Here is a 115,343-nt window from a genome sequence, read left to right as displayed (position 1 = left end):
CTTTACGAAGGAACGTTCCAGGAACAAGTAAACGATTGATTTCATTTGTACCCTCAAAAATTCGGTTAATACGTGAATCACGGTATGCTCTTTCGATTTCATACTCCTGCATGAATCCATATCCGCCGTGGATTTGAACACCTTCATCGACAACATAATCCAATACTTCTGTATTGAAGAATTTATTGATTGAACACTCAATTGCATACTCCGCAATTGATTTTGCTACTTCCTTCCCATTCTTTACTTCTTCTTCTGATAATTGCCCCATGCGATCTTCAAAATACCCGACTGTACGGTACACACTGGATTCAGCCGCATATATTTTTGTTGCCATGTTTGCCAATTTTTCTTGAATTAATCCAAACTTTGAAATTGGTGTTTTGAATTGCTGGCGTTGGTTTGCATATTTAACTGCAAGCTCGAATGCGCTCTTAGCACCACCAACTGCACCTACACCAAGCTTATAACGACCAATGTTTAGGATGTTAAATGCAATCACGTGTCCTCTTCCAACTTCACCTAAAAGATTTTCTACTGGTACCTGTGCATCTTCAAGAATTAGTGTGCGAGTTGATGAACTCTTGATTCCCATTTTCTTTTCTTCTGCACCAGTTGATACACCAGGAAATTCGCGTTCAACAATAAATGCTGAGAATTTATCACCGTCATTTTTTGCATATACAACGAACACATCCGCAAAACCGGCGTTCGTAATCCATTGTTTTTCACCATTTAGTACATAATGAGTACCTTCTGTATTTAATTTAGCAGTTGTTTTTGCACCTAGCGCATCAGAACCTGACCCTGGCTCTGTTAGAGCGTAAGCTGCAAGTAACTCACCACTTGCTAATTTAGGTAGGTACTTTTGCTTTTGCTCTTCATTTCCAAACAGAACAATCGGTAGAGAGCCAATACCAACATGTGCTCCGTGAGAAATAGAGAATCCTCCAGCTCTTGCCATTTTTTCAGCAATTAATGCAGAGCTTACTTTGTCTAGTCCTAGCCCGCCATACTCTTCTGGTACGTCTACTCCTAAAAGACCAAGCTCACCTGCGCTTTTTAATAATGTTACCGAACGTTCAAACTCATGATTTTCAAGATGTTCAATCTGTGGAAGAACCTCGTTTGCTACATAGTCCTCTGTTGTTTTTGCAATCATTTTATGTTCATCTGTGAAATCTTCAGGTGTAAAGACACGGTCCGCTTCAAGTTCTTCGATTAAAAAGCCTCCACCTAAAACGACTTTATCAGTTGCATTTGACATATTGTTTCCCCCTAAAAAGTATTCATTGGAGGCTAACCATGATATGGTTAGCCACTATCCTTATGCTAATAATTCAAAGACTCCGGCTGCTCCCATTCCGCCACCGATACACATCGTGACAACACCAAATTGTACGTTGCGACGTTTCATTTCATGCATCAATGTAAGTGTTAATTTTGCTCCTGTGCACCCAAGTGGATGCCCAAGTGCAATCGCACCTCCATTTACATTTACGATCTCTTCATTAAGTCCAAGTTCACGAATTACTTGAAGTGATTGTGATGCAAAGGCCTCGTTTAATTCAAATAAGCCAATATCAGAAAGCTCAAGACCTGCCAATTTAAGTGCTTTTGGAATAGCTGCTACTGGACCGATCCCCATTACTTCAGGTGGTACACCTGCTACAGCAAACGATCTAAATTTCACGAATGGAGATAATCCTAAGCTAGTCGCTTTTTCACGATCCATCACCATGACTGCTGCTGCACCATCACTCGTTTGTGATGCATTACCTGCAGTAACTGATCCAGTCACTGAAAATGCTGGTCTTAATTTTGCTAATACTTCAAGATTCGTATCTTCACGTACCCCTTCATCCTGTGAAAATTGAACATGCTTTTCTACCAATTTATGATTGGAATCAACTTGTCGAAGAGTAACGTCCACTGGTACAATCTCATCTACAAATTTACCTGCCTTAATAGCAGCTGCAGCTTTTTGGTGACTTCTTACCGCAAAAGCATCTTGGTCTTCACGGCTAACACCATACTTGACCGCAACTTGTTCAGCAGTGTGACCCATCCCCATATAGTATTCAGGTGCTGTTTCAGCAAGCTTTGCATTAGGGCGAACCACATGCCCCATCATTGGGACTAAACTCATCGACTCTGCTCCACCAGCAATGGCTGTATCGGAGTGACCGAGCATTATTTTTTCTGCAGCATAGGCAATTGATTGGAGTCCTGAGGAACAATAACGATTCACAGTGATTGCTGGAACTGTATGCGGTAGTCCTGCTAATGCTCCAATATTTCGTGCCATATTTAAGCCTTGTTCTGCCTCAGGCATGGCACATCCTATAATTAAATCATCAATATTTCCTTCATAATTCCCTGCACGCTTTAATGTTTCTTTGACAACTAATGCTCCTAAATCATCCGGTCTTACGTTTGCAAGAGTCCCTTTTTTCGCTTTTCCAACCGGGGTTCTCGCTCCGGCAACGATGACTGCTTCTCTCAATATATTCCCTCCTAACTTTTTAACCGCAGCAGGAGATTGAAGATTTCAATCTCCTTCAAGCATGTGGGTTTAGTTACGTAACGGTTTTCCTTTTACTAGCATGTGTTGCATTCTTTGCTGTGTCTTTGGTTCACCAACAAGGCTAAGGAATGCTTCACGTTCTAAGTCAAGTAGGTATTGCTCATCAACCTCGGTACCATATGGAACATTTCCACCTGCTATAACCCATGCAAGCTTCTTCGCAATCTTAAGATCATGGTCTGAAATATAGCCTGAATATTTCATTGCTTGTGCACCTAAAAGGAGGGTTGCATAGCCTGTTTCACCAACCACTGGTACCTTTTTACGCACTGGAGCCTTATAGCCTTGTGCGGAAATTGCCAATACTGATTGTTTTGCATCATAGATAAGGTGATCACTGTTAAAGGTGATACCATCTACTTTTGTTAAGAAGTTATTTGTTCGAGCTTCTTCAGCTGAAGTAGAAACCTTTGCCATTGCAATTGTTTCGAATACTTTATTTGCAACATTTTGAAGGTTAACTTCTACTCCTGTAGGCATTCCTTGAAGATGGTTGATATAAAGCTCCTTGTTACCACCACCACCAGGAATCACACCAACACCTACTTCAACTAGCCCCATGTACGTTTCGCTTGAGGCTTGAATTTTCGCCGCCGGTAAACAGATTTCTGCTCCTCCACCAAGGGTCATACCAAATGGTGCTACCACTACCGGCTTTTCACTATATTTGATATTCATCATCGCTTGTTGGAAATTGCGTACAACAAGGTCAATGTCATAGAAATTGTCATCTTGTGCTTCCATTAAGATCATCGCAAGGTTTGCACCAACACAGAAGTTTTTCGCCTGGTTTCCGATGACTAGGCCTTTATAGTTTTTCGCCACTTCTTCTATGGAGTAATTGATCATCTGAATAATATCGAAACCAATTGCATTATTTGGTGATGTGAATTCTAATAAGGCGACATCGTCACCTAAATCTATCAAACTAGCACCACTGTTTTTCTTAATAACGCCATTCGTTTCTTTTAATGTTTTTATATGAATATTCTTCGGATTTACCTTAATAGCTTTGTATTCCCCATTTTGATAATAAGAAACAGAGCCATTTTCTTTTTTATAGAAAGAGGTATTCCCGTTTGCTAACATCTCTTTTATCCAAGCTGGTACAACAGAGCCTTCTGCTTCCATCTTCTTCACAGAATTTTCAAGACCGATTGCATCCCACATTTCAAATGGCCCCAACTGCCAGCCAAAGCCCCACTTCATTGCCGCATCAATGGCAACAATATCGTCCGCAATTTCACCTAGAAGAGTAGCAGAATAGATAAGTGCTGGGCTTGTAATATTCCATAAAAGTTTTCCAGCGCGATCTTCAGCGTATAAGAGTGTTTTCAGCTTATTCGCAGTCCCTTTTACTTGTTTAATCGACGCAGTAACTGGTGTTTGAAGCTTTTTGCGATCTTGATATTCAAGTGTTTCAGGATTTAATTCAAGGATTTCCTTACCCTGTTTTAAGAAGAAACCTTGACCTGATTTACTTCCTAACCATCCTTTTTCCTGCATTTTCTTCATGAAGTCAGGAACATTGAAAACTTCTTTTTCTTCTCCTTCCACTTGCTCATAAACATTATTTGCAACATGGATAAATGTATCAAGACCCACAACATCAAGGGTACGGAAGGTTGCACTCTTCGGCCGACCAATCATTGGACCCGTAACGGAGTCTACTTCACCAATGCTGTATCCGCCCTTCAGCATTTCACGAACAGTTACAAGCAAACCATATGTTCCAATTCGATTTGCAATGAAATTAGGCGTATCCTTCGCTTCAACAACACCTTTACCAAGTACATCTTCACCAAATGTTTTCATAAAAGAAAGTACTTCTGGGCTTGTGTTTTTTGTCGGAATCACTTCAAGCAACTTCAAATAGCGTGGTGGGTTGAAGAAGTGTGTTCCTAAAAAGTGCTTTTGAAAATCCTCTGAACGTCCTTCAGCCATTGCTTCAACCGAAATTCCAGATGTGTTGGAGCTTACAATGCTGCCTGGTTTTCTAACCTCATCGATTTGGCTAAAAACCTTTTTCTTAACATCAAGGTTTTCAACAACCACCTCAATAATCCAATCCACTTCTGAAAGCTTTGCTAAATCATCTTCAAAGTTTCCGGTTGTGATAAGAGCAATATTCTCCTTAGAAGTAAGTGGCGCCGGCTTTTGTTTTAACAGCTTTTGAACCGCTGTATGACTTAATCGATTTCGGACTTCTTTACCCTCGAGTGTAAGCCCTTTCTTTTTTTCTACTTCTAAAAGTTCACGAGGAACAATATCTAATAGTAAGGTAGGTATTCCGATGTTTGCTAAGTGTGCAGCAATACCTGAGCCCATAACCCCTGAACCAAGAACTGCAGCTCTTTTAATGCTTTGGATCATTCACAGTTTCCCCCTTCGATTCAATTTGAATGAACACTCATTCATTTTTGCTTCAAAAAAAATATCCCTTATCCATTTCAAGCCCATGAATATTGAACATCCAAAAGAATGAGTTCCTTTATATCTAAATATAAATCAATATTTAAATTTTCGCAATATATTCACGAAACAATTTTTCTTTTTTTTGTTAATTCGTTTTTAAACAGGGAAACAGGGAATTCTAAAAAATGGAGGTGACAATCCAAATGGCGAAAGTTGATAAAAACCCATCTAAACGCGCTGTGAGTGCAGCAAGTGTTAAAGGAAATGCTGGGCCAGATTTTAGGAAAAAGTTCGGAAAAACCCAATCCACCAACCAACAATATGGAGCCCATAATACGGGTAACGAAGAATAAGTAGAATTTTTCAAATGCACCTTGGAAGAGAGTTTGTTGAAGGACTATTTGGTGTGATTTTGTAGGCGGAGGGGTCTTCACGACCGCGATGAAGACCTTTTTATACCGAATCCTTCGTGTTTTGGTCTTCATGAACGCGATGAAGACCTTTTTATGCCGAATCCTTTAGTGTTTCGGTCTTCATGACCGCTATGAAGACCTTTTTATGCCGAATCCTTCAGTGTCTAGGTCTTCATGACCGCTATGAAGACCTTTTTATGCCGAATCCTTTAGTGTTTCGGTCTTCATGACCGCTATGAAGACACTTTTATGCCGAATCCTTCAGTGTTTCGGTCTTCATGACCGCTATGAAGACCTTTTTATGCCGAATCCTTCAGTGTCTAGGTCTTCATGACCGCTATGAAGACCTTTTTATACCGAATCCTTCGGTGATTTGGTCTTCATGACCGCGATGAAGACCTTTTTATTCCGAATCCTTTAGTGTTTTGGTCTTCATGACCGCGATGAAGACCTTTTTATGCCCAATCCTTCGGTGTTTCGGTCTTCACGACCGCGATGAAGACCTTTTTATACCGAATCCTTCGGTGATTTGGTCTTCATAGTTTAGTCTCATTTCATTCAAACAAAAAGCAGCGCGAGAATAACATTACTTCCTCGCACTGCTTTACAATTTTTCAAACACTCTATTTCCCAAATACACCCTTCAAAACGAATGCTACATTTGCGGGGCGTTCTGCAAGACGTCTCATGAAATATCCATACCAATCGGTTCCATACGGTACATACACGCGCATCGTATAGCCTTCTTTTACAAGTTCCTCATGGCGTTCTGAACGAATCCCATATAGCATTTGGAACTCAAATTGGTCATGGCTGATATTATGTTCCTTAACTAATTCCTTCGTATATTGAATGATGGCCTCATCGTGAGAAGCAACTGCCGTGTAGTTGCCATTTAGGAGATGCATTTTTATGATTTTCTTAAAGTTCTCATCCACATCCTTCTTCTCAGGGAATGCTACTTCCGGAGATTCCTTATAGGCACCCTTAACAAGGCGAAGATTAGGATGATACTCATTTAAATCTTCAATATCTTTTACAGTCCGATACAGATATGCTTGAATAACCGTTCCTACATTGTCGTAATCTTTACGAAGCTTTTTAAAGATTTCGATTGTCTTCTCACATCTGGAGTAATCCTCCATATCAATCGTCACGAAGACATCGTTTTCTTTTGCAGCATCAAGAATTCTTCGCATATTATTCATCACAACTTCATCTGAAATGTCCAATCCCATAGAGGTCATTTTTAAGGAAAGCTGTGCATTTAATTTTTCCCGGCCAATTGCTTTTATTGCCTCGATGGATCCGTCAGCCATCATATTTGCTTCTTCAATACTATCGACAAATTCACCAAGATAATCAATGGTGACCGCAAGGCCTTTTGCATTAAGCTCTTTAATTTTTTTTACAGCTAAATCAATTGTTTCCCCAGCGACAAATCGTGCAGCCCCAAAACGTAAGCCATATTTTCTCGCAAGTTTTGTAAACGCTTTATTTTTTGATAAAAATAAAAAGAAATTTCGTAAAACTTGTTCCATTCCAGGTTCCCCCTCGAAACGTACTCTAGTTGCAATTCTATAAATCTCTTAATTTCACATATAGTTTATCACGTTTATTTTAACTTGAATATACATCTAAAAAAAATATTAATCGCTTACAGTCGTATTGTATGCATTGCATACAAAAACGTTTTATTGGCATCCTAATAGCGAAAATAGGTTAAGGAGGGTTTTCTTATGCAACAACAGCAATCACAACAGCAGCAGCAACAGCAACCTTTTTATACACCAAAAGGCCCACAAATGTCAGAAACACCAGCAGTTATTACAACAAAGGATCTATTGTATTTAACCGATATGATGTCATGGAACCTTTTGGCATTAAAAAAGGCACACTTTTATGCGGGTCAATGTCAGATGTCTGAAATCTCTCAAGCGCTAGAAAAAGCATGTCAAATGCACGAGCGCCACTATAACCAGATTTTAGATCATATGCAAAAGCATACAGGTCAACAGCCACAGCAACCAAATCAAGGCCAAATTCAAAGCCAGCAAATGCAATAAGGGGGCTACATAAATGAAACAGCAAATGAATCAAAATCAAAACCAAGTAAAAAATCCTAAAACGAGTGTACCAAAAACGCCACAAATGAATGATCGTGATTTTATTAACGACATGTTGGCAACAGAAAAATATATGACAGCTGCTTATAGCACTGCGTTAAATGAAATGAGTCATGACGGATTATATGAGGATATCCGTTCTATTTTTAATGAAACACAGGATTGTCAAAGGGAGCTATATAATCTTATGTTTAAAAATGGCTGGTATAAGCTTGAGGAAGCAGAAACACAAAAAGTACAACAAAAGCTACAACAGTTTTATAACTATACAACGACACAATTCCCGGATCATAACACTGTCCAATAGAAAAAAAGAGATGAAGCCCACGAATTGGTGCTTCATCTCTTACTAGTTTTTTGACGATGTGCTTCATTTAATGTTTTAATTTCTGCAATGATTTCCTTGATGCCTTCTTTTGCATCTGGATACGTTTCGTTCCAGTGCTTAGCAAGTGGTGGCATAGATTTTGAAATATGCATATAGAGCGACCAAAGCTTTACTTTTTCCTTTAGTTCAGGTGAACTTTCACCAAGTAAAAGCTCTGTGTATTTTTCTAGCAATCCATCAACTTGTTCTTCTATTTTTTGATTCATCTTATTTATCTCCTATTTTGCAATTTAACGGACACGTTTTACAGCGGTCTTCGGTAGTGGTTGTCTTATAATAAAGACAGCACGTTTTCCTTGTTCGGATATTTTGGTCGTATTCTGCTCGATATGCCTTTACACCAAAATAACGTGATAACGGGTTGAAAGCAATCGGACCGAATAGTTCCCCTTTTGCCTTCTTCACAAGATACTCAAAATCCTCTTCTATGATCTTTCGTTTATCATCAAACTTTGGTTTTGCCAATACAGATTCATAGAGCCAATACACATAAATGGCGACATTTTCCCATAGAACCTTTTTCGATAATCCCGAATGTTTTGTAAGAATAATTATGACTTCATGGATGTGATCATGAAAAATAGCGCGAATTGTATCGTCTCGCCAATTATCTCGAGAATCGGAAGGTGCTGACATGGTCTGAAGGTCTGTGAAATAGAACTTCGGATTCCAATACCACATTTTCTCTTCTTCACTTGTTTCCAACGAGATGTTGGACAATGACACATTTAATCGTTTGTTTAAAACCGTCATCGCAAACAAATTAAGGACCGCGAAAAATCCATACCGCTTCATGAACATGGAGGCTGCTACACGTTTATCGGGTGCTGAAATCTTTTGCCCGACATTGTCTAAATACTGTTGGATTACTTTTTCATCACAAAGCTCAATTACTCGCCTTGATAAGCTTGATTGAAATCGCCTGTCACTAAAACGGAACTCCTTTAATTGTTCGATTTCCGTTTCCAAAAGGAGGTTTGACATCGTTATACTCCTAGCCTATTTAATATACGCCGCCCCTTGCCGTGTGGAATGCACAAAGGTGTACCGAACAAAGGATCAACGGCAATTTCACAATCCATTCCAAACACATCTTTTACAAGGCTGCTATTCACAACAAGCTCAGGTTTTCCCTGACCATAAATTTGTTTATCTTTTATCGCTACAATATGATGGGCATAGCGGCATGCTAAATTTAAATCATGTAAAACCATGATGATCGTTCGTTTTTCAGTTTCGTTCAGTTCAAATAAAAGGTCGAGAATCTCGATCTGATGCGTCATATCAAGATAGGTGGTTGGTTCATCTAGTAAAATAATATCGGTTTGCTGAGCAAGCGTCATCGCAATCCAAGCACGTTGGCGTTGACCACCCGAGAGAGAATCGACGGTTCTCTCGGCAAAACCTATCATATTGGTAGCTTCTAAAGCATGATTAACTATTTTTTCATCTTCTTCCGTCCATTGCTTGAGCCAGTTTTGATAAGGGTAACGACCTTGTTTAACCAACTGAAGAACAGTCAAACCTTCAGGAGCAGTTGGTCCTTGAGGAAGAATAGCAAGCTTTCGTGCTACTTCTTTTGTCGGAAGCTTTGCAATCGCCTCTCCTTCTAAGAGAACAGCTCCCTGTTTTGGTTTTAGAAGTCTTGCTAAAGAACGTAGCAAGGTTGATTTTCCGCATCCATTTCCACCTATAAAAACAGTGATTTCACCTTTTGGTAACTCAAGATGTAAATCTTCGATGATAATGGAGTCCCCGTACGATAAAGTCAAGTTTTCCGTTTTCAATGCATTCATCAAGTACGCCCCCTTCCAAATCTATGTTAAAAAAGCCGCAGCTGAAAGAACTGGATTATTGCTACGCTAATAACTCTCTACCTATTTCTACTCTTATAGAGTAAATAGATAAAATATGGTGCCCCTATTGCAGCGGTAAATACGCCAGCAGGAACTTCCGTGGGTGAAAATACGGTTCTGCCAATTAAATCTGCCAACATCACAAGGATTCCCCCTAGAAGAGCTGCAGTTGGGATCAATGCGCCAAAGGCTGAACCTACCATTCTGCGCGCCATATGGGGTGCCATTAATCCAACAAAACCGATCCCCCCAGCAAACGCAACCGCACTGCCAGTTAATGCTGTACTTGCTAGTAATAATAGAAATCGTTGCTTCTGAACGTCACTTCCAACACCAGTTGCAAGCTCTTCTCCTAGCTCTTGAATATTTAAGTTTCGTGCGAGCATCATGCAGATGATTACTAAAATGATGACAACAGGACTTAGAATTTGTACATTTGCCCATGTTGACCCATTTACAGTTCCGGTAATCCAGATATTCGCTTGACTTGCTTGATAAATCGGTCCCATTACCATAAATGTAGTTGTCAGAGCTTGTGTGAGGGCTGAAACCCCAATTCCTATTAATACAAGTCGTATAGGTGATACACCATTTTTCCAAGCCAAAATATACACTAAAAAAGCAACAATAGTTGCACCAATAAATGCAGCAACTGGCATCCATTTAATACTTACAGTTAATGCATTACTTGAATTTGAGAAGAACGCTAAAAAAGCAACAACTGCCACAGACGCTCCACCAGTAATTCCTAGAATATCTGGTGAAGCAAGTGGATTTCGAATAATTCCTTGTAAAATACTCCCGGCAACAGCAAGTGCCATTCCTACTAAAAAGGCAATGATAATTCGGGGTAAACGGAAGGATGTAACGACCAATTGCTCCATTCGGGTACCATATCCAAATAGTGTTTTCACAACCGTAATAGGGTCGATCTTCATTTCCCCAAGTCCGGTACTTACCAAAAACAGGATTGTTGCTACTGTTACTAAAATAAAAATCGTGATAAATGCTTTATTGTCAATTAAAAAAGAGATTTTTCCCTTTTTACCAATTCGAAAGGCTCTATATTTATTCATACTTTGCGAAACCCCTTTCTCGCTACATATATAAAGAAAGGTGTTCCAATTAGGGCCGTCATAACACCTACTGGCACTTCTTCTGGCATGACAATATACCGAGCCGAGATATCAGCTAAGAGTAGTAAAACGCCACCAAGAATCCCGCTAAATGGAAGAATCCAACGATGGTCAATACCGACCAAAGCCCGCGCAAGGTGTGGAATGACAATACCGATAAACCCAATTGGCCCTGCCACAGCCACTGCCCCACCAGCTAACAGAATGATGGTTATAGCTGTTAAAAGCTTAACTGTACCTGTTCGCTGTCCGAGTCCTTTCGCTACATCTTCACCCATTGATAGGATATTGATTTTATTCGCTAAGAGCAATGATGCAACCCAAGCAACTCCCAAATATGGAAGAACACTTGTAAGCATTTCCAGCTTTCTTCCTTGAATAGAGCCTGCTAGCCAAAATAATACTTGGTCTAGCGCCATCTCATCAATGACTAGTAACCCTTGTGTAAAGGAAGAAAACATGGCGGCAATTGCCGCACCTGCTAATGTTAATTTCATGGGGGTGAGACCTTCCCGCCCAAGTGAACCGATGAAATAAACGATAAATGCTGCTACCGCAGCCCCTAAAAAGGCAACCCAGGTAAAGGCTTGTAAAGAATTAATAGAAAAAATAGAAACAGATGCAACAATAAAAAAACCCGCTCCCGCATTAACTCCAAAAATTCCTGGTGATGCTAATGGATTCTTCGTTAGGGCTTGCATAAGAGCACCTGCTATTCCCAAGCTTGCACCAACTGCTGAAGCAATGAGAGCACGTGGTAGTCGAATTGTTTCAATGATAATGTGTTCATTTGAACCATTAAAAGCGGTAAATGTTTCATACGCCATTTTCCAAGATGTATCTGTGTATCCATATACAATGCTTGCACATATCAATACAAGCAATATTAAAATACCGATCACAAGTCCTGCAAGTTTCGCTTGATTTGATTTTAAAAACATTTATTTAATACTCCTTGAGTAATTAGAAAAGCGTAAGGCGCCCATATAACTGGTTAGACCAGAGAGCCGATGTCGCCTGGAGCTAGCCGTAGTTAGAAAGACATGTATGACTTTGGTAAAACATGTTTATGTTAATATTAGATGTTTTTAGATAGGCTTAGCTTCTCCTATGCCTTCTTATACATAGCAAAGGACAAGAAAAATTAGTAACTTATTTCTCTTTTAGTCTATTGGAAATGAGAATGATTGTCAACGCAATGAAAATCATTCTCAATTTTGTATTGACTAAAATTTCAAATCACTTTATTATCATAAGTAAATGAAAATCATTATCAATTAACAGGAGGATACATAATGAACTTTAGAAAGAAAACTTATCTTGGATTTCTTACGTTGGCTGTATTTTCACTATTATTGACTGCTTGTGGCGCTGCAGACAATACCGACAAGAATGAGGCAGTTGAAAGTCCTAATACATACACAGTTGAACATGCGATGGGTTCTACACCGATTAACAAAGATCCAAAACGAATTGTTGTTTTAACAAATGAAGGCACAGAAGCTTTACTAGCAATGGGAGTTAAGCCTGTTGGAGCTGTTCGTTCTTGGATTGGGGATCCTTGGTATGCTCATATTGAGGATCAAATGGAAGGTGTAGACGTTGTTGGTGAAGAGAGCAATGTAAATATAGAAGCAATTGCTGCACTTGAGCCTGATTTAATCATCGGTAATAAGATGCGTCAGGAAAAAATTTATGAACAATTAAAAGCAATTGCGCCAACTGTTTTTGCCGAAGACTTGCGTGGCGATTGGCAAAAAAACTTTACCCTCTATTCAAAAGCAATCAATAAAGAGGAAGAAGGAAAGAAAGTTCTCGCTGATTTTGACGATCATTTAAATAAAGTAAAAGAGAACATTAATACGGATACTGAAGTTTCTGTTGTCCGTTTTATGGAAGGTCGAACACGAATATATTATACAGATTCCTTCTCAGGGGTTATTTTTGAACAATTAGGCTTGAAACGTCCACAGCAACAGGTTGATTTGTTTGCTCAAGACCAAAATGATCAATTCGCTCGAGAAGTTGACCAGGAAAAGATTCCACTAATGGATGGAGATGTCATTTTCTATTTTACTTATGAAACAGGTAATGGCGAAGCAACAAAGGTTGAGGAAGAATGGATTAATAATCCGTTATGGAAAGGATTAAATGCGGTGAAGGAAGGCAATGTTCACAAAGTAAGTGATCCTATTTGGAACACTGCAGGTGGTGTCCTAGCAGCTAATCTCATGCTTGATGATATTGAAAAATACATGGCAAAGTAAAAATGGGCTCCCGCCGTCGAATCGGTAGGAGCTTTTCGTTTGTTTATTTATCTCTAAGCTTTTCTAAAATAATCTGCGCCTCATATCCATCCTTAAATGTATATAGGTGACTTTCTTGTCCAGCAATTGCAGCAACCAGATGGTCAATAAGTGTTGACGTTTCTCCCTTATCATTTTCAATCGAATGAATCTCCTCACCTAGCTTACCACCTTCAAGTTTACCCCAATCTATTAGTGAAAGAGTCCCCTCAGTACCATAAGCCGTGTAGGCAATTCGCTCAGTTCCGGCAATCTGACTCATACCATTGATTAAAAATGGCGCTCCATTTGCTAATGCTAATGAGGCAATAACGCCGGTTTCACATCTGGTCGTATCCTTAGGAAGTTCCAAGCGGCTATTTAAATGCGTAATGGAACCAAAAATACGTTGGGTTAATTGAATAAAATGAACCCCTACCTCCAATACAAAACCACCTTGTTCACGACCCGCCACCCAATCATTCTGCTGCCAAAGACGTGGCCAATTAGGGAAATTCATCAACAGTTCAAGTTTTCGTAATTGACCTATGTATCCTTCTTTAATCATCTGATCAAAGGTATTGGCTGGACTACTATAGTTAAGCGGGAAATTCATCGCATGAATGATTCCAGCTTGCTCAGCACCTTCAAACATTTCCTTAGCCTCTTCGACCGAATTCGCGAGAGGTTTTTCACATAACACATGGATCCCTTTTTCAATGACATCCATGGTAACGGCATGATGATATTTTGGCGGAACAGCTACATACACTAGATCTAAATCCTCTTCCGCTAGCATTTTTTTGTGGCTATCATACCAGCTAATCCCACCAAGCTTTTCTGCCATCTTTGCGGCACGCTCTTTATCGGTATCAACGACTGCTTGAACGGTTGTATGTTTATTGGCGTTAAAGCCTTGTATGAGTCTTTCTCCAATGGCCCCAAGACCGATTACTCCTACTCTTACTTGTTCCATTATAGCTCTCCCCCTTTTCTCCATTATAATTCCGTCCCACTGAGTCGTCTATGACGTCCTCATAAAAATAACCCCTTTTAAAGGGGCTTTCGAATTATACAAATGATTTTATATCATAGACATGACCATTGATTAATTCCTGATTTAGAATTAGGTCAAGGATTACTCCAGCAACAAAATCAGGTGATCTTAGCATGCCTTTCTCATTGAATTCAATAAATTGCTCGACCTCTGTGAAATCCTCTTTTTTTGTTTTTCGGATTACTTCTTGCATTTCTGTATCCATGACACCAGGTGAAAAGGAAATCATGGTTACTGGATGCTCAGCGATTTCCTGCTCAAATCCAACTGATTTTGTAAACATATCAATTCCTGCTTTAGACGAAGAATATGCAGTCCATCCATGTCTTGCACGGTTAGCAGCACCTGATGAAATATTCACAATCACTTTTTTAGTCGCGAATGATGCTGTATGTTTAATAAAATAGGAACTTACTATCATTGGCGCCAACAGATTGACATGAATGCTTTCCGTTAGTTCTCTTGGACTTGCCTTTCCAATTGGCTTAATTGGATCAATCGTTCCAGCATTGTTTACTAAGTAGATACCTTCTGCATTTGAAAAATCAATAGATGAAAAAATTCGTTCCATTACTTTTTCAATCTCTTCTGTTTTATGTAGGTCACAAGAAAAGTAATAAAGATTGATTCCTTTTTCAAACGCCATTTCTTTTAATTCATTGTTTTGTTTCCTTGAGATACAAAATAAGGTATGATTCTTGTCCATAATTTGTTTTACAATGGATTCTCCCAATCCCCTAGATGTACCAGTAATAATAAAATATTTCAAATAAGACACTCCCAATAGACTTTTATCTTTTCCACCATTTACAAAAGTATATCATACCCTATTGAACACTTGTTAAGAGGAAAAAAGCAAGCAAATTGTACTTTACCATTTTATTCAGTGATTCCTGTCTCAACTAGTTTTACCTTTGAATGAACGGCAATTTCTATATTCGGATATTCAAGTTGCCATTTTTCAAAATCTAAACCACGAACTGAATGTCTAGCCATATACCCAATCCCTACTGGGTCAATATTTTTTTCCTGAAAATGTTTTAGCATTTCTTCAGATTTTTCCTTAATGATGCTTTCGAGTTGAGTAATAATCTGTTTGGTGATTTCTGGAGTTGCTTTTTGCCCGGAAAACTCACTTAATATCCCCTCAAACTTAATTGTAATGTTTACCTTTGGCTTTCCATGCACATCCTCTACCTTGATTTTCCTTTTTGTTTTAATCCGTTTTACAGACGCATACTCATCCGTATCCTTTAATCGTAATGTATAAGACCCCTCACCGTAATTTTCCACCATCGCTTTAAAAAAGAACAGATTTTCTTCTTTAATTTTCGATATCATCGTTCCATTTTGGAACAAAGCTAAGCCCGTGATTTCCATCTTATCTCCGATTAATTTTAAAGTGGGAAGATAGGGGTCCATCCCCTCCATATAATGCAAATATAAAAAGGTATGAAGATCAGACTTTGGTACATCTTGTTTTTGGATATTATGTTCTAAAATCGTGGCAAGATATTCCCCTGTACCCCTGTTTCCTAATTTTTTTTCTAATACCTCCCTTGTCTTCCCCTCAACAATTCCTAAATACACTTTTGCTCCAACACTGGCATCACGTTGAAGCGCATCAATATACCGTAAAATTCCGTTTTTCGCTAACTCATCTTCATATAGTGCAACTCGAAGTCCACCTGTTACCAATGGATCCGCTGATTGTTTTTGTAATACATTTATAATTTCTTTTGCCAAGACTGACTCGTCAGAAAAACTGGCATTGTCGATACTTTTATCCGCATTAAAAACAGGGATAGCAGCTGTACCTCTAATTTTTTGTCCTTCAGCACGGTCAAACCCAATAGCTGAAACGACATTAACCTCATCAATGATTTCTTCGGATACCCTACCATATACAATCGTTAAGACTAAAACGGCAGCTAAAACAATTCCTGTTAGGATCTTTTTCATTTATTCTTCCTCACTTTACGAATGACTAGTGTGAGTACAAAAAGAATAGGAATATAAACAAAAACAGTATAGAAACCAAAACTTGACATGTATTCGTTAAGCTTATCTATTCCTTGGCGTGTTTTTAAAAAACTGCTTGCCACCCAAACAACTGGTAAAATGAAAAGCAGCACTTTTCGTTGTTGAACGGAAAACACCTTTTTAATGCCTCTGCTTGCACCCCAGATTGAAATACAGATATTAGGAAGGATGATAAAAAACCAAGATGCTACTCCGACATATTCAAACCTCTCCACAAAAGGCATAACAATTGTTTTAAACATGGATAAAGTTGCCCAAATATGTTTATCTAACTGACCAGAACTGTAAAACATAATGGTTGTAATCATCGTAATTAAGTATAGAACTGTCGTAGCTAAGACGCCAAGGTGGGCCCATTTCTGAGAACTTTTAGGGTTTTTAATAAATGGATAAAAGAAGAACAGCGTTTCAAAGCCCAGAATACTCAAGGTCATATCCCTTGTTGCTTGTGCAATTTCTGTAAAGGAATGACTCAAGATGGGTAGTAAGTTTCGTACATGCGCAAATTCTAAAGGAAAAAAAACTAATAGCAGAATGTAGACCGGCAGAACAATGCTAAAAAAGCTAATGCCGGTTACTGTTCTAAAACCACCTAAAATAATATAGTAAGTGAGTGCCAAAGCAAAAAAACTAAAAACCCAGGCATTTAATTCTGGAAACATCCAAACTTGAACAACCTCAATATAGGTGCGTAAAACAGTGATTGATAAAGACATAAGATATACGACAAATAAAAGGCTAAAAAAACCCCCAATCCATTTTCCGAAAACTTCTTTATGAACGTCAATTATGTCCCCTTTTGAATCATTTAATATTTTATACATCATCCACACAATGACGTGTACTGCAGCTCCTGCCAGAATAACGGCAATCCAACTGTCATACCCTGCTGATTTTGCAATGATTCGTTGGAAACCAAGTATCCCTACCCCTATCTGCATGGAATGAATTAAGAAAAATACAAAAAAAGGAGATACTAAAAATGATTCTTTGATCCTTTCCATAGTTGCAACTCCTTGGACTTTCGGCTACTCATCAATGTCTTTTTTCTTCTGTGCATTCTTTTGATTAAAACGGTTTGTGTCTCCTGGACGAACATACATTGGGCGTTTCGAAAGTTGCGAAAATGGCAACCTAACAAATGCATCCTTTAAATCCCTAATCCGCAATGGGAAAAGGGGTTCTAAAAATGGTCGCCCTAAGGAAGTTAATCGAATTAAATGTGTTAATAGAAAACAGAAACAAATCACAATTCCTAATAATCCCCATAGCTGTGCTAACAGGAGAAACGGAAATCGTATTAACCTAATTGTGTTACCCATTGTATAAACAGGTGTTGTAAAAGAAGCTAATGCAGCTAGGGCAATCATAATCAACAACACATTACTCGTAAGTCCAGCTTCAACAGATGCCGTTCCAATCACGATACCACCCACGATACCGATTGTTTGACCAACCTTGGCGGGTAGCCTTGCTCCAGCTTCACGTAGCAACTCAATGGTTATTTCTAAAAACAAAGCCTCTAAAATAGGAGGCAATGGAACCTCACGTCTTGAGATAACCAAGGTTGCCAGTAAATCTCGTGGAATTAATTCATGATGATATGTAAGAACGGCAACATAAATGGGTGTGATTAATATGGAAAAGACGACTGAAAAAAGACGAAGCATCCGAACAAATGACCCAATGTACCAATTCATGAAATAGTCTTCAAACGATGAAAAAAACTCAACAAGGGTAGTCGGGGCTATAATGGCTTGGGGAGATCCCTCGCATAGCACCACTACTTTCCCCTCTACTAATACGGAAGCAGTCCGGTCAGGACGCTCCGTTTCAAGCATTAGTGGAAAAGGAGAATTCGTATTATCAACAATGATTTCCGTAATAAAAGAAGTATCATTAATCGAATCAAACTCGATATCATTGAGTCGCTGTAAAATGGTTTGAACATTCTCTTTTTCCACAATGTCTTCTATATAAAGTACGGCTACCTTTGTCCTTGATAACTTCCCAACCGTTAGTTCTTTCACACGCAATTCAGGTATCGGCAATCGTTTTCGTATTAAATTTAAATTGGTATCCAGTGATTCGACAAATGCCTCTTTTGGACCATTTACACTGAATTCCACTTCAGGTGTACTAACCGATCTTTTTTCAAATTTCACAGCATCTATAAGGGCACAATATCCGTCATGCTTGTGAAATTGAATCATGATACTGCCTTGCAAAATTTTATCTTCTATTTCTTTAACCTTATTTGTAATCACGATCTCCTTATTCGGAAGAACTCCTTTAAGGCTTTGAATGGAATAGATTTTTGTATACAGCAGGTAAGGTAAAATTTGTTCATTGAGGGTTTGTGTATCAATAATATTGCGCTGATAACAAACCCAAAAAGGGCGAATGGCTTGGTTATTAAAGTGACAAACAAAGTCCGATGATTTTCGGAAGGTCTGATAGATATCCTCAGTTAATCGAGGTTTTTTATGTTCTTTTTTAAACCAATTTGCCATAGCTATCCCCCTTGTTTACGTTTCACTTTTTTTCCACATCTTCCCTCCTGTTAATTATTCCTTGAAATGCATGGAATTTATGCATAGAACTTCTATTTACTTTGAAATTATTGGAATGAAATTGAGGCATGAAACTGGGTGTCCAGCAGGATAATAAGAAAAAGTGGGTTTGAGGTGATACTAATGTGGAATAAAAAAAGAATTGCTATCGTGGCATTGGCCATTACAATTGGACTAACACTATTTGTTTCTTTTTCATACTTTAATAATGAGGATAAGACACGGACACAATCGTATTCTTCTCCTAACAGTTCTGTACAATTAAACAATGAAACGATTGATACGTCTCCTCAAATTATGAATGTCGACTCGATTCAACTGTATAATAAAGTTCAAAAACAATTAGATAACCATAAAGAAATTGATGTGATTGATCACAATGGTAAAGACAAAAGCCATTATCATCATCATCAAGTTATTGTTGATTTTAAAAACCATCTAACACAAGCCGAAATTAAAAAAATCGAAAAAGATATTGAAGGAAAACTTCTACGTAAACTTGATTCCTCTTATATTTTTGAATCAACTAACTTGAAAACAGGTGAAATGATTTCGTATTTCGAAAAAAACAAAAACGTTGAGTTTGCTGAGCCAAATTATATTATGATGCAAAACCAGGAGCATCCAAATGACCTTTTATACAATGATTTCCAATGGAATTTACGGATGATTGATTCGGAAAACGGCTGGGGCATTTCGCAAGGATCGGATAAGGTGAAAATTGCAATTGTTGATACGGGAGTAGACCTAGATCATCCTGATCTCGTTAATCGAATTACAGAGGGTTATAACGTTCTAAAGGACAATAATGTTCCAGATGATGATAATGGTCATGGTACACATGTTGCCGGAATTATTGCATCCCAAACAAACAATCATGAAGGAACAGCTGGGATTACATGGTTTAACCCCATCATGCCTGTTAAAGTAATGGGCTCTGATGGATACGGGTCCACCTTCGATATTGCCCGTGGTATCATTTGGGCAACTGACCATGGCGCGGATGTTATCAATCTTAGCCTTGGTAACTATCAGGGCTCAAAGCTATTAAAACAAGCGGTTGAATATGCATACAAACACGATGTTGTAATGGTCGCGGCATCTGGGAATGACAATTCAAGCCAACCAAGCTATCCCTCCGCATACCCACAAGTATTAAGTGTAGCAGCCGTTGACCTAAACGGGGATAAAGCGGATTTTTCTAATTATGGCGATTATATCGATGTGGCTGCACCAGGTGTAACGATACCAAGTACCTACATTGATGAGCAATATGCTGCATTATCAGGTACTTCAATGGCTGCCCCGCATGTTGCTGCTCTTGCAGCTTTAATGCGCTCAATCAACCCAAACCTTTCAAATAAAGAAATTATGGATATGATTAAAGGCACCAGCTTGGATCTCGGAAAAGCTGGGAAGGATATTTATTTTGGCGAAGGGCTGATTGACATTGTCCAAGCTCTCCAACAAGCAAAACAAGGAGCAGAAGCTAAAAGTGGGTAACCCCCACTTTTTCTTTTTACATTCATATTCCAAACGATTTAGGAAAGGATAAAAAAAGAAATAGGCATAGTATTGGAGGAAGGAAGTTGTCTAATACTGGAACTCAACAACGAAGTGAGTATCGTCTCATCATCGCTGCACTTTTACTCATCGTCATTTTTGTATCTCCGTATTTTATTCTTGGAGAGAATGCTCATTTACGAGTCCACGACAATTTAGACTCAAATCTTGCCTGGTATCGGGTTTTAGCTCAAAGCAATCAAATCCTTGGACCAGTTGATGCGAACATCCCACAAATCATCAATGGGGAACTCCAAAGAGGTGCATTTGGAACAGAATTTAGCGGGATTGTATGGTTACATGTTCTTTTTCCACCAATGGTTGCCTATGGACTAAGCCAATTTATCACCAGATTATTTGCATTCATCGGGATGTACTTGTTATTAAAAAAACATTTTTTATCAAAAAAGGAATGGTCATGGATTCGTGTAGGGGTTTCATTAGCTTTTGCACTAACTCCTTTTTGGCCTTCCGGAATGCTAAGTACCCTTGGGATGCCTTTAGCACTTTGGGCACTCCTTAATATTCGTGCAGGTGAGAAATCATGGGTCAATTGGTTGACATTGACCTTACTCCCGTTCTACGCAAGCATCGTCCTTGGTTTTTTCTTTTTTATAAGCGCGATGGGGGTCCTTTGGATTGTTGATTGTGTACGTGGGAAGGGATGGAATCTTCGTTTTTTATGGGCACTCATCTATTTCACCCTCATTTTTATGGTGGTTGAATACCGATTAGTGTACTCCTTTCTTTTTATGGATGAACCAAACAGTCGTGATGAATATTTTCATGCGCGCCTATCATTCCTTCGTGCGTTACGACTTTCCTTAAAAAATTACGTCCTAGGTCATACCCATGTAATGAGTGTTCATGGCTTAATCATTTTGCCAGTAACTCTATTCGCTTTAAATATTGTGTTTTTAAAGAAGAGATGGAAGCAGGAGAAGGTTTTTCTTTTCTTACATATCCTAAATGCTCTTCTATCTGTTTGGTACGCATTTTGGTTTTATAAAGGCTGGGTTCCTTTAACGGAACGATTCCATTTTCTAAACACATTTAATTTTGCAAGATACCATTTTCTTAGACCAATGGTGATCTACATTTTATTTGCCCTTTCGTTAAAAATCTTGTGGGAGTACAAAACGAATTGGAAGCGAGCAAGCTTATTATTCTTGGTTGCCCAATTAGCAGTTGTAGCCTCTTTTAATGAAGAAATTGTCTATAAAAAGAAGCCCTCCTTTCAGCAATTTTTTGCTGAAAAACAATTTGAGGATATCAAAACTTACATAGGTTTGCCACAAGACGATTACCGTGTTGCAAGCATCGGTCTCCATCCTGCCATCGCTCAATTTAACGGATTTTACACCCTTGACACATACAATAACTTTTATCCTCTTTCCTATAAGCATCAATTTCGAGAAATTATTGTGAAAGAGCTAGATAAGGATAAAAAATTACGTCAATATTTCGATGAATGGGGTGGGCGTTGTTATCTCTTTTTGGATGAACTCGGAAAACACTATATGTTCAAAAAGACCTCCAAAAAGGAAATAAAAAAAATGGAACTAAATATGAAAGCATTTTACGACATGGGAGGAAGGTATATTTTTTCATCCTTACCCATCAAAAATGCTTCAAAAAATCATCTCAAACTTGAGCAAACCTTCGATTCACCTGAATCTGCATGGAGAATTTATTTATATCGGGTGTCAGTTAATGAATAAAAACTACTAGGGGGATTCATCATGAAAGCACCAATCCTTACCATTGTTGTCCCTTGCTACAATGAAGAAGAAGTTCTTCCAGAAACGATGAAACAGCTTCGAACCCTTTTAGAGGAACTTATTACAGACAAGCTTGTTTCAGAAAAAAGCAGACTCTTGTTTGTCGATGATGGCAGCAAGGATCAAACTTGGTCCATTATTTATAAAAAAGGACTAGAAGATAGTAAGATTAAAGGGCTTAAATTAGCCCGAAATGTCGGGCACCAAAATGCATTACTAGCGGGTCTGTTTGCTGCAAAACGTCAATCTGATTGTCTTGTTTCAATTGATGCTGATTTACAGGATGATATTGGCGTCATTCACGAGTTTTTGAATCGGTATACTGAAGGATATGAGGTTGTATATGGTGTCCGAAAAGAGCGCAGGACAGACACCTTTTTCAAAAAACATACAGCACAAGGATTCTATAAGTTGATGCAATTCATGGGTGTGAATCTTGTGTACAACCATGCTGATTACCGTTTAATGAGTAAGCGAGCAGTTGAAGTACTTGAACAATTCGATGAGAGCAATCTTTTTTTACGCGGAGTTGTTCCTCTTGTTGGCTTTCAATCAACGTCTGTTTTTTATGATCGGAAGGAACGAATGGCAGGTGAGACGAAATACCCATTACGAAAAATGCTCTCGTTTGCCCTTGATGGGATTACATCCTTTAGCATTACACCGATTCGCTTTATTTCCATGATTGGATTGCTCTCTTTTTTTGTCAGCCTTTTCTTTGGTGGATACTTTTTTTATTTGAAATTTAGTGGCCAAACCCAAACAGGATGGACTTCAATGATTACGTCGATTTGGTTAATTGGTGGGCTACAGTTGATTGCTTTAGGTTTTATTGGGGAATATATCGGAAAAATCTATAAGGAGACGAAACGACGTCCGAAGTTTGTTGTTGATATTGATACGTATAATCTTGCGGTTCCAGATGATGAGCCTCTTGCTCCTGAAGAGGGGGAACTCTTGATTGATTACAACTCACTTTCTAAAACCAACTAATACCTTTGTTCGTTTTTTGCTGGTTGGAGTGATAAATACGCTTGTTGGACTATCAAGTATATTTTTATTGTTACAGGTGGTCAGTCTATCCTATTGGCTTTCAACCTTTGTAGGGAATTCAATTGGAGCCGGAGTCAGCTATATGTTGAACAGACGATTCACTTTCGCTAGCAAAGCAATACATGGTAAGAGTATTCCATTGTTTGTTTTAGTAATTTTAAGCTGCTATTTTCTTTCTTTTTCAATGAGTAAGATGATTTCAGGATTTATTTTTACGCAATATACAAACGAGATTGCTGTGTTTCTGGGGACGGGCCTTTATACCGTTATGAACTATCTTGGGCAGAAATATCTTGTGTTTTCATCATAAAAGCACTTTGACTTTGGGGAGTCCAATCAGAAAGGAACCCCATTGTAGAAGTGCTTTTTTCATGTTTTTTTATTAGCTGTTATCGCGAACTATGTTGTTTGTGACACAATTAATTTTTGCTGCATTTTGAAAATTCTCCCTTGAATTTGCCGCAAGAAGAAAATGAGAATTCATATTCGAGGAGGTGGACGCTTTCCGCGGGCGTGGCTTGAGCTTCCTCTGGCCTACACGATGTTGGTCACGAAGCCGTTGCCACAGGACGTGGCGCTTTTAGGCTTTGTTCCACTGTTCGCTCCTGTGGGGTCTCAAGTCTCACGCTATTCCCGCTGGAGTCGCCACCTTCCGCTTTAATCAATTTGTTTTGTTTTATCAAATAGCAACAGTCTTTTAGAAAAGAGCCTTATTATTTAACGGTAACCCGTCAACTTGACCAAAACACTAAATACACTTCCTATTTTTGGGGAAACCGCCTGAAAATCGACCTCATTTCGGCAAAAACCACAAGAAAATAATGTAAAATATATCTTTAGTCCCTTTACGAACATTCACTACTTTTTTACTATTATCTATAGTGACTAATTTACCCATCTTATTCCCTCATTCGAATCAATCCAAGACAAATTAATCATATAAAAACCATAAAGGAGTGGAGCTTTATGTCGCAAATACATATAAACCCAACTGCGTTGAATGGGAACATATCAGGCTTGGGCCAAACGATTTCAAAACTTTCAAGTATAAGATCAAATGTAAATTCTCTCAAGTTTGGTATCGACAGTAAAATTTCAAGTCGTAGTAGTATCCAAAGCAGACTGTCAAATGCAACGAGTTCAATGCAAGATGTTGAACACGATTTAAACCAATTAAAATCATTTATTACAAATACCGTTCAAAAATATCAAACCGCTGAAGGCAGAGTTTCACAAAAAGGTCAACAACTAGAAGATATGCTAAATGATTTTCGTAAAAACCTTCTTCCAAGTAATTTATATGAATTCTATAACAATACTTGGGGAGTTGTAGATGGATTAATTACTGCAGGTGCTTATTCTGGAAGTGCGTTCCTCTACCAAGCCCTAGGATTTCAATTTGAGAAAATGGATAATGGGCTATACCGATTCATTACGAGCGACAAAACTTTCAAGAAGTTTAATATACCAACTGGTCGCGTAGTTGATTTCATTGAACGGAATAAATATTTAAATGCTGCAGCACGATTCTTAACAAAACCATCTTCCCTTTTCCTCCATAAGGATAAGTCATTATCTGAGTTAATTTACAATAAATTCACGAAACAGTATCCGAAAACCGTCGTGAATTATGCGAACAATGTAAAGGCCATGATGATAGGAGCATCTGATGATGGAGCTAGAGGTGTTATGAATGTGATAAAAAACAACGCAGGTACTATGGCAAAAACTTCCCTTCGGTTCTTAAAAGGTAATGCACTTCTTGCAGGTGGAATTACACTCGCAACAGAGGGAATTGGAGCAACCATTAAAATAACGGAAAACTATGCCTTATACGGGAATGATATTGAAAAATTAAAAACAGAAAACGCAAAAGTTGTAGGTGAAGCAGCTTATAAAACTGTCGTCAATACAGCAGCATCTACAGCGGGTGCCGTTATCCTTGGCGGCGCATTAAGCGTACTCGGTCCGGTAGGTACTGTTGTCGGCGCCAGTGTTGGTGGTTTCCTCGGTAGCCTTGTTGGTGATGCCATTACCAAACACACACCACAATGGGTAACAGACACTGCTGTTAAGTTTAAAGACACCATCCATAAAGGTACGGAGTTTATCGGAAAAGGTGTAGATAAAGTAAAAGAAGGATTTAATGCTGTAAAAGAAAATGCTGCGAACCTGGTTAAAGGTGCTGGTAATTTCTTTAGTAAATTAGGGTTTGGAGGTTAAATGGTGATTATGGAGAAATTTTCACTATCTGTAGAAGAGGTAATCTTCTGTTTTTACAGTGAAGGTTATTTTGAACAAGGAAATGCAATAAGACAAGTGTATTTTGGAGATTTAAGTGATGAAAAACTAGAACTCATGTTAGAAACTGCAAATCGATCGTTACTATCGAAAGACCTATTACTTTATAAAAATCGTAAATTCACATTGGTTGAAGACTTGAAAGAAATTATCATTTTCATTAACTCTGCAGAACAAACTGTTCGCGCATCTAAACATGGTGATCAAAACGAAGAAGAAGCGATCTCCTATCATATTGGGGATAGCCTTGTGGTTAAGCAATTCACGAAATACGATGACCAAGTTCATGTATTTGAAAAAATCACAGATCATGATGTAATTGATAACCTAGTTAACTTCTTTCATGCAAGTAAAGAAGACTCATTGTCGAGTTCAGTCCTCACACTTACACAGGAAGAATTCGAAGGTTTACTAGAGATATTTGATAGCAATGAAAAACAATTTGATCTTCCACACTTCGAAGGTGAAATGGATCAGTTTTTTAACGTGTTATGGGAGTCCAAAGGCAAACTTAACACCCTCATGTTCATCGAATTCGGCAAAAAGAATGAACCAATCGTTGATACTGTGATCCTGTTTACGGATAACAAAGAGAACAACTACGAAATTGAAAAAGTTGGCGATACCTTTAACATTAAGTTATGTACACGAAACTCAATGAAAGAACTTTTAAACAAATACACGAAAGTACCTCAGTGAAACGGAAACGAAGCTCTGGAATAGTCCTTACTTCCTTTTGCTTCCTATTACATTAAGAAAAGACCGTTCACATATTCTATTAAATCGAGGTTCCACATACATTTATTATGAAAGGAACGATGTTTTTTTATGAATAATTATTTGATACCAAATAAAAATGGTGTTGACCTTGTATATAAGAGTGGCGGGGTTGGTTGCCTATATATAGGAGCGGGAATTGGACTTATTGCATCACTTTTCGTCCTAATCATCGGTACTACTCTTGGTACATTCAAAGGGTTTATTGGAGTCATCATAGGCTTAATCGGTGTCCTATTTACAGGTGGTGCCATTTTAAGATTAGTCTCTGTTCTATCGAAAAGTAAAGTCTTAATCAAAGTTGAAGATGGTCATTTGATTAACCGTAAAAATCGTATACCTTTAACTGATATTACGGACGTATATTACGGATGGCATGCTGAAAAGTTAAGCGGTGGCGTGTTCCAAAACCTCGTTGTCACCACAACGAATGAAAAAAAATATTACTATTCTTACTATAATTTAATTCCTGATCATATCATGAAACAACTAGTCGAGGAATATATTCTTCCAAATGCAAACCCTACTTGTAAGATCAAATGGGAGCAAAAACGGAAAAATTCTAGTGAGACACTTAAATTATAGAGGGCTCAAAAGTGACTGCCCCATCTACATTTTATCTAGCAAAAAAAGCACTTTTAGGTTAAGTGCTTTTTTTCATGTTTTTTATCGTTTTCTGAAGAAAGACAACACCAACGCTTAAAAAAACGAGCATAAGGATTGCTGGTAAATGGTTCTTTTTAGATAGGTCAGCCGGATCGATTTCGGCACGAGTGCCCATTGCTTCCTTTGGCATTTCCATTTTAAGTTGCTTCGCCGCAAGTTGCCGGCCATCATCCCCAAGGACCTGAAGCACGCCTTGGTCATTCATTGCCAGTTGAACGTCTTCATTTTTCTTTTGCGTAAATGGAAGTGGTTTTTTGAGATGGTAGCTTTCATTCTGCTCACCGTAAAACTTCTTATTTGCGGCCACCTCTGATACTTCAAAGTTTTCAAAGCCATAATCTAAAAGCGCTACTGTATCCTCATATGCGTCTTCATCACGTTCTGCCTTTAACACGATCGCAATTAAAGATAAATCTCCTTGTTCTGCCGTTGTGGAAAGAGTGCATCGCGATTCTTGTACAAAACCAGTTTTTCCACCAGTAATCCCTTCATAGGGAATTTCACCTCGTAGCAATAAATGATGGCTAAAAAGGGTAGTATCCCATGATTCTCCATCCCATGCTAATTCCTTTGTTCCAAAAATCTCACGGAAAACGGGGTTCTTTAATGCATATTTCGTAATTAAAGCAAGGTCATATGCAGTTGTGTAGTGATTTTCATCAAAGAGACCGTGTGGGTTTGTAAAATGAGTCTGTTCGACTCCAATTTCCTCTTTTAAATATTGATTTAGTGACTTTGCAAAGGACTCTATGTTCCCATTAAGATGTTCCGCGATGGCAACCCCGGCGTCGTTTCCGGAATTGATTAATAAGCCTTGAATAAGGTGTTTTAATGTAACCTGCTCCCCTTCTTCAAGGTATACACGTGTGCCATCCGTTTCATAGGCGTTTGCACTGACAGATACAACATCGTCTAAATTTCCTTTTTCAATCGCGTAAATGGCCGTTGCCATTTTCGTTAAACTCGCAGGGTACATTTGGGTACGACTATTTTTCTCATATAAAATTGAACCAGTATTTGCATCTACTAAAATGACTGCATCACTCTTAATCGCGGGTGCTCCAATTTTCGTAGCACCTTCTGCATGAACTTGAAAAGGCGAAAGAGAAGTCATTAGAAATACTAGAACTAAAACAAAATAAAACTGTTTCATTTCACTTCTCCCCTTGATACAAAGAGACCCTTACTCCCGTGTCTCAGCTATGATTTCTCTCGTTTTTGGGACAAGCTACCTGTACCCTCGTCCCACACGATTTTACAATTACAGGTATTCGTATGTCAAATTGATTTTCTGACGGGTGCTCACAGTTTGGCGACCGCCACAGGAAAGGGATTGACTTGTAGCCTTGAGCCTTTGGCGCCAGGGTCTAGACATAAAAAGACGTTGGCGATATTTTACCAAACGTCTGCTTTTTAAATTATTTATGGTATGTGTAAATGGAACTCCATTCATGGATGATATTTGTTGCCAAAAGTGCTTCTTTTGCAAACTTCTCAGCTTTTTTCATGAGTTCCTTTTCATTTAATTGTCCTTCAAAGTCAGGATTCACTTTATAATACATATAGGTGTTCGTATCATTTTGGCGAAACCGAACAAACGCAACAAAGTCCCTCTCTTTAAAGACCGAATAAAAGTAATCTGTTGACTTTCTAAACAATTCAAAATCGGTCCAATTGTTTATCTTATAACCTTCAGCCTCCGTCATTGGGACAAGGTGTAAGTCTATTGTAACATCTGTAAAAATGTCTGTAACCTGGAAATGTTCCACCACAATGATGGTATCTTCGTTAAGCTCGTAGCCATCATTTTTTAAAGGCTTTTCCCAGCTGAAAATATGGTCCTCGATAAATTCATCCAAAGTGGAATTTTCACCTTTTGCAATTCGCTCTCCCACTTCACCATTCACTTCGCCAAATCGAATTTCATAAAAATCGGTGATTTGGAGGTTTGCTTTATGCTCATTTCGCTTTGTAAAAACCTGAATGATATCGCCTATTTCGCTCTTTTCCTCGTTTGGTAATTGATCATACCAAACCTTTGGAGTACAGGTGACTGTCTTTACACCTCTTAATACCTCTTCTAGAAGTCTTTCATCGTATTCATCTCGACCCCAAAAATCGATTCGTTTCATTCAAATCACCTCTTCCACTATTTGAATTATATAATGGAAAGTTTGAAAGAAACAACCAAAAAACTTGGTAAACTCGATGATTGTACTTAAACAAACCACTTTTGCAATATTAGTTTAATGCATAACTTTGATTATACACTCCGACTTCTCTCTCATTAAATGAAAAAAGTCACACATATTGTATTTTTTACAATGCATGAGGAAAGTCGTTTCTACACAAATTAAGAAAGGATTTTTGAAGGAGTGGTCCTTTAAATTATCCAAAAAATTCGTCTGGGAGGGGTCCACATGCAAAACAACAATCAGCAAATTCCAGCACAGGCTCAAGCCGCTTTAAATCAGATTAAACAAACGGCTAAGCAATTAGCACAAACAGAGCAAATGAATGCTCAACAGTTCCAACAAAGCTCACCACAAGCACAGCAGGCTGCCCCTGGATTTGCAGGACGTGAATTGAATGCTGCTCAACAATTAAATCAGATAGAGCAGACCGCACAACAGCTCCAACAATCTGTTGGGCAACAACAGTTCACTTCATCTGGTTCCTCTTTCAGTACCGAATTTGCTAGCGAAACTGATGTAGCTGAGGTTCGAAAACAGAACCAGCAATCACAAGCTAACAAAAATCGCTAGTCACTCTTTACTATAATACCTCCACACCTTGTGGAGGTATTTTTAAGGCATTACCTAAATTTCCAACACTAGGCACCACATAAAAGGTTCTAAACTACTCATACTACAAAATGAAAAGTTAAGAATGGAGATGAAGGAATTGGGTAGAACGAAGCGTGGAAATGCAAATGCGCAGCGAAATAATAATGTTAAAAAAGGCAATAGAATCAGCGAAGAACTTGTTGAATTTGCATCCTATACAGAAGTAGAAGCAGAAAAACAAAATGTTCAAAAGAAGAAAAAGAAATAAAGTAAGGTCAAGGTGTAGCCTTGACCTTTTATGAACCTAAAAATGAGGTTATAACGCAATTATTATAAATCAAACGCAATTGCTAAAAATAACGCGCATTTCTCGTTTGATAAAGCGCAATTCAAAAAAATAACGCGCAATATGACTAAATTAAAGCGCAATTACTTGAGCTGGTCCAATAAACACCAAATTTTTTTCTCGAATCTTGCAGGATTTGGGCTTTTTTTATTGAACTAATACTCTATTCTAAATAAAAGGAGCTGAACAAATGAAAAAAGAACGAAAAATATCTAAGGAAATTGAAAAGTTAAAAGCTATGCGAATACGCATATCCAAGTCTCATCCTAAATATGAACTTGTTGAGGAACACCTTCGGATAAGGATGAGCGGATATAAGGGTGAAAAATCATTGGATTACTATTTAAAGTTTCTTCCAGAAAAACGATATCGGATTCTAAACGGACTTCGCCTTCCCGATAAATCAACGAACACCCACTTCGAGATTGATACCCTCCTTCTCTCAAATTCCTTAATGCTAGATATTGATGCAAAAAATCATAAAGGTGAGATTTATTTTGATCACCAATTTAACCAAATGTTCCAGACCTATGACAACATAAAAAAAACCTATGCTTGTCCTACTACTCAATTGCACCGTCATCAATTGCAACTCAGGAGACTGTTACAAGCTTATAAATTCCCAATTATCCCAGTTGAATCGCTAGTTGTGTTCACAAATCTTTCGACGACCCTTACGTCCTCACCAAATCATCCTTACGCACATAAAATTATCCACAGTGCCGGTCTCCTTTCAAAAATAGAACAATTTGAGAAAGACCACCGAAAAATAATCCTAGAGAATAAACATATCCAAAGATTAACAAAACTGTTACTACAGCTAGATACCCCATTTGATGGAAATATTCTAGAGAGATTCGGAATTAATAAAAGCGAGCTCTTAAAAGGAGTACATTGTCCTGTATGTGAAACATTACCTATGGAAAGAACTCCTCGCAAATGGAAGTGTAATAACTGTGGACATTCATCCTATGATGCATATCTTGACTCCATATCACATTATTTTCTTCTCAAAGGAAATACAATCACTAACGAAAAACTACGAGACTTTCTCCTCCTGCCCTCTCGTCATGCAGCAAGAAATATATTAAGATCTTGGAATTTACAGCGTGAAGGAAAAACAAAAGGTAGTGTGTATTTTTATCAAGATGAATGAGATTTCCCTGTATGTGTGAACTATAAAAAAACCCAAGAATGTTATTAATATCACTACATTCTTGGGTTCTTGACTAATGTCGTTTTATGTTATAACGCAATTATTAAAAATAAAACGCATTTCCAGAAATTATAGCGCATTTCTCGGTTGCTATCACGCAAATCCAAAAAATAACGCGCAATTCGACTAGGTTAAAACGCAATTGGACTTAAATATCCCTGTTTAGAAATGCTTTTTATACCACTCAGCTGCGGCTGCAACCTCTGTTCCGGTTAACATATGTCCATGATTTTCCCAGTGAACTTCTACATCTGCATGTGCATTTTGTAAAAGGTTTTGAAGGTCAATGGTTTCTTGTGCAGGACAGATTGGGTCATTTTTACCGGCTGCAATGAAGACTGGTATACCTGTTTGGTCTGGTAATTCAATGTCACGTCTTGGCACCATCGGATGATGTAGGATAGCTCCTTTTAACGCATCCTTGTAATGGAACAATAGGCTTCCCGCGATATTGGCTCCATTTGAATATCCAATAGCCACTATGTTATTTCGATCGAATGAATATTTTTTTGCCGCTTCATCGAGAAAATCATTTAATTCTTTTGTTCGGAAAATAAGATCCTCCATATCAAAAACACCCTCGGCTAAGCGACGAAAAAAGCGAGGCATGCCATTTTCTGATACATTTCCACGGACACTTAATACTGACGCATCTTCATCAATATGTGGAGCCAGCGGCAATAAATCAGATTCAGTTCCACCTGTTCCATGTAACAAGAGTAATGTTGGTTTTGTCTTATCTTTACCTTCTCGGAAAATGTGCTTCATTATAATTCCCTCCAAAAAAATGGTCGTTCTAGTATTTCCAACTTGAAATTTAATTAATAGATCAAATTAAAGTATCTTAATTTCAAGATAATATACTCCATTCCATTTGTCAATTGTCATATAACTCGGACAAGTTTCATATTCTTTTATATACGTTTTTAGGAGGGGAAGTATGAGTCGAAAAATCATTTTTCTATTTATTTTACTAACATTTTTAATAGGATGCACTGCAAATTCAAAGACAGCCTCAGAACTGTACAGCACCCTTGATCAAAATCTCTCGAAGAAGGACCTGGCATTATTAAATAGCTTGGAAAGTCATGTGCAAAAATTTATCCAACTTAATGAAGAACTAGATATGCTTTTGGATGAAATGAAAAAAGAGGATGAACTTGAGGCAGCCATTGAAACGATGCAAATCGCGAACGAAGAGGCCATGTATATTTACAACCTAATTGAGCTTGATGATCAGCCCACTAATAAAAATTTGCTTGAACTAAGAAGTCATGTTCAAGCCTCGATTGAACTATACATGAAAGCCATGAATATGCAGCTTGAAGGGATTTCAACTGGTAACCCGAAGAAGACAGATGAAGCTCATGAAGAAATGAAAATAATTAATGAGGAATTAAATAAATTGTATCTTTCAATGAAAGGATAAATTGATGTAGTGCGTCTTCTTCAAAAGAATAGAATCCGATATTTAACCTATACTACCCATAGATAATATTTGGGGAGGTGGCCTCGTGGACAAACATAATGTTCGCTTATCTAGTGCAGAGATTGGTGGTTTGTGGACAACTTACATCCAAGGTAGTATGACCATCTGTTTAATCAAATATTTTCTTCACCATCTGCGAGATGAAGAAATAAAATCTATCTTGAAACAGTCTGATCACATCTATAGTGGGCAAATGAAACAAATAAAAGAAATTTTTCTACAAGAAAATATCCCACTACCTGATACATTTGGTGATGAAGATTTGAACTTGTCCGCCCCACCACTGTTTTACGATCCATTTGCTCTCACATTTGTTTATGCGATGAGTCGTATGAACATAATTAATTTTAGTTTCATTACATCAAATATCGCTAGAGAAGATGTGCGTTCATTTTTTTCTAATTGTCTTTCTGATGCATTAAAACAATATAATGAGGCCACACAGTTAATGCTCGAAAAAGGAATATATGACCGACCACCAATGGTCGTCTATCCTACTGAAAATGAGTATATTGAAAAGAAATCCTATCTAACTAAAGTAATCGGTGAAAAAAGACCGTTAAATGTGATTGAAATAGCCGATATGTTTTTTAATATTGAACGGAATTACTTTGCGATTGTTCTTTGTATGGGATTTCAGCAGGTGGTCCAAGACAAGGAAATCTTGGAATTTATTAAAGAAGGAAGAAAAATTTCTGAGATGCAAATAACCTTTATTAATGACTTATTTAAAGAGGAGAATCTCATGGGTACAACCTCTATCTCTATGGAGGTAACAGGTTCGACCGTTTCTCCGTTTTCCGATAAACTTATTTTGACACTCTTCCATGCTCTTAACGCAATCGATATTACTCTTATTGGACATGCCCAATCATTATCGATGAGGACAGATTTAATAGCTTTTTATACAAAAACAATAGGTAAGATTTTCTTATATGCCGCAAAAGGCTTTAATCTTTTAGTTGAACGAGGATGGATACAGGAACCTCCTTCAAACCTCGATCGAAATAAATTAAGGAACACTCATAAGTAAACGGCGTGCCATTTGAGGCACGTCTTTATTTATGAAAAATTTCAAACCGATCCCACACTTCCTCTAAATCAGTAAGATGTTTTTCAATTTCTCCCCGCTTTTTTCGACCCACTTCCGTTAATAAAGCATTCACTAAACTTAACGGAGCAACAAACGAATCAATATAGGACGGCATTTCGCTAGGTGAGCAAAGAGTAATATCGGCATAGGGAATCAAGGGTGAAAGCATCGTATCTGTAATCGCAATTACATTTGCCCCCCGATCTTTTGCGAAAGACACTGCATCAATTGTATTTTTCGTATACCTCGCAAAGCTTAGTCCGATTACGGTATCCTCATTATTTATTCGAAATAACTTTTCGGAAATACCATTCGGGTTTCTAATTAACTCTGTATTTTCAAACAAGAGGTCCAAATAAAACTCTAAAAAGGAACCAAGTGAAATTGCACTTCGATTCGCAACAATAAAAATTCGTTTTGCATCGATAATGGCTTGAACTGCCTGACGGAACGCAGTTATATCGAATTGGTCTGCCATCTTTTGAATTCGGCCAACTTCCTCCTGAAACATTTCATAAACGGCTTTATCCTCCGAGTCATAAATATCATCAGAGATTTTTAACCTTTCCACTGTGGTAAGTTGCCTTTTAACGGAATCTTGCATCGCTTTTTGCCACTCGGGATATCCACTATATCCAAGAAATGTAGAAAAACGAACAACAGTCGCTTCACTAACTCCTGCCATTTTCGCAAGCTGTCCAACTGTGAAAAATGGAACAGAGTCTGTATGTGCCAATACATACGTTGCAATTTTACGTTGTGATTTACTCATTTCAGTTAATTTATTGGTGATGTTTTGGTATACCTCTTCCATCTTCTTACTCGATTCCTTTCACTCTCCTAATCGCTTTTTCATGCTTACTAATGGTTTCATTTAAATCTTCTTCTGAATGCACAATAGACATTGAGTAGCGATTAAGTGGTTTTGTATAGATTCCAAGCTTTAAAAGCTCATCATCCAGTTTTTTACGGAAATTCATATCTGCCTTAATTAAATCACGGTAATTTCGAATTTGATGATTAGCATGCACAATATTAAAAATACTCCCCATCCCAACAGTCTGCATAGGGATCCCATATGAGTTGTAAAGTTTTTCAAGGCTTGAACGAAGATAATCTGTCTTTTGTATTAAGTCAGGGTACACATTAGCTCCTTCGAGAACTTTGATGGTTGCTAATCCTGCAGCTAAGACAATCGGATGACCATTATACGTTCCACTATGAAATAAAACATCTTCTTTCTGCGCAGCCTTTCCACCTGCTGATAAAATATCTCCCCCATTCGAAGGATCCATTATCTCCATAATGTCTTGAAGTCCACCAACTGCTCCAATTGGAAAACCTCCACCCAACACTTTTCCAAGTGCCGTCAAATCAGGTTTTATACCATAAATTGATTGTGCTCCTCCTAGCGTTAAACGAAATCCCGTCTTAACCTCATCAAAGATTAAAAGGATACAAAGATCTCTTGTTAGTTTCCGAAGCCCATCCATAAAACTCTTTTCGGCTGGGATAAATCCACCTTGAACTGGTTCAATGATCACAGCTGCAACTTCATCTTTATATTTTTGTAATAACTGTGCTGTTGATTCTAAATCGTTAAATGGGAGAATAACTGTATTTTCGACATAGCGCTCCGATATTCCTTTCGATTCTGGTACAGAGTTTGGTCTCTTCTCATGACCAGCCTCATCGATTGTTGGATTTACGCTTAACAAAACTTCATTATAGCCTCCATGATAATGACCTTCAAATTTTGCGAGAGTCGTTTTCCCTGTATAAGCTTGTGCAATCCGAATCGCTAGTAAAGTTGCCTCTAGACCCGAATTGGTATAGCGAACCATTTCAATACCTGGAAAATAATCAATTAGTTTATTTGCCATTTCTACTTCCAACAAATGAGGCGCACCAAATACAGCGGTACCTGCAGTGGCAAATTGATTATTTACAGCAGATGTAATTTCTGGATGGCCATGCCCAAGAAGAAGCGCTCCGTAGCATAATAAATAATCAATATATTCATTTCCATCTACATCAACTAAACGGCTCCCATTTCCTTTTTCCATAAAAATCGGATGAGGTGAAAAGAATTTAATGTTCGCAGAAACTCCACCAGGTATCACGGATTTTGCATTCAAAAAATAGTTTGCTGACCTACTTGTTTTTTCTGAGATAAGCCCTTGGTTAGAATGAAATAATGTCAATCGAATACACCTCTTGAAATTAACATTTCAATTTAATTATTTTTGAAATATTTATTTCATTATAAAATAGGACGGCGTGTAAGTAAATAGGCTTCTCGAATTCATTTTTCATTCTACAAAAACAGTAAAAAACCACCCTTTCTAAAAGGGTGGTAGAGCCTTAGCTTAGTGATACAGTTGGAGATTGAATATTTTCTTTTGGTCGTCGTGATTGGATAAATAAAATGACCAATAAGGCAATTACACCTGCAGCTCCGAAATAAATACTCGGTGAAACAAGTGAAAGACCTGCTGCAAATAGAATAATTCGCTCCCAAATAAAAGTTCTTCTTATGAAGAAGCCTACCATTGCTGTACTTATTCCAATCATGCCAATGATCGCAGTTATCACTGATATGGTTAAGAATGGAATCTCATAGTCTATTAAGAGCATCTGTGGGTTGATTACAAAGATAAATGGAATGATATATGCAGCAGTTGCTAACTTTGTTGCCGTAACTCCCGTCGAAAATGGATTTGCCCTCGCTAAACCTGCTCCAGCATAGGCAGCTAGGCAAACCGGTGGAGTAATGTCTGCTACAATTCCAAAATAAAATACAAACATATGGGCAGCGAGTACCGGAACGTCTAATCCAAGGATTAATGCCGGTGCTGCCATTGTTGCTGTAACAACGTAGTTTGCAGTTGTAGGAAGACCCATTCCAAGAATTAAGCAAGCAATCATGGTAAAGAACAACGTAAGAATGAGGCTACCTCCACCTAATGCAATGATTCCATCTGCAATACGTCCACCAAGTCCTGTTTGAACAACGACTCCAACAATGATTCCAGCTGATGCACAGGCAGCGATTACTGGCAAGGCAACTCTTGCACCTTCCTCAAGTGCTCCAACCATGCTTTTTAAAGACATTCTTGTGTCTTTACGAACAAGACTTACTAAGAATGAAACTAGTATAGCAAGTAAAGCAGCACGCATTGGCGTTTTACCGGTTAACAATGTATAAAAAATAACGATGAGTGGTAGCAATAAGTACCCTCGCTCAAGCATTAATTTCTTTGCTTTTGGTAAAGTCTCCTTTGGAGCCCCAACAATTCCAATCTTTTTAGATTCAAAATGAACTCCCAAGAATACACCTAAAAAATAGAGAATCGCTGGAATGATGGCAATAATCATGATTTGGCTATACGGGATATTTGTATAAGAAGCCATGATAAATGCGGCTGCCCCCATGATTGGCGGCATAATTTGACCACCAGTTGATGCGGAAGCTTCAGTTGCAGCTGCAAACTCAGGCTTATACCCCGCTTTTTTCATCATCGGAATAGTAAAAGATCCAGACCCAACTGTATTTGCCACTGAGCTACCTGAAACCATTCCTTGCAAGGCACTTGCAACGACTGCTGCTTTTGCTTGACCACCCGTAAACCTGCCTGTTATGGCAAAGGCAATGTCATTGAAAAATTGTCCGACACCGGTTCGGATTAACATTACACCAAAAAATAAGAATAAAAAGATAAAAGTCGAAGACACTTGAATTGGTGTACTGTAGATTCCTTTCGTTGTTAAATACAAATCAGTAACTAATGTATCCCAAGAAAATCCACGGTGCGCAAATAGTTTCGTAGGAATCAAGTTTCCATACAATGCATAAAGGATTGCCACACTTGAAACAATTACAATCGGTAATCCAACACATCTTCTTGCTGCTTCAAGAACAAGTAAAACCCCTAATGTTGCCACGATAAAGTCTGGCGTCGTATACCCAAAGACAATTCGCTCCGTTACAAGCTCCTCATAAAATATGACATTATAATAACCGACACCTAATGAAATAATCGCTAAAACTACATCATACCAAGGTATTCCCTTTTGCTTACGATGAAGCCCTTTTTTTACAGGATACAACAAGAAGATTAAGCCAAGCGCCGTTCCTAAATGAATCGGTCCTTGAATACGTGCCTCGAACGCACCACGATAACCTGTGAATAAATGAAAGATTGTAAGACCAACTGCCAAAATGAGAACGACCCACTTCCACTTTCCTAGATTTCGTCGGTACGTACTTTCCCGGTCGTATTTTTCAAGAATTTCCTCTGTCGTTAGTTTTTCATCCTGTTGAGTAAGCCTATTTGAATCGCTCATCTCCTTTTTCTTCCACCAACTCATTATTCTCACCACCTGGTCATAAACTATTGGTAAAAAAAGGGCAAAACACATTGTGTCAAGCCCCTTTTTCTAAGGTTATTAATCTAGTATTCCGACTTCCTTATAATACTTTTCTGCACCTGGATGGATTGGTAAATCTCCTAATCCGCTAAGCGCATTTTCTTTCGTCATATGCGCTGCCTGAGCATGTGTGTTTTCACTTGCTTTCTCAATCATAACCTTTGCAAGTTGATATGCTAGTTCATCATCTACTGTATCGGTGTTTGCAACTAGAACAGCAAATGCGGATACAACATTGGCATCCTCTTTTAACCATTCATATGAGCCTGCTTTAATTGTATAGCCAGAATAACCACTGGTTTCTTCAACCGTTTTTAACTCATCACCTGTTACCTCTAAGAATTTGACATCTCCAACTGAAGCTTGAAGTTCATCTATTCCCGCATCTGGTAATCCTAATAATCCGAATGAAGCATCAATTGTACCATCCTGAAGCTTAGACTTGGCGTCACCAAATCCTTCTTGGTATGCCTCATAATCCCCATCATTAATACCGTAAGCTGCTAATACAGCCTTCGTTGCTGCTTGTGTTCCACTACCTGGAGGTCCAATCGCAATTCTCTTTCCTTTAAGGTCAGCGATTGTTTCCACACCCGTGCTTTCACGAGTAATAATTTGAAGAACCTCTGGATAAATGTGTCCAATAAATGCAAAGTTATCAACCTTCTTACCCTTGAAGTCACCTTCTCCATTAAGTGCATCATAAGCTGGTAGATTAACAGTCATCCCAAGGTCAAATTCCCCATTTGAGATTTTCGCCAGGTTCTCTACAGATGCACCAGACTCTGTTGATGTTACGTTAACGCTTTCAATATTCTTATTCCAAACATTCGCCATTTCTGCACCAAGTGGGAAATAGGTACCACCTTGGCTACCCGTACCCATGAGAAGATCTACTGTGCCGGATTTTCCGCTACCTTCTCCGCCTTCATCCTTGTCCTCACCATTCGTGTTATCACTGCTGCAAGCTGCAATGACTAAAACCAATGCTAATAGCAAAGTAAGAAATGAGTACTTCTTTAGCATTTGCATTCCCCCTATTATTCTTTTTTTATGTAGACCCTCAGGAAAGAGGTCACTACCAAACCACCATTTGGGTTAAAATGGTATTTTTACCAATTCAACACCTATATTTCTAGGGTAACACAAATTGTTTTCGATTTGCAAAATTTTTTTAATATTCTTTTAATAACTTCGAAATAATCCCTTTAATTTCCTATGGGATGATTTTTAATTGGAAATACTATTTTTCACATCTTTTTTGAAACCTTTTTCCGTCTCTTTTCGTAAATAGGTTAATTCCATTTTTGGAGAGGTTTAGGAAAAAGGGATTGCATACTATTTACTGTATAGTACAATCAAAAAGAAACATTTTTTTCGAGGGGGAAACCATCTTATGAAACGTACAGGTGAAATTGTATTAACGATTATTGGAGCTTGTTTTTTTGCATTAATTAGTTTATTTGGGTTTATGTTTCTAGGTCTTAGTGATGATAATGCATTTACTCAGGAAATGGAGAACATGGCTGCTACAGATCCAGCTCTTGAAGGAGTCGATATGGGATTCATGACTGATATGGTAGCTGCTGGAGGCTGGTATTTTATCATCGTTGGAATTGTTGCTATTATTCTTGGAATTGTTTCACTTGTTCTATTAAAAGGAGATAAACATCCAAAGGCGGCTGGTATTATTTTAATTATCGTAGCCGTACTGAGCGCACTTGCAACAGTCCTTATCTCGATTATTTCAAGTATCCTTTATTTAGTCGCAGGTATCCTTTGTCTCGTCCGAAAGCAAAAGGAAACATTTAATCCTGAATATTAACGAATAAAGCTTGAAGGTTTATGCCTTCAAGCTTTTTATATGAACTATTTTTTGAGTGCATCACTAAACCTTTTTAAGCCTTCTTCCAGCAGCACCCTCGGGCAGGCAATGTTGATTCTGGTGAAGCCTTCTCCTTCTTTTCCAAAAATGTACCCTTCATCAAATGCGACTTTCCCTTGTTTTTGGATGACTTCTTCTAATTTTTTTGCATCCAATCCAAGCTCACGGCAATCAAGCCACACAAGGTATGTTGCATCTGGCTTAATTACTTTTACCTCTGGGATGTTCGACTTAATATAATCGTTTAGAAAATCAAGATTCCCTTTTAAATAAACAAGGAGCTGATCCAGCCATTCTTCTCCTTCCTCGTATGCAGCGATTAAGGCAGTTACCCCAAATGTATTGGTCATGCCAATAAAGCGATCTTCAAGAGCTTTATTAAACCTTTCACGAAGTTCTTGGTTCGGAATAATCATATTGGATGTTTGCAAGCCTGCAAGATTAAAGGTTTTGCTTGGTGCAGTGCACGTTATCGAACGCCCGGCAAACTCATCGGATATTGATGCAAATGGAGTATGTACATTTCCTTCATATACAAGGTCAGAGTGAATTTCATCTGAAACAACCAGTATATTGTGCTTTAAACAAATTTCTTCTAGTTTTGTGAGTTCATCTTTCTCCCAAACTCGACCGACAGGATTGTGTGGATTCGAAATTATGATCATTTTTACAGATGGATCAATCTTTTTCTCAAGGTCCTCAAAATCCATGTAATAACGTCCATTTTCAAGTCGTAACGGATTATTGACTATTTCCCGGCCATTCTTTTCAATTACACTCATAAAGGGGTAATAAACGGGTTGCTGAATGATTATCTTATCACCTGGGTTTGTAAAGCTTTGAACAATAATACCAAGTGCGGGTACGACACCTGGTGTAAAGGTAATCCAATCCTTTTCAATCGTCCATTTATGACGACGCTTCATCCACCTCACTGTTGCTTCATAATAGGAGTCAGGTCTTGTTGTATATCCGTAAATTCCGTGATCTGCTCTCTTTTTTAAGGCTTCAATAACAGGCTGTGGTGATTTGAAATCCATATCGGCCACCCACATCGGAAGGATTTCTTTGTCTCCAAACAAGTTTTCTACCTCATCCCATTTCACTGAGTTCGTCTGTAATCGATTAATCGATTCATCAAAGTTATACTTCAAAACCAAACCCCTCCATTTATTTTTAATATAAGCTTTTTATTGTTACATTTTCTGGTAATTTAAATGGATTCTCTTTGTTGATGTGATCGTAAAACATGATGCCGTTCAAATGGTCCATTTCATGTTGAAATACGATGGAGGCATACCCTTTTAAACGAAGCGAAATCTCTTGTCCATGAATATCGAATGCTTTTATCTTAATTTTTTCATATCTTGGAACATAGCCTTCTACTGGACGATCAACGGAAAGACATCCTTCTCCTTCAGGCAAATACGTCATCGATACAGAATGGCTGATAATTTTCGGATTGACGATGTGATACTCATATAATGTATCATCAAAGTCGGTAAAGTAAGTGACAAACATGCGCTTATCGAGACCGACTTGGTTTGCAGATAAACCAACTCCTGGTCGTAAGCCATATTTTTTTGCAAGCTCAGGGTCTTGGCTATTTTTCAAATAATTCATCATGCTAATTAGGGATTCTTTGTCCTCATCTGACAATGGCACAGGAACCTCTTCCGTTTTTTGTGCTAAAATCGGTTGTCCCTCACGGACAATATCCTTCATCGTAATCACATAATCAGATTTATAGTACATTCTTTTCATCTACCTTTTCTCTTTTTCATGTAATCAAATGCGCCTTGGCGTATTTGCGCCCAGATTTTTTAGGCCTACACGAGGTGGGTCACAAAGACGTTGCCACAGGACGTGGCGTTCTTAGTCTTTGATCTTATGCTCGAAAAGTTTCCTTTGAAAATCTGTGGCATCCGCCGGAGGCTTTAACTATATTGAGTCGGGGTTAAAGACCCCACTCAATATAGTTAATCTTAGCTTTCTCTTTCATTTATGTCCATTGATATACAGTGTTTTCACAATACACGAGATGTATTCTACGAGAAAAAGAAAAATGCCTCCGGTACTGGAGACATTTCAAATCGTTGCATTTTTTAATAATGAATGAAAAACTTCATTACTCATTGTTTTATAACCTTTACCTGTCAGATGAATACCATCATCACTTATATAGTCATGTAGATCCCCTGTATGTTTCATAGCTGAACGCACATCAATCTTTAGCACATTTAATTGCTCAGCTAAGCTATTAATACTGCGGTTATAAAGGCCATGCCAGTGCTCAATTCCTCCTTGAAGACTAATCCAATGACTAATGGAGCTTCCATATTTTTCGGCAAGCAGCTTGTAATAGCGAACAGGGTCAAGCGGTGGCAATGTCATCAAAATAGGAGTACTATTCGAATCTTGTATTTTATGAATCAATTGTTTTAGATTTTCTATATATCGGTCAATCGGGACAATTGGTTGATGCTCTGCTTCGGGTTTTTCAGCCACTTCATCCCATTTAAAATTGCAGTCATTGCCGCCAATATTAATAATCACGTAGTCCGGATGTTCGGCAATCACATCCTTCTCAACACGGGACAATAATAAATCAGAGTTATCATTAAAAACACCTTTGTTCATAACAGTGAAATGATCAGATGCGAACTGCTGTAAAAAAGCTGGATAATTCTCTTTTAAAATTCGCATGCGACCTTTCACAAAAGAGACACCTCTCGTTAAACTATCACCAAAGCATATAATTTTCATATTTATCCCCGCTTATCATTATTATTTTCACGTTACCACCACATGTGGTTTCGGATACTACATATAATCATATACATATTATATCATATAGTCAAGATTTACTTCGTGGTGGTTATAAGGTAAACTAAATAACAAATCATTGGAAAAATGAGGTTGTTAAAGTGGAGATTGAGAAGGATTTACTCAACGTGTTAGAAATTGATAAAAATATCTTTTTAGAGGATATTCCACAGATTGATTTATATATGGATCAGGTCATTCAACTCTTTGAAAATACATTTAACACGGCTAAAAGAAATGAGGACGAAAAGATCCTTACGAAGACCATGATCAATAATTACGCAAAAGGAAAACTGCTAATCCCGATTAAAAATAAGAAATATTCAAGGGAGCATTTGATTTTATTAAGCTTGATTTATCAACTTAAAAGTGGAATATCAATCAATGATATAAAAGCGACCCTTAATCCCGTAAATCAACGGGTTATGGATGATGAAGCGTTTAACCTTGAGGATTTTTATAAAAGTTATCTTGCCCTGTTTGGTAAAAATGGGGAGGAATTCAAAAGGGACATTGAGACCAAAATGAAGGATGTAGCAGAAGAGATGGGTTCTGCCGCGGATGAACAATTGAAAAAAGTACTTTTGATTTTATCTTTTATTACAGCTAGTCAATTTTACCGTCGTGCTGCGGAAACATTGGTAGATGAGTTAATAAGTGAACAGGGCGAAAAAAAAGAAAAGTGACAGGCTCACTTTTCTTTTTCCGCTATTTTATACTATTGATTAACCCGTTCATCATTTCTTTATCCATTGGTCCTACAATTTTTTTCCGAACGACGCCTTTAGAATCAATTAAATAACTCGTTGGAATGGCGTAAGCCTGATAGGTTTGTCCGATATCCCCTTTCTCATCGAGCATAACAGGAAAGGTGAGCTCGTATTCGTCTACAAACTTTGCTACATCCGAACTTTTTTTCTCTGCGGTTGTTAAATTAACGGATAAAAGAACTATATTGGAATCTTTATTTTCCACATAAAACTCCTGCATATGTGGCATTTCTGCTTTACAAGGTGGGCACCAGCTCGCCCAAAAGTTTAAAATGACTTTCTTTCCCCTAAACGCCGAAAGCGTCAATTCTTCTCCATTTATTGTTTTCAGTGTAAAATCAGGCGCAAGTTGACCTTCGGAGATCCCCACTTTATTTTCTACTGTTTCGACCTCTTCTTTTGGTGTTGCGAATGAAATATTGCTATTGATTGTCCACACGATAAGCCCTGTTAAACCCACGATGAGTGCTGCCTTTTTAAACAAATGAAACACTTCCTTTTTCTGTGGTCCTCTATAATAGAATGTCAACAATACGAGAAAGAATGCACTCATTGATTTTATAAAATGGAGGACTATGTGTTCCTGTAACCAAAATAATGCAAGTAAATCATAGGTCATCAAGGTTGTGAAGCTCGTAATTAGAATGGAACGAATAAGAAGTATTGAGTGAACAGTACCCTTTTTCAAATGATACAGTAAATAAAGAAGTGTAATTACGAATGCAATCACAAATCCTTTCGTACCACCGGTAAAATACAGTAATGACATTGGACTTTTTATGACGAGTTTTGGTTCTAGAAGGATTAAACTCCCTTTCCACGACAAAAAACCAATGAAAATACCATTAGTGAGTATGTTTAGAACTGCTTTCGTTATTTCTTTCGTTTGAGTTTTTGCTAGGCAGAAACGTGCAATTAATAGTCCTGTAATTATTCCTATTCCAAGTATGATCCATTTTGTCATAATGGCTAACGAGCCAATTTGTATGAAATGCATGCTTGCCCTCCGTCGTGTTTTAGTACAACTATTATACAATGTAAATCATATTTAATTACTTAAAACGTTTTGTGACAGTAAATTTTACATAGTGACAGTATTTCTGGAATAATGACAGTATTATTCAGATAGTGACAGTATTTTTTAAATAGTGACAGTAAACTTAAACGAAGAGTTAAAACTTTCGCCAAAAAACAATGAGGCCCCGCAATCGAAGCCTCATTTTCTTTAATTTGTTGGTCTTTTGAACGGCCACCAGTTGGCAATTCCGAAGTTTTTGACCATAACTGGAATAAATAATGGCAGAATCACAAATGCGTACAACATAAGTCCGACGAGTGTGATCGACGCAATTTGCAGCAACGATAGCATTCCAGAAGGCATCATTGCAGCAAACGTTCCTCCAAGAATAATCGCAGCTGAAATAATAACAGTTCCCATCTTCTTCATGGAAAGAAGCATTGCTTCTGCCCTTGAGATATCACGGAATTCGTTAAAGCGGTCCATTAAGAAGATACTGTAGTCAACCCCGAGTGCGACGAGGATAACAAATCCAAAGAACGGAACTGCCCAGCTAATTCCTGTGTATCCAAGAATATTAACAAAAATCACTTCATTGATCGCCATTGATGTGTAATAGGTTAAAACTAATGAACCGATGATATAGATTGGCATGATTAATGAACGGAATAAGAAAATTAAAATAAGCGCAATCCCGATAAACATCAAGACAATTGTTCGAGAATAGTCCTGCTCAGACATTTTGCTTAAATCCGTATTCGTGCTCGTGATACCGCCAAGTGCAACATCAGCATTTTCAAGCTTTGTACCTTTCGTCGCTCTTTCAACAGCCGCATTGATCTCGTCGATTTGAGCCATTGCTTCGTTCGAATAAGGGTTTGCTTCAAAAATGACATCCAATGTCATGACTTTACGATCCTTAGACATGTATACATCAAGAACCTGAGCGAAATCGTCACTTTCAAGCACTTCTTCTGGCATATAAAAAGCATTTAATTCTTCGGAGTTTGAAAGGTCAGACAAATATTCTTGAGCAGACCCTAAACCATCTGAAACCTGTCCAAGCCCCTCTGCACTTTGCGTGAGTCCATCTGTTAGTTGGGTGATTTGACCACCAAGGCTTCCGAACCCATCAAGGAGTTGCTTCTGACCGTCATTAATGCCTGTTAGACCATTTGTAATTTGTGGCATTCCTTGAACAATTTGACCTTGCCCATTTGCCGCTTGAAGAAGTCCTCCTTTAAGTTGTTCAAGTCCTGCTATTAGTTGTTCAAGACCTGTTGGTAATGCTTCTTGTTCTTTCAACAATTGCTCAAAACCGGCGTTTGCTTTAATTAATCCATCATTTGCCACTGAAAGATGACCATTTAATGTCTTTATGCCACCAGATATTGCAGGGATTCCTTGTTGTAATGTAAGAATGCTTTTTTTCATCCCGCCATAAAATTGATCTTCAGCAACCCCTTGATGCTTACCTTCAAAATCCTCGAAACCTTCTTTATTAAATTGATTTAACTGAGTTGACAGTTGATCTACTTGTAAAGCCACTCCTGAGTACTGTTCAAGTAATGTAGCAATCCCACCTTGAGCATCCTTATACCCAGCTAATAGATTATTATAATAGGTTCCTAATTCTTCCACGCCGGCCTTTGCCTTATCAACCTCGGCAATCATCGTATCGATTCCAGCTGTTCCACTACGGATACCAGACTCGATTTTTGAAAGATTGGTTTGGATTTCGGTAAGGCCTGATTTAACTTGGTTTGTACCTGTGATTAATTCTCCGATTCCATCTGTAGCCGTTTTAAGCTCTGGCTCTGATTTTGCGAGTTCACTACCTGCTTCCTCTAAGCCTTCCTTAATTTGAGTGAGTCCATCTTTTCCTTCACCAAGACCTTCCTCAAGTGTTTTAGCTTGGTTTGCCAGAAATAGATCTTCGATTGGTTCCCCGGTTGGTCGTGTGACAGAGCGAATTGTGTCAACTAAGTCTACCTTTTCAACTTCTTGGCTTATTTTTTCTGCTAGTTCGATATATTCGGTGGAGTCCATCGCCTCATCATTTTTTAAAACGATTTGAGTAGGCATAGATTCACCTGGTCCGAAGCTACCGGCGATGGCGTTGAAGGCTTTGATTGAATTTACATCACCACTTAATTCTTCTAATGAATCATATGAGATGTCTCCGTCATATACAAATAAAAATGGAGCAACGATTGCCGCTACAACTAATAAAGATAGGAGTGGGCGCCCCAACGAAAATCGACCAGCTATTTCCCAAATCTTGCTGTCCCCATGTTCCAAGTTCTTCTTAGATGGCCAGAATAGTTTTTTCCCTAAAACAGCCATAAAGAATGGAACGACAGTAAACAAGGCACCTAATAAAAGTGCTACCCCAACTGCTACAGCGACAGCAGATTGATATAAAATAAATTGTGAAAAACCGATTGCCGCAAAACCAATCATGACCGCAATTCCACTAAATAAAACAGTACGTCCTGCGTTTTTATACGTTTCAATAATGGCTTCAGTTAAGCTCTCCCGCTGGGAAAGCTCCTCTTTAAAACGACTTAAAAGTAAGATACAGTAGTCCGTTCCTATTCCAAATAAAACTGCAACTAAGAAAATCTGAGTGTAGGTTGATATTGGAAAGTCAAATTGATCAACCAGCATTGCAACAATGGATTGTGAAGCAAGATAAGCAAATCCTACTGTCACAAGTGGAATAATAGGTGCAATTAATGATCTAAATACAAGTAAAAGAACGACCAGAATAAAGACAATTGTTATCCCCTCTGTCTTTTTCAAGCCTTCTTGTGCACTCGTCATTAGGTCCTCAGTAATAAGCCATTCACTCGTGTAATAGTGATCAACTTTAACATCTTCAATTGCCTGATATAAAGCCTCGCTAACTTCTTTTGGTTCACGATCATTCCAGCTTACTGTTACAGATGCTAAGATTGATTTTCCATCCTCTGAAACTAGCTGTTCCTTTAGTGTTTCTTCATTAAAATGAGTTAGGATTTCAGTAATACCGATTTCTTCTTTTTTCTCTTCAAGAAGTCGGATTGCCCGTTCAGCTTCCTTAATTTCGTCTTCGGTTAGCTTCTTTTCATCGTGAAACACTAGTGCAACCTGTGTTTCATTTCCTCCACCCTCTTGGGATTGGACATCGCTTAAAATTTTTCCTGCAATGGAGGATGAGTATTCGTCTGGAACGGTGATTTGCCCCTTTTCACGGACAAGATCCGCCATATTTGGAGCTGCAAGAAATAATCCAGCCACGACAACAATCCATGCGATAAGGACAAACCACTTCCGTTTAATGATAAAATTCATGCTTAATCCACCACCCTGTTATTTTTTATTTGTTGTAGGATTCCATTAAGCTTTTCATAGGTTTTTAGAAATCGAACAATTTCCTCTTCTGAAAATTCGCCAATGATGGATTCGACTAGCTTCTGAACCCGCTCCTCTGTCTTGGTAAATAGTTCATTTCCTTTGTTTGACAATGTTAAGTAAACAATTCTTCGATCATTCTCATCCCGCGTTCTTTGAATCAACCCTTTTTCAAAAAGTCGGTTAATAATCGCAGTAATCGCACTCTTTTTCACTTCAAAAACTTCTGCAAGTTCTGTTGATGTACACGAACCTACCTTATTTATGTAGCGAAGTGTATAATGCTGTTCATTTGTAAGGTCACTTCCGATTTGTTCCTTTACAAGCGACTCCGCGGTGGTATTTACTGAGAAAGATACATCTATATAAGAATCCACTAATTCTTTAATGTTTGTTATAGTCATCGTTTGAAAACACCTCACAGTATAAAAAATAGTTAAACTATTTAACTATTAACATTGTTAACTATAATTTGCGCCCTTAAAAAAGTCAATAAAAAACATCCCTCTAAAAGAAGAGTGATGTCAATTCATTTTCCCGCTATTCAATTACTTCAATATCCTTCAATTCAATGTCTGTGTCTTTTTCGAATGAAACATAATACTTTACATATCCGGTATCATCTTTTACATATTCGGCTTTAGAGTCATCAATGATGTTACCGTTAATCGTGACACCTGCATAGGTATAGTTATTGTCATTAAGAACCTTCTGAATGACTTGGGAATCTGTTAAAACATCTTCCTTTGTTGATTGGGTTGAATCCAACACAATATGCATGATGATAGGCTTTTCTAGTTTCATATCCTTACTCCATGTTGTATTCAAGTCATAATCACCTTTTTGAACCTCTAAAGAAACCCCCATTCCTTTGACTGTTGGAACTGATTGCTTCAATAGTTCCGTTATTTCCGTTTGTGCTTCGGCACTTAATTTTTCCATTACTGGCTCATCTAAGTTCTCTGTGTAAATGGAGTCTAGATTCACATATGGCTTTAAAAATCCTATTACCGTAAATTCATATGTTTTTGGACCGTTCTCATTTGGGGCAGTCGCACCAATTTCAATTACATTAAAGTCATAGCTTGAAAACTTAAAGTTATAGAATCCCTTCTCAATCCGGAACTCGCGGTCTGGGTAAGTCTCCTCTAGATAATTTTCAAGAACTTTATTCGAATATAGTTTACTTACCGGATTTCCATTAAAAGCGTTATAAATAAATAGGACGAACAAAACGAGCAAACCAAGCAGAATACTATACATTACTTTTCGTTTCTTCATTTATCCTCACCATTCCTTATTTTTAGATATAAAAATCCAATCAGGCTGCCTATGAAAGCAAATAAATAATGAATCAAGGTTACCAGGATGGATCCCATAAAGGACTGCAATAAAAAATGCCTAAAGGAAATTGTTGAACCCATGTCCCCTTGGATAAAGTCACCTATGTTTCCTCCAAGTGACCAAATAAAGATGGGGATAAAAGAGATGTAAAAGACAATTTTCATATCTTTGTAAAATAGGTAAGTGAGTAATCCAAGGACTGCATACCATAAAATAAATCCAAAGCTTTCATTGAGCATGGATGTTTGAATGGCAAGAAAAAAGGATAGCCCAACAAAAATGAGTTGATAGAGCGCGAGTCTTCTTTTGATGTTTGTGATCATTTTATCGTGCTGAAGAGGAGATTCGATTTCCTCCTTTTCGAGCGGAGTCATTGCTTGGTCCATGAGCTTTTGTAGTTCCTGGTTTTCCTGTATTTGTTCCTCTAGCCATGTGGTCGTTTCTGGACTTAACAGCCCCTCATTGTATAGAGGTAGCAGATCCTCAATGATTGCTTGTTTACGTTTATCCATGATATCCCTCCATTTCCTTATGAAGCTTAAGTTTCGCTCGGTGAAATGTAACTCTGGCAAAGTTTTCACTTTTTCCAAGCAAGCTTCCAATCTCTTTAAACGATAACTCTCCGTAGATTCTTAGTGTCACAACTTCTTTTGATACATCATCTAACCGATTGATATACTCGATTAGATTTTGTTTCACTTCCCTTTTTAGTACTTCCTCCTCCGGTGTAGTTGATTCCCCTTTTTCTTTTTTAAGCAACTCGTTTAACTGTGACTTATATTGATTGGAGCGATAATGCTTTAACAATCGATTTTTTGCAATGGAGAATAACCACGTATGGATTGTTGATTGCTGTGAAAAGGTATGCATGCTTTTAAGTGCTTCATAGAAAACCTCTTGTGTTAAGTCCTCCGCAATCTCTTTGCTAGAGGTTTTGATAAAGAAAAAAGCATATATTCGTGGTTGTACTTCTTTATATAACTCCTCTAGCTCCATTTCCCTCTCCCTATCTACTTGATTTTTGTCGTTCATTGTATTAGTACCTTGGAATCCGTTTTCGTTACAAACTTATTTAAATATTCTAATCTTCCAAAGCTTAATCCAGGGTTTGTCCTATGTAAATGAAAAAATTAGCAAGTTTGTCCGATTTTAGGCATATGTTTTTATTACTTGCTCATTGGAGGACATTTTAAGAAAGTTGGGGGAATGTGAATGTTTTTCGGTCTATTAGTGATTTTAATCCTTGTTTTGTTTTTACCATTTTCAGTTAAGCTGATCGAAAAAAATTTAGAGGTCTTTCTCTTTTTCATGGGGCTTCTTGCTGCGGTTGTCGGTGGTGTATTTAATAGCCAGCTTTTTGTACGAGCATCCGTTGACCCAATTAAGATTACACTAGCTGTTTTAATTGCCGGGCTATTATTTAAATGGTTTCATGCACCCTTGCAAAAATTTATTGTTGGAATGAGTCGCAAAATTCCATTTCGTTTATTTATCGGGTTAGTTGTCATCTTTTTAGGACTGATTTCAAGTGTAATAACGGCCATCATAGCGGCACTTGTACTTGTATTGATTGTAACTTCATTGCGACTTGAGCGGGGTTCTGCCATTCGTTTCGTCGTGATTGCGTGTTTTTCGATTGGTTTAGGTGCAGCGCTGACCCCAATCGGAGAACCCTTATCAACGATTGCCATCAGCAAACTTAACGAGGGTTTTTTCTTTTTAATCGGTTTAATTGGCCCACAAATATTTGCTTCATTTCTTATTTTTGGCTTGTTGGCAACCTTTGTAGTTGAACCTCCAAAACGGAAGAAAGAATCGTTTAAAAAGGAATCGAATAGTGAGACCTATGAGGAAATTTTCGTACGATCCCTAAAGATTTATTTTTTCGTAATGGGATTAACTTTATTAGGATCAGGTTTTGAGCCAATGATCAACCGTTATTTCATTGGACTTGATCCATTGTTACTTTACTGGTTAAATATGATATCAGCGATTCTCGATAACGCCACTTTAGCAGCTGCAGAAATTAGTCCGGCGATGGACCATTTTACGATTCAATCGATTTTGCTTGGTTTAATGATTAGTGGAGGAATGCTGATTCCAGGTAACATTCCGAATATCATTGCCGCAGGAAAACTGGACATTACCAGTAAGGAATGGGCAAAGTTTGGTGTACCAGTCGGGCTTTGTGTCATGCTAGGATATTTCTTAATTATCTATTTAATGTAAAAAATGCCTATCTCTAGGCATTTTTTAATTGACTTCTCGCAGTCCGTTTCCATCGAGAATTTCTTGTACCCCTTCCTCGCAAACGCCATATGCCCGCCACGAACAGGTTTCGCAGACTGTTTGAATATCCAGTGGGACAACATGTTTCTGGATTCGTGATTCTATGTCCTCCCATTTTAGAATTTGTCCAATTCGGATGCCCATTTTTTCTAGAATTTGTGCATCCCTTTCGTAGATGGAATTGTCTTCACAATGGTATTTACCATTGTTTGGATACTTTTCGCATAAATGATCGGGCCCTTTTACAATCTGAACAAGTGTCTTCGGATTCTTTCTAAGTGTTTGATGGACAATCGTCATATTTTCCACGTATTCTTGAGAATAGCCCATTCCTCGGTAGCCCAAAAGGCAAAATAAATGATGGCCGCGCAGTTTGTACATAATAGCCCCCTTTGTTAACTATGGTTATTTTTTAGTTTACATATATTTTATCTTAAAACTTCAAAAATTTGTTCAACTTTTTCTATTTTCTTACCAGCTACTAGAAAAATATGGTACCCTTTTTATTGAGTCCCTGAAAATAATTGTTGTTTGTCACACATGCCAATTGGAATTCAAAACAAGGAGTTATATCCATGCACATCGAAACGAAATTAAATGATAGAATAGATGAATTTTGTCAACAAAGTAATTTCTCAGGAGTTGTTTTAGCAAAACAAAAGGATGCCAAATTAATAGAATTGACATACGGCTATTCAAATAGAGCTGAAGAATTAGCAAACACCATCCATACAAAGTTTGGTATAGCATCTGGGTGTAAGCTTTTTACCGCTATTGCGGTTTGTCAGCTGGTTGAAAAGGGTTTGCTAACATTTGATACAAAATTAACAGATTGCCTTACTATCGATTTTCCAAACTTCGAGGAGAATATTTCCCTCCATCATTTGTTAACTCATACTTCTGGTGTCCCGGATTATTTTGATGAAGAGGTTATGGATGATTTTGAGGAACTATGGAAAGAAAATCCGATGTACCTGATTCGAGGACTGAAGGATTTCCTCCCTTTGTTTCAGAATGGGGATATGATGTTTACACTGGGTGAAAGATTTCATTATAACAATGCCGGTTATATATTATTAGGATTAATCGTTGAAAAGAAGTCAGGGTTGTCCTTTACTGACTATATAGCGAAAAATATTTTTGAACAGTGTGGGATGAAGGATTCCGGGTATTTTTCTCTGGATTGTCTCCCAAAAAATACAGCGCTCGGATATATTGATAACGAAGACGGTTCATGGCGAACAAATATATATTCGATCCCTGTTAAAGGTGGGTCTGATGGAGGAGCATTTGTCACTGCATCGGATATGCTGAAGCTTTGGGATGCGCTCCTAAATTATACATTACTAAGCCAGGAAATGACCGATCTACTATTAACCCCTCACGTACATGCTGAGGATGATGAATATTACGGTTACGGCATTTGGATTAGTAAAAGAGAATCTGAAATTTATAAATTTCATGTTATGGGGTACGACCCAGGAGTGAGTTTTGCTTCCTCCTATTACCCTGAATCTGAAGTTACACTTGTCATTCCATCCAATCAGTCGTATGGACCACATGATGTAACGGATGTATTTGAGGAAAATAAGTAAAAAAATGAGGTCAGGAGTAGTCCTGGCCTCATTTTTATGAAATATTAGTTTTGGTCATCGTCATCTCGGTCATCCATTTCTTTTTTCAAAATCGTCCCGTCTACTGCGGAAATTTCCATTTCAACTTCTTTTCCATCATACTTCATTTCAATTTCATAATAACCGTCATCGTCTAACTCGATTTCTGTGATTGTGCCTGGTGTATCCTTTGTTGCAATTGAAATGGCTTGATTTTTTGAAATTTCCACTGATGAAGTTTTTTGTGATTTATTTACATCGTCATTGCGGTCATCATCGACTTTTACAACTTTACCAGTAGTTGCATGAACTTTAACCTCTGCATCGTCATCATGTGTACCTTCTAGCTCTACTTCGTAAACAAGCTCTCCGTTTTCACGATCTAGTTCAATTTCTTCGACATGTGCACCTTTTACCTGTTGAGTTGCAACTTCTTTAGCTTGTGAATATGAAATCTCAGCTTCCTTTGCAATTGCACCGACTCCGACTGCTCCTCCTAATACAACTGTTCCTACCATTCCTAGTACTACAAGTTTTTTCTTCATTTTTGTTTCCTCCTTTATTTGATCTATCTTTATCATAGACAACGAAAATGAGGAAACTCAGATAATAAAATGAGAAATTGATGAGAAACATATGAGTTTTTCTAAGAATTAGTCCTCTAGAACAATCGTGATGACCTCACCGGAGATTGGATGGATCTGTACAGTTTTATCTACGCCCTGGTTTGTTTCCACTTCTACAAAATAATAATATTGCCCTGCTTCTTCTTCAAATTCAACATCATCAACAAAGCCTTGTACATGTTGTAGGGCAATCTCAATTGCTTGTTGCTCTGTAATTTGTTGTATAGTTTCAGTTGGTGGCTTTGGTGTAGTTGGCATTGTCTCTGGTGGATTTTGTGTTTGTTGCTTATTCTGTACAACATCTACAATCTCACCTGTTTTTGCATGCAATTTATATGTTGATTCTGTATCTCCGTTTATTACGGTTGCAAAATAATAAGTTTCATCTTCCTCGTGTTTCTTTTCAATCGTTTTAATATCTCCGGTCTGTTCTTTTGCTAGTATTTCCTTAATCTCAGCCTCTGTCTTTTCTTGAGGTTCCTGAGTAAGCTTTGTTAAATTGGTGATATCACCTGTTTTCCGGTCAACGTCAATTTGATAAATTCCTGAATCAATTTCAAATTTAATTTTATAAAAGTCGCCTGCTCGACTCACTTCTGTATTTTCCCCGCTATACAATTTTTCGACGAGGTCAATCGCATCAGTTTCTGACAAAGGCTCTGCGGACGTATACGTTTTAGTTAACTGCCAAATGACAATTGCTACAAGTAAAGTGCCTCCTATAGCAAGAAGACTATTTCGAAGGGTTCTTTTTTTCACTGCAACTCACTCCATCATCTTTCATTTGTCTCTACTATACCTTCTTTTCATGAGAAATTAATGAGAATCCTCATCAGAAAGTAGAATATTGGCTGTAGTACCTTCCCCTTCTATACTGTCAAATTGGATGCTCGCACCAATCGCATCTGCCATTTCCTTTGCAAGTGAAAGTCCCAATCCATAGCCTCCCGTTTTTCTTGCCCTTGCCTTATCCACCCGATAAAAACGGTCAAACACCTTATCTAAATCCTTAGCAGGAATCCCAACTCCCTGGTCAATAATTTTAATACTCGGTCTTTTCCTTTCCCGTCCAATTACAACAATCACAGGTTTTTCACTGTACTTCAAGGCATTTTCCATTAGGATATAAAAAAGCTGCTTGAGCTTTTGTTTATCCGTTCCTACAATCATTTCTTCTTCCACAATGATTGAAATTTCGCGTTTATACGCCTCACGAAATGACCCCACTGACTCGTCAACAAGTTGTAGAAGCGGTATCGATTCGTTCTGTAGCTTCCACTGTTCATCATGTTTTGCAAGTAGTAGAAGCTGTTGGGTTAATTCGCGCATATGAACAGCTTCAGACTGAATCGCATCCACCGCTTCATGAAAAAGCTTTGGATCGGACTGACCTCTCCTTTTTAAAAGGCTTGCATATGAGTCAATAACGGTTAATGGTGTTTTTAACTCGTGAGATGCATTCGAGACAAAACTTTCTTGTTTCTCATAGTTTACCTTTAATAAATCCATCATTTCATTGAAGGTTTGTCCCATTTCATACAGTTCATCTTGTGATTCTTTTGATAACTCAATGCGTTTATATTGTCCGCTTCTCCGTATTTCTCTCATCGTCTGTATCATTGTCGTAATGGGCTGAGTGATCACATTACTTAGTAACCTCGTTGACACAAGAACTGGAATTGTGGCTATCAACGTGACTGCAAGTAGAACAAGACTTAATGTTTTTAAGTTATTTGCAGTTGCCGAGAGGTTTTCAATAAGCTGAAGTTCAGCTACCTCCCCGCTCTTCCAAATAATTGGAAATGACACAAAAGCATGTGGAACCCCATTAAAGTCGATAATTTGTCGTTGTTTCGTTTTATGATAGGTTGTTGGAAATTTCTCTAACTCCTGTTGTTCTGGTACAAGCACTTGTGCATCTATACTACCATCCAGTCGTACTACCTGCAGCATACCATCTAAAGGGACATATGTACGGAGTAAATTCCCTGCAGAAACTGAATGATCTGTTTTTGATATCCCGTTCATAGCGCGTTCTGCTTCAGCCTCTGTTCGATCTAATTCACTATTAAACATCATGTGACTGAATGTAAAATAGGATGCAATATTGAGTAGGACAAGCAATAAAATAAATACAACGGCCGTGTACAAATTAATCTTTTTCCGTAGTCTCATTTGGTTTCCTTTATCACATAGCCGACACCACGTACCGTGTGAATCAGTGGTTCGTCATATGGCTTATCCATTTTATTTCGTAAATAACGAATATACACATCAACTATATTTGTATCCCCGTAGTAGTCATAGCCCCAGACCGCATTTAATAATTGCTCCCTATTTAATACCTGTCGTGGATGCTTCATTAAATAGGCAAGCAAATCAAATTCACGAGGTGTAAGCTCAATCTCGTCATTTTTGCGAATGACTTCACGCGTACTTTCATTGAGCATTAAGTCTCCAAATTTCAGCCAATCATCAACTTGAGGTTGGCCAGGCGTTGTCTTACTTTGATTGTTTCTTAATGCTACACGAATACGTGCTAGCAATTCTTCTATTTGAAAGGGCTTTGTCACATAATCGTTTGCGCCTAAGTCAAGACCAGATACTTTGTCCTCAACTGAGTCTTTTGCTGTTAAAAGAATGACAGGTGTAGCAAAGTTTGCTGTCCGAATTCGCCTTAGAACCTCAATTCCGCTAATACCAGGAAGCATAACATCTAATAGGACCAAATCCCACGTCTCCTCTTGGAACTTTGCTAAGCCTGAATTTCCATCATAGGCTTTTCCAGTTTCATAGCCTTCGTACGTCAATTCAAGTTCCAATACCCGCGCAATCTTCTCTTTATCTTCCACAATTAATATTCGCTGTTTCTGCACTCCCAACCCTCATTTCTCTATGTATCTACCTTCTACCCTCATTTTACCCCAATTCGGACATCTCCTACACTAAAAGAAAAGTACCAATCACCAAAGGACGCTTTACCTATGGTGACAGGTACTAATGAAAAGCCTATTCTTCTTCAATTTCTTCCTCTTGAGATCTTGGTCTTCTCCCCCAAAAGAATTCCCATGCATCCATTCGTTGAGATTCCTGCTCTTCAATGGTTTCCTTTTCTTTGTTATCAGCCAAAACCGGCACCTCCCCAATTTAATTCTCGTTTATATCCTATTCAAGGGTTTGGGTTCTGTTTGGGAATATGCCCATAATTATGAAAAATTCATGATGGAAGCGTGGAGATAATCGATGTATAATGAAGATGTAAATATTTTGAAGAGGTGATGAAGATGGCAAAATCAAACGCTCGGAAAAAGCGTGAAAAACTCGTACGTGAAGGAAAGCGAAATCCCGAAAACGGAAGAAGCCCATTTGCATTAATTGATATGCAATCCAGAATGACAAAAACGAAAAAGGATCACTTATATCGAAATAAACATAAGAACCAATCATTCACTGATGGAAATGATGGTTCTTTTTGTTTTTGTGGATGATATTGATTAGCTTGGTTAGGTTCTATCGGTTTTATTTCATTTCTAACAATTTTTTCCTATTCTATCGACTAATCGACATTTTCCTAATTAAAAAACTGACACCAAGGTGTCAGCATTATTTGCATCTTCTATGATAAAATCCGTTTTTCTCCCTCAATTTCTTGAATAGGAGCTATATTTTGAGAGAATTCCATGGTTCCGATATACTCTCCTTCCTCATCTCGTACGGCGAAGTATCGGATATACACGTATTTGCCTTTTGCTGTGATCCAGAAATCCTCCACATCTTTTCTTCCTGATTTGAAGTCTTCAAGTAATTCTTCCACAACGTGAACACTTCTTGGGGGATGACAGTTTTGAACCGTTCTCCCAATAACTGCTTTTGTCCTTGCAAAAATACGTTCTTTTCCTTTAGAGAAATAACGGACAACGTCATCCTTATCGATAAACGTAATATCAACCGGTAAATGGTTTAACAGTAATTCAAGCTGTTTTAAAGATAAAATACCTGTTTCCATCTTAACTAGTCCTTTTGACATCACTTGCTCATCATCAATGACACTTCGCTCAGGCTTCCAATCTTCCGGAGAAATCAAACAAAAACCGATTTCATCACTTTCTTGAGCAATTTTTAACCATTCGTCCTCTGTTAAATTATTTAGCGACATTGGAAAGAGAATATTTTCTTCGCGATAAATCATTTCGTCAACTTGATCGACAAAAAAATTGATAACCTCCACAACTGATTGTTTTTCCCCATCATATTCAGTTAGCATTCTTTTTGCATCTTTTATTGCGTCTACAATAAAATCATCAATTTTCCACATCATATTCGTTGGTCCATATATCCCGTACTTTTCTAAGTATGGAAATAGAAGCTGTTCTTTTCGTTCATAATGCTTCCTGATATCCAGCAAAAGATTACAATCACTGAGTAACTTCAATCTATTTTCATAGTGGTCATCCGCTTCAAATACTTGCAAATGCTTTTTAATTTTACTGACTAACTTCTCAAGTTCTCTATTTTCAAGCTTAAACGTATACACGGGATGTCCAGGTTGTTCTTCTGGTCGACTCGATCTAGTTTCTTCTATAAAATCCTTAAAAATCTCCCGATGCTTTGTACAAATTTCTGTAGCCTCTTGTGCCTGGATATTTTCTTTTTCCATTAACACATGTTGGAGCCTCGATACTTCGCCAATCGTTATATAGCCCACTTTATCCTTTAATCTAGATTTTATCTCTTCAACAGATTTACCATTATGTAAATCTTTAAAACTTTGCTTTATAAGAGCCTCACGCTCTTGGTCACTCATTTTATGTTGTTCACGATTATTTATAAGTTCACTCATACGAAATTCTCCTTTCAATCTATGCTTACTTTCGAAATTAACATAGTTTAAGGAAAAGGTTCGTGATTCGAATCACATCTAAAAATAAAAAGACTCACAAAAGTGAGTCCTAACTGACTTATCTATGGTTTTGGATATTGGTATTCCAATTCATCTTTATCTGGATTATAATCAACGATCAGATTATGACCATTAAAGAACCAGATGTCGTCTTCTTCTACATAGAACATAACCTCATCTACGCTTTGACTTGTATGAATTTGGATGGGCTCGTCATGCGTAGAAAAAGCCAATGAATATTTTTCTTGTACGGGGCTAGTTCCGTAAAACATTGGATAGAAACGAACGGAATCACCTTTTTTGACACTTATATCTTCTTTAAACCATTTTAAAGCTGCATCACTTATAGTCATTTCCAAATGTATTGAACCTCCCTGGCTGTCCTTCTGCTATTTTGTGCAGAAATATGGACTTTATTATCTTATAGTACTAAAGATTTCAAGGATAAGATACCAACTAATTTGTGAAATATTTCTCAAACATTAAAAAGCACGCAATCATTAAGACTGCGTGCAATTTTTCTTATAAGAGGACAAAGGCGATTGTAGCACCTACTATAATGGTTACGCTCACGATTTTACCCCAAACGGGAACTTTGTCCTTCGTATTTTGATTGACCTTCTTCTCTTGATCCTCGACTACCTTTCGATATTCAGGACTACAGCACCCCATTAGGATACCTTCTTGTAGTTAGAAATATCTACTTCTAGTGGCAGATTTGCTGCACGAGCTTTATTAGCTTGACGGAAGAATAATGCGACAAGGATGATTGTTCCTGCAAAACCACCGTACCAAGCAATATTCATCGGTAATCTGAATCCAATTTGAGCATTCAGGATATACGTAATGACCATACAAAGCATGAATGTTCCTGGAATAAGTGAAATCCAGTAATTCTTTTTCGCAATGTATAAGTACATTGCACCTACGAATAATGCAATAACAGCTGTTGCTTGGTTCGCCCAACTAAAGTATCTCCAAAGAATATTAAAATCGATTTGAGTAAGAACAACAGAGATTGCGAATAATGGAACGGCAATCCATAGACGACTTGACATTTTCTTTTGAGCCAAGTTTAGATATTCAGCAATAATCATACGCGCACTACGGAATGCAGTATCACCAGAAGTGATTGGTAATACGATAACTCCTAATACTGCAAGTGTTCCACCAATTGCACCAAGCATTAATGTTGAAACTTCACTTACAATAGCTCCTGGGCCACCTGCTGCAAGAAGCTCTTGTAAGCCACCGTAACCATCAAATAAGCTCATAGCTGCTGCTGCCCAGATCATAGCGATGATACCTTCAGCAATCATCATACCGTAGAAAATTTTACGTCCTTGGCTTTCTTTTTGTGTCGTACGTGAAATAATAGGCGTTTGTGTTGCATGGAATCCAGATAGAGCACCACAAGTAATGGTAAAGAATAATAATGGAAAAATTGGTGCATTATCAGGATGGAAATTTGATAATGAAAGTTCTGGGATTGGTGCACCTTTCACAATTAAACCAACACCGATTCCAACAGCACTGATTAAAAGGATGGCTCCAAAATAAGGATATAGACGACCGATAATTTTATCAACTGGCAATAAAGTAGCCAAGATGTAGTATATGAAAATAACAGCGATAAGAATACCTAAAGCAACTTTTCCGTCTAATAAAAGATTTAAAAGTGAAGCTGGTGTTGAAACGAATACTGTACCAACTAATAATAGTAGTAAAACAGCAAATGCGTTAACCACGTGCTTCATTGCTTTACCTAAAAACTTCGTTGCAAGCTCTGGTAAGTGAGCTCCTTTGTTACGTATGGAGATCATTCCAGTTAAATAATCGTGAACGGCACCTGCGAAAATACATCCAACCACAATCCAAATGAATGCAACTGGTCCGTAAAGCGCTCCCATAATCGGTCCGAAAACAGGTCCAGTACCCGCAATATTCAAAAGCTGGATTAGTGAGTTTTTCTTGGTACTCATTGGAATATAGTCTACACCGTCAGCATTTACATAAGCTGGAGTAGTACGTTCTTCCTTAACACCGAATACTTTTTCAATGTATTTACCATACGTAAAGTATCCAATGATTAACAAAGCGATACTCGCTAAAAATGTAATCATGTTATTTCCCCCTTATTCCCTTTATTAAAATAATGAATGCGTTTACATTTATTATAGTAGATAAATTGAAGTTTAGAAGACTTTGAGATTAAAAGGTAGAAATTTGACGATAACGTGTCAAAATTGTGAACTAAAACGCAAAATTCTACCTTCATCTATTTAAATTTCTAATTGGGCACGCAATGCTTTGACATAATTACGGCTAACTGAAAGCTGTTCTTCTCTTCCTTCAATTTCCAATTGGTAGGCTCCATTAAACCAAGGGGTAAGTCTAGTGACATATTTTAAATTAACGAGGAAGCTTTTATGAATCCGAAAGAACCCGAACGATTCCAGTCTGTTTTCCAATTCTTTCAACTGAGTTTTTGTCTCATACTCTCCCATTTTTGTCACAAGCTTCGTTACTTTCTCATCCTTGGCAATATATAAAATATCCATTGGTTCAAGGTAGATAATCTCCCCACTTGAATCAATCGCCAATTTCCCTGTTTGTTTTCCTTTTTCCTTTTCTTCAGGTGTATGAAGAATTTTTTCAATACGTTTAACTGTCTCCTTAAGCTGTTCCTCATCAAACGGCTTTAATAAATAGTCGATTGCATTAAAACGAAATGCTTCTACGGCAAACTCAGGGTACGCCGTGGCAAACACAATCAGTGGCGGTTTTTTTAATTCCAAAAGAGCTTTTGCAGCGTCCATCCCATTCACTTTAGGCATTTCCACATCTAAAAAGACAACATCCGGTTGGAGCTGAATCGCTTTTAAAATAGCAGACTCTCCTGAATCAGCTTCTCCCACTACTTGAATGGTTGGATAGGCCTCTAATAAATGAGATAGCTCATCACGACTATATAATTCATCATCGACAATAAGAGTTTTGATTTTTGCTTCCATTTTATACAGCCTCCGTTAGTGGAATTGAAAAAGCAATCTCCGTTCCTTTATTTTCTTCACTTTTAATGGCTAATGCTGACTTTTCACCAAATAACATGGTAAGCCTACGATTGACATTATATAAAGCGACTCCACTGCCTTTTTCAGATTTGATTGGGGTGATGCAAATTTCCTTAGCGCGTTCTTCATTCATTCCCATTCCATTATCCTCAACCTGTACATATACACAGTCATTCATTTTTTGGATTGAAATCATGATTTGGAAATCCCCATCTTGATTCTTCATCCCGTGTTTAATTGCATTTTCAACAATCGGCTGGAGGGTAAGTGGTGGGATATACTGATACAACGCAGCTTCCTCAACCTTATAAAATACTTTTAGTTTATCTACAAATCTTGTTCCCTCTATTTCTAAGTAGGCTTTCACTTGCCTAAGCTCCTGTTCCAAGGTTGTTACATTTTGTGTTGTAACGGACAAGTTTTGACGTAAGAAATGAGATAGGGAAACGAGTAGTTTCCTAGCTTTTGTTGGATCTCTTCTTACCAAAGAGAGAATCGTGTTCAGCGTGTTAAAAAGAAAATGCGGACTTATTTGAGCTTGGAGCACTTTAATTTCTGCTTCTTTCGCAAGCTGAAAAGCTTTATCGGCTTCCGCAATTTCAAGCTGATTACTTAAAAGGGAGCTCAAACCTGAAATGAGCTCTGTCACAACAGGTGTAATTTCTTTTTCAGAACGAAAATAGAACTTTAGTGTCCCAATCGTTTCATCTCTCCGTCTTAATGGAGCAATTACAGCCGCACCAAGCGGGCAAGCCTCATCACGGCATTGAATCATCTTTTTGTTGGCGATTACAATTTTTCCATTATGAATAACATCCATAGTAATTTGTGTTTGGATTGGCATTTGGGAACGATGATGGTCATGCCCAAGTCCCACATGTGCCAAAATTTCTTGGGTATTGGTCATCGCCACAGCTGTTGCTTGAATTTCATCCTGAATGATATGACAAACTGCGTGTGCCGTCTCTCGATTCAACCCGTTTCGCAAATGGACAAGCGTCTTGTCTGCAATGCGAAGAGTTTTTTGAGCTTGAACTGCACCAACCCGCTCTCCCTCATTAATTACACTTTTTATGATCATGAGAAATAAGGCACAGCCTAGTCCATTTGCGACAATCATCGGAATCCCAATGATTTCGACTAAAGCCCACGCTTTTTCAAAAGGACGTGAGAATAGCAGGATAACAAGCATTTGAAGTGCTTCTGCGGAGGCCGCGATAATAAATGCCGTACTTAATTTCACGTGCTTATTTTTCTTATAAAAGTAACCTGATATAAAACCTGCGATAATGGATGCAAAACCACAGGAAAAAGCGGTAAACCCACCAAGCGTAAAACGATGGATACCAGCAATAAGCCCCGCACCTAACCCAACCTTGTAACCACCTAGTAAACCAGCGAGTACCACACCAATCACGCGTGAGTTCGCTAACGCTTCATCAGAAGTTAACCCTGATGCCCAGCGATTAAACTGAAGGCTTTCTGTATTAAGGCTAAGACCCGTATACGTACCGATAATTCCAAAGAAACCAAAGAAGACAATTGCCACAAGCTTCTGCCAACGATTCAGCTCATCCTGGTACATCATCCCTCTGAAAAACTTCAATCTCGTTAAAATAAAAGCGATTGCAACAATAATCCCTAACCGCTCTAACATTGTAATTAAAAGTTCGAACATAAGACATGCTCCTTTTTTTAGGACATGATTGGGTCACGGGGACAGGTTCAGTGTCCCTCTGTACCTTTATTGTAACAAGATTTTGAGGGTTTGGGTTAGTTTTTTGAAGGGGAGATGTTGGAAGTTTGGTAGAAAAAAACCTCCATCGTGGATGGAGGACTTAACTCTCTAAAATTTATGGTGTTCAGTGAAATCATTCCCTGGATCCTATAAATCTTCTACCAATACATAAGTCGCCTTCACCGGCCCATGCACCCCAACTACAAGATTCATTTCAATATCTGCCGAATTACTTGGTCCTGTTATAAAATTAATAGCGGAAGGAACTTGCTCACCGTTTTTGACTTTTTTACGGATGAGCTTTGCTGCTTGTGTCATCCTTGGAACAATCGTGCTTTTTGGGACGATTACGATTGAATGAGTTGGTAAGAAGCTGATTGTTCTTCCACGATTAGGGCCACTGTATAGCACAACTGTGCCGGATTCTGCTAATGTAATTTCGCTGATCGTAATTCCAATGTTTGCTTGCTCTGCTTTTGTGATGTTTTCTTTTCCTAGGTCAGGATTCCATTCAAAAACATCTTCTTGTTCAGAAGGTAGTTTTTCCTTTAATAATGGCTGAAGACCAAATCGTTCAAAGCGTTCATCTTTCCAAGTAACGATTGGACCGCTCCCCAATTCTTTGATCTTCTTTTCAACTTCTTCCGATAGCTTGGATTTTGACGTCATGATAAGTTCCGTATGGATTTTTGTGCATTGAAGCTTAAAGACCTCCACTAACTCATCCACGGATGCATCCTTTAACACTTCTTCCTGTGGGTTATGTTTCCACACAGGTGGTGTTAACGTTGTTCTTCTCTCACGACCAAGTTGTTTCGCAATCTGGTCGAGGAAGGTATCGCGGTTTTGGATGGTTCCTTTCATTACTCCTCGCCTCCTTTTTCTCTGTTTTTAAACCAATCTCTAAATCTCTCTTTATTCGGAGCCGGGAAGTCGCGAACATCCGTCCATTCTTTTAACATACCGACACCCTTGGTAATTTTGTCACCATTAGTTATTGGTTTGGTTAAGGTTGGCGCGAGTTTTGACCCCATTTGGTAAAGAGATGGTGATGATGCTCCAAAACCAAATGCCTTCATTAATAGTTTTTCAGAAACGGGTGCACGACCTTCCCGCTCCACGATGACTTCACGATGCTTATGAATCAATTGATGAAGTGGTATTTTGACTGGACAGGCATCTGTACAAGCCCCACAAAGGGTTGATGCATACGGAAGCTCCTTGTGATCATCATAGCCTCCGAGCAGTGGTGTTAACACGACACCAATTGGTCCTGGATAAATTGAACCATAGGAATGACCGCCTACATGACGATATACCGGACAAACATTAATACATGCTGCACAACGAATACATTGTAAAACGGATTGAAATTCCGTACCTAGTATATTGGATCGGCCATTATCAACAATGACAAGGTGGAAGTCCTCTGGTCCATCAACATCACCTTCTTCACAAGGACCTGTTAATGTTGTGATATAACTGGTTAATTTTTGACCGACCGCGCTCCTTGTAAGCATGCCGACAAGTACTTCCATTTCTTCAAAGCTTGGAACAAGACGCTCCATCCCCATAACGACGACCTGTGTCTTCGGAAGTGCTGCAACTAGATCGGCATTTCCTTCATTCGTTACAAGAGTAATCGAACCAGTTTCTGCAACTGCAAAGTTACAGCCTGTAATCCCCATGTCCGCCTGTAAAAACTCTTGTCGCAATGATTCTCTCGCAAATAAAGCGAGTTCCTCTGGTTTTTCAGAGTTCTTATAGTTCATTTTATGCGCAAATACATCGCGAATTTGTTCTTTGTTTTTATGTAAAGCAGGAACTACAATATGGGATGGCGGATCATGGTCATCCATTTGCAGGATGTATTCTCCAAGGTCCGTTTCAATCACACGACACCCCACTTCCTCAAGTTTTTGATTTAAGCTGATTTCCTCTGTTACCATTGATTTTGCTTTGACAATATGTTTAGCTTTTTTCTTTTTCGCCAGGTCACTGATATATGTACTTGCTTCTTCAGCCGTTTGAGCAAAAAATACATGTCCACCTTGCTTTGAGACCTGCTCACTTAATTGATATAGGTAATAATCAAGGTTTTCAAGAACGTGCTGACGAATTTCCTCTCCATGATTGCGCCATTCCTCCCAGTTCCCCAATTCATCTGTAACCGTTTGTTTTCTACCTTGAATCGTTTCTTGGGCTTTTGAGACAGCACCTCTCATGAACGTGTTTTGCACTTCCTTTTGGACACGGGTTTTAAATTTTTCATCACTCGTTTTTAATGCCATTATTGCTCCCCTCCTTTAGTTTCGATGGTTTAATACCTCTGCGATATGTAAAACTTCAATTGGTTTACCAAGTCGGTTAATTCTCCCGCCAATATTCATGAGGCAGCCCGCATCTGCTCCAATTAGGTAGTCTGCTTCTGTCGTTTCAACGCATTGTACTTTTTCATCGACCATTTTTTCCGAAATTTGACCCATTTTTACTGAGAAGGTTCCACCAAATCCACAGCAATTCTCTTTTCCAGGCAGCTCTACATATTCAACACCATCAATATTATTTAATAGTTGAATAGGTGGTTCCTTTACGCCTAATAGTCGCGTCATATGGCAGGATGTATGGTAGGTTACCTTGCCTTTAAAAGTTGAACCGACATCTGTTATGCCTAAAACCTCAACAATGAACTGTGTTAATTCATACGTTTTCTTCCCTAGTTCAATCGCTTTTGGTTCCCAAACAGGGTCACTTTTAAAAATATCTTTGTATTCGTGGAACATGTTTGCACATGAGCCAGAAGGACATACGATGTACTCAGCATTTTCAAAGGTTTCAATCATTTTCTTCATGGCTTTTTTGGTTTCTTCTACATATCCACTATTATAAGCAGGCTGCCCGCAGCAAACCTGCGCTTCTGGAAACTCCACTTCACAGCCGAGGTGCTCCAATAGTTCAACTGTTGCTTTTCCCACATTTGTTTGAAACATATCCACAAGACATGTGGCAAATAAAGTGACTTTCAATATAGTTTTCTCCCTTCATCAAAGCAAGTAAACTGGTCATCTGATGACCTTATTATTAAAAACTATGTTACTCCTTTTTTCTGAATTAATATATATGTAAAAAAGCTAGGAATGTCCCTAGCTTTTTTAAGACTTTAAAGTAATATTATGAATCGCAATCTTCTATTCTAGCTCAATCAATACTTTATTCGTATTGTACATTTTTGCTTCAAAATACTCTGCCGCTTTTTCAAAAGGAATTTTATGGGTGATGTAGGTATCTATATCAACACTACCCTGTTTCATGCAATTCATAACATATTTAAAGTCCTCAATCGTTGCATTTCTACTTCCCATCAACGTTAATTCTTTTGCATGAAAATCTGGGTCACTGAAAGTAATTTGATCCTTCACAAGTCCCACATAAATGAGCTTGCCACCATGTGAGACATAATTGAATGCACTCATCATTGAATGCTTGTTTCCAGTAGCATCCATAACAATTGTAGGAAAGTGGCCATCATTAATGGTCAAAAGATCTTTAACAAGATCACCCTTACTTCCGACTTCCAATACTTGATCACAATCCGTCCAATCCTTAGCAAAAGCTAAGCGTTCTTTACTGATATCCATCATGATTGTTTTTGCCCCTTGCAGTTTTGCAAACCTTGCAGTACCAAGACCAATCGGTCCAGCTCCAATAATCAGTACACTTTCCCCTTTTTGTATTTGAGCTCTTCTTACAGCATGTGCTCCTATACTCAAAGGCTCAATGATAGCTGCAGCATTTAATGATAATCCATTTGCATGTATAACATGACTTTCCGGTAGTACGAGAAACTCCGTCATACCACCATCAATATGGACACCCGTAACTTGCATTTGGGTACAACAATTTGTTTTTCCGTTTTTACAGGCTATGCACTCACCGCAATGTATATAGGGGATGACGGAAACATAATCCCCTACATTAAAACTTTGTACTTCTCCCCCAACCTTTTCCACAATTCCCGAAAGTTCATGGCCAAGAACTCGGGGATATTGAAAGAAGGGCTGGTTGCCTCCAAACGCATGTAAGTCTGTACCGCAAATTCCAATTCTTTTCACACGAATCATGATATCCTTTTCTCCTAAAGTAGTCGGAGACTCTTGTTCAATCATTCTCATATTCCCCGGTTCTTGACAAACAATCGTTTTCATCCTTCGTAACTCCTTTTATCGAATGGAGGTCTATTAAAACATAGGCCCCAATCTGTCTAAAATAGTGTATTTGGTAGCAACATGGAGATGGCTGGTATAAACGCGATTAACAGTGCTACAATTATCAAGAGTAGTAAAAACGGCCAGCTATGCTTAACAAATTCCTCAATCTTTGTTCCTGTAATCGAACAAGTTGCAAACATAATTGTCCCTAAAGGTGGTGTTAAGGTTCCAATACTAATACAAACGATGAAGAAAATTCCAAAGTGAACTGGGTCAATTCCATATTGCATGAGCATAGGCATAAATAACGGAGTTAGGATAATAATAGAAACATTACCTTCAACAAACATCCCTATGACTAAAAGGAATAAAAGGACTACGATAAAGAACAAGATAGTGGAAGAAACATTTCCTACCATAAACTCTGTCATTCTTTGAGGTACCTGCTCCAAAGTAAGTACCCAAGCGAATGCAGAACCTGCTGCAATAATAATTAAAATGGACGCTGCTGTATGGGCTGTTTCTAAAAATGCTTCCATTAACTGTTTGAATTTCATTTCTCGATAGACAATCATTCCGAGAATTAAAGCGTACAATACCGCAAATGCACCCGCCTCCGTAGCACTAAAGATACCAAAGCGAATTCCACCAATAATAATAACAGGGAGAAGAAGAGCTAGTAGGGCATCTTTAAAACTAGCCAAAAATTCTTTAAGGGTAATCTTTTCTTGCTTTTCTGTTTCAAGGTTATGTTTTTTCGCATAGAAGTGAACGTAAATCATAAAAGCTAAACAAAGAACGAGTCCAGGAATAATTCCAGCTAAAAATAATTTACCAATCGAAACATTACCTACATACCCATACATAATTAGGGCAATTCCCGGTGGAATAATCGGGGTGATCAAGGACGTAGATGCTGTTAATACAGTTGAAAATGATTTTGAATAACCCTTTTTGATCATCTCAGGAACTAGGATTTTTGATTGCATGGCTGCGTCTGCAATGTTCGAACCACTCAAACCACCCATAAGTGTGCTAAGAACAACGTTTACTTGAGCAAGACCTCCGGGAAGTGGTCGGGTGATAATTTGTGCAAACCGAAGCATCCTCGAGGTAATACCTGTGTAATTCATAAGAATTCCCGCTGTCATAAAGAAAACAATCGCAAGCAGTGGTACCGATTCTACCCCACCGATCATTCTCTGGATGAGGACCATCATCGAAAAACCATCCGAGAAGAGGAAATAAACGGCCGAAGCAACAATCATGGCAAACGCAATAGGAACATTAATTAAAAATAATACCACTAGTACAATTAACATAAGGGTTAATGCCATATTACGTTCTCTCCTTTTTCTCTGAGTCTATTTGAAAAGAACGAATCAGCTTAATCGTAAAATGAATAGCTGTCAACAATCCTCCAATAGGAACAGCAAGATCAATATAGGTGTAACTTATTCCCAATACAGGAGTTACTTTACTACCAGCTTGAAAAGCCAGTTCGAAACCTAAATAAACAAATATGTATATAAGTACAAAATAAATTGCTCCTGCTCCAATGATCGTACAAACATTACGCATGGATTTAGGCATCTTTTGAATTAAATAATCCACACCGATATGCCCATCCCGTTTCATTGCTGAGCTTATTCCAATAAAAATGAGCCAAATAAAACAGCCGAGTGTAATTTCTTCCGCCCATGAAATCGGGTTATTTAATACGAAGCGAAAAAAAACATTGATAATCGTTAAAAAGGAAATAACCGATATTGCAAGAACGGAAATAATATCATCAATTGGGTTAAACCATTTTTTCAGCATTTTTAAGTCCCTCCTGTTCAACCAAGTTATGTCTAGCAAATATGACATATAAAAATTTCGAGACATCCGTTTATGAAGAATAGATTAGAAATCCATTCTGAGAAAAAGGTAAGATTTTTCTCAGAATGGAATGTTATTAGGAAGGCTTATTTTCTAATAATTCTACAATTCTATCGTATAATCCAGGAGTCCAATCTGAGAACTTTTCATATACACTTTGGACTTTTTCTTTAAACGGTTTTACATCGACCTCGTGTACTTCTACGCCCTGCTCTTTAAATTCATCTAAGACAGACTTTGTTTGTTCTTCTAGTACACCTCTACCGTATTCCCCTGCCTCATCACCAGTTTCTTTTAGAATTTGGACAACGTCCTGAGGCAATGTATCTATGAAGCTTTGTCCAGCAATCCAAGTTGTAATGAACTTTTGATGGCCTGTTAAAGATAGATGTTTTGAGACTTCATGTGCCTTTACGCCTTGAAGCACTGGAAGAGGATTTTCTGCACCATCGATAAGCCCTTGTTGAAGGGAAGTGTATAAATCCCCTAGTGGTGTAGGAGTTGCCGTTGCCCCTAATGCCTCAAATGTAGCAATCGACATTTGGTTGTTCGGCACACGAATTTTCATACCTTTTAAATCCTCAGGTGCTGAAACCGGTTCATTTGTTAACAGATGGCGCTCACCGTATACAGTATTAGTAGTAAGAATATGAATTCCTGCCCCATTTAAAGCTTCATGTAATTCATCGAACCAGTCCGTTGTTGTTAAATATAACAAGTCATCTACACTATCTGTAATATATGGAGCAGTCAAAATTCCTGCATCTGGTACATAGTCCATTAAGAAGTCATATCCAGCCATAACAATTACGTTATTCCCCATGGTTGCTTGTTCAACAACATCTTTTTCAGATCCCAATTGGGAACTTGGGTAAAGCTTTAATTCAATTTTTCCATTACTTTTTTCCTCAGCCAATTCCTTCCACTTCTTCGCTAATAAATCAATGGGCTCCCCAGGCTGATTTCCATAGGCAACATTGATTGAAACTTTTTCATCGCTCCCTTTACCTTCATTTGATCCTTTTTCAGATGATGTGGAACTTGAATCAGATGAACATGCCGAGATAAACACTACTAACATTGCAAATAGAAAAACAGACAACCATTTTGCTCTCTTCTTCATACCATTACCCCTTTTTTTCTTAAAATTTATACTCAAACGGATTCAAGAGTTATCCTTTTGATTCAAGTATTTAAAAAGAATAGATTAGAAGGTTGGACCGATTCTCCAGATGCCAAAATCATGTTGTTTTAATATTTCTGCTTTTGTTAATTTGCCAGAACTAACTAATGAAATCTCTTCAAATATTCTTTTACCAACTTCTTCGACAGTTTCTTTTCCTTCAATAATCGTGCCTGCATTGAGGTCCATATTGTCACTCATTCTTTCAAACATACCAGTATTTGTTGAAATTTTAATGACGGGGGCAATTGGTGAGCCAGTTGGTGTACCTCGTCCACTCGTAAACAGAACGACTTGAGCACCACCCGCAACCATTCCCGTTAATTGTTCAATATCATGTCCTGGTGTATCCATCCAGACTAGACCTTTTTCGGTTGGTTCTTCAGCATAATCGATTAATTCTTTTAGCTCGCTATTCCCAGCCTTATTCGCGGCTCCTAGAGACTTTTCTTCTAAAGAGCTTAATCCACCTGCAATGTTTCCTGGACTAGGGTTTCCAGTTCTGATATCCACTCCCATAAAAATGGAGCGATTTTCCATTGCTTCTATTACCTCGTAAACACGTTTTGCTACTCGATCATTTGCAGCGCGTTTTGCCAGTAAATGTTCTGCCCCAATGAGTTCCGTCGTTTCTGCTAGAATAGAAGTTCCGCCTCTTTCGACAATCATATCGCTAACTGCACCTACAGCAGGATTCGCTGATAAACCTGAACATGCATCAGATCCTCCACATTCTGTACCAATAATTAATTCACTGAAATCACATATTTCCCTTGGTTGAGCAGAGGCGTCTTGTACAAGTTTGGCAGCGGCTTGTGCTCCCTTTGCTATAGTAGTTAATGTGCCACCGTGGTCTTGAATTGAGATGGTTACTACTGGTTTTCCTGACTTCGCAATTTCTGCCGCGACACTTCTTGCCTGATGTGTTTCACAACCTAATCCTAAAACAACAACACCATATACGTTTGGATTTTTCCCTAAACCAACGTAGGTTCTAAATGTTTGTTCATAATCTACTCCTACTTGTGCACATCCATGTTGATGAATGAAGGTAACTGTCCCATGAACAAGTTCCGTGATCCTTTGCGCCGTTTGTGTTGCGCAGGTAATTGTGGGCAAAATCAAAACATGATTTCGTACCCCTACCTTTCCATCTGGACGTCGATATCCCAAAAATTTCCCTTCTTTACTTAGTTCCAATTTGGTCACCTCTTCCTCGTGTTCCTTCAAGATTGTGAACATGAACATGCTCACCTTCCGCTATATCTCGAATGGCTCTGCCAATGACTTCTCCATACTTTAGAATAGTCTCACCCTTCTGGATCGCCTTGACGGCGAATTTATGACCAAAAAGGATTTCGTCTTTTAAAATAATCTTCTTTGATAATTCCCTTGAAACATCTACCTCCACCTCTTCATTTTTGGGAATGTCTTGTAAGGAAACCGCAACACTATCTGTTGGCTGCATAACTAATGTTCGATACTTTTTCTCACTCAATCTCACTCATCCTCCTTTTAGAGGTATTATTGATGTTATAGACTTAAAGTCTTCCATACAAATCCTGCAATTAGCTTGTCATTTTTGAATCAAAAAATAGAAGATTATATTTCACATTGATACTACGGTACTGTGGTAGTACCATAAAAGTAAAAAAATATATCCTTTCATTTAATCCTTTTTCTTCTTGATGGACTTTTTAAGGCAAGGTCGTCATTAAAACGTTTACATTTTTTCTCAAGATTACTGGGTGGTAGTACCAGTAACTAGATGTTAACACTTTATTTTTCTGTTTTCAACAAATTTTCTAACTTTTTAAAATTAAATAGTAAATTAGTCTTATCTATTAAACTATTTATCTACACTCCTTTCTTTTGCCTGTCTTTCTAATCCATCATTAACATCTTGCCATCTTTTTTTCCTAAGCTTTTTTATTCTATTCTTCCTTACTTTATGGTATTTTGGTAGTACCAATAAAAATTCATTCATTAAGGGTGTTGTGCATGGTAAAAATCAATCCAATAAAACGAGTAACTTTAACTGAGCAAGTTTTAGAACAAGTTGCATCATGGATTACTTCAAATGAATTAAAACCTGGGGACAAACTGCCAAATGAACGATTACTCGCAGAAGAATTCGGGGTAAATAGAGGGCGGATACGGGAGTCTTTAAGAGCTCTTGCACTCATTGGTTTGATTACGATCAAACCAGGCGAAGGAAGTTTTGTTAGCGGCAAAGAATCGGTGCTCCCGGCTGAGACAATCCTTTGGATGTACCATAATGAAGTAAATAATTTGGAAGAAGTCTATGCTGCAAGGAAATTAATCGAATCTGAGGTTTATTTAGAAGCTGCTGAACGTATGACTGAAGATGAAATTAAAGTTATAGATGATATTTTGAAGGATTTAAAGAAAGTACCAAAAACGAATGCAGAGGAATTTCAGAGGCTATTAGACGATTTTGATCTGTATATGGGTTCTTGTAGTGGTAATAAAATCTATAACAAATTAATGCAGACGATTGTACACCTTCGTCATCAATCTATGGTGAAAATTTTAAATGTCCCTGGTGCACGGGAAAACAGTATCAAATCTCGCACAAAGTTAGTTAAGGCCGTTAAAGAAAAGAATCTTGAAGAGGTTAAGAAAGCAATTGAATTAAACTTCTCAGGAGCAAAAAGATTTTATAAACAAAACATATGATTGCATATAAATAAGGTCTAAACCAATTGGTTTAGACCTTTCTTAGTTTCTATTAAACTTCTTGTTTAAATGTATTTGTTAACTTTCCAAGTTTCTCAATTTCAACTGTCACTTTATCTCCATCTTTTAACCAAACCCTTTGATCTTCTGGATAACCAAATATAACCCCTTCAGGAGTACCAGTTAAAATGATATCACCAGGGCTTAACGTCATATGGTCTGAAACGTAACTAACGATTTCATTACATTTAAAAATCATATCAGATGTATTCGAATGTTGACGAACTTCACCATTAACTGTTGTTTTTATTTCTAGACTGTTAGGGTCGCCAACTTCATCACTCGTTACAAGATAAGGTCCAAGTGGACTAAATCCGTCTAGACTTTTCCCTAATAGCCATTGATGGGTACGGAATTGTAAATCTCTGGATGACAGGTCATTGCAATTACAATACCCAAATACATAATCCAAAGCATCTTCTTTAGCTACACGTTTTGCCTCTTTTCCAATAACAATTGCAAGCTCTGCCTCATAATCGTTTTCTTTTGAATTAAAAGGAAGATTTATTACATCTCCATGAGCTGATACAGTGTTATCAAATTTATTAAAGAGTAGTGGGTATTCTGGTAATGGCATGTTGGATTCTTCCGCATGCTTTTGATAGTTTATACCTACACAAATGATTTTTCCTGGTTTTGGGACAGCTGGTCCGAAATCGATGCTTTCCTCATCAACAAAAAGCTCTTCGTCTTTTTTCTCTAATGCTTGTTTCAAAAGAGAATCAAGTAGATGAATCGTATTTCCAACGTTATTCAAGACGTCCTCTATCGATTGTGGTACGAGCATTTTATAGGCTTCAGCAGCCTTCTCGATGTCTAAAACACCTAAATCTGTCTTAATACCTAATTTTAATGTATGATTCCTTTTGAATGTTAATAATTTCACTATTCATTACCTCCAATGCTAATCTTTCAGATGTATCATTTCCTCAATAAGATATTAACTAGATTTTCCGTTTATAACCCCGCCATCAATCATAAAAGGGGCACCCATCATAAATTTTGACTCATCGCTTGCTAAATAGAGCGCCGCATATGCCACATCGGTTGGACTTCCTAACTCTCTACTTAACTGTCTCCCCTTAATTTTCTCAATTGCCGCTTCAGGATTCGGGTCCTTTGAGAGATAATCCTCAACAAACGGTGTATAAATCGTACCAGGCATAAGTGCATTAACTCGGATGTTGTAGGGAGCATAATCAACCTGCATTGATTTCGTTAATGATAAGACAGCACCCTTTGTGGCTGCATAGGAAGCCCGATTTGCCAGACCTATTTCGGCAATACAAGAAGACATATTAATAATAGAACCGCCTCTGTTCTCCATCATTACAGGGACAACAGCCTTTGAAACCAAAAAGACACCGGTTACATTTACATCAAACACCTTTTTCCACACATCTAATTCTATATTATGAAGTTCTCCTACCCCACTAATGCCCGCATTATTAAACAAGATATCAATTGTTTCATATTTTGCTAGAACTTCTGCGACCATATTGGTCACACTAATTTCGTTAGTGACATCAGTCTTAATAAAAAGGGCCTTACCATGATTTTTCTCAATTTCAGAAACAGTTTCTCTTCCTCCCGACTCATTTACATCCGCTACAATTACAGTGGCTCCCTCTTTTGCAAACAAATAGGCTGTTTCTTTGCCAATTCCAGAACCTGCACCCGTAATAAGGGCAACTTTATTTTCTAACCTCATAAACTCTCTCCTTTTATGTAACTTATAAAAAGTAAAGGAAAACAGATAAATACGTTATTTTTTTGTTAATCAGGTACTCTGGTACTACCACTTAAAATTTATCATTTATTTCAAAATATTGCAACTAAATAAAGTCTGAAGGTAAGGACTAAGCGTTGCAAAATTAAAGGCTATTTGCACAAACTTTGTTGTTTTTTATCGTTGATTTCCGCTTCAGGTGGACGCTTTCCGCGGGCGTGGCTTGAGCCTCCTCGTCGCTTTCGCTTCTGCGGGGTCTCAAGTCTCACGCTTTTCCCGCAGGACTTTGAATTTCTTCCTTGAAATAACCCACGCACGAAGAAAATAGCGAATGCATTTTCGAGGAGTCGCCACCTTACGCTCCAATCAACTAGGTTTGCACTTAATATCTGAAAACAGCCAAATTAAAAGAACTGAGTTCGGTAGCATACCTAACTCAGTTCTTCAAAGGTTTAAATAATAGCGAGGATCTTACCTCCAATCATTTTATCGAACTGTCTTTAAAGCCTTACCCCAAGAAACAACTTGATTTAATAGCATGTTCATATTATCATCGTGTATATTTTGAGGTTTGAAATCAGTACCATTTTCAAAGTCTAAGAATAGTGATAATGTTGGATGGGTGCGGACATCAGCTAGGTTTAATTCACCACAGATTCCACGTAGATGTTCCGCTGCACGTGCACCACCAGTTGAACCATAGCTGACGATTCCAGCTGATTTGTTGTACCAAGCTTCACGCGCTGAATCCATCGCATTTTTTAATGCTCCCGTTATACTGTGATTGTATTCTGCCACAACAAATATAAATCCATCGAGACTAGCTAATTTCTCATTCCATTTCGCAATTCCTGGAGAATCCGCTGTACCTAAAAACGGTAAGTCATAATCTTTGATATCAACGATTTCGTAATTTGCATTTCCTTTCTTGTCGCCATAACCCTTCACCCATTCGCCAACCTGTGGACTTACGCGTCCTTCACGAGTACTTCCTAAAATAATCCCTATGTTTAATTTTTCATCAGCCATCTGTTGTTCCTCCGTTGCTTTATTTTTGCCAAACAATTTGTCTAAAAACCCCATACCTACCACCACCTATGTAGTTAAGTAAAGCAATACACTATTAATTTTCTAATAACCAACAAAATTTATACGCTTTATTAGGTTGGATTCAAAATTCGTTGTAAAAACTGCTTCGTCCGCTCTTGCTTCGGATTTTTCAGAACTTCATCAGGATTTCCTTGTTCAACAATGTATCCGCCATCCATAAACAGAACTTTATTTGAGACTTCACCTGCAAATTGAATTTCATGGGTAACAATAATCATCGTCCAATTTTCATTGGCTAAATCCTTCATTACCTTTAATACGTCTCCGATTAGTTCAGGGTCTAAGGCTGAAGTGGGTTCATCAAATAAGAGAAGCTCCGGTTTCAGTGCCAATGCTCTTGCAATCCCCACCCGCTGCTGCTGTCCACCTGAAAGTTGATGAGGATATAAATCCATTTTCTCTTTCAACCCTACTTTTTCTAGTAGTTCTACAGCTTCATTTCTTGCTTCAGTATTATTTCTTTTTTGGACAATCACGGGTCCCTCCATTACATTTTGAAGGGCTGTTTTATGCGGAAATAGATTATAGGATTGAAAAACCATCCCTGACTTTCTGCTCAACCTGATGATGTCCTGTTTCCTTACTTTTTCAGCAAAATTAAGCGAAAACCCATCCTGAAACTGGTAGATTCCTTTATCCGGTTGTTCCAAGCCATTAAAACAGCGGAGCATGGTTGTTTTTCCAGAACCGGATGGACCAATAATAGAGACGACTTCTCCTTTTTCTACATCGAAATCGATATTTTTTAACACTTCATTATCACCAAAAGATTTTGCCAAACCCGTTACCGATAAAAACATACCCTCACCTCTCTATCTTGCCACATACCGGCTTAATCTCCGTTCTAGCCCTGCTTGGAAGAGTGATAAAATGAAACAAATTACCCAATAAATTAGGGCAGCTTCTATATACAATAGAAGGAAATCGTATGTCCTAGCTGCAATCTCCTGTGCCTTGCGGAATAATTCAGCGACCAAAACCAATGAAGCAAGGGAAGTGTCTTTAACAAGACTGATAAAGGAATTGGACAACGGGGGTACGGAGACCCTTGCAGCTTGTGGAAGTATAATTCGCCTTAGTGCTGTCCATCTTGTCATACCAATGGTAAATGCAGCTTCCCACTGTCCCTTTGGTATCGATAAAATGGATGCACGAATGATTTCAGATGCATAGGCCCCAACATTTAAAATGAATGCAATCGCTGCACTTGGGAAAGGATCAATATTCACTCCGATATTGGGTAACCCGTAGAAAATAATAAATAATTGCACTAGCAACGGTGTTCCGCGAATCGCTGAAACATAGAAAATAGCTGGAGCTTGAACAAGTTTCGATTTTGACAGTCGCATCATCGCTGTTAGCAACGCAAGGAAAAGTCCGCCGATAAATGAAATAAGTGTAAGTGGAATTGTATATTGAATCGCTCCTGAAAGCATGGAAGGAAGGGAGTTCATGAATAACTCCCATCCCTCCATATTTGCAGTAATTGTTAATATTACGCTATTTTGTAGAAACATCTTCACCAAACCATTCCTGAGAGATTTTTGCTAACGTCCCATCATCCCTCATTGCAGCCAATTGTTCATTAACAGCCTTTACTAAATCTTCATTCCCTTTATTAAAAGTAAACGCCATCTCTGATACGTCATCTGAACTAGCTGCAATTTTGATACTCTCATCGCCTTGTGATTTTATATAATCAAGAACTGCGAGCTTATCATTTACCGTAGCTTCAGCACGTCCTTGCTTGATTAATTCAATCGACTGGGCAAGCCCTTCTACACCTACGATTTCAGCGCCATTTTCTTGTGCGATTGCACCGTAGTTACTCGTCAAGGATTGCGCTGCTTTTCTTCCTTTTAAATCTGCAAATGTTGTTATATCACTATTATCCTTTGGCACGACAAGGACAGCTGAGGAGTAGGTATACGGTTCAGAGAAATCATAATTAGCTTGGCGGTCCTCATTAATCCCTACTTGGTTTGCAATTAAATCAAAGCGCTTTGAGTTAAGACCAGCAAACATCGAGTCCCATTGTGTTTCCATAAATTCCACCTTAAGGTCCATGCGCTTCGCAACCTCCTTAATCACTTCCACGTCATAGCCCGTTAATTGATCCTTTTCATTGTGGAAGGTATAAGGTGCATATGTACCTTCAGTTCCTACTGTTAAAACACCCTTTTCCTTGATGTCATCAAATAGGGAACCAGTTTGTTTCGCATTGTTTTTATCGTTACCTGCATTGTTATCATTATCTGTTCCACCACATCCTGCTAGGACTAAAGCAATGGTAAATATAAAAGAAAAAAGAAAAAGAAATTTCTTCATTATGGATACCCCCAGTTAATATAATTTGTAAATCTAATTAGTAGTAGATTTTACAAGTTTACGGATTCTCATTCACTGGGTTGAAAGCATAAAAAGAGCCGTCACCTTGGACAGCTCTTGCAACTGATTTTTATTGTTCAATATTTCTACCGTAAATTTCGATTTCTGTTAATGCAGGGAAAGGTGATTCATCTTCTGCTTTAATTAAGTTTTTTAGACACACCCATTCCACACTTCGTTTTTCAAATGTAAAAAACTGCCTCTCGAATACTTTTTCTAAATTTACTACTTCCTCTGATCCATCGGAGAATTCTAAAGTAGCTTGTGTCCAGTAGCTATCATGAGGATAATCACTACGTAAAACGATCGCTACTTTATCTACTTGAACAAATCGTCCAAATTCAATTGTTAGAGCCGCATCCTTTTGTTGATTGATTCCCCATGATTGATATGGATAAGAGCCATGTCCTTCGTTTGCAATCATGCCATCTATCGCATTACGAGCAAAGAATGTTGAATCATTACGCGTTTCTACGTTAGCCTCTGCATGTGGGTATGCACCACTCGCTTGCTTTTGGTCGTGAGGGTTTAATGCAAGATTTTGATAGCGATTCACTTCTTCTTCTGTTACATAACGGACTGATAAGTAATGTTTTTTGCCCGTGAAGACTTTTGGAGAGTATGCTCGACGAAGCTCATCACTTATTGGAACCTCATACGTCCAATTTGTTTCTTTTATAAAAACTAAAGAAGGCGCCAGCGCATCATCTAGCTGGACTACTAGATAAGAATTGGCTTTTTCTATTGTTACTTCTATCGTATCTCCCGCTTGGTATTCCTCTAAGAATTCAAGATAGGTGTACTCTGGACCTGCTCTTTCAATCTTAACGCTTCCATTTACATCTTTAATAGCTAAATTAATCATCATTATGTCCCCATTTCTCTCCTATTTCCGGTTCTTATCTACTCCCTTACATCGTATTTTTTTATTTCAGATGTATCAATGAACTTTTTTTACCTTTTTGTGAAGTTATTTAACTTTTTCAGTAAAAGAAGCCAGCAAAAATTTGCTAAGCTTTAAAATAAATTCTTAGTTGTTTAAAAACGGAGTCACTTTATTTAGTGCATCCTGGAGTTTTTCACTATTTTTCTGATACATTTCTTTTGCGGATTGGTTATTGGTTTGTAAGGCAAACAATTCTAAATCCGCCTGGCATTTTTTTATCGTAGCTAGTAGTAATGGTTTTTCCTGTGGCGATGGGACCTTGATCTTATCATCAAATAAATCGACTGTCAGTTGTCCATAAGTGTCCACTTGCCCTAAGAACACATTTTCAATACTGACACCCATTTTATCAAGTTCCGTCTCAAGCCAATTCTGACTGTAGCCAGATGATGATAATGGTTCATGCATGATTTCTCCATCCATAATAACGGTTTGGGGTTCTTTTATTGGAGCAACGGCGAGATTTAGAACTTTTGCGGTTACTGGTTGATTTTCCTTTTTTAATAAGACACTTAAGCTTCCATCTGTTTCTAATACGGCGAACTCGACATCTGCTACCTGAAAGACATTTTTATTTCGGAGTTTTGCTAGTAATTCATCAACGGTATATTTTTCTTTTTTTAGATTATCTTCCATTACCTTTCCATCTTGAATAAAAACGGTTCCTTTTCCTTCAGCAAAATCTCTTACAATTTTACTATTTAATGAAATGATGTCCATGACAAATGGGACAGCGAACCAGACACTCATTCCTATTAATCCATGAACAATATTTCTATCAAGTCCGGTGGAGACTTCTGCAGCAATACTACCAATTGTGATTCCATTTATATATTCAAAAAAGGATAGTTGAGAAATTTGCTTTTTTCCTAACCATTTAGTAAAAAAAAACAAAACCGCAAGTAATACTATCGATCGTATGGCAATTCCTAACCAATCTGGCATAATCTTAACTCCTTACCATTGATTTAAAAACCTTTATATTGATCTTCCTCCCGCTCTATTTCTCTAACTCGAATTTTTAAATCATTTTTTATTTCATCCATGATCATCATGGTTTCGTGAAAAGTTCGTTTCGCCTCTGTGTCTTGCGTGCGCAATGCTAAGCTTGATAGACTCGCTTCAATGCTTTTTATACTAGAAAGACATTGTTTCACCTGAGAGCCAACTGTCATTCTTCATTCTCCTTATCCTTTTGGTTTAAAAAGTAATGCTCCAATCATCCCGAAAATGATGGCAGCTGAAATACCTGCACTTGTCACTTCAAACATCCCAGTTACTACCCCAACCAGTCCATGTTTTTCTGCTTCGTTCATGGCACCATGAAAAAGCGAATTACCGAAACTAGTAATCGGAACAGTTGCCCCGGCACCTGCAAAGTCGATAAATGGTTCATATAAACCGAACGCGTCCAAAAGTGCTCCTAATACTACAAATGTACATAATGTATGAGCTGGAGTAAGTTTAAAAACATCAAACATGATCTGACCAATCACACAAATGAGACCTCCTATGACAAAAGCCCAAAAGAAAATCATGACTGCTCTTCACCTCCATTTTCAATCGATACCGCATGAGCAATACAAGGAATCGATTCTTTTTGCTGAAACGTAAGCGGCGAAAGTAAGGCACCCGTTGCAACGACTAGAACCCGATTTAATTCCCCTTTTTTCATCCGATTTAAAATATGACCGTAAACAACAGTTGCTGAACAACCCGCCCCACTTGCACCTGATAGGACAGGCTGTCCTTCCCGATAAATGATGAGACCACAATCCTGATACTTTTCTTCTTTAATGGGAGTGCCATGCTTTTTAAATAAATCAAGAGATACCTCTCGACCAATATGTCCAAGATCTCCCGTCACGATCAGATCATAATAGGATGGATCAACATTTCTTTCTTTTAGATGAGCCTCGATTGTATCAACTGCGGCAGGGGCCATTGCACCGCCCATATTAAATGGGTCAGTTAACCCCATGTCCACAATTTTGCCGATCGTTGCTGATGTTACTCGTGGTCCTGAGCCCGTTGAACTGACTAATGCCACACCTGCACCAGTAACAGTCCATTGTGCGGTTGGGGGTTTTTGGCCACCATACTCAGTTGGATATCGAAATTGCTTTTCAACAGCCGCATTATGACTTGAAGCACCAGTTAATATGTATTTTGCACCGTTATAATTCACTAAAAATGCGGATAATGCTAATCCTTCCATTGAAGTCGAGCAAGCCCCGAACAATCCTAAGTAAGGACTCCCTAGTGTTCTAGTAGCAAAGCTTGTTGGAGTGATTTGATTGATGAGATCGCCACCAAGAAAAAACTGAATCTGATCCTTTTGTAGATTGGCTTTTTCGATTGCCTTTTGACAGGCTTCTTCTAGCATAACTTGATGTGCTTTTTCAAATGAGTCTTGATTAAGCCATATTTCGCCATGAATTAAGTCAAAATCTTGCGGAATTTTCCCTTTTGCTTCAAATGGCCCAACGACTGTTCCTGTTGAAATAATGACAGGCTTTTGATCAAATATCCATGTCCGATGACCAGTCAGCATTACAGTCCCCCCCACGTAATCAGAATTGTCTTAATGGTAGCGATAATGAAGGCTGAAAAAACGCCAAATAAGATGACTGAACCTGCCAACTTAAACATATTTCCACCAACACCCAGTACAAATCCCTCTGTCCGATGTTCGATAGCTGCAGAAATCACCGCATTTCCAAACCCAGTCACAGGAACCGCGGAACCAGCTCCTCCAAATTGTGCAATTCTGTCATAAACCCCAAATCCCGTGAAGAGCATGGAAATGAAAATGAGCGTAGCAACCGTTGGGTTTCCTGCTGTTTGTTCTGTAAAGTCAAAAAAATATATGTAAAAGGTCTGAATCACTTGTCCAATAAGACATATGATGCCACCCGTTAGAAATGCATTGATACAATTTTTTAATAAGGGGCGTTTTGTTTCCCGTTGTTTTTGAAATGCTTGATATTCTTGTTGAACTGGGGTTAATTTTTTCTTTTTTTTATTTGCCATAAGCTACCCTCACTCATTATCATGCTTCCTCTTTCATAAGACGTTTTATGTTCCCAAATTCTTTTTTTAGCTCTTTTTCCCCAGCCTTCCCTTCTTCAAGCTTTTTCTCCAAAATATCTAATTCTAAAAAGATTTTTTGATCAGTTGATACTTCAATTTTGTAATCTGGGTATTTCTTTTTTAACTCCTTCTTCACATTCTTTTCAATGGTCTTCAGCTGAAATCTATCTATTTGTGGCACTGTAATTGCGATAAGTAGTTCTTTATCTGTATTGACCCCGCGAACCCCGGTGACGTCTTTCCTTTTAATTACTAACTCTTTAGCATGATTCGCCGTTGATTGATTCGTTGACTTTTTTGCACTTATTTGGGTTATCGATGTGCTTTGATTTTTGACAGAATCGATATTTTCCTTACACCCGGTTAATAATCCAAAGACTAAAATGATAAAAACACCATAACGAAAGAAGTACTTTTTCATTTATACCAATCCCATCCCAGTAGCATTCCAATTCGAGAAAAGGTTGGTTCTAATAACCAACCTTGATGTTAAGGCTATTCTTGTTGATATTGTGGTTCTTCCGCATCTAATTCTTGTAAACGCGGGTTAAGACTATCCACAATCATTTGTGTTTGCTGTGCAGCAGTTTGATACATTTGTTTTGCTTGTTGGTTTTGGGTTTGAAGTGAAAATTGTTCTAGGCTTGCTTGTGCACTTTTCAAACCTGCGATTGTTTGTTTGACCTGACTTTTAACTGTCATAACTTTCCCTCCACATTTCTGACTTTTCATAAACACCTATAGTATCTGTAAAATACGGTCATTTTATATAAACCATTTTTTTACAATTAAACATAAGGTTCATAATTTAAAATAATTGTGGGACACAGGACGGTCTCTGCGTCCCTAATAAGATTAAAATAAGACATCAATTTTCCAAGGTGGATCATTGATGTCTTTCGTTTTTTCTATTTCATTGTCAGTGGAATATTTAATATATTTTCTTTTGAACCATCTTTTGCGGAATAAACAAATAGTTCGATTCTTACTTCGTTTTTAGGTTGAGCCACTGTAGTTTTATCAATCTTGATCTCAAAGTCCCCCCAAGAAGGTGCCCCTACTGTTTGATAGTGGTCTTCAAGTAGCTTATCTTCACCATCATATACGGCATAGTCAAAAACACCCTCAAAAACTTGAGCTTTACCAGTTATGATGATTTGATTATCCGTCTCGGAAACTTTTACATCTTTGAATGTTTTGTTCTGGTATACCTTTTCTTCCGAATCCGGTGCTACATCACTTTCCTTATTTTGTTCAGTTTCATCTACACTTTCCTCTTCTTGGGTTGTTTCTTCATTATTATTTTCAGCTGGCTGTTCTGTTTCATTCACCTGCTCATTGTCATCGGGTTGATTTGATTGATTGTTTTGATTACATGAGGCTAAGATAGTGGCAATGCTTAGCACGGTAATAAAGAATAGAATTTTTTTCATATAAAAACCCCTCCTCAACAAATTTTATCTCTCTATCCTATTCTGTGTATTTGAAGGGAAAAAATACCTAACGGGAGTTGAAAACGGACTAATGTCCTATTTAACGTAGCTGTATGGGAAATTAGATTGAAATGGCATTTTTATAATGTTCCGTTTAATTTTTGTTTTTATGAACTAAAAGTTGTCCAGATTGTAACGTTTTTTGCATATAAATAAAAACACGTTACTTAGACAGGAGAGTTCTTACTATATGCCATTTTTTATGAAAGCAGTTGCTATACTTGTAGGTAGCATTACAATTGCGATGGGGATAAATTTATTTTTAATCCCAAACAAAGTTTTAGACGGTGGGATTATTGGTTTAGGTTTGATTATTAGTTATCTATTTCATACAAATGCTGGGTTCTCAATCATGATATTGAGTATTCCTATTTTTGCGATCTCATGGTTTAAATATCGTTCTTATTTTTTTAATAGCTTGCATGGCATGCTTCTATCTTCGTTTTTTATAGATTTATTCCATAACTTCAATCAAATTCGTTTACATATTTCTCCTATACTTAGCTCATTCACTGGCGGGATTTTAATTGGTTTTGGAATTGGTTTTATGCTTCGGTATCAGACAAGCACAGGTGGTACAGATTTATTAGCCCAGTTCCTTTCAGACATTGTGAAAATGAATGTTGGGATCATCATTCTGATTATCGATATCTTTGTCATTTGCCTCGGTGGTTTATTCGTTTCAACAGAAACCTTCTTTCTTTCTGCTTTAACTATTTTAGCTGGAGGTATCACTACTAGCCTGTGTACATGGAATTTGAGTAGTAGCGACTATAGAACGAAATAATATTCCTCCTCTTCACTAATTAATACTTACAATAAATACAATCATATAAAAAACCGATTATGGAAAAATATTATCGTTGTCATTACAACTAGAAAAAATCAGGAGGCAGTAAAATGACAAATCAAATTGACACGAATAAATTAAAACAAGCAGAAGCTCAAGCTTCAATTGCAAAAGACATGATTACATCGGCAATCGAACAATCAGCAGCAAACGAAATTTTAGCTAAGGAAGCTTTAAAATCGGCCTCACAGGAAATTGCCCAAGTTCAAACAATTATAAATCAGGCCCAATCTACACTTCAAACACAAACAAAAGAGGAATCATAATTCAGTATGGACCCTTTTTTTGAAAGGGGTCCTAAACACGTTTGCATAACAAAACAAAGCATAAGCTTTCAGAACGAGGGCTTATGCTTTATCTCCTATTTGTATCAGGTCTTTTTAAAAAGCTAACTAATTTCCATCTGCTTTATAGCTACAATTCGGGCGGCAATGAGTGTACCCATCTCCTACGTATTTACCTTTGTAGCCCCTTCAGTACATGTATCATAATGTTTGTATACTTTCTCCCGCCACATATCGATTACGTCCAGCACCAACACCTGCTATTGTCATCAATATTGAAATCACAATAAAAATGACTAATGGCGTTAACCATGATTGTGTATAATCGAATAGAAATCCAACTAGTGTAGGACCAATGGCAGCTAATAAATATCCGATGGACTGGGCCATACCTGATAAATTTGCGGCTTGTCTTGAGTCTTTTGTTCGTAGTCCAATCATTGTGAGTGCTAAGCTTATACTTGCACCTTGTGCTGCTCCAATACAGATGATAGATAAGATCAGAAGTATGTTTGTTTGCACAAACATAAGCCCCATTATCCCAGTAAGGTAAACGATTCCAATTATACATACCATCATCTTTTGACTTTTTAATCGGTTAGCAATGACAGGTGCTAGAAACGTAGTTGGTAGACCAACTAGTTGCATTAACGAAACCATCCAACCAGCAATCGATAACTGCATTCCATGACTTTCTAAAATTTCCGGTAACCATGCTACTGTACAATAAAATAAAAAAGATTGTAATCCCATGAACAATGTTACTTGCCAAGCAATCGATGAACGCCACATAGCGCCATTTGAGGATGGACCACTATAAGAAGCTGATGTTTTATTGTTGTTACGTAATTGTGGTAACCAAATAATCATAGCGATAACCGCAAGGACTGTCCAAAAGGCCAATGCCCATTTCCAACCTAGGGATTGACCCTTGGCTAAAGGGATACTGACTCCCGATCCGATGGCAGCTAAGGTATTCATGGATGTTGTGTAAATACTTGTAACGATTCCAACTTTTAAAGGGAAGTGAAGCTTTACAATACTTGGTATAAGGACATTGCCAATTGCAACACCAACTCCTACAAGCAATGTGCCTAAAAAGAGCGTCGGCATAAAGCCCAATGATCGCGTGATAATGCCAATGCACAAGACCAATAACCCTAGAAAAATAGTTCTCTCATTTCCTATCATTTGTCCAATTTTAGGAGCAAGAATTGAAAGGATCGCAAAGGAGATTAATGGAAGTGTAGTGATGAAACCCGCTACTCCATTAGAAATACCTAAATCAGAACGAATTAATTCAATAATGGGCCCGACTGATGTGATCGCTGGGCGCAAATTAAAAGCTACGAAAATAATCCCTATTATAAGTAAAGCTTTAGAGATGTTTATATTTTTAGAACCCATCTACACCACCACTCCACTTCTACAACGAAATCTGTATTAAGGATGCTGCTAGAAAAAGAATTTTTCATGTTACCAAGCCCAAAATAATCATAGCCTTTTTATTAAAATATGAAAACTGTTTATTCTGATTCAATAAATATTTACTAAACATAAGAGTATACGTTCTCATTTTTAAGGGGTTGTTTAAAAATTGAAAGAGTGGGAAGCATCTTATATTGTGGGAATAATTGATGGAGAAGGAAGTATTTCATTAACAAGGATGCATGATAAGGAACACCGTAGACCATGTATCTCTATTGCATCAACGGACTTGGAACTACTCCTTTATATTCCAAAAGTAACAAGTGGAGTAATTAATACTAAAAGAAATTACAAACCTGATTGGCACAAGGACTCCTATACGCTAACAATAAAGAAAAAAGAAGATGTTTTTCATACATTGGAAAATATCGCACCATTTTTAAGAGTAAATAAGAAAAGAAATCGTGCTGTTTGGATTCTTGAAAACTATAATAATGTTACCCCACGAAATGGCAAGTACAGTGTAGAAACATTAAAAAAGAAAATTAGATTCGAAGAGTATTTTTTCAAAATGTAAAACGGACTCACCATAATCGGTAAGTCCGTGTCTATTGATGAAACTTTAAGCATAAGTTTTTTTGAATTTAACCATAAGTCTGCCGTCACTGTTATTAAAGGGATTATTATTAATTTCATATTATTTTTAAACATTTCAATCAATATTACTAGAGTTTTTATGGAATTATTACAACTTAATGCAACCTTTTAGTTAAATTTAATACTTAATGCAAACTATTGATTAATTAGAATATTAAGTTTTTAAATACCATAATGTGACATAACCTTTATTTTTGTCATTCCTTAATATATCTAGGCATTAATCCCTTTTTAGGCCAACGTAGCCTGAACCTGAGATTTAACGATCTACAGGATTGCTAAGAAGCAACATAAATTGCATAACATATGACTATGTTTATATCCCCTATTTTATGTTAGAGTCAAAGAAGGGATGTAATCGCCCATTAAATTCCTCTTGTATTTATCCCTTTTTATTTAAGGTAATACCTTCACACAAATCGCTTACATATTTGTAAAGTACATATGATGACTTTATTACTTGCGCCATACTTGGTAAATATAAGAGAAGCTATGAAGAAACAGCTCTGTAAAACATTATCCATTCTAGGCCGAGAATCTTGTTGTTTTCTTTTCGAATAAATGTTAACGGAAAGGATTATCTTCCACTTAGAATGTAATTTTTTATAATTTATTTTTGGGGAATTGATAATTCTTTATAAACTTTTTCCATTGCTTGATATAATTCCTCATAATAAACCGGAAATAATAATCTTTTTTTTACTCTTTCCTCTGAAGGATATTTTCCTTCTGCGGTAATTTCTTTGACCACTCTACTTACTTCTAAATCTATCATTTTAAGTCGTTCTATTTTTTTTTGATTTAAATAGTTCGCTCTATTCTCAGCTAATACTTTACATAAATCACTTGCGTATTTATATAGAGTACTACTTGAGTAATTTAATCTTTTCATTACTTGCTTCACACTTGGAGGTGGTATTTCATTTAGGCTAATAATCATAGATAATTTTTCTCTTATCTCCCCAGGGTTAACATCTCTTTTAATATTTTGTTTTTGAAAAAGACTGTTGGCATGCTTATTAACTTTAGTAATTTTAATTTCCTTTAATTCTATCATTTCTAAAATAGTAATTTCAAAATAGTATAATATCTTTAATAATCTCTCTAGAGATATATAACTTGGTTTCCCATTTACAAAATCTCTTAAGGTGTTTCTACTTACTCCTACTTCTCTAGCAAAAGCCCTCACATTTCCTCCTGTAAAAATATTTATTAATCTCTCCATAAATTTAGGGATTATATTATTTAAGGGAACAATAGAACTATTTTGAAAATATTCTAACAATAGCTTGATATTATTTATTTTCCACTTTTCCCATTCATCTATTTTTGTGGGGGAGAAAACATTGTCACCCAACCATTTTTCACACTTTGAACAAAAACCAGGTCGTAGTTTTGCCGACATTACTGCGTTTTCTCTGTTACAATGAGGACATTTTGACTCTAATTTAGTTCTATGTTCTGGACAGATATTAATCATCTTTATTTGCCAAATAAGTTTCTCATAAGTTTCGTATCCGAAAATTTTAGCTTCATAAAGGCATTGACTACACCAAACTCTCTTATTATTTAATATCGAATGGCCCGAGATTCCTCTCCAGTTTTGACAAGTTAAATTAATTAGATCATTACGGGTTGTTAATTTTTCCAAAGCTTGTACAAAATCGATTGAAACTTCCGAAGTTCCATTGATATATTGAGTATATTTTGTTCTATTTCTTTTTATTGAGTTACTCAAATATTCCTTTATTAATTCTTTTGAAACTTCTAAATCCAGCAATTTACTTAATTTTACAGAATGGCAGTTAGCCAGCCTGGAAAAATAACTTGTTAAACTTTCAACTTCTGCTGTGCCTATCCCAACTGGTTCTAAATTATATAACCTACTACGTTCGAGCAACACTGTATTCACTACTATATATCACTCCCAAATATTATTCGTTTTTACAGTGCCTTCACTATATTCATGGACAAGAACTTAATTCTGAAAATAAAAGATTACTCATTAAAATTCCAAAGCTAACATTATGTGACTCTGCTAGCCTAAATATATAACTACTTAAACTCTCTACATATGGTGTATTAAAACCTTGGGGTTCAATAGAGTGAACTTCTTTCTGGCAAATTATATAAATCAAAATTATTACTTTCATAAGTAAAATTCATTTCTAGATGATTTTTTCATTGAGAGGTTGGGTGTCACAATTATTATCGGATCTCATAAGATATCTCCTCATTTTTTGCCTAAGCTTGATACCTTCTATTCCAAATTTTTATCCTACCTCATCTCTTGTAGGATTTCTTTCTCCTACCTTTCCAGTTTTCTTTTCAGGCTTTTTACCATCATTCTCCTCGGAGTGTTCTTCTGTAACTTGTTTATGATTAACTTCACCAGGTATCCCCAACTTATTCGATACTTCTTCTTGACTTCTACCTATTGCTTTGGCTGTATCTTCGCCTGTCATAGCTTCTTGTGCCAACTGATAAAGTTGTGTATTCGTTAATGCAAATTCTTCAAAATCTTCTAGTAGAAGGGTCTTTAAATTAGGTTGTTCGAGTAGTTTAAATTCTAGTGTCGTTAGAAGTAAATCTTTTAACAATCCAATACAGCCTACACTTAAGCGATAAAAAGTCTTCCAATTTTTCGAGAGCTCTGGTTCTATTTCTAAGGGGAGATGCTTCTGAAGTAGCATGAGAGTTTGTATAAACCACTTTCGTTCTTCTTTATTTCTAACATCGTACCTTTTTAAATGAACGTCTATTCCTCTTTTACATAATTGACCATTAGCATTACGAAATTCTAGAATCTCATATGTTCCAAATAAAAAATGGGGTGTCTTTGAGATTGAAGCAAGAGACTTTATTAAGTTCATCTGGTTATTTGATGTTTTCGCAGAGCCATTGTATGTCATATGTTGAGCCTCATCTATCATAAATGCCAAGGTTTTTCTATACTTTAGTGCATTTTCTAAGGATCTTCTCAATGACCTGTCTACTTCTCTATCACTAAATTCAATATCCTTATTCTTTAGCTTATTAATATCAATTTTGTGGTCAATTAAGGGCTCCTTTATTGCTATTAAAGATCTTATAAAATGATCTTTCCAGTCATACTTACTATTGCTTGGAGCTATAGCTTCAAAACCACAAATAGGAATAAATCCTCTATTTCTTTCCATATCTGAACGAAAGTCTTTATAAATATTTTCATAAACCTTTTTAAATAACTCAGACTTTCCTGATCCAGATGGGCCATAAATAAGAATCACAGTTTTAGTAGAAGGATTTTTAATATGTTTTAATATTTTTTCATATGCTTCTTTAAAATAAGGATGAGCAACCGTATAGTTTTTAAAGTACTCAACTTTTTCCTCATTAGTTGCATTTAACAGCTCAACTGGAAATTTCCTTTTAAGCGACATATTTACAACTCCCCAAAATCCTCAAATTCAATTTCTTCAAAGTCATCATAGCTGTTATCAACTACAAGTTTAAGATTCCCAGGATTTTCATTTTTACTAATCTGGTTATTTTCCCCAGACTTAACTTCATCCTTTTCCACTTTACCTCCTTCAATCAGGTAAATATTTCTAAATGCCCTGTCTTTTAATTGTTGTGTAAGTAGTATTTCTTTTCCTTCAATGGAAACAAGAAAATCGGTAATCATCTTCTGAGTTATCTCACTTTTATCTTCTGCAAGTTTCATTCTTCTTTTTAATTCAATTGTAGCTATTTGTATTTCTTTTTCGGAACGATTTTTCAGTATTTGATATTTCTCAGATCTCAACATTACCCAGTTATGATTAATAAAAGCATATGCAATACCTGCATCAAAGGGGTCATATTTTACAGGAACCTGCTTATTTTCTAATAGACCATTTTTAAACACAATATCCCAATAATAAAATCTATTAATTTTCACCCCATATCCTGGTTGAATTTTTGCAGTTCCCTTTTTGGTGGTTGGCAATACTAAAAATTTAAATGTCTCATCATAAGCGACATGGGTTACCTCCCTATTTCCTCCTTTTTTAACGCTTAATTCATACATTTCTTTTGGAGACACCCCTAAACTACTATGCTCTGTTCGATCATATAACTCGTAGGCCCATTCTTCTAATAACTTGGTGAATTCTTCAAGGGTCCAAATTGAAAGATTTTTAGGATTTGTATTTTTAGTAAGTTTTCTTACATTCTTAGTCAATTGAGTATTTCCAATTAGACTAGATATGAAGGATTTATTCGCAGTTCCAAATAAACGTTCTATAACGCTCCCATATCTTGGTTTAGCACCTGGTCGATATTTTCTCCCACAATTGTTTTTTGAAGTAAATGTTTCAAAATAAATACTTCTAAAATCCCTTCCACCGTCCACAACAACAGTACTTGGAAATCTGCCATGCCTTCTAACACATTCCCTAAGAACCATGAGATTACTCCTGTAACCTGGATTATCGAATGATAAAGAAACTGCAAGCAATCTTCTTGAATATGCATCACTTAAGAAAGTAGCCCATGGACGTCCTAAATTTTTATTTGTAACTGAACATCGCAACTCAATTTCTAATAATGTATGGTCTATATGACAGAATTCAAATATTCTATCTCCATGCCTTGGATTATCTTCTGAAAGATAGAATGTAAAATCACTATGGTCATATGCTGCCTTTTTACTTTTTCTTTTTTCTTCTTGTACACTTAAAGGTGTTTTATTTTTATATTGTGTAAATGTCACATACGAAGGAATGGGGTCATAGCCAAGTTCTTTACATTCTCCTTCAAAAAGTTGGTACACTGACCTAGCAGTCCTTTGACGATAATCCTCGTATTTATTGGTAATATAATCTAGCATTAGGTCTATAACTTTTTGTGGATACCTTGAGAGACGATTTCCTTTTTTATTATGGTTAGGTAATAATCCAACATAACCATATTCAAATTCAGTTTCTGCATTTCTGAATTTTTGCATCCAATCTTGAAGCGTTCTAAGGCTATATTCAGACGAAGTAGCGACATCTTCCGCTCTTAATTCACCCCTTATGATAGGTGAAACCAGCGCAAACCTCTTGTTTGCTTCAAGAAGATCTTCAGGGCTTGCTTGTTTAAACAAGTCTAAATCTTTAGATGAGCTAGTATCTTCCAACTCAATTCCTTTAATCTTCCCTTGTAGAATTAAATAATTAAAAGTATTATGTGGTATATTTACAGTGTTTTTCTCTTCCGACATAAGATAAATATCACTTTTGCCTAGGTTTAAAATCTCCCATACAACCTCATCCCAAATAATGTTTTCTCCAGTTTGAACCTTAAATTTATTTGACGTATTTACTTTAAGATCATATTGCGAATGTATTAAATTTTGATAAGCTTCTTTAATAGCACGATTACTATAAAGACAAGCACTAAAATCGGGAATAACTTCATTATTTATATCTACATAAATAATACCTGTGACTATTAATGAATAGATTAAATCAGCATTAAAATTATTTTCATGTTCAAGTATTTCGTTTATTGATACCCCCTCATTTTTTCTAATCACTGTAAGAATCTCTTCTTCCCCTTTAATTTCCAATTGTTCACTTAAGAGATAGTCTTCAAGAAATCTAATATTTCGAATATATTTTTGGTTTAAATCTTTTGAGGACCTAACTCTAAAAGATAGATTATGTTTTTCAGCAAATTTTTCTTGAGGTGGACATCTCCAAACATTATTTTCATCCAATAAATATCTACTTGAATTTTCAATAGATAATTTTATTAACTCTTCTTCAGTCTTCCATTCTTCCCATCCTATAAAATTTTCACTTATTACAAAAAAATCGGCTGTGTACATACTTCCACCATTTTTACCATTTTTAAATTTATAATTTATCTTAAATGATGGAGGCTGATCATAATATTCATAAACTTCTGGGTCAAATTCTTTTTCATATATACCTGCAAGCTCCAAATGATGACTCTCAAACTGTATAGACTTTCCCATTTTCTTACTTGGATATGTCCCATGAACATTTTTCCCATTACTTCCAACTCTTCTTGCTGGTTCAGAACTTCGAATTGCATGAATATATTTAATTGTTTCCTCACTCATCCCCTTTCGAATTAGGAATGCCACGATATCTTCATTTTGCAAAATTCATCACCTCCCAAACTACTTTTCTGAAAATTTCTACAAAATGTATTAAAATCCTCTATTCTTTCACTTTTTTATTTAATATTCTTTTTTAATGATTGCCACTTTTCCCTCAAATTCTTTTCTTTTAGTATAGGAAATCCGATTCTTTCTTCCAGTTTCCTCCCACTTGGATAAACTGTTTCATTAACTAAATTATTAAAAGCTTCCTCTATAATTTTATATTTTTGGTTCAACCTATTCTTTTTTTGAAGAGCAGTATGGACATCAAAGTTTTTCCGTAAATAGGTACATTCATCCGGATATTTGCTATAAAGTAATTTTCTGTCACAGCCAAATATTTCAGAGATTCGCTTAATAGATATTGGGATTTCATTATTAATAATGAATTTTAAAATTTCATAAATTACTCTATGATCATGTTTATTTAATATTTCACTTTCCAATTTTTTGTTTTGAATTTTTTCTGTACTTTGATAAGGCTCTTTTAACAAAAATTGATTAATATTAATTCTTAATTGAATACAAATATGTAGTATTGACTCTAATGGCGGTTGATTTTCACCTTTAACCCAATATCTAAATGTAGTTTCGGGAAAACCAAATCCCTTAGCTGCTAATGATATATTTTCATCAAAAATTTCACCTATGTAATGTGTTAAGGATACTGAAACTCTGTCTTTTGAATAAATATTGTTTTCTTTAATAGTTGTAACAATAAAATCATTTACAATTTGAGCTTTCTTGTATACTAAGTCATCAAAGGACACTATATTTTTTATTTCTTGAATATTTGTACCTAACCAACTCTTACAGTTATTACAATATCCTGGTACACATTTCCTTGATAAATGAGAATTTGATTTGTTACAGACGATACATTGGTCTATTAACTTTACCCTATGTTTTAAACAAACTTCTACAGAAGAGAGATTCCATATCAACTGGTCATATATAATTAAGTTCTTTTTTTTAGATTCCTCAAAGCATTCCGGACACCACGCTTTTGTTTTTCTAAGAAGTCCTCTTGTCGGAAGTATTTTTGACCATTTAATAAAAGTGTTATTCCTTAAGTCATTTCTAGAGGTTAGTAGTTCAATTACATTTATAAAATCTTCTGCCACAGTACCTATACCATTTATTCCATTTGAAGAATTATAAAATCCATTTCCACCCCTTTTTGCTATTTTTAATAAATAATCCTTATTTAGAATTGGTGCTAAAAATGAAGATACTAGGCTACCAGTCGTTATACAATGTGCATTCGATAACCTAACAATATAGCTAGACAAGGATTCCACCTCCGAAGTTCCAGCTCCCTGAGGTGGAATATTATATAATTTACTCGTAATTGTTTCGTCAACAAAGATATTCATTTTTACATCCTCTAAAATATTTTTTGGTTATTTTAACCACCAAATATTTTCCTATTCACACTCCCCTTTTAATTACTCTTATTGTTTCTTCAGGATTTTTATTAAAAACGCTCCTTGTATTTTCCTTTCCATATCTTATTGAGTTCGTTTGGCACCTCTGTATTCAATATTTTTTAAATTATTTTGTTACATTTACTGATCAGTTTCATAAAGGAACTTTGTCTTGTGATTACAGCCAATGAAATGTACCATCAATGACATATTTTTTACCACTGAATAAAAAAAGTGACCAATGGATGACAGACTGTTAACCACTTCATACCTTCTGGGTGAACAATGATAATGAACCAATAAATAATGTTAAAGTTGATATACAAATTTGATTGATTTGCAATAAGAACAGTCTTCCGCAAATGCGCAATATTATTGAATAATACTTATAAACAAAAATTGTATACTTATATTAAAGTATAGATAAAATCGATTATAAGTAATGACTTCTTTTATTTATGAAAGTATAAATCAAACGAGGAAATGTTTAAGAAGAGTATAATGAAGTTTTATGGATTATTAATAATAATTGCATTAATATTTGCTCCCTACGAAATTTATAATGGGAAAATTGAGGACGAAAATGATAGGAAAATTCAACAAAAAATACAGGAAAAATATGCACCTATACTTATCAATGACAATTATCTCAACACATTTTTAGCAGAAGAAAGAAAATTTTATCCTGATTTACCTGTAGTAAAAGTAAGACAAATTGAATAAAAAAATAATAATGGTGTAAGAATACCAGTTTTAGATATTTATTTATATATGGGGTAGCGTCAGGAAAATGCGGATTTACAACGTTAAGGAAGATCGAATATTAAAAAGCCTAATTCCTCCGTATAAAAATTGAGAAATTGGACTCTTTTCGTTAAAGATCCAGTAACCCCTGTGCGACACTGAATGTCGCGACTTGTTTTGATAGCATATATGATAGGATAATTCTATTCTACATGCTACTAGCTTTAGAGAGGCTATTACTCTCTTTAACTGTAAACCATATTCCCCCTAAAAAAATCTGTAAATATAAAAGCAATTAGATATGTTCAAAAATTTTTTGTGTTTCTGTTTACAAAAAAGCAACCTATATCAAGATCCTGCTTTGCTGGTTTGCCCTCCTTTTGAAACCGGGCGAATGCCTTGTTGTTATCAGTAGGCCATGTACCAAAAGACAGCAACGTAATTTTAAAAATAGCCTGTAACAGGCTATTTTAGTTTCCCTTTCCTCAGAGGGCTTAGAAACATTACTTTGTAGAAACAATTCTATTTAGCACATTCTAGAATGTTGGGCAAGTGGCTGAAACCATATTAGACTAACATAAATAATTCAGACAATGTATATTAGTAAATTCCAAAGAATAGTTTTATATCAATATTTGAATATCCGTAAAGATATATCAAAAAATATTTGGTGGTGGATTGATGCATAATAAACAATACACTAACATGTTTCGTAATCCTGAATGGGTATCAAACCATATCTTTCAGAACCTACATTTTTATTACCCAAGATGCATAAATCAACGTATGGGTGGATATTACCATTGTTTTCTAGATGATGGAACGATCTGTAATTATCAAACACAACATTTAGTGGGAACATCACGTTTTATATATGTATTTAGTATTGGGGCTACCTTAAGTGGAGCTCCTTGGTGTGTTCACGCTGCAGAACAAGGCCTGGCAAAATTACAAAATGATTACCTTGATCGGGAAAAAGGAGGATACTTCTGGAAGCTAAAAGATAATGAGGTATCTGTTAAAAAAAAATATGCTTACGGCCATGCATTTGTTTTATTAGGGGCTTCAAAAGCTTATCAAGCAGGAATACAGTGGGCTATTGATTTAATTGACAATACTTATAATATACTCGAGCAACATTTTTGGGAAGAAGATCATGGATTATACGTTGATGAAATCAGTTCCGATTGGTCAGCTGTTTCCCCATATAGAGGGCAAAATGCCAATATGCACATATGTGAAGCTATGATTGCAGCATATGAAGCAACTTATAACTTGAAATATCTAGAAAAGGCCTATACGGTTGCTTATGCAGTCACAGTTAAATTAGCCTCTCAATCAGGTGGGCAAATATGGGAGCATTATGATTCTAATTGGAATATAGATTGGAATTATATCGAAACAAACGAGGATATGAAGCAATTTCGCCCCCTCGGTTTCATACCAGGACATTCCATTGAGTGGAGTAAATTATTAATCATGTTGGAAAGGTACCAATCAGAACCATGGATGATTCAAAGAGCTTTAGAATTATATAATATTGCTTTAAAGAATAGCTGGGATGCTAAATACGGCGGAATTTTTTACTCATTCAGCACAGAAGGCGATGTACTAGATTCAAACAAATACTACTGGGTCATAGCGGAGGCTATAGGAGCATCCGCCGTGATTGGAACCAGATTAAAAGATGAGACGTATTTATTAAATTACGATGTTATTTTTAGATATGCGTGGACGTATTTTATTGATAAAATCTACGGCGGTTGGTATCAGAAATTGAACAGAAAAAATCAAAAACTTAGCAATGTTAAAAGTCCTATAACAAAAACAGATTATCACCCTGTTGCTAATTGTTTTGAAACCATTCGATCGTTTACAAAGTGATAAAGTCCCTAAATAACAGGATAATATTGTTCATATCTTGGATTACAATAGTAGGGAGGTCTAGGTCCTATTTTGGGCATTGAATAAGGATGTGGGTTACCATTGTATAACACCTGAACTATTTCATTTGATTGATTAATTAACAACAGCTTCACTTCGGGATTGTACTCATAATATTGCATACTGAACCTCCTTTAAGAATTCTTTCTCTTACAATATTCAATTTTTTACAGTATTGAGCCCGTACCTAACCACATTCTTTTTATATGTTTTCAAAAATTAAAAGAATCTTGCACTACATGGGCCTCTGTGACATAACGTAAAATTGAAGTTAGTTTATTAGGAGGATTCCCCATGTCACATGATGATCAAAAAGGTTATCCCATGTATCCCAATTATGGGAAAATAACACGTTATGAAGATACTCCAATTACGGTGCCAGAACAGCGCCAGCTTCGCCAGCCGGGTGTAGAAAAGCTGATGGTTCCAAGACCAATCATTGAAAATCCGAATTATAAAGGAAGTGGAAAACTTTTAGGAAAGGTCGCACTTATTACAGGTGGGGACAGTGGGATTGGTGCAGCAGTCGCTATCGCCTTTGCTAAAGAAGGGGCTGATATTGCCATTTCTTATTTAGACGAACACGAGGATGCAAACCGAACAAAGAGTAGAATTGAAGAACTTGGACAACGTTGTTTATTATTGCCTGGTGACTTAAGAGAAAAACAGCAATGCGTTAATATCGTGGAAGAAACGATGCGAACTTATGGGCAATTGAATGTGCTTTGTAACCATGTAGGGATCCAGTTTCAGGAATTAAGCTTGCTAGATATTACCGATGAGCAATTTGATGATACTTTCAAGGTGAATATCTACTCACACTTCTACACAACCCGAGCAGCACTTCCGTATCTACATGAAGGTAGTTCGATAATAAATACAGCTTCTGTTGTGGCGTATGTTGGAAATAAACAATTGATTGATTATACAGCGACTAAAGCGGCAATCATTGGTTTTACCCGCGCTTTGGCCAATAATCTTATAAATAAGGGCATCCGGGTAAACGCAGTTGCTCCTGGAAGAATATGGACACCGCTTATACCATCGAGTTTCTCTGCGGACCAGGTTACACTTGTTGAAAATCCAATGCAACGTCAAGGTCAACCATTTGAGCTTGCCCCTACTTATGTTTATCTTGCCTCCGATGACTCACGTTTCGTAATGGGTCAAACACTTCATGTTAACGGAGGAGAATGGACGTCATCCTAATTACCATAAATAAAAATTTCAATGGGGTCTGTTTTGAATCTAATAAATATTGTGGTTGCGGTGAATTATACCAAAATGTTCGCTCTAATTAAAAAGAGATTCTATAAATAATGTGGCTCTACATCCGATTTTGGACCCCACTCATTCCTTCCTATTTTTCTGTAAAAGAAGCGAACACGTTCGAGCTAACATATCTACTGTACCCATAAAACGAGCAGGACAACCATTTGAAATCGCCACAAGCTATGTCTTTTTAGCTTCTGATTCCCAAGCTATATGTTATGGAAAACCTTGAATTCAAATCGTGGAGCGATGTGTTAAGTTCATAAATATTTGAATTCCTTGAATCGCATGTCGCATTATACTGCTACTTTCATCAATAAGCTAAGAATAAATGAAACTCCTTGATAGATAAGGAGTTTTTTGTAGAATAACCAACTGTTAAACTTTGTAGGAGGAAAATAATGAATTCAATTCAATTGGTTCTGGATACAAAAGCCGAACTCGGTGAGGGACCTAGTTGGGATTCACGCAGGAAAGTGCTGTACTGGGTAGATAGTACAAGGCAAAAGCTACATTTGTATAATCCAGCAAAGCAGACACATACGGTCTTTGATACCGGGGAGTATATCGGCGCGGTTGTTCCGAGAAAATTGGGTGGTATTGTGATGACACTAAAACATGGGTTTTATGCCTACGATTTTAAAACAGGGAATATGACGTTTATTGGTGCTGCCGAGTTAGATAAGCCGAACAATCGATTCAATGACGGAAAATGTGACGCTGCTGGACGTTTATGGGCGGGTACTACGAGCCATGACTCGATACCGAATGTCGGGGCTCTTTACTGTCTAGATACTGATTGGAGTATCAAAAAGGTGTTGAAGAATGTCAGTGTTTCGAATGGTATCGCCTGGAGTCCAGACAATTCGAAGATGTACTATATCGATTCACCCACAAAGAAAGTGATGACTTACGACTATGATTTAGCAACCGGAACAATCAGAAATCCGCGGGTTGCCGTCTCAATTCCGAACAGCATGGTCCTCCCTGACGGCATGACATCGGATGAAGAAGGAATGATTTGGGTTGCGTTATGGAACGGTAGTGCTGTAACAAGGTGGAATCCGAAAACAGGAAAGCTTCTTGAAATCGTAAATGTGCCTGCAACACTTACGACTTCTTGCGTATTTGGCGGTGATGATTTGCGCGAACTCTATATTACCTCCGCGCGGATCGGTTTAGAAGAGAAAATATTGGCAAAGGAACCTTATGCTGGTGGATTATTTGCTGTCAATACCAGAGCAAGGGGCATTCCAACACATGCTTTTGGAGGTTAATCCTTATTAAACATTCTTAGAACTCATTAGATAAAAAATCTACATTATTCTTTAACTAAACCTAATTCTAGGATCTGTTAACGTTGAGTAAATCTGCATTTTCCTGAACTCTTTAAGTCGACAAATATTAAATCAAAAATAAATCCGATGCTTCCTTAACGTAAAGAAAGTCGACTTTTTTCATCCAGAAATTGTCTAAGCTTATACTTTCTACGTTTTTCTTCATATTGGGATCCCATGTATCACGAAACAACACAACTTTTAAAGTATTTGGTGAGATATTGCAGAGAAACAAAATTAAGTGTAGTAGTACAAACAAAATAGGGGCAATATACTAGTTTCTATCTTAGTTCGCAAGAGATTTTCTATCTATTGCTTCGGGTTGTTTTTCTAACCATTTGTTTTTGATCATGATGGAGAATGCTTTCCTTTCACCTGTATGATTGTGCTCAAATACCTTATTGTATGCTGTTATTTATCTGTTCAGAAGATGAAAGAACTCTTTCACTTAAACGTTTTTAATCAAGGTGGAGATAGTGGAATAATATTTTGTTCCAAGAAAAAATAGAATAAGCCTTACCCAAAAATTCAATTATAGACACTTTTGCTTTCCAATTGGAAATTAACTTCAACGCCCTTTAATGAATCACCAGTTATCGGATAGTTTTTTAAATGGTCGGGATTCACCCTATTATGAAAAAGTGAATTTTTTAGATTATATACGTCAACTTTCTTGTCAATGCCATTTTCATAAGTTGACCAAATTTCTTTTTCAATCTGTTTTGTTACCAATGCTTCAATTTTTTTTAATGAAAGTTGTTCTTCCAAATCTATCAATGTTCCTTTAACTTTAACTTTTATGTTAAAATGAACGTTTTCTCTGTTTATAGCCACATTGACCTTTGAAGAAGGCGCTGTTATTTGGACAGTCCCTTTTATTTTACCGTTATCAATAATATCCACGTTTGTATTTTTTGTTTCGGCTTGTGTCCATCTTAGACCAGATAGCTCTTCATACGATAACCATTCTTTATATTCTCCTTTACTCACCGGAAAGGCGCCATTTATCTTTTGCGTGATTTTGGGTTTTGAGGTTTCAAGCGGTTCCCTCCAGTCATTTTCGTCAATAGAAATAGAAGGAAGCAAAGCTGTTCCCCCTGGTTCTTTGTACTTAGAAATAAATTGATGAAAACGCATTGGTTTAATATACGAATATTGATTATAAGTATCCGTAGGTTTGAACAAAATCGTGTAAATTGGGGGCGTTTGAAAAAAACCAGTGGTGCTAAGGATTTTTTCGATAGGTTCTTTTGTTCCGAACATCCATGGCGTGTAACGAAATTCTCCGTATCTCTTCAAGGATTGTTCAACTTTTTCTATTCCATGTTGTAAAACAGACTCTGAATAGATAATGGCATTTAAATGTGCCCAGTTAATCTTTTGTTGTGAGGTTTGATATAAATTATTGACTGCATCGATTATCGTACGCCCTGACCCTTTGCCGATATATAAAGGTGTAAGCTGTGCGGGTTTTCCGGTCTCCTGTTTTGCAATAGTGCTAAAATCTAACATTTGGACATAAAGTATATATTTTTCATCTCTATAGTCAATTCCCATTATAGTAACAAAATTAAGTTCTTGAATTTCGTGAGCATCCCAGCAGCCAGTTAACGGTAAAAAAAATCCAATCATCAGTAATGTTTTTATTTGTTTCATCTTTTTTTGTCTCCTTGCCGGTCTGTATCGATGGTGTCAAGTATTTTTGGACGTTCATTCTGTTTAATAACTGGATATTTCACTATAGATTTGAGGAAGTCTTTTTTCACAAAAGGTGATACTGGACTTAAATATGGAACGCCAAACGACTCTAGCTTTGCAAGATAACCAAGGGTTAGAAAAACACTAACAAAAAAGCCAAACATTCCTAAAACGGATGAAAGAAAGATCGCAAAAAACCGTATAATTGAAACTGTGCCATAAAGTGCCTGATTTCCCAAAGTAAAAGTTGCAACGGCCGTAATGGAAGAAATAACAAGCATCGTTGGAGACGTTAAGCCTGCTTGAATGGCTGCATTACCTACAATTAAGCCGCCTACTACCGCTACAGTTTGTCCGACTGCTTTTGGCAATCGAATACCCGCCTCTCGAAATAGTTCGAATAACCCAAGCATTAATAAGATTTCTGCCGTTGTATTAAATGGCAGGCCTAGTCTAGAAGAGGCGATTGTAGCAAGTAGTGTAAATGGAATTTGTTCTACATTATATATAGATAAAGCAACCCAAAAAGCCGGTAAAAATATGGACAAAATAAGTCCGATAAGTCTAAGAAAAAGTTCAAACGTAGCATAATAGTATGGCGTATGTTCATCCTCTGAAGTACGAAGAAGTAGACCTAAATTACCTGGTGCCGCTAGCACATTAGGTACATTATCAATAAAAATAACAAATCTTCCTCTTATTAAAGCGCTGACAACACCATCTGGACGTGATACAGCATGCATTAATGGGAACAGAGAGTAAGGAGAATCACCGAGAAGCGCCAATAATTGGTTATCGCTGCTCACAATGTCAATATTAATATTATTCAAACGATTTGTAACCTCATTAATGACCTTTTGATTTTGGATATCTTTTATATAGGCCAATCGAATTTGTGTTTGACTCCTTTTTCCAAGAGTAAAGGATTTGGTTACAAGGCAATTTGATTTTAGTCGTTTCCGAACTAAAGCAACATTTGTGCTTAAATCTTCGACAAAAGCGTCTCTGGGGCCACGTACTGATACTTCAGTATGGGATTCCTCAGGTGAACGTTTGGGTGGTTTCGATGTATTAAAGAAATATATTGTTCTATCTATAAAAATTGCGGTAAAGCCATTAAAAATTTTCTCTGGAAGAATTTTATCAACATTCTCTTCATTCTTATACCAAGTCATACGTTCAGAACAATTTATATTTTCTACCCCCTTTAACCCGTTGTGGTAATATTTTTTTTGAATGACAGGAAGTATACTATCTATTAATAAATTATGTTCAATTAATCCATTACAGTATACGACAAGCATTTGTTCTTTTTTTTTATTGCTGAACAGATATTGTCTCTCGATAGACACGTCTGAAGAATGTCTGAATAGATTCGAAATATATTGTTCTTCGGCATACATATTATTTGGTCTCATTGGTAGATCTCCTATAATCCTTTGAAAATTTAACTAAAAATGCAATGAAGAGTGTGATAAAAACACCAAAAACATTACTTCCTATATAATAAAAACGTGATAAAAACGTGGAAAATGCTTCATTTGAAATTGGTGCTATGATCAATAATAGATAGATAAAACAAATAAATGCTTGAATATAAAATCGATGTTTTTTCTTTTTAATATCCAAGGCTTGAGTAATTAAAAATAAAATAATCGAAATACGGATAAAAGTACCGGATAACCATTGATAAATGGACAAAAAATCAAGGTGATTAAAATGCTCTCCTAGCCCTAAGATACGCCACTCAAAAAAAGCTGGATATCTAATTTTTCCTACTTCCTCTACTCCGAAAATGGCAATACTGCCAAGTAATGGAGCAACGGTAAAAATGGATAAAAATAAAGTAAGAAAAATGAGATGTTTGAACTTTAGCTCTTTTGTGACTTGATGTTGAAGCAGTATCAGAAGTATTAGTTCAATTAACGCCCCAAGTACAAAAAGGGATCCATTAAATACCTCGTGCCATCCATTCTCTATAAGTACGGGAGAAACATTTTTATAGTTTTTATCAGGAATTGTACCAATTGAGACAAAAATATATAAGGCAATAACTAACGGAAGTAGGACACCTGCACATATCGCAATAACCTTTAGTTTCCCAAATGAAATGTAAAAAGAGGCAGCTAAAATGAACAGAGCAATCACAATAGCGGGGGTATTCAACAAGTATGTTTCGTTTGTCCAAATAACGATTTCTTTCAACGTAATCCAGCCCGTTATAACGAGAAAAAGAACCATCAAAATAGCAATGAAACGACTAAGAAAATGAGAATATGTAGATGATAACCATTCAAATAGAGAAACAGATTGAAATTGTCTAGTAACATACAGTAGTAGCAGGGAAAAGGCTAAGATTAATACATAACCAATAATAACGCTGATCCATGCATCACGACCTGCAGCATCAATTAATAGTGGCATGATAATGACATGATTGTTTAATCCCGTACTTAATAGAAAAATTGCAAATAGCTGAGAAATATTGACCTTGGTCATCTGTCACTTTGAACGGTATTTTGCGCATATTTTAAATACTATTTTGCACGAGATGAAATATAAAAATCTATCTTCATGTAAAAGATAGATTTTTATAATTACTTGATTCCGATAACTAAACTGTCTCGTGCAGCTTCAACAACTTCTGTTGTAATGGTTTCAAGATTATTAATTTCAAGTATCCTTTCAATCTGGGTGAAGAGTCTTTGTATAAGCCTGAAGTTTCCTCCAGTAATCTTAATAATACTAGTTATTGCTTCGTAATCAGAAAAATCTTCAAGTTTTATAGAAAGTCCTAACTCTTCCCATTTATACTCCAAAATATGATGAGCTTCATCTTTACTGAGTTTATCAAACTCATGGGCAAATCCAATTCTGGAATAAAGTTGAGGATATCGAGCTAATCTTTTCTCAATTCCAGGCATTCCGATCAATATCATTGCTAAGTCATTTCGATCATATAAATCCCTTAGTTGTTCCAAATTTTGCACTTTTAATCGATCTATTTCGTCAACAATTATAAGATCAATATCTTCATAAGTATCAGTAGAATATTCTTCTTCCCCTCCGTTATTTACCTTATAAATAGCTTTAGTCATACCCATTTTACCACCAATAATACTAATTTCGTCAGTCATTTTAGTAGCACGTATTGCTGGCGCTGTATAAAAAATTGTTCTAGCTTTAAGAATCCTTTCATCTGTATCTAAACCAATTTTTTTCTTATATTTATAATCTATTTGTTTTTCGATATAATCCCAGTTTGAATAATATCTTGAGGATAACGTTTTTCCTACTCCCGGTAGTCCGTAACAAATTCCTATATATTTATATTTGATACAAGCATCACAAAACTCTGCAAATCTTTTATACTCTTTTGTTTCAATAAACTTCTGTGATTTATTCATTGAAATACCTCTTGAGTTTTGACTTTTTAGAATCAGATTTATTCGACTTGTTCTCCAAATCTTTTTGCTGTGATAAAGCAATTTCTTCTGCAACAGTTCTTCTGGTATCAATTTGCTTATTGAGATTTTTACGCACCTTATTTCGTGCGGAAACAATATCTTTTAAATCTACTTGGTAATCAGATATCTCAGGGGAAATAGCAGTACATAAGTATTTGTCTTGATAGAACACTCGAATCTCTGCAATATCCCTTGGATCATAACGAATAATGACTGTTTCACCAATATATGCAGCTAGATTTGTATCTATATACCTTAAACCTTGGAAGTGAATACCATCCGAATGAACCTTCCTCGGTTTTGCTACATTTAACAATAATAAATCTAGGCTTTCCAAACTATCTGGCATATTGGGGAGGAATCCAGAATTATTCCAAGCTTTGATGGGTTCTTTTTTTGTTGTACCGTGAACCCTATGATGATAATTATATATAATGAAATTTGATAATTTATCATCAAGTTCTTTAAGAGTAAGAAGAGCAGGGCTGTGCTGATTTCCAATATATCCAGGTAAATCTTGTAGAAACAACTGATTAATAGTTAAAAAGAATCTTTCAATTTTCCCACGCCCTCTTGGAACTCCTACTGTAGAAAAAACAAGATTAATTTTTAAATCAATTGCTACTTGTTCCAAATGATTGGAGGTAAAGTCACTTCCATGATCTGTATAAAACTTTTCAGGGATACCACATATTTGCCAATCGGGGTTTCTTTTTCTCCATATTGCTTGGTGCAAAACTAAAGATGTTTGTATAGCAGACGGGTCTTGAAAAGTTAAAAAATATCCAGCAACTGCTCGACTATAGTCATCTAAAATAATTGTTAGCCAAGGTCTTTCCGGTTTTCCCTTTTCATTTAAAACAATTATATCTAATGGGGTATGATCAGCTTGCCAAATTTGATTAGGATAACTAGCCTCTCGTCGGTGAATTAAATCATAAGTGTTTTGATATTCTTTTTTTCCTTCATAAGCTAGTTTTTTTAGTCCTTGTGATAAAGACTTTGAAATAGCATAAACCTGATAGTAACTGGGTTGCTTCCAATTATTCTTTTTGCATGTCTCACAAATCTTCCTATGAATAGAAGTGACTGAATTTCTTTTGTGACTAAGTATTAAATTCTTAATCTCTTCTTGTACTTCATTTTCCACTTTAAATATTCCAGAATCTGTTCGACTCTTTCGAATCAATCCAATTAATCCAAATTGCTGATACTTACTAACCCAATAGTGAAGTGTACGTTTTGAAACACCAGATTCCTCAGCAATAGCTTTCAAGTTTTTCTCACGGTTAATATATGGCTCAATTAACCTGTATTTTTCCATAGCTATTTGTCTCTGCTCTTCTGAATACGAAGTCAATGATGGAAGTTCTTTTCCCATATAGAAACAGCTCCTTTTAATTAATGAAGCTAATGCTATTAGTTCCTCTAATTGTTGTCATTGTTTAAATATCGATATAGAGTGGCTCTACTTATACCAGTCATTTCTACAATTTCTTTAACGCTGTATTCTCTAGTATTATAAAGATTAATGGCTTTTGTAATATCTTTAGTTCCTACTTTTGGTCGTCCTCCTTTTCTTCCTCTTGCTCTAGCACTTTTTAGCCCCTCTTTAGTTCGTTCAACAATCAAATCTCGTTCGAACTGGCTAAAAGCTTGAAAAACAGTCATCATTAACCTCCCTTGCGGGGTGGTAGCATCAAAATTTTCTTTCACACTGATTAATTTTACATTTTTCTCTTCAAAGTAATTAACTAGATCGATTAAGTCTTTTGTGCTTCTACCTAATCTTGAAAAACTTTCTACTACAACAATATCCCCAGGTCTCAATTTGTCTTTTAGACGATTTAGCTCTGGTCGGTTTGATTTTGTTCCTGTCATTTTTTCTGTAAGAATTTCATTACAATTATATTTTTCTAATAAATCTAATTGCCGTGCTAAATCTTGCTGACGAGTACTTACTCGAGCATAACCATAAATGTACTGACTCATAAAAAAATACCACCTTTTCAATATAATTATATCATAAAGGGTGGTATATGAAACATAGATTTTGAGCAATCTTTAAAGACAATATTTCTTATGGCTTTAAGCTATTTAATATTCATAGTAAAAACGTCTCAAAAACATTCGTTTTTGAAATGTAGGTCTCTCCAAAAAATATCATTATATAATATTTGTTTAAAATCGGAGAATGCGAATAGTCTTAAGTAATTTAGCCAATATAATATTATAAATAGATTTTATAGGGAGTTTTTTGATGACAAAAATCAACATCATACAGCTTTTTGCGATTTTTTTATTAAGTATGGGGTTAACTAATCATGTCATTGTTATCCCATTTTTAATTAATGCTGCAGGTCGTGATGCATGGATAAGTGTAATTATTGGTTATATATTTACCCTTTTGTTCTCCTTATTATTATTGTATGTTACAAGGAAATTTCAATCAGTATCTATTTTTGAATGGATATCATCTACATATTCCAGACTGCTTAGTCGAACAATTGCTTTTTTATTGTTCATTTATTTGTCTATTACTGGTTTTATTACTTTAAAAGAAACGGTATTGTGGATAAATGAAACTTTTTTGTTTAATACACCCGTAGTAGTGGTATCTTTATTCATTCTAACTGCATCCATTTATATTTCATACGGGAAGATAAATGTAATTGCCATTTGCGCAGGTGTTGTACTTCCATTAGTTATTATATTGGGTTTGTTTGTCGCAATTGGTACCACTCCTGATAAAAACTATACACTTATTACACCTGTATTAGTGGAGAATGGGTGGAAGGAAGTGTTTCATGGTTCGCTTTTTGCATTTGGTTCAGCCATTGAAATAATTTTACTGATATTTTTACAGCATCACGTCGATAGGAAACTGAAGTTTTTACACATTTTACTTCTCATCACTTTTTTATCCATTCTAACTGTCGGACCACTACTTGGCAGTATCTCAACTTTTGGAGTAGAGGAAGCAGGGAAATTGAGATATCCTGCCTTTTTTCAGTGGCGTATCTTAGGGATAGGTAATTATTTCAATCATCTCGATTTTTTTTCCATTTATCAATGGTTATCTGGTGCTTTTATCCATATAAGCATGATTTTATATATGATTACATTGCCCTTTGACATTAAGAAGAAAAAACAGCGTTTTTATATTCAAGCCTTTATTTGTGTTATCTATCTAATTGTCATTACATTACCTATTTCAAATGAAGAATTCTTCACCTTTTTATCACGATTTTATTACATTGGAAGTATCTTTTTTGGTGTTTTTATCACAGTTTTTATTGCCTTTTTAATTAAAACTTCAACGAACAGGGTGTCTACAAATGAAAAGGGATAATTATCAAATAGATGAACGGTATATTAAGAATCTTTTCCGACATTCAACAGATGTATCGGTTGAGAAACAACACCTATATGGAAATAATAATAAGGAACAAATACTTATTATTTACTGCAATGGGTTAATTGAACATAAATTATTAATAAATAGTATACTTCCAGACATTCAAAACAAATATTACCGTGATGGATTAAAAGGTGTTGATAATATAAATTGTTCCGAACGCATTACATTGCGTAAGCATGAAATAAATGTTGATAATACGCTTCAAGAAAAAGTTTTCAATGGCTATACAGCAATACTGATTACTGAAACTTTATATTTCTTTAATACATCCAGTCCACCAAAACGATCACCAGAGGAATCTCATACCGAGGTATCTTTGCGTGGTCCAAGAGACGCTTTTGTTGAAGATTTAAGTACAAACATTGCTTTAGTGCGAAAACGGCTTAAATCGAATTCTTTTGTAACAAAGTCTTTTACCCTTGGTAAAAGAAGTCAAACGCAAGTTCGATTAGTATACATAACGGATATACAAAATAAAAAAGTAATTAAGGAAGTTACACATCGTTTAAAAAATATAGATATAGATATTGTAAACAGCGACAACCAATTACTAGCACTCCTTGGTGGTTCTAATTACTCTCTTTTTCCATTAATGCGATCTGTCTCTCGACCAGATGGTGTTGTCAGTAGTCTAGTTAGAGGCAGATTTGCTATTTTTATTGATAATGTTCCTAATGTTTTAGTTGCACCAGCAAATTTAGGAGTGATTCTCCATACTGCAGAGGATGAACATACACCTTATTTCTATGCTTCTTTTGAGCTTTTACTTAGACTTTTGGGGTTGATGTTGTCCTTATTTTTACCAGCTTTTTGGGTATCGTTATCTGCATTTAATGTAGACCAAATTCCACTTCCGTTACTTGCAACAATATCATCTTCTAGACTAGGTATACCTTTTAATACAGTAGTTGAAGTAATATTAATGATTAGTTTATTCGAATTATTTCGCGAGGCTGGTGTCAGATTGCCAAAAGCGGTGGGGCAAACTGTAGCAGTTGTAGGTGGATTAATCATAGGTGATGCAGCAATTAGAGCAGGTTTAACGTCTCCAACTATGTTGGTTATTACTGCAATTACAGTTATATCAACCTTTACACTAGGTAGTCAGGTTCTTTATGGTACAGTTTCAATCATACGACTCTTTTCAATTCTTCTTTCTTCTGTTCTAGGAATGTTTGGTTTTTTTATTAGTATCTATTTAACACTTGGCTATCTTGCTAAGCTAGAATCTTTTGGTATTCCTTATCTAAGTCCAGTCTCACCATATGTAAAAAACGATTTCTCTAAATCTTTACTGAAATATCCTGTTGACCAACAAAATGAACGCGCAAGAATCCTTGACACAAATGATACTGACCGTCAGGGAGATGAAAAAAAATGAAACAATTAATCGTCCTGCTGATGATAGCATTCGTATTATTGATTTTAACAGGATGCTGGGATGAACACGAAATTGGTGAAGTGAATTACGTCACAACAATAGGAATTGACTATAAAGATGAAAAATATATAATGTATGTTCAATTACTTGATTTTTCCAATGTAGCTAAAACGGAAGGTGGCAAATCGGGACAACCCGTGCCATTATATATAGGCACTGGTTCAGGTCGTACTATTAATGATGCTATCTTCGATTTATATCGAACATCCCAACAAACTATGAACTGGTCACATATAGGAGCAATTATCTATTCAGAGTCTGTTTTGGAAAAAGGTATAAAAAAAGTGGAGGAATCCTTAAAGAAAAATGGAGAATTTCGTTATACACCATGGATGTTCGGAACAAAAGAGTCAATTGAAAAAATACTTAGCTCAACTGGCTTTTATCAACTGCCACCATTATACACGATCTTGTATAAGCCAACAGATACATATTATCAATATTCTTATATAAAACCGATGCGTTTGCATAAATTTATTTCGATTTATAATGAACCAGGAGGAACAGCTTTGCTGCCTTCTATTTCTATTAACGAAACAGATTGGAAGGAATCTGTTACAGAACCAAAAACTAAAAGCACCTTAAAAATAAATGGTGCTTTTCCTGTAAGTGAAGGAAAGTATAAAGAATGGTTGTCATATGAAGAGCTTACTGGTCTCAGATGGACGCAAAAAAACATTAAAAATACACCAGTAGATATTATTGAAGATAATAAAATTAAGGGTGTTGTAAGAATAACGTCACCTTCTGTAAAAATAAATGTAGTTAGGGATGGAGAAAAATTCCATTTCAACATACATGTTGATGCAAAAGGAACATTAACAGATTTGGAAGAACACCTTTCCTCAAAAAAAATAGAAGAATTGGTAACAAAACAGATTGAAGCAGAAATAAGGTCCACTTATCAAAATGGAATTGATAAGGAAATTGACGTATATAGTCTAAAAAATATACTTTTCCATGATAGGGTTAAACCACAACAATTAAAAGATTATACATTATCTGCTAATTCTATAAAAAATGTTACAGTAAATTTTCTCTTAGAAAACAGGGGTTTATATGATTGAAACTGGAGTTAGATAAACTTAGTTGCTAATTCAAATAATTTATTTATAAATATTTAAAACAGTAAGACAAGGAGAATAAATTACTAAACAATGAAAAAGATTAAAATAAAAATGTCTGAGAGGTTAATTCAAAACTTTTGTTAAAACCGTTTTAATTTATCTATTCTCCTTCATAATATCCATGAAGGGAAATATTACTCCGAGTTACAATTGTTTAGTAGTCATATTGAGAAACTAAAGGAAGAAATGCTTCTATGTGAAAATCCTGAACTTTAAAGAATTATTAAGGAGAAAATCACCTTTATAAACAACATAATTAAACATTTAGATAGAGAAACAATATAAAAAATCTCTCTTATCTTGGACTGCCCCTCAATAACAAATGGGGGTGCTTTTTTATGCCAAAATCCTCTCTCACATATTCTGGAATATTTTCCACATACTAAGACTACTAGTTCATTACATAGTGGAGGTTCATATGTGGAAAAGGAAACAGGATAACAAGAAAAAAAACATTCCAAGGGGACATCCACTTTTTCCATGAAATTGGAACAACTAAGGGATTTATATGATCGAAATGACTTAGCAATGATATTGATCGGAATGCCTGGAATTGAGAAAAGATTAGCTCGATATCCTCAACTTTATTCCAGAATTGGATTTGCCCATGAGTTTGATAAACTCAGTAAAGATGAAGCTCATCATATTTTGGAGTATAAATGGGAAGAGTTAGGACTTTCTATAAAACTTGAAGATTTTTCTGATTACGAAGCAATAACTAGTATTATTAAGATTACTGGAGGAAACTTCAGGCTTATACAAAGACTCTTCACCCAGATTGAAAGGATACTTGAAATTAATAATCTTGAAACCATTACAACAGAAGTTGTTGAAGCTGCACGAGACAGTTTAGTTATCGGAATCAAGTAATTATTAAAATCTATCTTTTACATGAAGATAGATTTTTATATTTCATCTCGTGCAAAATAGTATTTAAAATATGCGCAAAATACCGTTCAAAGTGACATAACCATTATTTTATCAGTCTACTACACTTGTATCAATAGAGTACACTCTATTGATATATAATTAAACTAAATAACTGAATAATTACAGAAATGAGATGATACTGTATGAAAATTGCGAGAGGTAGAGAATTGCTTACATCGGAACAGCGACAGGCTCTTATGCAAATTCTTGAAGATGAGTGGGTGCTAGGAACTTACTACACTTTTTCCAGACGAGATTTAGAAATCATAAATAAGCGAAGGAGAGAAGAAAACCGTTTAGGGTTTGCCGTTCAATTAGCTGTTCTTCGGTATCCCAGTTGGCCATACACTCATATCAAAAACATCCCGGATTCAGTCATACATTATATATCGAAACAAATCGGTGCCACTCCATCTTCGATTAGTCTTTATCCTCAAAGAGAAAATACACTTTGGGATCATTTGAAGGAAATTCGAAGTGAATACGACTTTGTAACTTTTACTCTAAGAGAATATCGCATAGCATTTAAGCATCTTCATCAATTAGCTTTGGAAAATGGCGATGCTATGCATCTACTACATGAATGTATAGATTTTCTACGAAAAAACAAAATCATACTGCCTGCTATCACTACAATAGAGAGAATGGTGTGGGAAGCAAGGGAAATGGCTGAAAAGAAGCTATTTAATACGGTTGGTCAATCTCTTACAAATGAGCAAAAGGAAAAGCTTGAGAAAATTATCACTACGTCGGAATCCAATAAAACGATATTAGGGTGGTTAAAGGAACCACCGGGTCATCCTTCACCCGAAACTTTTCTAAAAGTAATAGAGCGACTCGAATACATACGAAGCATGAAATTAGAAACGGTAAAAATTAGTCATTTGCATCGCAATCGCCTATTACGGCTGTCTCGATTAGGTTCAAGATATGATCCTTATGCATTCCGTGACTTTCAAGAAAATAAACGTTATTCGATATTAACCGTCTATTTATTACAACTTACTCAGGAGTTAACAGATAAAGCTTTTGAAATTCATGACAGACAAATACTCAGTCTGTTATCAAAAGGACGTAAGGCTCAAGAAGAAATTCAGAAACAAAACGGTAAAAAGCTGAATGAGAAGGTTATACACTTTACGAACATTGGACAAGCTTTAATCAAAGCAAAAGAGGAAAAATTAGACGTCTTTGAAGTTTTAGAATCCGTTATTGAATGGAATTCTTTTGTTTCTTCGGTGGAAGAGGCTCAGGATCTTGCACGTCCTGCCGACTATGATTATTTGGACTTACTGCAAAAACGGTTTTACTCACTTAGAAAATATACGCCAACGCTATTAAGGGTATTGGAATTTCATTCTACAAAGGCAAATGAGCCACTTTTACAAGCTGTAGAGATTATCCGAGGAATGAACGAATCCGGAAAGCGAAAAGTACCTGATGACTCACCTGTGGATTTTATTTCAAAACGTTGGAAAAAGCATTTATACGAGGATAATGGTACAACAATCAATCGACATTACTATGAAATGGCTGTTTTAACAGAACTTCGGGAACATGTTCGGGCAGGAGATGTTTCCATTGTTGGTAGCAGACAATATAGGGATTTTGAGGAATATTTGTTTTCAGAAGATACATGGAATCAAACGAAAGAGAATACGAGATTATCAGTTAGTTTATCATTCGAAGATTATATAACGGAGAGAACCAGCAGCCTTAATGAAAGGTTAAAGTGGTTAGCTGCCAATTCCAACAAGTTAGACGGAGTTTCTCTTGAAAAAGGAAAGCTGTCAATTGCACGCTTAGAAAAAGATGTTCCAGAAGAAGCAAAGAAATTTAGTGCAAGCCTGTATCAGATGCTACCAAGGATAAATTTAACCGATTTACTCATGGATGTTGCCCATATAACAGGATTTCACGAGCAATTCACCCATGCTTCCAATAACCGAAAGCCAGATAGAGAAGAAACGATTATTATTATGGCTGCCCTTTTAGGAATGGGAATGAATATTGGATTGAGTAAGATGGCTGAAGCAACACCCGGACTTACATATAAGCAATTAGCCAATGTATCTCAGTGGCGCATGTATGAAGATGCGATGAATAAAGCCCAAGCCGTATTAGTAAATTTTCATCACAAATTACAATTGTCCTCCTATTGGGGAGACGGTACAACATCCTCATCAGATGGTATGAGAATGCAGCTAGGTGTTTCATCACTACATGCAGATGCAAACCCACATTACGGAACTGGAAAAGGAGCAACCATCTATCGATTTACGAGTGATCAATTCTCTTCTTACTACACAAAGATTATCCATACTAACTCAAGGGATGCAATTCATGTTTTGGATGGTTTGTTGCACCATGAGACGGATCTAAACATAGAAGAGCATTATACAGATACGGCCGGTTATCAATACCTTTTTGTAAAAAAATTAAAATTATTATGTGTTCTTTCATTGTAGACATGTACTTAACGAAAGATTTAAAAATGACTAACGATTTAAAGTCGTTAGCCATTATCTT

Annotated in this window: 108 protein-coding genes and 3 pseudogenes (1 of these 111 running past the window's edge); 34 read left to right on the top strand and 77 right to left on the bottom strand. The window is 36.8% G+C overall.

Features of this window, described 5'->3' with window-relative positions; genetic code table 11:
- The 3 genes from DZB84_RS14165 to DZB84_RS14155 all read right to left on the bottom strand — a co-directional run.
- A protein-coding gene (locus DZB84_RS14165) for an acyl-CoA dehydrogenase family protein (RefSeq protein WP_116352920.1) crosses the window boundary here: on the bottom strand, positions 1-1,267 show its 5' portion. 518 nt of this gene lie to the left of the window's left edge; the window shows 1,267 of its 1,785 coding nt (coding positions 1-1,267); it begins with the start codon at positions 1,265-1,267; its stop codon lies beyond the left edge, outside the window.
- Between the two features lie 60 nt (positions 1,268-1,327).
- Entirely contained in the window at positions 1,328-2,506 is a 1,179-nt protein-coding gene (locus DZB84_RS14160) for an acetyl-CoA C-acetyltransferase (RefSeq protein WP_116352919.1), read from the bottom strand.
- A 69-nt stretch (positions 2,507-2,575) separates the two neighbouring features.
- Positions 2,576-4,960, bottom strand: a complete 2,385-nt coding sequence (locus tag DZB84_RS14155; RefSeq protein WP_116352918.1) for a 3-hydroxyacyl-CoA dehydrogenase/enoyl-CoA hydratase family protein — start codon at positions 4,958-4,960, stop codon at positions 2,576-2,578.
- Positions 4,961-5,205: 245 nt separating this feature from the next.
- Here DZB84_RS14155 and DZB84_RS14150 point away from each other — a divergent pair, with 245 nt between their 5' ends.
- Positions 5,206-5,355, top strand: a complete 150-nt coding sequence (locus DZB84_RS14150; RefSeq protein ID WP_116352917.1) for a YuzL family protein — start codon at positions 5,206-5,208, stop codon at positions 5,353-5,355.
- A gap of 683 nt (positions 5,356-6,038) precedes the next feature.
- On the opposite strand, the gene DZB84_RS14145 is transcribed toward DZB84_RS14150, so the two are convergent.
- Positions 6,039-6,956, bottom strand: coding sequence for a proline dehydrogenase family protein (locus DZB84_RS14145; RefSeq protein ID WP_116352916.1), 918 nt, complete (start codon positions 6,954-6,956; stop codon positions 6,039-6,041).
- Between the two features lie 198 nt (positions 6,957-7,154).
- Between DZB84_RS14145 and DZB84_RS14140 the strand changes: the two genes are divergently transcribed.
- Complete coding sequence (locus tag DZB84_RS14140; RefSeq protein ID WP_189655250.1) at positions 7,155-7,481, top strand: hypothetical protein; 327 nt, start codon at positions 7,155-7,157, stop codon at positions 7,479-7,481.
- A gap of 13 nt (positions 7,482-7,494) precedes the next feature.
- Positions 7,495-7,848: a spore coat protein gene (locus DZB84_RS14135; RefSeq protein ID WP_223254456.1), complete on the top strand. Its 354-nt coding sequence runs from the start codon at positions 7,495-7,497 to the stop codon at positions 7,846-7,848.
- A 32-nt stretch (positions 7,849-7,880) separates the two neighbouring features.
- On the opposite strand, the gene DZB84_RS14130 is transcribed toward DZB84_RS14135, so the two are convergent.
- The 5 genes from DZB84_RS14130 to DZB84_RS14110 form a co-directional block, all read right to left on the bottom strand.
- A complete protein-coding gene (locus DZB84_RS14130) occupies positions 7,881-8,135 on the bottom strand; it encodes a YusU family protein (protein WP_116352915.1) in 255 nt (84 codons plus the stop codon).
- Position 8,136: 1 nt separating this feature from the next.
- Complete coding sequence (locus DZB84_RS14125; protein WP_116352914.1) at positions 8,137-8,913, bottom strand: IucA/IucC family C-terminal-domain containing protein; 777 nt, start codon at positions 8,911-8,913, stop codon at positions 8,137-8,139.
- A gap of 2 nt (positions 8,914-8,915) precedes the next feature.
- On the bottom strand, positions 8,916-9,725 hold the full coding sequence (locus DZB84_RS14120) for an ABC transporter ATP-binding protein (RefSeq protein ID WP_116352913.1): 810 nt from the start codon (positions 9,723-9,725) through the stop codon (positions 8,916-8,918).
- A gap of 77 nt (positions 9,726-9,802) precedes the next feature.
- Positions 9,803-10,861 (bottom strand): FecCD family ABC transporter permease, encoded by a 1,059-nt coding sequence (locus DZB84_RS14115; protein WP_116352912.1) that lies wholly within the window; start codon positions 10,859-10,861, stop codon positions 9,803-9,805.
- Entirely contained in the window at positions 10,858-11,862 is a 1,005-nt protein-coding gene (locus tag DZB84_RS14110) for a FecCD family ABC transporter permease (protein WP_116352911.1), read from the bottom strand. The genes DZB84_RS14115 and DZB84_RS14110 overlap by 4 nt, the downstream gene beginning before the upstream one ends.
- A 354-nt stretch (positions 11,863-12,216) precedes the next feature.
- Between DZB84_RS14110 and DZB84_RS14105 the strand changes: the two genes are divergently transcribed.
- The gene (locus DZB84_RS14105; protein WP_116352910.1) at positions 12,217-13,188 is read left to right on the top strand and encodes an ABC transporter substrate-binding protein; all 972 of its coding nucleotides are present in this window, start codon (positions 12,217-12,219) and stop codon (positions 13,186-13,188) included.
- Positions 13,189-13,231: 43 nt separating this feature from the next.
- On the opposite strand, the gene DZB84_RS14100 is transcribed toward DZB84_RS14105, so the two are convergent.
- The 5 genes from DZB84_RS14100 to DZB84_RS14080 form a co-directional block, all read right to left on the bottom strand.
- Positions 13,232-14,182, bottom strand: coding sequence for a Gfo/Idh/MocA family protein (locus tag DZB84_RS14100; RefSeq protein WP_116352909.1), 951 nt, complete (start codon positions 14,180-14,182; stop codon positions 13,232-13,234).
- A 94-nt stretch (positions 14,183-14,276) separates the two neighbouring features.
- Positions 14,277-15,041: a (S)-benzoin forming benzil reductase gene (locus tag DZB84_RS14095; protein WP_223254455.1), complete on the bottom strand. Its 765-nt coding sequence runs from the start codon at positions 15,039-15,041 to the stop codon at positions 14,277-14,279.
- Positions 15,042-15,142: 101 nt separating this feature from the next.
- Positions 15,143-16,225, bottom strand: a complete 1,083-nt coding sequence (locus DZB84_RS14090) for a Ger(x)C family spore germination protein (RefSeq protein WP_116352907.1) — start codon at positions 16,223-16,225, stop codon at positions 15,143-15,145.
- Positions 16,222-17,310 (bottom strand): GerAB/ArcD/ProY family transporter, encoded by a 1,089-nt coding sequence (locus DZB84_RS14085; protein ID WP_116352906.1) that lies wholly within the window; start codon positions 17,308-17,310, stop codon positions 16,222-16,224. The genes DZB84_RS14090 and DZB84_RS14085 overlap by 4 nt, the downstream gene beginning before the upstream one ends.
- Positions 17,311-17,334: 24 nt before the next feature.
- Positions 17,335-18,819, bottom strand: coding sequence for a spore germination protein (locus DZB84_RS14080; protein WP_116352905.1), 1,485 nt, complete (start codon positions 18,817-18,819; stop codon positions 17,335-17,337).
- 183 nt (positions 18,820-19,002) lie between these two features.
- Between DZB84_RS14080 and DZB84_RS14075 the strand changes: the two genes are divergently transcribed.
- From DZB84_RS14075 to DZB84_RS14045, 7 genes are all read left to right on the top strand, one after another.
- Entirely contained in the window at positions 19,003-20,382 is a 1,380-nt protein-coding gene (locus DZB84_RS14075) for a S8 family peptidase (RefSeq protein WP_116352904.1), read from the top strand.
- Positions 20,383-20,468: 86 nt separating this feature from the next.
- The gene (locus DZB84_RS14070; RefSeq protein WP_116352903.1) at positions 20,469-22,163 is read left to right on the top strand and encodes a DUF6044 family protein; all 1,695 of its coding nucleotides are present in this window, start codon (positions 20,469-20,471) and stop codon (positions 22,161-22,163) included.
- A gap of 21 nt (positions 22,164-22,184) precedes the next feature.
- Positions 22,185-23,216, top strand: coding sequence for a glycosyltransferase family 2 protein (locus DZB84_RS14065; RefSeq protein WP_116352902.1), 1,032 nt, complete (start codon positions 22,185-22,187; stop codon positions 23,214-23,216).
- The gene (locus DZB84_RS14060; RefSeq protein WP_116352901.1) at positions 23,185-23,586 is read left to right on the top strand and encodes a GtrA family protein; all 402 of its coding nucleotides are present in this window, start codon (positions 23,185-23,187) and stop codon (positions 23,584-23,586) included. The genes DZB84_RS14065 and DZB84_RS14060 overlap by 32 nt, the downstream gene beginning before the upstream one ends.
- A 656-nt stretch (positions 23,587-24,242) precedes the next feature.
- Positions 24,243-25,499 carry a hypothetical protein gene (locus DZB84_RS14055; RefSeq protein WP_116352900.1) on the top strand — a complete coding sequence of 419 codons (1,257 nt, stop codon included), beginning with the start codon at positions 24,243-24,245 and terminating at the stop codon, positions 25,497-25,499.
- Between the two features lie 3 nt (positions 25,500-25,502).
- Positions 25,503-26,276 (top strand): hypothetical protein, encoded by a 774-nt coding sequence (locus tag DZB84_RS14050; protein WP_142759841.1) that lies wholly within the window; start codon positions 25,503-25,505, stop codon positions 26,274-26,276.
- Positions 26,277-26,405: 129 nt separating this feature from the next.
- Positions 26,406-26,939, top strand: coding sequence for a DUF5381 family protein (locus tag DZB84_RS14045; RefSeq protein ID WP_116352898.1), 534 nt, complete (start codon positions 26,406-26,408; stop codon positions 26,937-26,939).
- A gap of 58 nt (positions 26,940-26,997) precedes the next feature.
- Here DZB84_RS14045 and DZB84_RS14040 read toward each other — a convergent pair whose 3' ends face one another.
- Positions 26,998-28,173 carry a D-alanyl-D-alanine carboxypeptidase family protein gene (locus DZB84_RS14040; protein ID WP_116352897.1) on the bottom strand — a complete coding sequence of 392 codons (1,176 nt, stop codon included), beginning with the start codon at positions 28,171-28,173 and terminating at the stop codon, positions 26,998-27,000.
- Between the two features lie 265 nt (positions 28,174-28,438).
- On the bottom strand, positions 28,439-29,152 hold the full coding sequence (locus DZB84_RS14035; RefSeq protein WP_116352896.1) for an ASCH domain-containing protein: 714 nt from the start codon (positions 29,150-29,152) through the stop codon (positions 28,439-28,441).
- 288 nt (positions 29,153-29,440) lie between these two features.
- Between DZB84_RS14035 and DZB84_RS14030 the strand changes: the two genes are divergently transcribed.
- From DZB84_RS14030 to DZB84_RS14025, 3 genes are all read left to right on the top strand, one after another.
- Positions 29,441-29,785, top strand: coding sequence for a gamma-type small acid-soluble spore protein (locus tag DZB84_RS14030; RefSeq protein ID WP_223254454.1), 345 nt, complete (start codon positions 29,441-29,443; stop codon positions 29,783-29,785).
- A gap of 139 nt (positions 29,786-29,924) precedes the next feature.
- Complete coding sequence (locus DZB84_RS24940) at positions 29,925-30,074, top strand: hypothetical protein (RefSeq protein WP_165439141.1); 150 nt, start codon at positions 29,925-29,927, stop codon at positions 30,072-30,074.
- Positions 30,075-30,342: 268 nt separating this feature from the next.
- Positions 30,343-31,308: a nuclease-related domain-containing protein gene (locus tag DZB84_RS14025; protein WP_116352895.1), complete on the top strand. Its 966-nt coding sequence runs from the start codon at positions 30,343-30,345 to the stop codon at positions 31,306-31,308.
- A 222-nt stretch (positions 31,309-31,530) separates the two neighbouring features.
- Here DZB84_RS14025 and DZB84_RS14020 read toward each other — a convergent pair whose 3' ends face one another.
- Positions 31,531-32,136, bottom strand: coding sequence for an alpha/beta hydrolase (locus DZB84_RS14020; protein WP_116352894.1), 606 nt, complete (start codon positions 32,134-32,136; stop codon positions 31,531-31,533).
- A gap of 172 nt (positions 32,137-32,308) precedes the next feature.
- Between DZB84_RS14020 and DZB84_RS14015 the strand changes: the two genes are divergently transcribed.
- A complete protein-coding gene (locus tag DZB84_RS14015; RefSeq protein WP_116352893.1) occupies positions 32,309-32,797 on the top strand; it encodes a hypothetical protein in 489 nt (162 codons plus the stop codon).
- Between the two features lie 85 nt (positions 32,798-32,882).
- A complete protein-coding gene (locus DZB84_RS14010; RefSeq protein ID WP_116352892.1) occupies positions 32,883-33,890 on the top strand; it encodes a DUF3231 family protein in 1,008 nt (335 codons plus the stop codon).
- A gap of 25 nt (positions 33,891-33,915) precedes the next feature.
- Here the strand turns inward: DZB84_RS14010 and DZB84_RS14005 are convergent, their stop codons facing one another.
- The 4 genes from DZB84_RS14005 to DZB84_RS13990 all read right to left on the bottom strand — a co-directional run bounded on the left by DZB84_RS14005 (position 33,916) and on the right by DZB84_RS13990 (position 39,407).
- Complete coding sequence (locus DZB84_RS14005) at positions 33,916-34,764, bottom strand: MurR/RpiR family transcriptional regulator (RefSeq protein ID WP_116352891.1); 849 nt, start codon at positions 34,762-34,764, stop codon at positions 33,916-33,918.
- A gap of 4 nt (positions 34,765-34,768) precedes the next feature.
- Positions 34,769-36,154, bottom strand: a complete 1,386-nt coding sequence (locus DZB84_RS14000) for an aspartate aminotransferase family protein (RefSeq protein ID WP_116352890.1) — start codon at positions 36,152-36,154, stop codon at positions 34,769-34,771.
- Positions 36,155-36,314: 160 nt separating this feature from the next.
- Positions 36,315-38,321, bottom strand: coding sequence for a TRAP transporter permease (locus DZB84_RS13995; protein ID WP_116352889.1), 2,007 nt, complete (start codon positions 38,319-38,321; stop codon positions 36,315-36,317).
- A 78-nt stretch (positions 38,322-38,399) separates the two neighbouring features.
- Entirely contained in the window at positions 38,400-39,407 is a 1,008-nt protein-coding gene (locus tag DZB84_RS13990) for a TAXI family TRAP transporter solute-binding subunit (RefSeq protein ID WP_116352888.1), read from the bottom strand.
- A 370-nt stretch (positions 39,408-39,777) separates the two neighbouring features.
- Here DZB84_RS13990 and DZB84_RS13985 point away from each other — a divergent pair, with 370 nt between their 5' ends.
- Positions 39,778-40,206 (top strand): DUF4064 domain-containing protein, encoded by a 429-nt coding sequence (locus DZB84_RS13985; RefSeq protein ID WP_116352887.1) that lies wholly within the window; start codon positions 39,778-39,780, stop codon positions 40,204-40,206.
- A gap of 44 nt (positions 40,207-40,250) precedes the next feature.
- Here the strand turns inward: DZB84_RS13985 and DZB84_RS13980 are convergent, their stop codons facing one another.
- The 3 genes from DZB84_RS13980 to DZB84_RS13970 form a co-directional block, all read right to left on the bottom strand.
- Positions 40,251-41,420 (bottom strand): MalY/PatB family protein, encoded by a 1,170-nt coding sequence (locus DZB84_RS13980; protein WP_116352886.1) that lies wholly within the window; start codon positions 41,418-41,420, stop codon positions 40,251-40,253.
- Between the two features lie 22 nt (positions 41,421-41,442).
- Entirely contained in the window at positions 41,443-42,030 is a 588-nt protein-coding gene (gene def / locus DZB84_RS13975) for a peptide deformylase (RefSeq protein ID WP_116352885.1), read from the bottom strand.
- 324 nt (positions 42,031-42,354) lie between these two features.
- Positions 42,355-43,032, bottom strand: coding sequence for an SGNH/GDSL hydrolase family protein (locus DZB84_RS13970; protein WP_116352884.1), 678 nt, complete (start codon positions 43,030-43,032; stop codon positions 42,355-42,357).
- A gap of 161 nt (positions 43,033-43,193) precedes the next feature.
- Between DZB84_RS13970 and DZB84_RS13965 the strand changes: the two genes are divergently transcribed.
- The gene (locus DZB84_RS13965; protein ID WP_116352883.1) at positions 43,194-43,778 is read left to right on the top strand and encodes a DUF1836 domain-containing protein; all 585 of its coding nucleotides are present in this window, start codon (positions 43,194-43,196) and stop codon (positions 43,776-43,778) included.
- Positions 43,779-43,800: 22 nt separating this feature from the next.
- Here DZB84_RS13965 and DZB84_RS24935 read toward each other — a convergent pair whose 3' ends face one another.
- From DZB84_RS24935 to DZB84_RS13935, 6 genes are all read right to left on the bottom strand, one after another.
- On the bottom strand, positions 43,801-44,859 hold the full coding sequence (locus tag DZB84_RS24935) for a peroxiredoxin family protein (protein ID WP_189655249.1): 1,059 nt from the start codon (positions 44,857-44,859) through the stop codon (positions 43,801-43,803).
- Between the two features lie 228 nt (positions 44,860-45,087).
- Positions 45,088-48,216, bottom strand: a complete 3,129-nt coding sequence (locus DZB84_RS13955; RefSeq protein ID WP_116352882.1) for an efflux RND transporter permease subunit — start codon at positions 48,214-48,216, stop codon at positions 45,088-45,090.
- A 2-nt stretch (positions 48,217-48,218) separates the two neighbouring features.
- Positions 48,219-48,680 carry a MarR family winged helix-turn-helix transcriptional regulator gene (locus DZB84_RS13950; RefSeq protein WP_116352881.1) on the bottom strand — a complete coding sequence of 154 codons (462 nt, stop codon included), beginning with the start codon at positions 48,678-48,680 and terminating at the stop codon, positions 48,219-48,221.
- A 136-nt stretch (positions 48,681-48,816) separates the two neighbouring features.
- Positions 48,817-49,557 (bottom strand): YfjL-like protein, encoded by a 741-nt coding sequence (locus DZB84_RS13945; protein WP_116352880.1) that lies wholly within the window; start codon positions 49,555-49,557, stop codon positions 48,817-48,819.
- Positions 49,554-50,132 carry a hypothetical protein gene (locus DZB84_RS13940; protein WP_116352879.1) on the bottom strand — a complete coding sequence of 193 codons (579 nt, stop codon included), beginning with the start codon at positions 50,130-50,132 and terminating at the stop codon, positions 49,554-49,556. Before DZB84_RS13940 ends, DZB84_RS13945 begins: the two co-directional genes overlap by 4 nt.
- Positions 50,125-50,616: an RNA polymerase sigma factor gene (locus DZB84_RS13935; RefSeq protein WP_116352878.1), complete on the bottom strand. Its 492-nt coding sequence runs from the start codon at positions 50,614-50,616 to the stop codon at positions 50,125-50,127. Before DZB84_RS13935 ends, DZB84_RS13940 begins: the two co-directional genes overlap by 8 nt.
- A 216-nt stretch (positions 50,617-50,832) precedes the next feature.
- On the opposite strand from DZB84_RS13935, the gene DZB84_RS13930 reads away from it, so the two are divergent.
- On the top strand, positions 50,833-51,849 hold the full coding sequence (locus tag DZB84_RS13930; protein ID WP_116352877.1) for a DUF1646 family protein: 1,017 nt from the start codon (positions 50,833-50,835) through the stop codon (positions 51,847-51,849).
- A 24-nt stretch (positions 51,850-51,873) separates the two neighbouring features.
- Here the strand turns inward: DZB84_RS13930 and DZB84_RS13925 are convergent, their stop codons facing one another.
- Positions 51,874-52,290: a DUF1284 domain-containing protein gene (locus tag DZB84_RS13925; protein WP_116352876.1), complete on the bottom strand. Its 417-nt coding sequence runs from the start codon at positions 52,288-52,290 to the stop codon at positions 51,874-51,876.
- A 194-nt stretch (positions 52,291-52,484) separates the two neighbouring features.
- Between DZB84_RS13925 and DZB84_RS13920 the strand changes: the two genes are divergently transcribed.
- Entirely contained in the window at positions 52,485-53,504 is a 1,020-nt protein-coding gene (locus tag DZB84_RS13920) for a serine hydrolase domain-containing protein (RefSeq protein WP_116352875.1), read from the top strand.
- A gap of 44 nt (positions 53,505-53,548) precedes the next feature.
- Here DZB84_RS13920 and DZB84_RS13915 read toward each other — a convergent pair whose 3' ends face one another.
- The 4 genes from DZB84_RS13915 to DZB84_RS13900 form a co-directional block, all read right to left on the bottom strand.
- On the bottom strand, positions 53,549-54,067 hold the full coding sequence (locus tag DZB84_RS13915; protein ID WP_189655248.1) for a PepSY domain-containing protein: 519 nt from the start codon (positions 54,065-54,067) through the stop codon (positions 53,549-53,551).
- 108 nt (positions 54,068-54,175) lie between these two features.
- Entirely contained in the window at positions 54,176-54,907 is a 732-nt protein-coding gene (locus tag DZB84_RS13910) for a PepSY domain-containing protein (protein WP_116352873.1), read from the bottom strand.
- Between the two features lie 57 nt (positions 54,908-54,964).
- Positions 54,965-56,323, bottom strand: a complete 1,359-nt coding sequence (locus DZB84_RS13905; RefSeq protein ID WP_116352872.1) for a sensor histidine kinase — start codon at positions 56,321-56,323, stop codon at positions 54,965-54,967.
- Positions 56,320-57,024 (bottom strand): response regulator transcription factor, encoded by a 705-nt coding sequence (locus DZB84_RS13900; RefSeq protein WP_116352871.1) that lies wholly within the window; start codon positions 57,022-57,024, stop codon positions 56,320-56,322. Before DZB84_RS13900 ends, DZB84_RS13905 begins: the two co-directional genes overlap by 4 nt.
- Before the next feature lie 408 nt (positions 57,025-57,432).
- On the opposite strand from DZB84_RS13900, the gene DZB84_RS13895 reads away from it, so the two are divergent.
- A complete protein-coding gene (locus DZB84_RS13895) occupies positions 57,433-57,636 on the top strand; it encodes a hypothetical protein (protein ID WP_116352870.1) in 204 nt (67 codons plus the stop codon).
- 128 nt (positions 57,637-57,764) lie between these two features.
- On the opposite strand, the gene DZB84_RS13890 is transcribed toward DZB84_RS13895, so the two are convergent.
- The 15 genes from DZB84_RS13890 to DZB84_RS13825 all read right to left on the bottom strand — a co-directional run bounded on the left by DZB84_RS13890 (position 57,765) and on the right by DZB84_RS13825 (position 72,630).
- The gene (locus tag DZB84_RS13890; protein ID WP_116352869.1) at positions 57,765-58,988 is read right to left on the bottom strand and encodes a DUF438 domain-containing protein; all 1,224 of its coding nucleotides are present in this window, start codon (positions 58,986-58,988) and stop codon (positions 57,765-57,767) included.
- 122 nt (positions 58,989-59,110) lie between these two features.
- Positions 59,111-59,401, bottom strand: a complete 291-nt coding sequence (locus DZB84_RS13885) for a HesB/YadR/YfhF family protein (protein WP_223254460.1) — start codon at positions 59,399-59,401, stop codon at positions 59,111-59,113.
- A 169-nt stretch (positions 59,402-59,570) separates the two neighbouring features.
- Positions 59,571-59,720, bottom strand: a complete 150-nt coding sequence (locus DZB84_RS24930) for a hypothetical protein (RefSeq protein WP_189655247.1) — start codon at positions 59,718-59,720, stop codon at positions 59,571-59,573.
- On the bottom strand, positions 59,720-61,171 hold the full coding sequence (locus tag DZB84_RS13880) for a carbon starvation CstA family protein (protein WP_116352867.1): 1,452 nt from the start codon (positions 61,169-61,171) through the stop codon (positions 59,720-59,722). Before DZB84_RS13880 ends, DZB84_RS24930 begins: the two co-directional genes overlap by 1 nt.
- A gap of 159 nt (positions 61,172-61,330) precedes the next feature.
- Entirely contained in the window at positions 61,331-62,062 is a 732-nt protein-coding gene (locus DZB84_RS13875) for a LytR/AlgR family response regulator transcription factor (protein WP_116352866.1), read from the bottom strand.
- 1 nt (position 62,063) lies between these two features.
- Complete coding sequence (locus tag DZB84_RS13870) at positions 62,064-63,800, bottom strand: sensor histidine kinase (RefSeq protein WP_116352865.1); 1,737 nt, start codon at positions 63,798-63,800, stop codon at positions 62,064-62,066.
- A gap of 207 nt (positions 63,801-64,007) precedes the next feature.
- Complete coding sequence (locus DZB84_RS13865) at positions 64,008-64,724, bottom strand: LutC/YkgG family protein (RefSeq protein ID WP_116352864.1); 717 nt, start codon at positions 64,722-64,724, stop codon at positions 64,008-64,010.
- Positions 64,724-66,151, bottom strand: a complete 1,428-nt coding sequence (locus DZB84_RS13860; RefSeq protein ID WP_116352863.1) for a LutB/LldF family L-lactate oxidation iron-sulfur protein — start codon at positions 66,149-66,151, stop codon at positions 64,724-64,726. Before DZB84_RS13860 ends, DZB84_RS13865 begins: the two co-directional genes overlap by 1 nt.
- A 15-nt stretch (positions 66,152-66,166) precedes the next feature.
- Positions 66,167-66,886, bottom strand: coding sequence for a (Fe-S)-binding protein (locus tag DZB84_RS13855; RefSeq protein ID WP_116352862.1), 720 nt, complete (start codon positions 66,884-66,886; stop codon positions 66,167-66,169).
- 162 nt (positions 66,887-67,048) lie between these two features.
- The gene (locus DZB84_RS13850; RefSeq protein WP_116352861.1) at positions 67,049-68,065 is read right to left on the bottom strand and encodes a zinc-binding alcohol dehydrogenase family protein; all 1,017 of its coding nucleotides are present in this window, start codon (positions 68,063-68,065) and stop codon (positions 67,049-67,051) included.
- 56 nt (positions 68,066-68,121) lie between these two features.
- Positions 68,122-69,405: a TRAP transporter large permease gene (locus tag DZB84_RS13845; protein WP_116352860.1), complete on the bottom strand. Its 1,284-nt coding sequence runs from the start codon at positions 69,403-69,405 to the stop codon at positions 68,122-68,124.
- 1 nt (position 69,406) lies between these two features.
- The gene (locus tag DZB84_RS13840) at positions 69,407-69,889 is read right to left on the bottom strand and encodes a TRAP transporter small permease (protein WP_116352859.1); all 483 of its coding nucleotides are present in this window, start codon (positions 69,887-69,889) and stop codon (positions 69,407-69,409) included.
- Positions 69,890-70,025: 136 nt separating this feature from the next.
- The gene (locus DZB84_RS13835) at positions 70,026-71,072 is read right to left on the bottom strand and encodes a C4-dicarboxylate TRAP transporter substrate-binding protein (protein ID WP_116352858.1); all 1,047 of its coding nucleotides are present in this window, start codon (positions 71,070-71,072) and stop codon (positions 70,026-70,028) included.
- Between the two features lie 84 nt (positions 71,073-71,156).
- A complete protein-coding gene (locus tag DZB84_RS13830) occupies positions 71,157-72,332 on the bottom strand; it encodes a UxaA family hydrolase (RefSeq protein ID WP_223254453.1) in 1,176 nt (391 codons plus the stop codon).
- A complete protein-coding gene (locus DZB84_RS13825; RefSeq protein WP_223254452.1) occupies positions 72,319-72,630 on the bottom strand; it encodes a UxaA family hydrolase in 312 nt (103 codons plus the stop codon). Before DZB84_RS13825 ends, DZB84_RS13830 begins: the two co-directional genes overlap by 14 nt.
- 503 nt (positions 72,631-73,133) lie before the next feature.
- Here DZB84_RS13825 and DZB84_RS13820 point away from each other — a divergent pair.
- Positions 73,134-73,832: a FadR/GntR family transcriptional regulator gene (locus DZB84_RS13820; RefSeq protein ID WP_116352856.1), complete on the top strand. Its 699-nt coding sequence runs from the start codon at positions 73,134-73,136 to the stop codon at positions 73,830-73,832.
- A 52-nt stretch (positions 73,833-73,884) separates the two neighbouring features.
- On the opposite strand, the gene DZB84_RS13815 is transcribed toward DZB84_RS13820, so the two are convergent.
- From DZB84_RS13815 to DZB84_RS13745, 15 genes are all read right to left on the bottom strand, one after another.
- The gene (locus tag DZB84_RS13815) at positions 73,885-74,778 is read right to left on the bottom strand and encodes a fumarylacetoacetate hydrolase family protein (RefSeq protein ID WP_116352855.1); all 894 of its coding nucleotides are present in this window, start codon (positions 74,776-74,778) and stop codon (positions 73,885-73,887) included.
- Between the two features lie 54 nt (positions 74,779-74,832).
- A complete protein-coding gene (locus tag DZB84_RS13810) occupies positions 74,833-75,603 on the bottom strand; it encodes an SDR family NAD(P)-dependent oxidoreductase (RefSeq protein WP_116352854.1) in 771 nt (256 codons plus the stop codon).
- 504 nt (positions 75,604-76,107) lie between these two features.
- Entirely contained in the window at positions 76,108-76,704 is a 597-nt protein-coding gene (locus DZB84_RS13805) for an NADPH-dependent FMN reductase (RefSeq protein ID WP_116352853.1), read from the bottom strand.
- Between the two features lie 77 nt (positions 76,705-76,781).
- Positions 76,782-77,531 carry an amino acid ABC transporter ATP-binding protein gene (locus DZB84_RS13800; RefSeq protein WP_116352852.1) on the bottom strand — a complete coding sequence of 250 codons (750 nt, stop codon included), beginning with the start codon at positions 77,529-77,531 and terminating at the stop codon, positions 76,782-76,784.
- Positions 77,532-77,543: 12 nt separating this feature from the next.
- Positions 77,544-78,248, bottom strand: coding sequence for an amino acid ABC transporter permease (locus DZB84_RS13795; RefSeq protein ID WP_116352851.1), 705 nt, complete (start codon positions 78,246-78,248; stop codon positions 77,544-77,546).
- Positions 78,232-79,059, bottom strand: coding sequence for an amino acid ABC transporter substrate-binding protein (locus tag DZB84_RS13790; protein ID WP_116352850.1), 828 nt, complete (start codon positions 79,057-79,059; stop codon positions 78,232-78,234). Before DZB84_RS13790 ends, DZB84_RS13795 begins: the two co-directional genes overlap by 17 nt.
- A 130-nt stretch (positions 79,060-79,189) precedes the next feature.
- On the bottom strand, positions 79,190-79,987 hold the full coding sequence (locus tag DZB84_RS13785) for a hypothetical protein (protein ID WP_223254451.1): 798 nt from the start codon (positions 79,985-79,987) through the stop codon (positions 79,190-79,192).
- A gap of 162 nt (positions 79,988-80,149) precedes the next feature.
- On the bottom strand, positions 80,150-81,010 hold the full coding sequence (locus DZB84_RS13780) for a DUF421 domain-containing protein (RefSeq protein WP_116352848.1): 861 nt from the start codon (positions 81,008-81,010) through the stop codon (positions 80,150-80,152).
- Between the two features lie 23 nt (positions 81,011-81,033).
- Entirely contained in the window at positions 81,034-81,240 is a 207-nt protein-coding gene (locus DZB84_RS13775) for a DUF1657 domain-containing protein (RefSeq protein ID WP_116352847.1), read from the bottom strand.
- Positions 81,241-81,252: 12 nt separating this feature from the next.
- Positions 81,253-81,603 carry a stage V sporulation protein AE gene (gene spoVAE, locus DZB84_RS13770; protein WP_116352846.1) on the bottom strand — a complete coding sequence of 117 codons (351 nt, stop codon included), beginning with the start codon at positions 81,601-81,603 and terminating at the stop codon, positions 81,253-81,255.
- Entirely contained in the window at positions 81,600-82,619 is a 1,020-nt protein-coding gene (spoVAD, locus tag DZB84_RS13765) for a stage V sporulation protein AD (RefSeq protein ID WP_116352845.1), read from the bottom strand. The genes spoVAE and spoVAD overlap by 4 nt, the downstream gene beginning before the upstream one ends.
- On the bottom strand, positions 82,619-83,098 hold the full coding sequence (gene spoVAC, locus DZB84_RS13760; RefSeq protein ID WP_116352844.1) for a stage V sporulation protein AC: 480 nt from the start codon (positions 83,096-83,098) through the stop codon (positions 82,619-82,621). Before spoVAC ends, spoVAD begins: the two co-directional genes overlap by 1 nt.
- Positions 83,099-83,117: 19 nt before the next feature.
- A complete protein-coding gene (locus DZB84_RS13755) occupies positions 83,118-83,579 on the bottom strand; it encodes a YhcN/YlaJ family sporulation lipoprotein (protein WP_116352843.1) in 462 nt (153 codons plus the stop codon).
- A 74-nt stretch (positions 83,580-83,653) separates the two neighbouring features.
- Positions 83,654-83,860 (bottom strand): DUF1657 domain-containing protein, encoded by a 207-nt coding sequence (locus tag DZB84_RS13750; RefSeq protein ID WP_116352842.1) that lies wholly within the window; start codon positions 83,858-83,860, stop codon positions 83,654-83,656.
- Positions 83,861-84,066: 206 nt separating this feature from the next.
- Positions 84,067-84,591: a Gmad2 immunoglobulin-like domain-containing protein gene (locus DZB84_RS13745; protein WP_116352841.1), complete on the bottom strand. Its 525-nt coding sequence runs from the start codon at positions 84,589-84,591 to the stop codon at positions 84,067-84,069.
- Positions 84,592-84,841: 250 nt separating this feature from the next.
- Between DZB84_RS13745 and DZB84_RS13740 the strand changes: the two genes are divergently transcribed.
- Entirely contained in the window at positions 84,842-85,438 is a 597-nt protein-coding gene (locus DZB84_RS13740; RefSeq protein ID WP_116352840.1) for a YitT family protein, read from the top strand.
- A gap of 113 nt (positions 85,439-85,551) precedes the next feature.
- Positions 85,552-85,767 carry a hypothetical protein gene (locus DZB84_RS13735; RefSeq protein WP_116352839.1) on the top strand — a complete coding sequence of 72 codons (216 nt, stop codon included), beginning with the start codon at positions 85,552-85,554 and terminating at the stop codon, positions 85,765-85,767.
- 219 nt (positions 85,768-85,986) lie between these two features.
- Here DZB84_RS13735 and DZB84_RS13730 read toward each other — a convergent pair whose 3' ends face one another.
- On the bottom strand, positions 85,987-87,192 hold the full coding sequence (locus DZB84_RS13730) for a CynX/NimT family MFS transporter (RefSeq protein WP_116352838.1): 1,206 nt from the start codon (positions 87,190-87,192) through the stop codon (positions 85,987-85,989).
- A gap of 190 nt (positions 87,193-87,382) precedes the next feature.
- Between DZB84_RS13730 and DZB84_RS13725 the strand changes: the two genes are divergently transcribed.
- The gene (locus DZB84_RS13725) at positions 87,383-87,790 is read left to right on the top strand and encodes an LAGLIDADG family homing endonuclease (protein WP_116352837.1); all 408 of its coding nucleotides are present in this window, start codon (positions 87,383-87,385) and stop codon (positions 87,788-87,790) included.
- A 690-nt stretch (positions 87,791-88,480) separates the two neighbouring features.
- Here the strand turns inward: DZB84_RS13725 and DZB84_RS13720 are convergent.
- From DZB84_RS13720 to DZB84_RS13705, 4 genes are all read right to left on the bottom strand, one after another.
- A complete protein-coding gene (locus tag DZB84_RS13720) occupies positions 88,481-89,782 on the bottom strand; it encodes a TniQ family protein (RefSeq protein ID WP_116352836.1) in 1,302 nt (433 codons plus the stop codon).
- Positions 89,783-90,143: 361 nt separating this feature from the next.
- Positions 90,144-91,292: an AAA family ATPase gene (locus DZB84_RS13715; protein WP_116352835.1), complete on the bottom strand. Its 1,149-nt coding sequence runs from the start codon at positions 91,290-91,292 to the stop codon at positions 90,144-90,146.
- A gap of 2 nt (positions 91,293-91,294) precedes the next feature.
- The gene (locus DZB84_RS13710) at positions 91,295-94,006 is read right to left on the bottom strand and encodes a TnsA endonuclease N-terminal domain-containing protein (protein ID WP_223254450.1); all 2,712 of its coding nucleotides are present in this window, start codon (positions 94,004-94,006) and stop codon (positions 91,295-91,297) included.
- A 74-nt stretch (positions 94,007-94,080) separates the two neighbouring features.
- A complete protein-coding gene (locus tag DZB84_RS13705; RefSeq protein ID WP_116352834.1) occupies positions 94,081-95,382 on the bottom strand; it encodes a TniQ family protein in 1,302 nt (433 codons plus the stop codon).
- Between the two features lie 552 nt (positions 95,383-95,934).
- On the opposite strand from DZB84_RS13705, the gene DZB84_RS13700 reads away from it, so the two are divergent.
- Both DZB84_RS13700 and DZB84_RS13695 read left to right on the top strand, forming a co-directional pair.
- Positions 95,935-96,156 (top strand): hypothetical protein, encoded by a 222-nt coding sequence (locus DZB84_RS13700; RefSeq protein ID WP_116352833.1) that lies wholly within the window; start codon positions 95,935-95,937, stop codon positions 96,154-96,156.
- Positions 96,157-96,858: 702 nt separating this feature from the next.
- Positions 96,859-98,061, top strand: coding sequence for an AGE family epimerase/isomerase (locus DZB84_RS13695; RefSeq protein WP_116352832.1), 1,203 nt, complete (start codon positions 96,859-96,861; stop codon positions 98,059-98,061).
- A gap of 8 nt (positions 98,062-98,069) precedes the next feature.
- On the opposite strand, the gene DZB84_RS24925 is transcribed toward DZB84_RS13695, so the two are convergent.
- On the bottom strand, positions 98,070-98,243 hold the full coding sequence (locus DZB84_RS24925) for a hypothetical protein (protein WP_189655246.1): 174 nt from the start codon (positions 98,241-98,243) through the stop codon (positions 98,070-98,072).
- Between the two features lie 172 nt (positions 98,244-98,415).
- Between DZB84_RS24925 and DZB84_RS13690 the strand changes: the two genes are divergently transcribed.
- Together DZB84_RS13690 and DZB84_RS13680 are read left to right on the top strand one after the other, a co-directional pair.
- Positions 98,416-99,330 carry an SDR family oxidoreductase gene (locus DZB84_RS13690; protein WP_116352831.1) on the top strand — a complete coding sequence of 305 codons (915 nt, stop codon included), beginning with the start codon at positions 98,416-98,418 and terminating at the stop codon, positions 99,328-99,330.
- Positions 99,331-99,794: 464 nt separating this feature from the next.
- Positions 99,795-100,670 (top strand): SMP-30/gluconolactonase/LRE family protein, encoded by an 876-nt coding sequence (locus tag DZB84_RS13680; protein WP_116352830.1) that lies wholly within the window; start codon positions 99,795-99,797, stop codon positions 100,668-100,670.
- Positions 100,671-101,258: 588 nt separating this feature from the next.
- On the opposite strand, the gene DZB84_RS13675 is transcribed toward DZB84_RS13680, so the two are convergent.
- The 6 genes and pseudogenes from DZB84_RS13675 to DZB84_RS13650 form a co-directional block, all read right to left on the bottom strand.
- Positions 101,259-102,386 carry a Ger(x)C family spore germination protein gene (locus DZB84_RS13675; RefSeq protein WP_116352829.1) on the bottom strand — a complete coding sequence of 376 codons (1,128 nt, stop codon included), beginning with the start codon at positions 102,384-102,386 and terminating at the stop codon, positions 101,259-101,261.
- Positions 102,383-103,846 carry a spore germination protein gene (locus DZB84_RS13670; RefSeq protein ID WP_116352828.1) on the bottom strand — a complete coding sequence of 488 codons (1,464 nt, stop codon included), beginning with the start codon at positions 103,844-103,846 and terminating at the stop codon, positions 102,383-102,385. Before DZB84_RS13670 ends, DZB84_RS13675 begins: the two co-directional genes overlap by 4 nt.
- The gene (locus DZB84_RS13665) at positions 103,833-104,927 is read right to left on the bottom strand and encodes an endospore germination permease (protein ID WP_116352827.1); all 1,095 of its coding nucleotides are present in this window, start codon (positions 104,925-104,927) and stop codon (positions 103,833-103,835) included. Before DZB84_RS13665 ends, DZB84_RS13670 begins: the two co-directional genes overlap by 14 nt.
- 98 nt (positions 104,928-105,025) lie before the next feature.
- Complete coding sequence (locus DZB84_RS13660) at positions 105,026-105,835, bottom strand: AAA family ATPase (protein ID WP_035197641.1); 810 nt, start codon at positions 105,833-105,835, stop codon at positions 105,026-105,028.
- Complete coding sequence (locus tag DZB84_RS13655) at positions 105,828-107,276, bottom strand: Mu transposase C-terminal domain-containing protein (RefSeq protein ID WP_035197639.1); 1,449 nt, start codon at positions 107,274-107,276, stop codon at positions 105,828-105,830. The genes DZB84_RS13660 and DZB84_RS13655 overlap by 8 nt, the downstream gene beginning before the upstream one ends.
- Positions 107,277-107,341: 65 nt before the next feature.
- Positions 107,342-107,887 (bottom strand): annotated as a pseudogene (locus DZB84_RS13650) (recombinase family protein); the annotation flags it as partial.
- Between the two features lie 268 nt (positions 107,888-108,155).
- Between DZB84_RS13650 and DZB84_RS13645 the strand changes: the two are divergent.
- From DZB84_RS13645 to DZB84_RS13625, 5 genes and pseudogenes are all read left to right on the top strand, one after another.
- A complete protein-coding gene (locus DZB84_RS13645; RefSeq protein ID WP_116352826.1) occupies positions 108,156-109,247 on the top strand; it encodes a GerAB/ArcD/ProY family transporter in 1,092 nt (363 codons plus the stop codon).
- Positions 109,234-110,697 carry a spore germination protein gene (locus tag DZB84_RS13640; RefSeq protein WP_051678310.1) on the top strand — a complete coding sequence of 488 codons (1,464 nt, stop codon included), beginning with the start codon at positions 109,234-109,236 and terminating at the stop codon, positions 110,695-110,697. The genes DZB84_RS13645 and DZB84_RS13640 overlap by 14 nt, the downstream gene beginning before the upstream one ends.
- Positions 110,694-111,824 (top strand): Ger(x)C family spore germination protein, encoded by a 1,131-nt coding sequence (locus tag DZB84_RS13635; protein ID WP_116352825.1) that lies wholly within the window; start codon positions 110,694-110,696, stop codon positions 111,822-111,824. Before DZB84_RS13640 ends, DZB84_RS13635 begins: the two co-directional genes overlap by 4 nt.
- Positions 111,825-112,370: 546 nt before the next feature.
- Positions 112,371-112,754, top strand: a pseudogene (locus DZB84_RS13630) (TniB family NTP-binding protein); the annotation flags it as partial.
- A gap of 203 nt (positions 112,755-112,957) precedes the next feature.
- Positions 112,958-115,231 (top strand): annotated as a pseudogene (locus DZB84_RS13625) (Tn3 family transposase); the annotation flags it as partial.
- Positions 115,232-115,343: the final 112 nt, after the last annotated feature.

It is taken from the genome of Bacillus sp. HNG (assembly GCF_003400205.1).
Lineage (GTDB): Bacteria > Bacillota > Bacilli > Bacillales > Bacillaceae_L > Ferdinandcohnia.
This window is presented reverse-complemented; position numbering and strand designations above follow the sequence as displayed.

What these genes read in the sequence shown, in the direction of transcription:
- DZB84_RS14155 (WP_116352918.1), bottom strand. Translation starts at nt 4,960, where the DNA reads ATGATCCAAAGCATTAAAAGAGCTGCAGTTCTTGGTTCAGGGGTTATG.
- DZB84_RS14150 (WP_116352917.1), top strand. Translation starts at nt 5,206, where the DNA reads ATGGCGAAAGTTGATAAAAACCCATCTAAACGCGCTGTGAGTGCAGCA.
- DZB84_RS14145 (WP_116352916.1), bottom strand. Translation starts at nt 6,956, where the DNA reads ATGGAACAAGTTTTACGAAATTTCTTTTTATTTTTATCAAAAAATAAA.
- DZB84_RS14140 (WP_189655250.1), top strand. Translation starts at nt 7,155, where the DNA reads ATGCAACAACAGCAATCACAACAGCAGCAGCAACAGCAACCTTTTTAT.
- DZB84_RS14135 (WP_223254456.1), top strand. Translation starts at nt 7,495, where the DNA reads ATGAAACAGCAAATGAATCAAAATCAAAACCAAGTAAAAAATCCTAAA.
- DZB84_RS14130 (WP_116352915.1), bottom strand. Translation starts at nt 8,135, where the DNA reads ATGAATCAAAAAATAGAAGAACAAGTTGATGGATTGCTAGAAAAATAC.
- DZB84_RS14125 (WP_116352914.1), bottom strand. Translation starts at nt 8,913, where the DNA reads ATGTCAAACCTCCTTTTGGAAACGGAAATCGAACAATTAAAGGAGTTC.
- DZB84_RS14120 (WP_116352913.1), bottom strand. Translation starts at nt 9,725, where the DNA reads ATGAATGCATTGAAAACGGAAAACTTGACTTTATCGTACGGGGACTCC.
- DZB84_RS14115 (WP_116352912.1), bottom strand. Translation starts at nt 10,861, where the DNA reads ATGAATAAATATAGAGCCTTTCGAATTGGTAAAAAGGGAAAAATCTCT.
- DZB84_RS14110 (WP_116352911.1), bottom strand. Translation starts at nt 11,862, where the DNA reads ATGTTTTTAAAATCAAATCAAGCGAAACTTGCAGGACTTGTGATCGGT.
- DZB84_RS14105 (WP_116352910.1), top strand. Translation starts at nt 12,217, where the DNA reads ATGAACTTTAGAAAGAAAACTTATCTTGGATTTCTTACGTTGGCTGTA.
- DZB84_RS14100 (WP_116352909.1), bottom strand. Translation starts at nt 14,182, where the DNA reads ATGGAACAAGTAAGAGTAGGAGTAATCGGTCTTGGGGCCATTGGAGAA.
- DZB84_RS14090 (WP_116352907.1), bottom strand. Translation starts at nt 16,225, where the DNA reads ATGAAAAAGATCCTAACAGGAATTGTTTTAGCTGCCGTTTTAGTCTTA.
- DZB84_RS14085 (WP_116352906.1), bottom strand. Translation starts at nt 17,310, where the DNA reads ATGGAAAGGATCAAAGAATCATTTTTAGTATCTCCTTTTTTTGTATTT.
- DZB84_RS14080 (WP_116352905.1), bottom strand. Translation starts at nt 18,819, where the DNA reads ATGGCAAATTGGTTTAAAAAAGAACATAAAAAACCTCGATTAACTGAG.
- DZB84_RS14075 (WP_116352904.1), top strand. Translation starts at nt 19,003, where the DNA reads ATGTGGAATAAAAAAAGAATTGCTATCGTGGCATTGGCCATTACAATT.
- DZB84_RS14065 (WP_116352902.1), top strand. Translation starts at nt 22,185, where the DNA reads ATGAAAGCACCAATCCTTACCATTGTTGTCCCTTGCTACAATGAAGAA.
- DZB84_RS14055 (WP_116352900.1), top strand. Translation starts at nt 24,243, where the DNA reads ATGTCGCAAATACATATAAACCCAACTGCGTTGAATGGGAACATATCA.
- DZB84_RS14045 (WP_116352898.1), top strand. Translation starts at nt 26,406, where the DNA reads ATGAATAATTATTTGATACCAAATAAAAATGGTGTTGACCTTGTATAT.
- DZB84_RS14040 (WP_116352897.1), bottom strand. Translation starts at nt 28,173, where the DNA reads ATGAAACAGTTTTATTTTGTTTTAGTTCTAGTATTTCTAATGACTTCT.
- DZB84_RS14035 (WP_116352896.1), bottom strand. Translation starts at nt 29,152, where the DNA reads ATGAAACGAATCGATTTTTGGGGTCGAGATGAATACGATGAAAGACTT.
- DZB84_RS14030 (WP_223254454.1), top strand. Translation starts at nt 29,441, where the DNA reads ATGCAAAACAACAATCAGCAAATTCCAGCACAGGCTCAAGCCGCTTTA.
- DZB84_RS14025 (WP_116352895.1), top strand. Translation starts at nt 30,343, where the DNA reads ATGAAAAAAGAACGAAAAATATCTAAGGAAATTGAAAAGTTAAAAGCT.
- DZB84_RS14020 (WP_116352894.1), bottom strand. Translation starts at nt 32,136, where the DNA reads ATGAAGCACATTTTCCGAGAAGGTAAAGATAAGACAAAACCAACATTA.
- DZB84_RS14015 (WP_116352893.1), top strand. Translation starts at nt 32,309, where the DNA reads ATGAGTCGAAAAATCATTTTTCTATTTATTTTACTAACATTTTTAATA.
- DZB84_RS14005 (WP_116352891.1), bottom strand. Translation starts at nt 34,764, where the DNA reads ATGGAAGAGGTATACCAAAACATCACCAATAAATTAACTGAAATGAGT.
- DZB84_RS13995 (WP_116352889.1), bottom strand. Translation starts at nt 38,321, where the DNA reads ATGAGTTGGTGGAAGAAAAAGGAGATGAGCGATTCAAATAGGCTTACT.
- DZB84_RS13990 (WP_116352888.1), bottom strand. Translation starts at nt 39,407, where the DNA reads ATGCTAAAGAAGTACTCATTTCTTACTTTGCTATTAGCATTGGTTTTA.
- DZB84_RS13985 (WP_116352887.1), top strand. Translation starts at nt 39,778, where the DNA reads ATGAAACGTACAGGTGAAATTGTATTAACGATTATTGGAGCTTGTTTT.
- def (WP_116352885.1), bottom strand. Translation starts at nt 42,030, where the DNA reads ATGAAAAGAATGTACTATAAATCTGATTATGTGATTACGATGAAGGAT.
- DZB84_RS13970 (WP_116352884.1), bottom strand. Translation starts at nt 43,032, where the DNA reads ATGAAAATTATATGCTTTGGTGATAGTTTAACGAGAGGTGTCTCTTTT.
- DZB84_RS24935 (WP_189655249.1), bottom strand. Translation starts at nt 44,859, where the DNA reads ATGCATTTCATACAAATTGGCTCGTTAGCCATTATGACAAAATGGATC.
- DZB84_RS13955 (WP_116352882.1), bottom strand. Translation starts at nt 48,216, where the DNA reads ATGAATTTTATCATTAAACGGAAGTGGTTTGTCCTTATCGCATGGATT.
- DZB84_RS13950 (WP_116352881.1), bottom strand. Translation starts at nt 48,680, where the DNA reads ATGACTATAACAAACATTAAAGAATTAGTGGATTCTTATATAGATGTA.
- DZB84_RS13945 (WP_116352880.1), bottom strand. Translation starts at nt 49,557, where the DNA reads ATGAAGAAACGAAAAGTAATGTATAGTATTCTGCTTGGTTTGCTCGTT.
- DZB84_RS13940 (WP_116352879.1), bottom strand. Translation starts at nt 50,132, where the DNA reads ATGGATAAACGTAAACAAGCAATCATTGAGGATCTGCTACCTCTATAC.
- DZB84_RS13935 (WP_116352878.1), bottom strand. Translation starts at nt 50,616, where the DNA reads ATGGAGCTAGAGGAGTTATATAAAGAAGTACAACCACGAATATATGCT.
- DZB84_RS13930 (WP_116352877.1), top strand. Translation starts at nt 50,833, where the DNA reads ATGTTTTTCGGTCTATTAGTGATTTTAATCCTTGTTTTGTTTTTACCA.
- DZB84_RS13925 (WP_116352876.1), bottom strand. Translation starts at nt 52,290, where the DNA reads ATGTACAAACTGCGCGGCCATCATTTATTTTGCCTTTTGGGCTACCGA.
- DZB84_RS13920 (WP_116352875.1), top strand. Translation starts at nt 52,485, where the DNA reads ATGCACATCGAAACGAAATTAAATGATAGAATAGATGAATTTTGTCAA.
- DZB84_RS13915 (WP_189655248.1), bottom strand. Translation starts at nt 54,067, where the DNA reads ATGAAGAAAAAACTTGTAGTACTAGGAATGGTAGGAACAGTTGTATTA.
- DZB84_RS13905 (WP_116352872.1), bottom strand. Translation starts at nt 56,323, where the DNA reads ATGAGACTACGGAAAAAGATTAATTTGTACACGGCCGTTGTATTTATT.
- DZB84_RS13895 (WP_116352870.1), top strand. Translation starts at nt 57,433, where the DNA reads ATGGCAAAATCAAACGCTCGGAAAAAGCGTGAAAAACTCGTACGTGAA.
- DZB84_RS13890 (WP_116352869.1), bottom strand. Translation starts at nt 58,988, where the DNA reads ATGAGTGAACTTATAAATAATCGTGAACAACATAAAATGAGTGACCAA.
- DZB84_RS13885 (WP_223254460.1), bottom strand. Translation starts at nt 59,401, where the DNA reads ATGACTATAAGTGATGCAGCTTTAAAATGGTTTAAAGAAGATATAAGT.
- DZB84_RS24930 (WP_189655247.1), bottom strand. Translation starts at nt 59,720, where the DNA reads ATGGGGTGCTGTAGTCCTGAATATCGAAAGGTAGTCGAGGATCAAGAG.
- DZB84_RS13880 (WP_116352867.1), bottom strand. Translation starts at nt 61,171, where the DNA reads ATGATTACATTTTTAGCGAGTATCGCTTTGTTAATCATTGGATACTTT.
- DZB84_RS13875 (WP_116352866.1), bottom strand. Translation starts at nt 62,062, where the DNA reads ATGGAAGCAAAAATCAAAACTCTTATTGTCGATGATGAATTATATAGT.
- DZB84_RS13870 (WP_116352865.1), bottom strand. Translation starts at nt 63,800, where the DNA reads ATGTTCGAACTTTTAATTACAATGTTAGAGCGGTTAGGGATTATTGTT.
- DZB84_RS13865 (WP_116352864.1), bottom strand. Translation starts at nt 64,724, where the DNA reads ATGAAAGGAACCATCCAAAACCGCGATACCTTCCTCGACCAGATTGCG.
- DZB84_RS13860 (WP_116352863.1), bottom strand. Translation starts at nt 66,151, where the DNA reads ATGGCATTAAAAACGAGTGATGAAAAATTTAAAACCCGTGTCCAAAAG.
- DZB84_RS13850 (WP_116352861.1), bottom strand. Translation starts at nt 68,065, where the DNA reads ATGAAAACGATTGTTTGTCAAGAACCGGGGAATATGAGAATGATTGAA.
- DZB84_RS13845 (WP_116352860.1), bottom strand. Translation starts at nt 69,405, where the DNA reads ATGGCATTAACCCTTATGTTAATTGTACTAGTGGTATTATTTTTAATT.
- DZB84_RS13840 (WP_116352859.1), bottom strand. Translation starts at nt 69,889, where the DNA reads ATGCTGAAAAAATGGTTTAACCCAATTGATGATATTATTTCCGTTCTT.
- DZB84_RS13835 (WP_116352858.1), bottom strand. Translation starts at nt 71,072, where the DNA reads ATGAAGAAGAGAGCAAAATGGTTGTCTGTTTTTCTATTTGCAATGTTA.
- DZB84_RS13820 (WP_116352856.1), top strand. Translation starts at nt 73,134, where the DNA reads ATGGTAAAAATCAATCCAATAAAACGAGTAACTTTAACTGAGCAAGTT.
- DZB84_RS13810 (WP_116352854.1), bottom strand. Translation starts at nt 75,603, where the DNA reads ATGAGGTTAGAAAATAAAGTTGCCCTTATTACGGGTGCAGGTTCTGGA.
- DZB84_RS13805 (WP_116352853.1), bottom strand. Translation starts at nt 76,704, where the DNA reads ATGGGGTTTTTAGACAAATTGTTTGGCAAAAATAAAGCAACGGAGGAA.
- DZB84_RS13800 (WP_116352852.1), bottom strand. Translation starts at nt 77,531, where the DNA reads ATGTTTTTATCGGTAACGGGTTTGGCAAAATCTTTTGGTGATAATGAA.
- DZB84_RS13795 (WP_116352851.1), bottom strand. Translation starts at nt 78,248, where the DNA reads ATGTTTCTACAAAATAGCGTAATATTAACAATTACTGCAAATATGGAG.
- DZB84_RS13790 (WP_116352850.1), bottom strand. Translation starts at nt 79,059, where the DNA reads ATGAAGAAATTTCTTTTTCTTTTTTCTTTTATATTTACCATTGCTTTA.
- DZB84_RS13785 (WP_223254451.1), bottom strand. Translation starts at nt 79,987, where the DNA reads ATGATGATTAATTTAGCTATTAAAGATGTAAATGGAAGCGTTAAGATT.
- DZB84_RS13780 (WP_116352848.1), bottom strand. Translation starts at nt 81,010, where the DNA reads ATGCCAGATTGGTTAGGAATTGCCATACGATCGATAGTATTACTTGCG.
- DZB84_RS13775 (WP_116352847.1), bottom strand. Translation starts at nt 81,240, where the DNA reads ATGACAGTTGGCTCTCAGGTGAAACAATGTCTTTCTAGTATAAAAAGC.
- spoVAE (WP_116352846.1), bottom strand. Translation starts at nt 81,603, where the DNA reads ATGATTTTCTTTTGGGCTTTTGTCATAGGAGGTCTCATTTGTGTGATT.
- spoVAD (WP_116352845.1), bottom strand. Translation starts at nt 82,619, where the DNA reads ATGCTGACTGGTCATCGGACATGGATATTTGATCAAAAGCCTGTCATT.
- spoVAC (WP_116352844.1), bottom strand. Translation starts at nt 83,098, where the DNA reads ATGGCAAATAAAAAAAAGAAAAAATTAACCCCAGTTCAACAAGAATAT.
- DZB84_RS13755 (WP_116352843.1), bottom strand. Translation starts at nt 83,579, where the DNA reads ATGAAAAAGTACTTCTTTCGTTATGGTGTTTTTATCATTTTAGTCTTT.
- DZB84_RS13750 (WP_116352842.1), bottom strand. Translation starts at nt 83,860, where the DNA reads ATGACAGTTAAAAGTCAGGTCAAACAAACAATCGCAGGTTTGAAAAGT.
- DZB84_RS13745 (WP_116352841.1), bottom strand. Translation starts at nt 84,591, where the DNA reads ATGAAAAAAATTCTATTCTTTATTACCGTGCTAAGCATTGCCACTATC.
- DZB84_RS13740 (WP_116352840.1), top strand. Translation starts at nt 84,842, where the DNA reads ATGCCATTTTTTATGAAAGCAGTTGCTATACTTGTAGGTAGCATTACA.
- DZB84_RS13735 (WP_116352839.1), top strand. Translation starts at nt 85,552, where the DNA reads ATGACAAATCAAATTGACACGAATAAATTAAAACAAGCAGAAGCTCAA.
- DZB84_RS13730 (WP_116352838.1), bottom strand. Translation starts at nt 87,192, where the DNA reads ATGGGTTCTAAAAATATAAACATCTCTAAAGCTTTACTTATAATAGGG.
- DZB84_RS13715 (WP_116352835.1), bottom strand. Translation starts at nt 91,292, where the DNA reads ATGTCGCTTAAAAGGAAATTTCCAGTTGAGCTGTTAAATGCAACTAAT.
- DZB84_RS13705 (WP_116352834.1), bottom strand. Translation starts at nt 95,382, where the DNA reads ATGAATATCTTTGTTGACGAAACAATTACGAGTAAATTATATAATATT.
- DZB84_RS13700 (WP_116352833.1), top strand. Translation starts at nt 95,935, where the DNA reads ATGAAGTTTTATGGATTATTAATAATAATTGCATTAATATTTGCTCCC.
- DZB84_RS13695 (WP_116352832.1), top strand. Translation starts at nt 96,859, where the DNA reads ATGCATAATAAACAATACACTAACATGTTTCGTAATCCTGAATGGGTA.
- DZB84_RS24925 (WP_189655246.1), bottom strand. Translation starts at nt 98,243, where the DNA reads ATGCAATATTATGAGTACAATCCCGAAGTGAAGCTGTTGTTAATTAAT.
- DZB84_RS13690 (WP_116352831.1), top strand. Translation starts at nt 98,416, where the DNA reads ATGTCACATGATGATCAAAAAGGTTATCCCATGTATCCCAATTATGGG.
- DZB84_RS13680 (WP_116352830.1), top strand. Translation starts at nt 99,795, where the DNA reads ATGAATTCAATTCAATTGGTTCTGGATACAAAAGCCGAACTCGGTGAG.
- DZB84_RS13675 (WP_116352829.1), bottom strand. Translation starts at nt 102,386, where the DNA reads ATGAAACAAATAAAAACATTACTGATGATTGGATTTTTTTTACCGTTA.
- DZB84_RS13670 (WP_116352828.1), bottom strand. Translation starts at nt 103,846, where the DNA reads ATGAGACCAAATAATATGTATGCCGAAGAACAATATATTTCGAATCTA.
- DZB84_RS13665 (WP_116352827.1), bottom strand. Translation starts at nt 104,927, where the DNA reads ATGACCAAGGTCAATATTTCTCAGCTATTTGCAATTTTTCTATTAAGT.
- DZB84_RS13660 (WP_035197641.1), bottom strand. Translation starts at nt 105,835, where the DNA reads ATGAATAAATCACAGAAGTTTATTGAAACAAAAGAGTATAAAAGATTT.
- DZB84_RS13655 (WP_035197639.1), bottom strand. Translation starts at nt 107,276, where the DNA reads ATGGGAAAAGAACTTCCATCATTGACTTCGTATTCAGAAGAGCAGAGA.
- DZB84_RS13645 (WP_116352826.1), top strand. Translation starts at nt 108,156, where the DNA reads ATGACAAAAATCAACATCATACAGCTTTTTGCGATTTTTTTATTAAGT.
- DZB84_RS13640 (WP_051678310.1), top strand. Translation starts at nt 109,234, where the DNA reads ATGAAAAGGGATAATTATCAAATAGATGAACGGTATATTAAGAATCTT.
- DZB84_RS13635 (WP_116352825.1), top strand. Translation starts at nt 110,694, where the DNA reads ATGAAACAATTAATCGTCCTGCTGATGATAGCATTCGTATTATTGATT.